The organism is Pseudomonas sp. LBUM1660, assembly GCF_059695935.1.
Genome location: NZ_CP166795.1, coordinates 5,877,449 through 5,988,972, shown reverse-complemented (window position 1 = coordinate 5,988,972; position 111,524 = coordinate 5,877,449). Strand labels below are relative to the sequence as shown.

The 111,524-nt window shown below is 60.3% G+C and carries 107 protein-coding genes, 2 pseudogenes and 1 riboswitch (2 of these 110 running past the window's edge); of the genes and pseudogenes, 51 read left to right on the top strand and 58 right to left on the bottom strand.

The genetic code is table 11. From position 1 onward, the window contains the following. From ACA068_RS27855 to ACA068_RS27830, 6 genes are all read left to right on the top strand, one after another. On the top strand, positions 1–855 hold the 3' portion of the coding sequence (locus ACA068_RS27855; RefSeq protein WP_497306187.1) for a LysR family transcriptional regulator. The gene continues 9 nt to the left of window position 1, outside the view; only the last 855 of its 864 coding nucleotides appear in the window; its start codon lies off the left edge, out of view; the stop codon is at positions 853–855. Between the two features lie 231 nt (positions 856–1,086). Continuing rightward, positions 1,087–2,163: a putative 2-aminoethylphosphonate ABC transporter ATP-binding protein gene (locus ACA068_RS27850; protein WP_010466754.1), complete on the top strand. Its 1,077-nt coding sequence runs from the start codon at positions 1,087–1,089 to the stop codon at positions 2,161–2,163. After that, positions 2,163–3,887 (top strand): putative 2-aminoethylphosphonate ABC transporter permease subunit, encoded by a 1,725-nt coding sequence (locus ACA068_RS27845; protein ID WP_497306185.1) that lies wholly within the window; start codon positions 2,163–2,165, stop codon positions 3,885–3,887. Before ACA068_RS27850 ends, ACA068_RS27845 begins: the two co-directional genes overlap by 1 nt. Positions 3,888–3,956: 69 nt before the next feature. Further along, positions 3,957–4,982 (top strand): putative 2-aminoethylphosphonate ABC transporter substrate-binding protein, encoded by a 1,026-nt coding sequence (locus ACA068_RS27840; RefSeq protein WP_497306184.1) that lies wholly within the window; start codon positions 3,957–3,959, stop codon positions 4,980–4,982. A 123-nt stretch (positions 4,983–5,105) separates the two neighbouring features. Continuing rightward, a complete protein-coding gene (locus tag ACA068_RS27835; RefSeq protein ID WP_497306183.1) occupies positions 5,106–6,239 on the top strand; it encodes a TIGR03364 family FAD-dependent oxidoreductase in 1,134 nt (377 codons plus the stop codon). Beyond that, positions 6,239–6,796 carry a phosphonate degradation HD-domain oxygenase gene (locus ACA068_RS27830; protein WP_497306181.1) on the top strand — a complete coding sequence of 186 codons (558 nt, stop codon included), beginning with the start codon at positions 6,239–6,241 and terminating at the stop codon, positions 6,794–6,796. Before ACA068_RS27835 ends, ACA068_RS27830 begins: the two co-directional genes overlap by 1 nt. Before the next feature lie 144 nt (positions 6,797–6,940). Here the strand turns inward: ACA068_RS27830 and ACA068_RS27825 are convergent, their stop codons facing one another. Then, the gene (locus tag ACA068_RS27825) at positions 6,941–8,317 is read right to left on the bottom strand and encodes a GTPase/DUF3482 domain-containing protein (protein WP_497306179.1); all 1,377 of its coding nucleotides are present in this window, start codon (positions 8,315–8,317) and stop codon (positions 6,941–6,943) included. Next, on the bottom strand, positions 8,310–9,689 hold the full coding sequence (locus tag ACA068_RS27820) for a DUF2868 domain-containing protein (protein ID WP_497306177.1): 1,380 nt from the start codon (positions 9,687–9,689) through the stop codon (positions 8,310–8,312). Before ACA068_RS27820 ends, ACA068_RS27825 begins: the two co-directional genes overlap by 8 nt. An 85-nt stretch (positions 9,690–9,774) precedes the next feature. Here ACA068_RS27820 and ACA068_RS27815 point away from each other — a divergent pair, with 85 nt between their 5' ends. After that, entirely contained in the window at positions 9,775–10,287 is a 513-nt protein-coding gene (locus tag ACA068_RS27815) for a dihydrofolate reductase (protein ID WP_497306175.1), read from the top strand. A 120-nt stretch (positions 10,288–10,407) separates the two neighbouring features. Here the strand turns inward: ACA068_RS27815 and ACA068_RS27810 are convergent, their stop codons facing one another. Beyond that, on the bottom strand, positions 10,408–11,799 hold the full coding sequence (locus ACA068_RS27810) for an L-cystine transporter (protein WP_497306173.1): 1,392 nt from the start codon (positions 11,797–11,799) through the stop codon (positions 10,408–10,410). A gap of 242 nt (positions 11,800–12,041) precedes the next feature. Here ACA068_RS27810 and ACA068_RS27805 point away from each other — a divergent pair, with 242 nt between their 5' ends. Then, the gene (locus ACA068_RS27805; protein WP_497306171.1) at positions 12,042–13,097 is read left to right on the top strand and encodes an HAD family hydrolase; all 1,056 of its coding nucleotides are present in this window, start codon (positions 12,042–12,044) and stop codon (positions 13,095–13,097) included. Between the two features lie 188 nt (positions 13,098–13,285). Here the strand turns inward: ACA068_RS27805 and ilvD are convergent, their stop codons facing one another. From ilvD to ACA068_RS27780, 5 genes are all read right to left on the bottom strand, one after another. Then, on the bottom strand, positions 13,286–15,127 hold the full coding sequence (ilvD, locus tag ACA068_RS27800) for a dihydroxy-acid dehydratase (RefSeq protein ID WP_497306169.1): 1,842 nt from the start codon (positions 15,125–15,127) through the stop codon (positions 13,286–13,288). A gap of 258 nt (positions 15,128–15,385) precedes the next feature. After that, positions 15,386–16,591: an MFS transporter gene (locus ACA068_RS27795; RefSeq protein WP_497310676.1), complete on the bottom strand. Its 1,206-nt coding sequence runs from the start codon at positions 16,589–16,591 to the stop codon at positions 15,386–15,388. Continuing rightward, positions 16,584–17,561 carry a diiron oxygenase gene (locus ACA068_RS27790; RefSeq protein WP_497306168.1) on the bottom strand — a complete coding sequence of 326 codons (978 nt, stop codon included), beginning with the start codon at positions 17,559–17,561 and terminating at the stop codon, positions 16,584–16,586. Before ACA068_RS27790 ends, ACA068_RS27795 begins: the two co-directional genes overlap by 8 nt. Beyond that, positions 17,558–18,637: a SagB family peptide dehydrogenase gene (locus tag ACA068_RS27785; protein ID WP_497306167.1), complete on the bottom strand. Its 1,080-nt coding sequence runs from the start codon at positions 18,635–18,637 to the stop codon at positions 17,558–17,560. The genes ACA068_RS27790 and ACA068_RS27785 overlap by 4 nt, the downstream gene beginning before the upstream one ends. Before the next feature lie 426 nt (positions 18,638–19,063). After that, positions 19,064–20,260: a class I SAM-dependent rRNA methyltransferase gene (locus ACA068_RS27780; protein WP_003195152.1), complete on the bottom strand. Its 1,197-nt coding sequence runs from the start codon at positions 20,258–20,260 to the stop codon at positions 19,064–19,066. 310 nt (positions 20,261–20,570) lie between these two features. On the opposite strand from ACA068_RS27780, the gene ACA068_RS27775 reads away from it, so the two are divergent. The 3 genes from ACA068_RS27775 to ACA068_RS27765 are packed head-to-tail and all read left to right on the top strand — an operon-like array spanning position 20,571 to position 22,622. Further along, on the top strand, positions 20,571–21,386 hold the full coding sequence (locus ACA068_RS27775; RefSeq protein WP_497310675.1) for an HDOD domain-containing protein: 816 nt from the start codon (positions 20,571–20,573) through the stop codon (positions 21,384–21,386). Between the two features lie 45 nt (positions 21,387–21,431). After that, positions 21,432–22,244 (top strand): bifunctional DNA-formamidopyrimidine glycosylase/DNA-(apurinic or apyrimidinic site) lyase, encoded by an 813-nt coding sequence (mutM, locus tag ACA068_RS27770; protein WP_010466788.1) that lies wholly within the window; start codon positions 21,432–21,434, stop codon positions 22,242–22,244. A gap of 54 nt (positions 22,245–22,298) precedes the next feature. After that, entirely contained in the window at positions 22,299–22,622 is a 324-nt protein-coding gene (locus tag ACA068_RS27765; protein WP_131061097.1) for a multidrug transporter, read from the top strand. A gap of 96 nt (positions 22,623–22,718) precedes the next feature. Here the strand turns inward: ACA068_RS27765 and ACA068_RS27760 are convergent, their stop codons facing one another. The 6 genes from ACA068_RS27760 to ACA068_RS27735 form a co-directional block, all read right to left on the bottom strand. After that, the gene (locus ACA068_RS27760; RefSeq protein WP_497303007.1) at positions 22,719–23,714 is read right to left on the bottom strand and encodes an IS110 family RNA-guided transposase; all 996 of its coding nucleotides are present in this window, start codon (positions 23,712–23,714) and stop codon (positions 22,719–22,721) included. A gap of 313 nt (positions 23,715–24,027) precedes the next feature. Then, complete coding sequence (locus tag ACA068_RS27755; protein WP_048722619.1) at positions 24,028–24,279, bottom strand: YfhL family 4Fe-4S dicluster ferredoxin; 252 nt, start codon at positions 24,277–24,279, stop codon at positions 24,028–24,030. Between the two features lie 102 nt (positions 24,280–24,381). Then, a complete protein-coding gene (gene coaD / locus ACA068_RS27750; protein ID WP_109635631.1) occupies positions 24,382–24,861 on the bottom strand; it encodes a pantetheine-phosphate adenylyltransferase in 480 nt (159 codons plus the stop codon). A 115-nt stretch (positions 24,862–24,976) separates the two neighbouring features. Continuing rightward, entirely contained in the window at positions 24,977–26,572 is a 1,596-nt protein-coding gene (locus ACA068_RS27745) for a GMC family oxidoreductase (RefSeq protein WP_497306164.1), read from the bottom strand. Between the two features lie 122 nt (positions 26,573–26,694). After that, a complete protein-coding gene (locus ACA068_RS27740; RefSeq protein WP_497306162.1) occupies positions 26,695–27,240 on the bottom strand; it encodes a twin-arginine translocation pathway signal protein in 546 nt (181 codons plus the stop codon). Between the two features lie 27 nt (positions 27,241–27,267). Further along, positions 27,268–28,698: a coniferyl aldehyde dehydrogenase gene (locus tag ACA068_RS27735; RefSeq protein WP_497306160.1), complete on the bottom strand. Its 1,431-nt coding sequence runs from the start codon at positions 28,696–28,698 to the stop codon at positions 27,268–27,270. 147 nt (positions 28,699–28,845) lie between these two features. On the opposite strand from ACA068_RS27735, the gene ACA068_RS27730 reads away from it, so the two are divergent. Together ACA068_RS27730 and ACA068_RS27725 are read left to right on the top strand one after the other, a co-directional pair. Beyond that, positions 28,846–29,517 carry a TetR/AcrR family transcriptional regulator gene (locus ACA068_RS27730; protein WP_010466800.1) on the top strand — a complete coding sequence of 224 codons (672 nt, stop codon included), beginning with the start codon at positions 28,846–28,848 and terminating at the stop codon, positions 29,515–29,517. Between the two features lie 33 nt (positions 29,518–29,550). Further along, positions 29,551–30,405, top strand: a complete 855-nt coding sequence (locus tag ACA068_RS27725) for a sulfurtransferase (RefSeq protein WP_497306158.1) — start codon at positions 29,551–29,553, stop codon at positions 30,403–30,405. 186 nt (positions 30,406–30,591) lie between these two features. Here ACA068_RS27725 and ACA068_RS27720 read toward each other — a convergent pair whose 3' ends face one another. The 5 genes from ACA068_RS27720 to ACA068_RS27700 are packed head-to-tail and all read right to left on the bottom strand — an operon-like array spanning position 30,592 to position 35,939. Continuing rightward, entirely contained in the window at positions 30,592–31,431 is an 840-nt protein-coding gene (locus ACA068_RS27720; RefSeq protein WP_497306156.1) for an AraC family transcriptional regulator, read from the bottom strand. 3 nt (positions 31,432–31,434) lie between these two features. Further along, on the bottom strand, positions 31,435–32,433 hold the full coding sequence (locus ACA068_RS27715) for a hydrolase (protein ID WP_497306154.1): 999 nt from the start codon (positions 32,431–32,433) through the stop codon (positions 31,435–31,437). 56 nt (positions 32,434–32,489) lie between these two features. Further along, positions 32,490–33,101 carry a 16S rRNA (guanine(966)-N(2))-methyltransferase RsmD gene (gene rsmD, locus ACA068_RS27710; protein ID WP_109635619.1) on the bottom strand — a complete coding sequence of 204 codons (612 nt, stop codon included), beginning with the start codon at positions 33,099–33,101 and terminating at the stop codon, positions 32,490–32,492. Next, positions 33,101–34,591 carry a M16 family metallopeptidase gene (locus tag ACA068_RS27705; RefSeq protein WP_497306152.1) on the bottom strand — a complete coding sequence of 497 codons (1,491 nt, stop codon included), beginning with the start codon at positions 34,589–34,591 and terminating at the stop codon, positions 33,101–33,103. Before ACA068_RS27705 ends, rsmD begins: the two co-directional genes overlap by 1 nt. Continuing rightward, positions 34,584–35,939, bottom strand: a complete 1,356-nt coding sequence (locus ACA068_RS27700; protein WP_403102288.1) for a M16 family metallopeptidase — start codon at positions 35,937–35,939, stop codon at positions 34,584–34,586. The genes ACA068_RS27705 and ACA068_RS27700 overlap by 8 nt, the downstream gene beginning before the upstream one ends. A gap of 344 nt (positions 35,940–36,283) precedes the next feature. On the opposite strand from ACA068_RS27700, the gene ftsY reads away from it, so the two are divergent. The 4 genes from ftsY to rpoH all read left to right on the top strand — a co-directional run bounded on the left by ftsY (position 36,284) and on the right by rpoH (position 40,429). Beyond that, the gene (ftsY, locus tag ACA068_RS27695; RefSeq protein WP_497306149.1) at positions 36,284–37,774 is read left to right on the top strand and encodes a signal recognition particle-docking protein FtsY; all 1,491 of its coding nucleotides are present in this window, start codon (positions 36,284–36,286) and stop codon (positions 37,772–37,774) included. Then, positions 37,771–38,442 carry a cell division ATP-binding protein FtsE gene (gene ftsE, locus ACA068_RS27690; RefSeq protein WP_123434743.1) on the top strand — a complete coding sequence of 224 codons (672 nt, stop codon included), beginning with the start codon at positions 37,771–37,773 and terminating at the stop codon, positions 38,440–38,442. The genes ftsY and ftsE overlap by 4 nt, the downstream gene beginning before the upstream one ends. Further along, positions 38,439–39,461: a permease-like cell division protein FtsX gene (gene ftsX, locus ACA068_RS27685; RefSeq protein WP_497306147.1), complete on the top strand. Its 1,023-nt coding sequence runs from the start codon at positions 38,439–38,441 to the stop codon at positions 39,459–39,461. Before ftsE ends, ftsX begins: the two co-directional genes overlap by 4 nt. A 113-nt stretch (positions 39,462–39,574) precedes the next feature. Continuing rightward, positions 39,575–40,429: an RNA polymerase sigma factor RpoH gene (gene rpoH / locus ACA068_RS27680; protein WP_007897890.1), complete on the top strand. Its 855-nt coding sequence runs from the start codon at positions 39,575–39,577 to the stop codon at positions 40,427–40,429. 67 nt (positions 40,430–40,496) lie between these two features. Here the strand turns inward: rpoH and mtgA are convergent, their stop codons facing one another. Next, entirely contained in the window at positions 40,497–41,219 is a 723-nt protein-coding gene (mtgA, locus tag ACA068_RS27675; protein WP_497306145.1) for a monofunctional biosynthetic peptidoglycan transglycosylase, read from the bottom strand. A 74-nt stretch (positions 41,220–41,293) separates the two neighbouring features. Between mtgA and ACA068_RS27670 the strand changes: the two genes are divergently transcribed. The 4 genes from ACA068_RS27670 (at position 41,294) to trmB (ending at position 43,546) form a co-directional block, all read left to right on the top strand. Beyond that, positions 41,294–41,665, top strand: coding sequence for a DUF423 domain-containing protein (locus ACA068_RS27670; protein WP_497306143.1), 372 nt, complete (start codon positions 41,294–41,296; stop codon positions 41,663–41,665). A gap of 90 nt (positions 41,666–41,755) precedes the next feature. Further along, positions 41,756–41,956, top strand: a complete 201-nt coding sequence (gene thiS, locus ACA068_RS27665; RefSeq protein ID WP_454246176.1) for a sulfur carrier protein ThiS — start codon at positions 41,756–41,758, stop codon at positions 41,954–41,956. A gap of 60 nt (positions 41,957–42,016) precedes the next feature. Further along, positions 42,017–42,811, top strand: a complete 795-nt coding sequence (locus ACA068_RS27660; RefSeq protein WP_007897902.1) for a thiazole synthase — start codon at positions 42,017–42,019, stop codon at positions 42,809–42,811. A 9-nt stretch (positions 42,812–42,820) separates the two neighbouring features. After that, the gene (gene trmB / locus ACA068_RS27655; protein ID WP_497306140.1) at positions 42,821–43,546 is read left to right on the top strand and encodes a tRNA (guanosine(46)-N7)-methyltransferase TrmB; all 726 of its coding nucleotides are present in this window, start codon (positions 42,821–42,823) and stop codon (positions 43,544–43,546) included. A 131-nt stretch (positions 43,547–43,677) separates the two neighbouring features. Here trmB and ACA068_RS27650 read toward each other — a convergent pair whose 3' ends face one another. The 11 genes from ACA068_RS27650 to ACA068_RS27600 form a co-directional block, all read right to left on the bottom strand. Beyond that, a complete protein-coding gene (locus ACA068_RS27650) occupies positions 43,678–44,226 on the bottom strand; it encodes an RNA 2'-phosphotransferase (RefSeq protein WP_497306138.1) in 549 nt (182 codons plus the stop codon). A 157-nt stretch (positions 44,227–44,383) separates the two neighbouring features. Beyond that, complete coding sequence (locus tag ACA068_RS27645) at positions 44,384–44,707, bottom strand: DUF3392 domain-containing protein (protein WP_084322429.1); 324 nt, start codon at positions 44,705–44,707, stop codon at positions 44,384–44,386. Positions 44,708–44,729: 22 nt separating this feature from the next. Then, a complete protein-coding gene (hemW, locus tag ACA068_RS27640) occupies positions 44,730–45,935 on the bottom strand; it encodes a radical SAM family heme chaperone HemW (protein ID WP_497306136.1) in 1,206 nt (401 codons plus the stop codon). Continuing rightward, entirely contained in the window at positions 45,932–46,528 is a 597-nt protein-coding gene (gene rdgB / locus ACA068_RS27635; RefSeq protein ID WP_497306134.1) for an RdgB/HAM1 family non-canonical purine NTP pyrophosphatase, read from the bottom strand. Before rdgB ends, hemW begins: the two co-directional genes overlap by 4 nt. Then, positions 46,525–46,959, bottom strand: a complete 435-nt coding sequence (locus ACA068_RS27630; protein ID WP_497306132.1) for a DUF4426 domain-containing protein — start codon at positions 46,957–46,959, stop codon at positions 46,525–46,527. The genes rdgB and ACA068_RS27630 overlap by 4 nt, the downstream gene beginning before the upstream one ends. A 26-nt stretch (positions 46,960–46,985) precedes the next feature. Beyond that, on the bottom strand, positions 46,986–47,606 hold the full coding sequence (metW, locus tag ACA068_RS27625; RefSeq protein ID WP_027926558.1) for a methionine biosynthesis protein MetW: 621 nt from the start codon (positions 47,604–47,606) through the stop codon (positions 46,986–46,988). Positions 47,607–47,613: 7 nt separating this feature from the next. Then, entirely contained in the window at positions 47,614–48,753 is a 1,140-nt protein-coding gene (metX, locus tag ACA068_RS27620) for a homoserine O-succinyltransferase MetX (protein ID WP_497306130.1), read from the bottom strand. A 182-nt stretch (positions 48,754–48,935) separates the two neighbouring features. Continuing rightward, positions 48,936–49,232 (bottom strand): DUF167 domain-containing protein, encoded by a 297-nt coding sequence (locus tag ACA068_RS27615; RefSeq protein ID WP_415758753.1) that lies wholly within the window; start codon positions 49,230–49,232, stop codon positions 48,936–48,938. Beyond that, positions 49,232–49,819, bottom strand: a complete 588-nt coding sequence (locus ACA068_RS27610; protein WP_497306128.1) for a YggT family protein — start codon at positions 49,817–49,819, stop codon at positions 49,232–49,234. The genes ACA068_RS27615 and ACA068_RS27610 overlap by 1 nt, the downstream gene beginning before the upstream one ends. Positions 49,820–49,843: 24 nt before the next feature. Further along, positions 49,844–50,662 carry a pyrroline-5-carboxylate reductase gene (proC, locus tag ACA068_RS27605; protein ID WP_497306126.1) on the bottom strand — a complete coding sequence of 273 codons (819 nt, stop codon included), beginning with the start codon at positions 50,660–50,662 and terminating at the stop codon, positions 49,844–49,846. A 34-nt stretch (positions 50,663–50,696) separates the two neighbouring features. Next, positions 50,697–51,383, bottom strand: a complete 687-nt coding sequence (locus tag ACA068_RS27600; RefSeq protein WP_497306124.1) for a YggS family pyridoxal phosphate-dependent enzyme — start codon at positions 51,381–51,383, stop codon at positions 50,697–50,699. A 56-nt stretch (positions 51,384–51,439) separates the two neighbouring features. On the opposite strand from ACA068_RS27600, the gene ACA068_RS27595 reads away from it, so the two are divergent. Next, positions 51,440–52,474 carry a type IV pilus twitching motility protein PilT gene (locus ACA068_RS27595; protein WP_461977523.1) on the top strand — a complete coding sequence of 345 codons (1,035 nt, stop codon included), beginning with the start codon at positions 51,440–51,442 and terminating at the stop codon, positions 52,472–52,474. 63 nt (positions 52,475–52,537) lie between these two features. Here ACA068_RS27595 and ACA068_RS27590 read toward each other — a convergent pair whose 3' ends face one another. Further along, positions 52,538–53,155 (bottom strand): C40 family peptidase, encoded by a 618-nt coding sequence (locus ACA068_RS27590; protein WP_077747226.1) that lies wholly within the window; start codon positions 53,153–53,155, stop codon positions 52,538–52,540. Positions 53,156–53,404: 249 nt separating this feature from the next. Here ACA068_RS27590 and ACA068_RS27585 point away from each other — a divergent pair, with 249 nt between their 5' ends. Continuing rightward, entirely contained in the window at positions 53,405–53,836 is a 432-nt protein-coding gene (locus ACA068_RS27585; protein ID WP_497306122.1) for an NINE protein, read from the top strand. A 35-nt stretch (positions 53,837–53,871) separates the two neighbouring features. Here the strand turns inward: ACA068_RS27585 and ACA068_RS27580 are convergent, their stop codons facing one another. The 8 genes from ACA068_RS27580 to gshB form a co-directional block, all read right to left on the bottom strand. Beyond that, positions 53,872–55,143 (bottom strand): dihydroorotase, encoded by a 1,272-nt coding sequence (locus ACA068_RS27580; RefSeq protein ID WP_497306120.1) that lies wholly within the window; start codon positions 55,141–55,143, stop codon positions 53,872–53,874. Beyond that, a complete protein-coding gene (locus tag ACA068_RS27575) occupies positions 55,140–56,144 on the bottom strand; it encodes an aspartate carbamoyltransferase catalytic subunit (RefSeq protein WP_007897943.1) in 1,005 nt (334 codons plus the stop codon). Before ACA068_RS27575 ends, ACA068_RS27580 begins: the two co-directional genes overlap by 4 nt. Positions 56,145–56,171: 27 nt before the next feature. Then, positions 56,172–56,675, bottom strand: a complete 504-nt coding sequence (gene pyrR / locus ACA068_RS27570; protein WP_497306118.1) for a bifunctional pyr operon transcriptional regulator/uracil phosphoribosyltransferase PyrR — start codon at positions 56,673–56,675, stop codon at positions 56,172–56,174. A gap of 80 nt (positions 56,676–56,755) precedes the next feature. Next, positions 56,756–57,193, bottom strand: a complete 438-nt coding sequence (ruvX, locus tag ACA068_RS27565; RefSeq protein WP_003195067.1) for a Holliday junction resolvase RuvX — start codon at positions 57,191–57,193, stop codon at positions 56,756–56,758. Then, complete coding sequence (locus tag ACA068_RS27560) at positions 57,193–57,765, bottom strand: YqgE/AlgH family protein (protein ID WP_077747229.1); 573 nt, start codon at positions 57,763–57,765, stop codon at positions 57,193–57,195. The genes ruvX and ACA068_RS27560 overlap by 1 nt, the downstream gene beginning before the upstream one ends. 161 nt (positions 57,766–57,926) lie before the next feature. Next, positions 57,927–58,922, bottom strand: coding sequence for an IS110 family RNA-guided transposase (locus tag ACA068_RS27555; RefSeq protein ID WP_497303007.1), 996 nt, complete (start codon positions 58,920–58,922; stop codon positions 57,927–57,929). A 319-nt stretch (positions 58,923–59,241) separates the two neighbouring features. Further along, positions 59,242–60,141, bottom strand: a complete 900-nt coding sequence (locus tag ACA068_RS27550) for an energy transducer TonB (RefSeq protein ID WP_497306115.1) — start codon at positions 60,139–60,141, stop codon at positions 59,242–59,244. 77 nt (positions 60,142–60,218) lie between these two features. Further along, positions 60,219–61,172 (bottom strand): glutathione synthase, encoded by a 954-nt coding sequence (gene gshB, locus ACA068_RS27545; protein WP_497306113.1) that lies wholly within the window; start codon positions 61,170–61,172, stop codon positions 60,219–60,221. Between the two features lie 235 nt (positions 61,173–61,407). Here gshB and pilG point away from each other — a divergent pair, with 235 nt between their 5' ends. From pilG to ACA068_RS27515, 6 genes are all read left to right on the top strand, one after another. Next, positions 61,408–61,812, top strand: coding sequence for a twitching motility response regulator PilG (gene pilG / locus ACA068_RS27540; RefSeq protein WP_497306111.1), 405 nt, complete (start codon positions 61,408–61,410; stop codon positions 61,810–61,812). Between the two features lie 57 nt (positions 61,813–61,869). Then, a complete protein-coding gene (pilH, locus tag ACA068_RS27535) occupies positions 61,870–62,235 on the top strand; it encodes a twitching motility response regulator PilH (protein ID WP_027926574.1) in 366 nt (121 codons plus the stop codon). A 10-nt stretch (positions 62,236–62,245) separates the two neighbouring features. Next, positions 62,246–62,785 (top strand): chemotaxis protein CheW, encoded by a 540-nt coding sequence (locus ACA068_RS27530; protein WP_497306109.1) that lies wholly within the window; start codon positions 62,246–62,248, stop codon positions 62,783–62,785. A 147-nt stretch (positions 62,786–62,932) separates the two neighbouring features. After that, entirely contained in the window at positions 62,933–64,990 is a 2,058-nt protein-coding gene (locus tag ACA068_RS27525; RefSeq protein WP_497306107.1) for a methyl-accepting chemotaxis protein, read from the top strand. Between the two features lie 52 nt (positions 64,991–65,042). Then, positions 65,043–70,943 (top strand): Hpt domain-containing protein, encoded by a 5,901-nt coding sequence (locus ACA068_RS27520; RefSeq protein WP_497306105.1) that lies wholly within the window; start codon positions 65,043–65,045, stop codon positions 70,941–70,943. After that, positions 70,936–71,391, top strand: coding sequence for a chemotaxis protein CheW (locus ACA068_RS27515; protein ID WP_497306103.1), 456 nt, complete (start codon positions 70,936–70,938; stop codon positions 71,389–71,391). The genes ACA068_RS27520 and ACA068_RS27515 overlap by 8 nt, the downstream gene beginning before the upstream one ends. A 132-nt stretch (positions 71,392–71,523) precedes the next feature. Here the strand turns inward: ACA068_RS27515 and ACA068_RS27510 are convergent, their stop codons facing one another. Beyond that, positions 71,524–71,907 (bottom strand): DUF6124 family protein, encoded by a 384-nt coding sequence (locus ACA068_RS27510; protein WP_497306101.1) that lies wholly within the window; start codon positions 71,905–71,907, stop codon positions 71,524–71,526. A gap of 305 nt (positions 71,908–72,212) precedes the next feature. On the opposite strand from ACA068_RS27510, the pseudogene ACA068_RS27505 reads away from it, so the two are divergent. The 3 genes and pseudogenes from ACA068_RS27505 to madM form a co-directional block, all read left to right on the top strand. After that, positions 72,213–72,842 (top strand): annotated as a pseudogene (locus tag ACA068_RS27505) (transcriptional regulator). After that, the gene (locus tag ACA068_RS27500) at positions 72,805–73,161 is read left to right on the top strand and encodes a hypothetical protein (RefSeq protein WP_497306099.1); all 357 of its coding nucleotides are present in this window, start codon (positions 72,805–72,807) and stop codon (positions 73,159–73,161) included. The pseudogene ACA068_RS27505 and the gene ACA068_RS27500 overlap by 38 nt, the downstream one beginning before the upstream one ends. Beyond that, a pseudogene (madM, locus tag ACA068_RS27495) lies at positions 73,146–73,745 on the top strand (malonate transporter subunit MadM); the annotation flags it as partial. The gene ACA068_RS27500 and the pseudogene madM, both read left to right, overlap by 16 nt. 137 nt (positions 73,746–73,882) lie before the next feature. Here the strand turns inward: madM and ACA068_RS27490 are convergent. Then, the gene (locus ACA068_RS27490) at positions 73,883–74,797 is read right to left on the bottom strand and encodes a LysR family transcriptional regulator (protein ID WP_497306097.1); all 915 of its coding nucleotides are present in this window, start codon (positions 74,795–74,797) and stop codon (positions 73,883–73,885) included. Positions 74,798–74,926: 129 nt separating this feature from the next. Between ACA068_RS27490 and trhA the strand changes: the two genes are divergently transcribed. Continuing rightward, entirely contained in the window at positions 74,927–75,544 is a 618-nt protein-coding gene (trhA, locus tag ACA068_RS27485) for a PAQR family membrane homeostasis protein TrhA (protein WP_497306095.1), read from the top strand. A 95-nt stretch (positions 75,545–75,639) separates the two neighbouring features. Here the strand turns inward: trhA and ACA068_RS27480 are convergent, their stop codons facing one another. Then, the gene (locus ACA068_RS27480) at positions 75,640–76,359 is read right to left on the bottom strand and encodes a 16S rRNA (uracil(1498)-N(3))-methyltransferase (RefSeq protein WP_497306093.1); all 720 of its coding nucleotides are present in this window, start codon (positions 76,357–76,359) and stop codon (positions 75,640–75,642) included. A 195-nt stretch (positions 76,360–76,554) separates the two neighbouring features. Beyond that, complete coding sequence (locus ACA068_RS27475) at positions 76,555–77,961, bottom strand: adenosylmethionine--8-amino-7-oxononanoate transaminase (protein WP_497306091.1); 1,407 nt, start codon at positions 77,959–77,961, stop codon at positions 76,555–76,557. Between the two features lie 222 nt (positions 77,962–78,183). On the opposite strand from ACA068_RS27475, the gene ACA068_RS27470 reads away from it, so the two are divergent. The 3 genes from ACA068_RS27470 to ACA068_RS27460 all read left to right on the top strand — a co-directional run bounded on the left by ACA068_RS27470 (position 78,184) and on the right by ACA068_RS27460 (position 81,401). Beyond that, positions 78,184–79,962, top strand: a complete 1,779-nt coding sequence (locus tag ACA068_RS27470) for a flavin monoamine oxidase family protein (RefSeq protein ID WP_497306089.1) — start codon at positions 78,184–78,186, stop codon at positions 79,960–79,962. A 261-nt stretch (positions 79,963–80,223) separates the two neighbouring features. Then, positions 80,224–80,775 (top strand): cytochrome b, encoded by a 552-nt coding sequence (locus tag ACA068_RS27465; protein WP_497306087.1) that lies wholly within the window; start codon positions 80,224–80,226, stop codon positions 80,773–80,775. A gap of 32 nt (positions 80,776–80,807) precedes the next feature. Beyond that, positions 80,808–81,401 carry a YceI family protein gene (locus ACA068_RS27460; RefSeq protein WP_497306086.1) on the top strand — a complete coding sequence of 198 codons (594 nt, stop codon included), beginning with the start codon at positions 80,808–80,810 and terminating at the stop codon, positions 81,399–81,401. A gap of 246 nt (positions 81,402–81,647) precedes the next feature. Here the strand turns inward: ACA068_RS27460 and rhlE2 are convergent, their stop codons facing one another. The 4 genes from rhlE2 to ahcY form a co-directional block, all read right to left on the bottom strand. After that, positions 81,648–83,525, bottom strand: coding sequence for an RNA helicase RhlE2 (gene rhlE2, locus ACA068_RS27455; protein WP_497306084.1), 1,878 nt, complete (start codon positions 83,523–83,525; stop codon positions 81,648–81,650). A 222-nt stretch (positions 83,526–83,747) separates the two neighbouring features. Continuing rightward, complete coding sequence (locus tag ACA068_RS27450) at positions 83,748–84,563, bottom strand: substrate-binding periplasmic protein (RefSeq protein WP_497306083.1); 816 nt, start codon at positions 84,561–84,563, stop codon at positions 83,748–83,750. Between the two features lie 124 nt (positions 84,564–84,687). Further along, positions 84,688–85,533, bottom strand: coding sequence for a methylenetetrahydrofolate reductase [NAD(P)H] (gene metF / locus ACA068_RS27445; protein ID WP_497306081.1), 846 nt, complete (start codon positions 85,531–85,533; stop codon positions 84,688–84,690). Positions 85,534–85,714: 181 nt separating this feature from the next. Next, positions 85,715–87,124 (bottom strand): adenosylhomocysteinase, encoded by a 1,410-nt coding sequence (ahcY, locus tag ACA068_RS27440; protein ID WP_219095081.1) that lies wholly within the window; start codon positions 87,122–87,124, stop codon positions 85,715–85,717. A gap of 23 nt (positions 87,125–87,147) precedes the next feature. After that, a riboswitch (S-adenosyl-L-homocysteine riboswitch) is annotated at positions 87,148–87,250 on the bottom strand. A gap of 198 nt (positions 87,251–87,448) precedes the next feature. On the opposite strand from ahcY, the gene ACA068_RS27435 reads away from it, so the two are divergent. Together ACA068_RS27435 and ACA068_RS27430 are read left to right on the top strand one after the other, a co-directional pair. Next, the gene (locus ACA068_RS27435) at positions 87,449–87,853 is read left to right on the top strand and encodes an acyl-CoA thioesterase (RefSeq protein WP_109635529.1); all 405 of its coding nucleotides are present in this window, start codon (positions 87,449–87,451) and stop codon (positions 87,851–87,853) included. Positions 87,854–88,034: 181 nt separating this feature from the next. Beyond that, on the top strand, positions 88,035–88,922 hold the full coding sequence (locus tag ACA068_RS27430; RefSeq protein ID WP_497306079.1) for a formate/nitrite transporter family protein: 888 nt from the start codon (positions 88,035–88,037) through the stop codon (positions 88,920–88,922). A 19-nt stretch (positions 88,923–88,941) separates the two neighbouring features. On the opposite strand, the gene ACA068_RS27425 is transcribed toward ACA068_RS27430, so the two are convergent. Continuing rightward, a complete protein-coding gene (locus ACA068_RS27425) occupies positions 88,942–90,111 on the bottom strand; it encodes an MFS transporter (RefSeq protein WP_497306078.1) in 1,170 nt (389 codons plus the stop codon). 219 nt (positions 90,112–90,330) lie between these two features. Here ACA068_RS27425 and ACA068_RS27420 point away from each other — a divergent pair, with 219 nt between their 5' ends. Both ACA068_RS27420 and ACA068_RS27415 read left to right on the top strand, forming a co-directional pair. Further along, positions 90,331–91,164 carry an EamA family transporter gene (locus tag ACA068_RS27420; RefSeq protein ID WP_497306076.1) on the top strand — a complete coding sequence of 278 codons (834 nt, stop codon included), beginning with the start codon at positions 90,331–90,333 and terminating at the stop codon, positions 91,162–91,164. 40 nt (positions 91,165–91,204) lie between these two features. After that, a complete protein-coding gene (locus tag ACA068_RS27415; protein ID WP_497306074.1) occupies positions 91,205–91,588 on the top strand; it encodes an MAPEG family protein in 384 nt (127 codons plus the stop codon). A 117-nt stretch (positions 91,589–91,705) separates the two neighbouring features. On the opposite strand, the gene mltA is transcribed toward ACA068_RS27415, so the two are convergent. Further along, on the bottom strand, positions 91,706–92,890 hold the full coding sequence (gene mltA / locus ACA068_RS27410; RefSeq protein ID WP_497306072.1) for a murein transglycosylase A: 1,185 nt from the start codon (positions 92,888–92,890) through the stop codon (positions 91,706–91,708). Between the two features lie 128 nt (positions 92,891–93,018). Between mltA and ACA068_RS27405 the strand changes: the two genes are divergently transcribed. Continuing rightward, positions 93,019–93,468 (top strand): c-type cytochrome, encoded by a 450-nt coding sequence (locus tag ACA068_RS27405; RefSeq protein WP_219095086.1) that lies wholly within the window; start codon positions 93,019–93,021, stop codon positions 93,466–93,468. Positions 93,469–93,653: 185 nt separating this feature from the next. Here the strand turns inward: ACA068_RS27405 and ACA068_RS27400 are convergent, their stop codons facing one another. The 4 genes from ACA068_RS27400 to ACA068_RS27385 form a co-directional block, all read right to left on the bottom strand. Further along, a complete protein-coding gene (locus tag ACA068_RS27400; protein ID WP_497306070.1) occupies positions 93,654–94,049 on the bottom strand; it encodes a DUF1090 domain-containing protein in 396 nt (131 codons plus the stop codon). Positions 94,050–94,147: 98 nt separating this feature from the next. Continuing rightward, positions 94,148–95,821: an NAD-dependent DNA ligase LigB gene (gene ligB, locus ACA068_RS27395; protein ID WP_497306068.1), complete on the bottom strand. Its 1,674-nt coding sequence runs from the start codon at positions 95,819–95,821 to the stop codon at positions 94,148–94,150. A 281-nt stretch (positions 95,822–96,102) separates the two neighbouring features. Further along, positions 96,103–97,293: a methionine adenosyltransferase gene (gene metK / locus ACA068_RS27390; RefSeq protein ID WP_010466931.1), complete on the bottom strand. Its 1,191-nt coding sequence runs from the start codon at positions 97,291–97,293 to the stop codon at positions 96,103–96,105. An 18-nt stretch (positions 97,294–97,311) separates the two neighbouring features. Beyond that, a complete protein-coding gene (locus tag ACA068_RS27385; protein WP_497306066.1) occupies positions 97,312–98,307 on the bottom strand; it encodes an ArsR/SmtB family transcription factor in 996 nt (331 codons plus the stop codon). A 273-nt stretch (positions 98,308–98,580) separates the two neighbouring features. On the opposite strand from ACA068_RS27385, the gene tkt reads away from it, so the two are divergent. From tkt to fba, 6 genes are all read left to right on the top strand, one after another. Next, a complete protein-coding gene (tkt, locus tag ACA068_RS27380; protein WP_497306064.1) occupies positions 98,581–100,578 on the top strand; it encodes a transketolase in 1,998 nt (665 codons plus the stop codon). Positions 100,579–100,738: 160 nt separating this feature from the next. Then, entirely contained in the window at positions 100,739–101,788 is a 1,050-nt protein-coding gene (gene epd, locus ACA068_RS27375) for an erythrose-4-phosphate dehydrogenase (RefSeq protein WP_497306062.1), read from the top strand. A gap of 17 nt (positions 101,789–101,805) precedes the next feature. After that, on the top strand, positions 101,806–102,969 hold the full coding sequence (locus ACA068_RS27370) for a phosphoglycerate kinase (RefSeq protein ID WP_497306060.1): 1,164 nt from the start codon (positions 101,806–101,808) through the stop codon (positions 102,967–102,969). 34 nt (positions 102,970–103,003) lie between these two features. Next, a complete protein-coding gene (locus ACA068_RS27365) occupies positions 103,004–103,225 on the top strand; it encodes a hypothetical protein (RefSeq protein WP_411960199.1) in 222 nt (73 codons plus the stop codon). A gap of 56 nt (positions 103,226–103,281) precedes the next feature. Next, a complete protein-coding gene (locus tag ACA068_RS27360) occupies positions 103,282–103,614 on the top strand; it encodes an MliC family protein (protein ID WP_077747251.1) in 333 nt (110 codons plus the stop codon). 252 nt (positions 103,615–103,866) lie between these two features. Then, positions 103,867–104,931: a class II fructose-bisphosphate aldolase gene (gene fba, locus ACA068_RS27355; protein WP_219095091.1), complete on the top strand. Its 1,065-nt coding sequence runs from the start codon at positions 103,867–103,869 to the stop codon at positions 104,929–104,931. 62 nt (positions 104,932–104,993) lie between these two features. On the opposite strand, the gene ACA068_RS27350 is transcribed toward fba, so the two are convergent. Together ACA068_RS27350 and ACA068_RS27345 are read right to left on the bottom strand one after the other, a co-directional pair. Beyond that, positions 104,994–105,287, bottom strand: a complete 294-nt coding sequence (locus ACA068_RS27350; RefSeq protein ID WP_497306058.1) for a fructose-bisphosphate aldolase — start codon at positions 105,285–105,287, stop codon at positions 104,994–104,996. A 592-nt stretch (positions 105,288–105,879) separates the two neighbouring features. Beyond that, the gene (locus ACA068_RS27345) at positions 105,880–106,548 is read right to left on the bottom strand and encodes a polysaccharide lyase family 7 protein (RefSeq protein ID WP_497306056.1); all 669 of its coding nucleotides are present in this window, start codon (positions 106,546–106,548) and stop codon (positions 105,880–105,882) included. 323 nt (positions 106,549–106,871) lie between these two features. On the opposite strand from ACA068_RS27345, the gene ACA068_RS27340 reads away from it, so the two are divergent. From ACA068_RS27340 to ACA068_RS27330, 3 genes are read left to right on the top strand one after another with little or no spacing between them, the layout of a single operon-like run. Next, positions 106,872–108,995 carry a putative bifunctional diguanylate cyclase/phosphodiesterase gene (locus tag ACA068_RS27340; RefSeq protein WP_497306055.1) on the top strand — a complete coding sequence of 708 codons (2,124 nt, stop codon included), beginning with the start codon at positions 106,872–106,874 and terminating at the stop codon, positions 108,993–108,995. A gap of 46 nt (positions 108,996–109,041) precedes the next feature. Next, positions 109,042–109,533, top strand: coding sequence for a M48 metallopeptidase family protein (locus tag ACA068_RS27335; RefSeq protein ID WP_497306053.1), 492 nt, complete (start codon positions 109,042–109,044; stop codon positions 109,531–109,533). Between the two features lie 13 nt (positions 109,534–109,546). Continuing rightward, positions 109,547–109,843, top strand: a complete 297-nt coding sequence (locus tag ACA068_RS27330) for a winged helix-turn-helix domain-containing protein (RefSeq protein ID WP_090178776.1) — start codon at positions 109,547–109,549, stop codon at positions 109,841–109,843. A gap of 96 nt (positions 109,844–109,939) precedes the next feature. Here ACA068_RS27330 and ACA068_RS27325 read toward each other — a convergent pair whose 3' ends face one another. Beyond that, positions 109,940–110,392, bottom strand: coding sequence for a GNAT family N-acetyltransferase (locus ACA068_RS27325; RefSeq protein ID WP_497306051.1), 453 nt, complete (start codon positions 110,390–110,392; stop codon positions 109,940–109,942). Positions 110,393–110,649: 257 nt separating this feature from the next. Here ACA068_RS27325 and ACA068_RS27320 point away from each other — a divergent pair, with 257 nt between their 5' ends. Next, entirely contained in the window at positions 110,650–111,387 is a 738-nt protein-coding gene (locus ACA068_RS27320) for a substrate-binding periplasmic protein (protein ID WP_497306049.1), read from the top strand. Between the two features lie 123 nt (positions 111,388–111,510). Here ACA068_RS27320 and yccS read toward each other — a convergent pair whose 3' ends face one another. Further along, positions 111,511–111,524, bottom strand: partial view of a YccS family putative transporter gene (yccS, locus tag ACA068_RS27315; protein WP_497306047.1) — the final stretch only. 2,170 nt of this gene lie beyond the right edge of the window; 14 of the gene's 2,184 nt are visible here — the last part of the coding sequence; the start codon falls outside the window, past its right edge; it ends in the stop codon at positions 111,511–111,513.

Genomic DNA, 111,524 nt, shown 5'->3' with positions numbered 1-111,524 from the left:
GCCGAGCTGAAGGCGTTTTACATGGTTGCCCGCCTGGGCAGCATTACCCTGGCGGCGAAAAAGCTCGGCCTGAGCCAACCCACCGTAACGACCCAGATTCGCAATCTGGAAAGCCAGTACTCGGTTGAACTGTTCTTTCGGGGTGGGCGCCGCCTCAGCGTCAGCGATGAAGGCGCGCGGTTGTTGCCGATGGTCAAGGCGCTATTGCAGCAGGAAGCCGAGATTGAGTTTTTCCTGCGCAACAGCGGCCAGGTCCAGGGCACGTTACGTATCGCCGCGACGGCGCCGTATTACATCCTCGACTTGGTGAAGACCTTTCGTGAGCGCTTGCCGCAAGTGGAAGTGTCGGTGGAAATTGGCAACTCCCAACAAGTGCTGGAAGCGCTGGAGGATTACCGGGTGGATGTCGCGGCGTCGTCGCAGTTGCTCGACGATGCGCGGCTGATTCGGCGGGTGCTCGGCAGCGATCCGCTGGTGTTGGCGGTGCATCGCAATCATCCGCTGGCAATTCACGACCATGTTCCTCTGAGTGCCTTGGCCGGGCATACCCTGTTGATGCGCGAGTCGGGCTCGACCACTCGGCGATTGACCGAAGAGTTGCTGGCCAGCGCGGGGGTGAGTTTCGGGCCGCTGTTGGAAATTGGCAGCCGTGAATCGATCCGTGAGGCGGTGCTGCGCAACATCGGCATCAGCATCATTGCCCGACAGGAAGTGCCGCATGACCCGCAATTGCGCGTGCTGACGATAGAGAATGCGCCGCAGATTCCCGAGTATCTGTATTGCCTCAAAGAGCGAAAAAGCGCACGGCTGCCGGCGGCGTTTCTGGGGTTGGCGCAGGAAATGGCCCCGGCCTGATTTTTGTGTTGCCTGTGCCGGCCTCTTCGCGGGCAAGCCTCGCTCCTACAGGGAAATGCGATCACCTGTAGGAGCGAGGCTTGCCCGCGAAGTCGTCAGATCAATCGCCACATCAGCTGTAACTTTGAACACAAATCCTTGAATACCACTATCAGCCGTTTTTGCCTCACTGCCACATGACGGACGCATTACAAACCTAGGATGGCTTCATCTGCTTGATGAGGACTGTCCATGAACCACTCGATCGCAACTGCCCTGACCAATCCCGGCGCCCCGATGAAGGTGCGCGGTGTGCAGAAACGCTTTGGCGCCTTCACCGCGCTGGACAATGTTTCCCTCGACGTGGCGGCCGGTGAGCTGGTGTGCCTGCTGGGCCCGTCGGGTTGTGGCAAAACCACCCTGCTGCGTTGCATCGCCGGCCTGGAGAAACAGGACAGCGGCGAGTTGTACCTCGGCGATCGCGACGTTTCCCACCTGGCACCCCAGGCCCGGGACTACGGCATCCTCTTTCAGTCCTACGCCCTGTTCCCCAATCTCACGGTCGAAGCGAACATTGCCTACGGCCTCGCCGGCAGCGGTCGCGATGAAGTGCGCAAGCGCGTGGGTCAGATGCTGGAACTGGTCGGCCTGACCGGCAGTGAGAAAAAGTACCCCGGCCAACTGTCCGGTGGTCAACAGCAACGTGTCGCGCTGGCTCGGGCCTTAGCGCCCGCGCCATCGTTGCTGTTGCTGGACGAACCCATGTCGGCCCTCGACGCCCGGGTTCGCGAGCATCTGTGCACCGAACTGCGCCAACTGCAGCGCAACCTCGGCGTCACCACCCTGATGGTCACGCACAATCAGGACGAGGCCATGCTGATGGCCGACCGCATCGCCGTGATGAACAACGGCAAGGTCGAGCAGTACGCCACGCCGCAGGACATCTACGACCGCCCGGCCACGCCGTTTGTGGCGGAGTTTGTCGGCCAGGGTAACTGGCTGCCATTCAGCCGCAGCAGCGACAGCCACGCCCAGGTCGGCGGGATGAGCATGCGCCTGGCCGATGGCAGCGCTAAAACCACGTCGGGCCGCCTGTTCTGCCGCCCGGAAGCGATCAACGTCAACCCGCCGGTGCATGAAGAAAACCTGTTCCCGGCCAAGGTCCGCGAGATCACCTTCCTCGGCAACCGCTGCCGCATGAGCTTCGAACTCGATCAACTGCCGGGTCATGCGCTGCTGGCGGAACTGGCGCCGGAAGCCATGCCGCGTCTGGGCGCGCAGCAGATCATGGTCGCCTTGCCGCCGCGCAGCCTGCAGGTGTTTGCCTGATGAGCGCGAACATCGCGCTGCCGATACCGCGCAAGCAGGTTCGGCAGACCTCCCGTGCCGAGATCGGCGACCGGGTGTTCGTGGTCGGCGGCAAAGTCCTTTTACTGGGGTTGCTCGGCCTCGCGGTGTTGATGCCATTGCTGGCGATTTTCTGGCGCGGCTTCAGTTCGGAAGCAGGGCAGGGCGGTGGATGGGTCGCCGCTCGTGAATTGGTGACCAGCGCCAATTTCCACTGGTTGCTCGGCAACAGCCTGAAAGTGTCCCTCAGCGTCGCGGCGATTGTCGTACCGCTGGCCTACCTGTTTGCCTACGCATTGCAACGCACGTTGATTCCCGGCAAAGGTATCTGGCGCGGGATTTCGCTGTTGCCGCTGATGGCACCGTCGATGCTGCCGGGGATTGCGCTGGTCTATCTGTTCGGCAATCAGGGCATGTTGCGTGGTTTGCTCTCGGACAATATCTACGGCTTCTGGGGCATTGTGCTCGGCGAGGTCATCTACACCTTCCCACACGCGTTGATGATTCTGCTGTCGGCCCTTTCCCTGGCCGATGCGCGACTGTTCGATGCCGCCTCCAGCATGGGCGCCAGTCCGGCCAAAGCCTTTCGCAGCATCACCTGGCCGGCGACCCGTCAGGCCGTGTTCGCGGCGTTCTGTCTGGTGTTCACCCTGACCATCACCGACTTCGGCGTGCCCGTGGTGGTCGGTGGCGACTATCAAGTGCTGGCGCTGGAAGCCTACAAGGCGGTGGTCGGTCAGCAACAATTCGGGCGCGGCGCGTTGATCGGCATGGTCCTGCTGCTGCCGGCGCTGTTCAGTTTCGGGGTAGATGCCTGGTTGCGTCGACGTCACGGCGACTCCATGAGCGGCCGGGCTCAGGTGTTTCAACCGGCGCCGTCGAAATGGCGGGACGGCTGCTACCTGGCCATCGTGTTGCTGATCTGCGCGGTGTTGCTGCTGGTGTTCGGCATGGCGGTGTATTCGTCGCTGGTGAAATTCTGGCCGTACAACCTGTCGCTGTCGCTCAATCATTACCAGTTCAACGATACGGCGGGCGGTGGCTGGCTGGCCTATGGCAACAGCGTGAAGATGGCCTTGTGCACGGCGTTGATTGGCAGCGTGCTGATCTTCACCGGCGCGTACCTGATGGAAAAAACCAAGGGCCAGCGTGGGCTGAACCTGACCTTGCGCATGCTCAGTTTCGTACCGATGGCGGTGCCGGGTCTGGTGCTGGGCCTGGGTTACGTTTTCTTCTTCAACCTCACCGGCAACCCGCTGCATGTGCTCTACGGGACCATGACCCTGCTGGTGGTCTGCACCATTGCTCACTATTTGACCACCGCGCAAATGACCGCGACCACGGCGCTGCGCCAACTCGACGCCGAGTTCGAAGCCGCCGCGTTGTCGCTCAAGGCGCCTCTGTATCGGCATTACCTGCGCGTCACCGTGCCGATCTGCCTGCCGGCGCTGCTGGACATCGTGCGCTACCTGTTCGTCTCGGCCATGACCACTGTCTCGGCGGCGATCTTCCTCTACAGCCCCGACACCATCCTCGCGGCGGTGGCGGTGCTGAACATGGACGACGCCGGCAACGTCGGCGGCGCGGCGGCGATGTCGACCCTGATTCTGTTCACCTCGGCGGGCGTGTCCCTGCTGCTGGCCTGGGCTTCGCGCGGTTTGCTGCGCCGTTCCCAGGCCTGGCGGCAGACCGCTCCTGGTAAATAAATCTGTCCCCATAAAAGCTCCCATAAAAGCTCTCAACCCAAAAGCCCTCAACTCAAACAGGAAAAGATCATGTTCAAGCCTATGGCCCTGGCCGCTGCTGTCCTCACCGCTTTCAGCCTGAACGCCTTTGCGGCGCAAACCGAGTTGACGGTGTACACCGCCCTCGAAGCCGAACAACTGAAGACCTACAAAGAAGCCTTCGAAAAGGCCAACCCGGACATTGAGATCAAGTGGGTGCGCGATTCCACCGGGATCATCACCGCGAAGTTGCTGGCGGAAAAAGCCCGCCCACAGGCTGATGCCGTCTGGGGCCTGGCGGCGTCGAGCCTGGCGATTCTCGATCAGCAAGGCATGCTGCAAAGCTATGCGCCGAAGGACCTGGGCAAGATCGGAGGCAACTACCGCGACGCCGCCAACCCGCCAGCGTGGGTCGGCATGGACGTCTGGGCCGCAACCATTTGCTTCAACACCGTCGAAGCCGAAAAGCAGGGTTTGACCAAGCCCGTGAGCTGGCAGGACCTGACCAAGCCTGAGTACAAAGGCAAGATCGTGATGCCCAACCCGGCCTCGTCCGGCACCGGTTTCCTCGACGTCAGCGCCTGGCTGCAAACCTTCGGCGAGAAGCAGGGCTGGCAGTACATGGACGACCTGCACCAGAACATCGGCCAGTACGTCCACTCCGGTTCCAAGCCATGCAAACTGGCGGCTGCGGGCGAATTCCCGATTGGTATTTCCTTTGAGTACCCGGCGGTTCAGTTGAAGCGTCAGGGCGCTCCGCTGGACATCATCCTGCCGAAGGAAGGCCTGGGCTGGGAGATCGAAGCGACCGCTGTCATCAAGGGCACGCCGCACGAAGAAGCCGCGAAGAAACTGGCTGACTTCTCTGCCAGCCCGGCGGCGATGGAGCTTTATAAAGAGAACTTCGCGGTGCTTGCTCAACCGGGGATTGCCAAGCCACAGACTGAATTGCCGGCGGATTATGAGCAGCGTTTGATCAAGAACGACTTCGCCTGGGCGTCGAAGAATCGCGACGAAATCCTCACCGAGTGGCGCAAGCGCTATGACGGCAAGTCCGAGAAAGTGGTTGCCAAGTAACTGACTCACACCTTGTGGCGAGGGAGCTTGCTCCCGCTGGACTGCGCAGCAGGCCCATTTTCAGGGCCGCTACGCGCCCCAGCGGGAGCAAGCTCCCTCGCCACAAAAAGCGGGATTATCTTCATGACACAACACAACGACATGCTGATCGTAGGCGCCGGCATCCTCGGCCTGTCCCACGCTTACGCCGCCGCCCGACGCGGTCAGAAAGTCACCGTTTTCGAACGCAGCGAAACGCCTTTGGGCGCCTCGGTACGCAACTTCGGTCAGGCACTGGTCACCGGCCAACCCCCGGGACAGATGCTCGAGCTGGCCAGGGCCAGCCGTGACATCTGGGGCCAATGGGCACAACTGGCCGGCCTGCAACTCAAGCGCAACGGCTCATATTTGTTCGCCCGCAACGAAGCCGAAGAACACCTGCTGGAAGCTTTCTGCACCGGCCGCGCCGTGGAACACGGTTACCGCGTCGAATTACTGCGCGGTGCTGCATTGCGCGATCTGTACGGCGGTCAGTTCAGCCATCACCTTGCCGCGTTGCACGGCATGGACGATCAGCAACTGTATTCCCGTGAAGCGATTCCAGCGCTGATCGACTATCTGCGCCGCGAACTCGGCGTCACGTTTCACTTCTCCACACTGGTGCGCGACATCGAGCCCGGCCGCTTGCACAGCACCGCTGGATCCTTCAGCGCCGAGCAGATCATCGTCTGTTCCGGCCACGATTATCAGACGCTGCTGGCCGAGCCGATCGCCGAACTCAACCCGCAAATCTGCCGCCTGCAAATGCTCCGCACCCGACCGCAGATCAACCTCAATCTGCAACACGCATTGCTCACCGGTTTGAGTTGCGTGCATTACGGCGCCTTCGCCGATCTGCCGGAAGCGGCGGCGGTGCAGGCGCAAATTCTGCGCGAGGCACCGCACTTGCACGAAAACGGCATCCACCTGCTGATCAGCCCGACGCCTTACGGTGAGTTGATCATCGGCGACTCGCACCATTACGGCCGCGATCCATCGCCTTTCAATGCCGAGCAGGTCGATGACTGGATGATCGAACTCGCTGAACAAACGCTGGGTTGCAGGGTGCAGGTGGTCGAACGCTGGCAGGGTGTCTATGGTTCGCGGGGGCCGGGGCCGTTCTCGTTCTTGCGGCCGATGCCGGGTGTGAGCGTGGCCCTGATGCACACCGGTGTCGGCATGAGCGTCGGGCCGGCGATGGCCGAACGCAACGTTGCGCAGTTGTTGGGGGAAAGTTGATGGAACGTCATGAACAAGTGATCGCCGAAGTGTTCGGTTTGTACGAGCGTTTTGGTGACGCCGACTACATCGGCGAACCGGTGTCACAGATCGAACACATGTCCCAGGCCGCAGAGTTGGCCATGGCAGAAGGCTTTGATGATGAAGTGGTGCTGGCCGCGTTCTTCCATGACATCGGCCATATCTGTGGCGAGAGCGCGCAGAACATGGGCGGCTTCGGTGTGGTCAGCCACGAACGGTTGGGTGCGGATTATTTGCGTCTGGCCGGTTTCAGCGAGCGCCTGGCGCGGCTGGTGGAATACCACGTCCAGGCCAAGCGTTATCTGACGCTTGAAGAGCCCGGGTATTACGAGCGATTGAGCGAAGCCAGCCGCCGGACCCTGGAATATCAGGGCGGGGTGATGACCGCGGAAGAGGCTGAAGCCTTCGAGAAGGATCCGTTATGCAAGGTCAGTTTGCGGATGCGCCAGTGGGATGAGTTGGCCAAGGAGATGTGGGTGCCGGTGATTGATCTGGGTGTCTTGAAGGACAAGGCGTTGCGGCTGTTGGCTGCGTAACGGCTCGAAACCGAGGCGCCGCCTTCGCGAGCAAGCCCGCTCCCACAGGTTCCGTAGTGACTACAGAACTTGTGTCCACCACAAATCCTGTGGGAGCGAGCCTGCTCGCGAAGGGGCCAGCCCGGACACCACAATTGCCAAGGTTTACAACTGCTGCGCCAACACCTCAACCTGCTCCTGCCTTTCTGCCTGACTCAACTTGGGATGAGGATTGAGCGACGACCACTGCGGATGTGCCCGGGCCTTGTTCAGGGCTTCGGGCAGTTTGCCTTCGCGCCAGGTCTTGTCCTGTGGCGTGGCCACCTGGATGCTGTCCAGCGCCGCATGCCCACGGGCATTCAGCGCTTGCAGCAATTGCCGCTGACGCAACGCCAACAGCCGCAGCACGCTGTCGTCGACCGTCAATTCTCGCTGACCTCTGATCTTGCCCATCAACCGGCTGCCATAACTGCGGGCGGTTTGCAGGGCGCCGCCGGCAATTGCGCCGGCCAGTGCCGCCGCGCCGAGGGTCAGGCCGCCCACCAGCAAATCCACCCCGGCACCGGCCGCCGCGCCGGCCGCGATGCCGCCACCGACCCGAACGCCGAGTTGCTTGAGGGTTTCCGGGTTGAACAAATCGTCGCCCCAACGGCCATCGAGCAGCGGCAGGTCACTGGCCGCCGCGTCCTGTGGGCGGAAGGCGTAGAGCTTGAGCAAGCCTTCAACGCAGCGCTGTTCCCGTTGGCGAACGGCTTTGCGCAGTTCGCTGATGGCCTGCTGTTCTTGCTCGGCTTCGCTGACCACGCTGCGCCGGCACGCGGCGCAATCGATCAGCAACTCGGCAATCAATCGCGCCGCACTGTGTTGGCGGGCCAAGCGTTGGGCCTGTTGATCGGCGATCAGGCGCTCCAATTGTTCGCGTGAGTTTTCCAGCAGCAAGGCGAGGCTTTCATAGAGTCGACGTTCGCCATCTTCGGGCGGTGCAACGCTGTCGAAACGCACCAGGGCATGCAGGCCCAAGCGTGCCAGGGCTTCACGCCAATCCGGTTCCCGATGGCTGGCGCTGCTGACGAAATTCAGCACCGGCAGCAGCGGTTTGCCGCAACTGGCCAGCACTTCCAGTTCGTCGCGGTACTTGGCCAGGACCGGCTCCCGAGCGTCGATCACATAGAGACCGGCGTCCGAGGCGAGCAATTGGCGCAGCACTTTGGCTTCCTGTTCAAAACGCTGCCGGGCTTCGCTGCCCTCGAGGAATCGGGCCAGCCGGGCCGGGCCGTCGAGGCGTTCGCCGGGGCGTTCCAGGCGTTCGAGATAGTCGAGCAGGGCAATGGCATCTTCAAGGCCAGGCGTGTCGTAGAGATCGAGCAACGGCTCGCCGTCCACCGACAACCGCGCGCCTTCGACATGGCGGGTGGTGCTCGGGCGATGGGACACTTCACCGAAACCGACATCCCGGGTGAGCGTGCGCAGCAACGAGGTTTTGCCGACGTTGGTGTGGCCGACCACGGCCAGCTTCAAGGGTGCTTTCCAAGTGTTAGTCATGGCCGGTCTCCAGCCAGTTCACGGGCACACAATCGGCGAACGGCAGGTCCAGCTGTTGCAGCGCCACGTGCCAGTCGCCGAGGCGTTCGGCATCCAGTGCTTCGCCGGGCGGCGCTTGCAGCAGCCAGACACGGGTGGCGGCGGCATTGCGCGCCAGTTCGGCGATCAGCGCCAGGCTGCCACGGTCCGGTGAGCGACGCGGATCGCAGGCAATCGCCAAGCGTGCCGGGGGAAAACGACTCAGCTGTTCGAGCAGTTTGTTGCGCGATTCGCGGCTGTCGAGGATGCCGGCGTTGTTCACGGTTTTCGGCAGCTGCGGCGGCCATGGACGTTGATCGTCCAGCTCGATGGCCACCAGCAGCGCGCCGTCGCTTTGCTGTTCACTGACACCGCTTTCGACACGATGCAGTTGCGCAGGCGCGGCATCGCTGATGCCGAGGCGTTCGCTGGTGGGCATCAGGCGTTCGCGCAACTGGGCATAACCGGGCAGGTTCAAATCCAGGTGCAAAGCGGCTTGGCCGGATGTCCAGCGCCACCGACAGAACAGCACCAGCAACAGACGCGGCAACACGCCGTAGACCAGCAACACGCCCACCAGCCACGCCGCCCATGCTTGGCGGGCGCTTTCGATGTTCAGCGCAGCATCGCCACTGGCGCGGATCATCTCCACGCTGGGCACGCTGAAACCGAGCAAGGCCGGCAGGGCGCCGAGGGTTTGGGTCATGGCGACGAAGGTGTCGCCGCTAAGAAGGGTGGTTTCCCAGACAAAGCCGTAGCGCCGGGTCGCCATCAGCATCAGCAAGATCGCCAGGGCGCTGAGCATCGCCAGCAACCACAACCCGTTTACCAGCACGCCGATCGCCCAGCGATTGAGTTTGCGTCGCTGCAATAACAGCAGCAGGGCCGGCGCCAGTTGCGCAGCTTTGGCATCGCGAGCGAGTTTTTCGCTGAGCCACAGCCACAAGCGTCCAAGGCTGGCGCCGTGTTCACCGGCAAACACCAGGCCCAACGCCCAGCTCAACAGCAGAATCAGATTGAGCCCAAGCAGACTGCCCAGGGCCCAGAACACATTCACCGGGGTCTGACCGTCACCCAGTGCGGCAAACGCCAGGCCGGCGCCACTGACGACGGCCAGCAGCGCCATGACGATCAGTGCCAGTCGCGCGCCTTGCAGCCAATGCGTTAGCGCGTCGGCCAAGCCGTCACGCTCGGCCAGCCACACCGCCCGGCGCTGAATCCGCGTCGGCAAGTCGCCGCCGGCACCGCGGGCCAGTCGGTTGGCTTCCAGATCATCCAGGGGGCCGGCGTGTTCTTCACGCAGGCGCACCGTCTCGGTCAGCCAGAGGTTTTGCAGTGGAGTCAGTTCAGTCACGCGCCTTCCCGTCGCTCAAATGAGCTGTGAGCATAACCGCTGTGGCGCTTATCGGGGTACGGGAGGCTCTGGTATCCTCGCCGTCATGACTAAATCACTCCCCCTCAGCCTGATCGCAGCCCTCGGTGAAAACCGTGTGATCGGCGTCGACAACAGCATGCCCTGGCACTTGCCGGGGGACTTCAAATACTTCAAGGCCACCACCCTCGGCAAGCCGATCATCATGGGTCGCAAGACCTGGGATTCCCTCGGTCGTCCGCTGCCGGGCCGATTGAACATCGTGGTCAGCCGTCAGGCGGACCTGGTGCTGGAAGGCGCGGAAGTTTATCCGTCGCTGGAGGCGGCCGTGGTTCGTGCGCAGGAATGGGCGAACGAGCAGGGCGTCGATGAGGTGATGCTGATTGGCGGCGCACAGTTGTATGCGCAGGGGTTGGCTCAGGCGGATCGGTTGTATTTGACGCGCGTGGCGTTGAGCCCGGACGGGGATGCATGGTTTCCGGAGTTTGATTTGACGCAGTGGACATTGGTGTCCAACACCCCGAATCCGGCCGTCGATGACAAGCCGGCGTACAGCTTTGAGGTGTGGGAGAAAGTCTAAAAGCTTCGCGGGCAAGCCTCGCTCCTACAGGATTTGTGTTGATCGCGAAAATTGCGTACGACACAAATCCTGTAGGAGCGAGGCTTGCCCGCGAAGAGGCCCGCTCAGTCGCTGAACGGGTTAAGCGTGAGCCAACTCCGAATGCTCATCCGCTTCCAATAGCTCTTTATCCGTCTGCTGCATGATCTGGCTGGTAATCGCCCCGGCTGTGATCGAACCACTGACGTTCAACGCTGTGCGGCCCATATCGATCAGCGGCTCAACGGAAATCAGCAACGCCACCAATGACACTGGCAAACCCATCGCCGGCAGCACGATCAGCGCGGCAAACGTCGCACCACCACCCACGCCCGCCACACCGGCCGAACTCAAGGTCACAATCGCCACCAGCGTGGCGATCCACAACGGGTCCAGCGGGTTGATGCCGACCGTGGGCGCCACCATCACCGCCAACATCGCCGGGTACAGACCGGCACAGCCATTCTGGCCAATGGTCGCGCCGAACGAAGCGGCGAAACTGGCAATGGATTGCGGGATGCCCAAGCGGCTGGTCTGCGCTTCGATGCTCAGTGGAATCGTCGCAGCGCTGGAGCGGCTGGTGAAGGCAAACGTCAGCACCGGCCAGATCTTGCGGAAGAACCGCAGCGGGTTGATCCCGGCCGCCGACACCAGCAGGCCATGGACCACAAACATCAGGCCCAGGCCGATGTAGGAAACCACCACAAAACTGCCGAGCTTGATGATGTCTTGCAAGTTGGAACCGGCGACAACTTTGGTCATCAGCGCCAAGACGCCGTAGGGGGTCAGCTTCATCACCAGACGCACCAGACGCATCACCCAGGCTTGCAGGGTGTCGATGGCGTTGATCACTTTCTGACCTTTCTCGACATCATCCTTGAGCAATTGCAGGGCAGCGACACCGAGGAACGCTGCGAAGATCACCACGCTGATGATCGACGTCGGTTTGGCGCGGGCGAGGTCGGCGAACGGGTTTTGCGGAATGAACGACAGCAGCAGCTGCGGCACATTCAGGTCAGCGACCTTGCCTGCATAGTCGGTCTGGATGGTTTGCAGGCGCGCCATTTCCTGGGTGCCGGCCACCAGGCCTTCAGCGGTCAGGCCAAACAGGTTGGTCAGGCCGATACCGATCAGCGCTGCGATGGCGGTGGTGAACAGCAGCGTGCCGATGGTCAGGAAGCTGATCTTGCCCAGCGACGACGCATTGTGCAGACGGGCCACGGCGCTGAGGATCGAGGCGAACACCAGCGGGATGACGATCATTTGCAGCAACTGCACGTAACCGTTGCCTACCAGATCGAACCAGCCGATCGAGGCTTTCAGTACCGGGTTGCCGGCACCGTAAATCGTGTGCAAAGCGACACCGAACACCACGCCCAACACCAAGGCGAGCAAGACTTTTTTCGCCAGGCTCCAGGTGGTGTGACGGGTTTGCGCGAGGCCCAACAGTAACGCGAGAAACACCAGCAGATTGAGGATCAGCGGCAGATTCATGAGAACTCCGAAAGTGACTTGTGCCAGCCACCTTCCGGGGCAGCTGCGAACCGGCAAGCCTAACAGCTTGATTTCCAATGATTTAATATCAAAAAAGTCTGATAACTGTCGTTTTTGGAATAAGCCGGTGTCGCTGTCGGGGATGCATTTGGCGCGAAAGGGACGTGAGCGGTCGCTGGCAGGCGAGAGCTGTCACACTTATTTGTTAGCGTCGACATCTTTGGATCAGGGAGAACCCGCCGATGAAACTCGCACCGAAACTTCTCGCAGCAGCACTCTGTCTTGGCCTCGCCGGCCAGGTGTTCGCCACGGATTTGAAACACTGGCCAGCCGATCAGGCCAAGGCGCTGGACGCGATGATCGCGGCCAACGCTAACAAAGGTAACTACGCGGTGTTCGACATGGACAACACCAGTTACCGCTACGACCTTGAAGAGTCGTTGCTGCCCTACATGGAAAACAAGGGCCTGATCACTCGCGAGAAACTCGACCCCTCCCTGAAACTGATTCCGTTCAAAGACACCGCCGACCATAAGGAAAGCCTGTTCAGCTACTACTATCGCCTCTGCGAACTCGACGACATGGTGTGCTATCCATGGGTCGCGCAAGTGTTCTCCGGTTTCACCCTCCAGGAACTCAAAGGCTACGTCGATGAGCTGATGGCCTCAGGCAAACCAGTGCCGGCCACCTATTACGAAGGCGATGTGGTGAAGAACCTCGACGTCAATCCGCCGAAAATCTTCACCGGTCAGAAAGAGCTCTACAACAAGCTGATGGAGAACGGCATCGAGGTCTACGTGATGACCGCCGCCTCCGAAGAGCTGGTGCGCATGGTCGCTTCCGATCCAAAGTATGGCTACAACGTCAAACCGCAAAACGTGATTGGTGTGAGCCTGCTGCTCAAGGACCCGAAGTCCGGCGAACTGACCACGGCGCGCAAGCAAATCACCGCGGGCAAGTATGACGAGAAGGCCAACCTCGGTCTCGAACTGACCCCGTACCTGTGGACCCCGGCGACCTGGATGGCGGGCAAGCAAGCGGCGATCCTGACCTACATCGATGAGTGGAAAAAACCGGTGCTCGTTGGCGGCGACACCCCGACCAGCGACGGTTTCATGCTCTTCCACAGCGTCGACGTGGCCAAGGGCGGCATCCACTTGTGGGTCAACCGCAAAGACAAATACATGACCCAGATTAACGGCATGATGGCCAAGCACGCGGCGGCACAGGCCAAGGAAGGGTTGCCGGTGACGGCGGACAAGAACTGGGTGATCGTCAAGCCCGAAGAGATTCAGTAAGCATCGAAGATCCAATGTAGGAGCGAGCCTGCTCGCGTGAAGACGGTGGGTCATTCAGCATTGATGTTGACTGACCCGGCGCTTTCGCGAGCAGGCTCGCTCCCACAGTTGATCTCCATTGGCTGAGGAATTTTGCTCAAAAAAATGCCCCGCACTTGGCGGGGCATTCTTATTTCTACGACTGACGTTTACAGACCGTCGAGCATCGCCTTGTTACGCACGGCGCCCTTGTCGGCGCTGGTCGCCAGCAGGGCGTAGGCCTTCAGTGCAGTGGTCACCTTGCGTGGACGTTTTTCCACCGGTTTCCAGCCTTTCTGATCCTGCTCGGCACGGCGGCCGGCCATTTCTTCGTCGCTGATCAACAGGTTGATCGAGCGGTTCGGAATGTCGATCAGCACCTTGTCGCCGTCCTGTACCAGACCAATCGCGCCACCTGCTGCGGCTTCCGGCGATGCGTGGCCGATGGACAGGCCCGAGGTGCCGCCGGAGAAACGGCCGTCGGTGAGCAGAGCGCAGGCTTTGCCCAGGCCCTTGGATTTCAGGTACGACGTCGGGTACAGCATTTCCTGCATGCCCGGGCCGCCTTTCGGGCCTTCGTAACGAATGATCACGATGTCGCCGGCCTTCACTTCGTCGGCGAGGATGCCGCGAACGGCGCTGTCCTGGCTTTCGAAGATCTTCGCGTTGCCTTCGAAGACGTGGATCGATTCGTCGACGCCGGCGGTTTTCACCACGCAGCCATCCAGCGCGATGTTGCCGTAGAGAACGGCCAGGCCGCCTTCTTTCGAGTAAGCGTGCTCGACACTGCGGATGCAGCCGTTTTCACGGTCATCGTCCAGGGTTTCCCAACGGGTCGACTGGCTGAACGCGGTTTGCGTCGGGATGCCCGCAGGACCTGCCTTGAAGAAGTGATGCACGGCTTCGTCGTCGGTCTGGGTGATGTCCCACTTGGCGATGCCTTCAGCCAGGGTTTTGCTGTGCACGGTCGGCAGATCGGTGTGCAGCAGACCGCCACGGGACAGCGAGCCGAGGATGCTGAAGATCCCGCCGGCACGGTGTACGTCTTCCATGTGGTACTTCTGGATGTTCGGCGCGACTTTGCACAGTTGCGGCACGTGACGGGAGAGACGGTCGATGTCGCGCAGGTCGAAATCGATCTCGGCTTCCTGGGCGGCGGCCAGCAAGTGCAGGATGGTGTTGGTGGAGCCGCCCATGGCGATGTCCAGCGTCATGGCATTTTCGAACGCCTTGAAGTTGGCGATGTTGCGCGGCAATACCGACTCGTCGTTCTCGCCGTAGTAACGTTTGCACAGCTCGACGATGGTGCGGCCGGCCTGCAGGAACAGCTGTTCGCGGTCGCTGTGGGTGGCCAGGGTCGAACCGTTGCCCGGCAATGCCAGGCCCAGGGCTTCCATCAGGCAGTTCATCGAGTTGGCGGTGAACATTCCGGAGCATGAGCCGCAGGTCGGGCAGGCGCTGCGCTCGTACTCAGCGACTTTCTCGTCAGAAGCGCTGGAGTCGGCGGCGATGACCATGGCGTCGACGAGGTCGAGACCGTGGCTGGCCAGTTTGGTCTTGCCGGCTTCCATCGGGCCGCCGGAAACGAAGATCACCGGGATGTTCAGGCGCAGGGCGGCCATCAGCATGCCAGGGGTGATCTTGTCGCAGTTGGAGATGCAGACGATGGCGTCGGCGCAGTGGGCGTTGACCATGTATTCGACGGAGTCGGCGATGATCTCGCGGCTCGGTAGCGAATAGAGCATGCCGTCGTGGCCCATAGCGATGCCGTCATCCACGGCGATGGTGTTGAATTCTTTTGCCACACCGCCAGCGCGTTCGATTTCGCGGGCGACCAGCTGGCCGAGGTCCTTGAGGTGGACGTGGCCCGGTACGAATTGGGTGAACGAGTTGGCAATGGCGATGATCGGCTTTTTGAAGTCGTCATCTTTCATCCCCGTGGCGCGCCACAATGCGCGGGCGCCGGCCATGTTGCGGCCATGGGTGGACGTTTTCGAGCGGTAATCAGGCATGAAGCACTCCGGGCGGCTAATCAGGTATCAAAAGGGAAGTGAGCTTCTATTGACGTCTGGAACACCCAGAAATGGCCGTGTGTCCGGAAGTTGCCGATAACTTTGCGGGATCGCCGCGCGCTTCAGCTTGAGCTCATAAACCCGCCGGGGGATGACTGGCGATGAATGTCGCGATTCTACACGGCTGGCGTCAGGAGGGAATGCCGGGAAGCGTTGATCCGGCGCTGGCGCAACGTGAGGGATGACGACTGGCAGGTTTCAGCCCGCCTTCAGCGCAAGATGCCGTCGTGTAATCAAGACATTCAGGCCAAGACCCGTGGCACTCAAGCTCAGGAAGCACACGGCGAGTGCCGTGGTCAGGTCTTCGGAAGCGAGATTGATCACCACACTGATCACGCCGCCGCACATGAAAATCAGCACGCCGCCGACCGAGGTAGAGGTCCCGGCATTCTGTGGGTAGAGACTCATGGCTTTGGAGTTGGCGATGGGCCTGGCAATGGTGGTGCCTGCCGTACAAATCAGCATGGGTATCAGCACCGCTGCCGCAGAGAGCCCGAACTGATCCGCCAACCACAACATGACCAGCCCTGACAAAGCGATCAGGCCCAGACCAATGACTATTTGCGTGTTGGCCTGCAGATGCCGATGCAGAGCGCTGGCGACAATTCCGCCAAACACATAGGCCACGCCATACAGCAACAACGCCCAGGCAAATGCGTAAGGCGACAACGCCAGCCGCTCCATGAAAATGATCGGTGAAATGACGATGAACGAGAAATGGCAGGCAAAAGCCAAGGCTGAAATCAACCAATACCCCATGAAACGTATATCTGAACACAGCCGCCAATAGGCGCTGAAAAAACGTTCATGTGCCGTGGTATGAAGGTGAGGGTTTTCCCTGAGCAGAAAAAGGGCTTTAAACCAGACAATGACGGCCAGGCTGATAAACACAAAAAAGCTGCCCTGCCAGCCTAGCTGCAATTGCAACCACGTCCCCAGCAGCGGCGAAATCGAAATGAACACCCCGCCGCCGGTCACCATCCAGATTCTGATTCGCTCCTGTTCCTTGCCGACGAACAGATCCTGAACCAGTGCCTGTGACAGGACGAAGGATCCGCAACCAACGGCCTGGATCACCCGGAAGAACAAAAACCAGCTGTATTCGCTGGACACCAAACATCCCGTGGCTCCAACCACCGCAATCGCGATACCGGCCAGCAGTAGTTTCTTGCGCCCCCACAAATCTGACAAAGGGCCGACCAGCACCACGGACAACGCCAGACCAATGGCGAAAACGCTGACGGACAGGGCGATGTCGGACGGTGAGGTCCGAAAGTAGTCAGAAAGATCGGGAAAGGAGGGGAGCACCACATCCAGGGGAAAGACGCCGAGCAGCGTCATGGTCATCAACAGAATGACCATGTCACGTTGTTCGCCCCGGGCTACCTGTTTTCCGTCATTCATCAAGTAGCCCTGCCTTGGAGAAGAGTTGCCGATTGGCAGGCAGATCGAAGAACCCCGCTTTTTTCATTGCGTTGAGCGTGGCACCAGCACCCGACTGTGCGCGCAGGCGCTGTGCTTGCGGGCCGGTCAAATCACCAAGGATCTGCGCGACTGACGTTTCACTCAGGCTGGCGCTGCGCAGGCTTTCCCCGAGCCAGCGTTCATCGACTTCAAAGAAAATCAGCAGGATTTCCAGGAGCGACCTGGCGGTGAACGTGCGTTGGCCGCAACTCAATTGCAGCCACAGATAATGGAACACTTCGCAAAAGTAGCGACTGTGCCTTGCCTCATCGGCAAGGTGGTCCCTGAGCATTTCCTGAACGCTGCTCACCAGCGTGTCACGGCAAACGTCGAGTAGTTCCTTGGCGATGATCGTCTCCGAAACGAAGCCGACGAGAAACCACGCCAGTGCTTTGTGCTTGTCCGGCGTGCGGTCGAGCAGGGCCTTCAGCCGGGCGATCCGTTGGGGCAGGACCGGGCGTTCAGTCATGCCGTAAATATCGGCAATCTGCTCGGCGAGGCTGTTGGAGAACAGCGCGTGGTAAGCCTCATCGGTGTAGAGCTGCAGCGCGGCCGTTTTCATCCGTGGGGGGATGGAAACCCCCAGTTCGTTGTGGATGATGGTTTCCACGGATCGGTTGACGATGCGGTGTTCGAGCAGTGTGGTGTAGTCGAGGAAATACACCAAATGATTGGCGGACAGGCGATGAGCGATCGCTCTGCCGGCTGCTTCGACCGCCGGGTGCTTCAGGTAAGGCAGAAAAGCCGGGGGGAACCAGTGGCGGGTTTCCAGTTGCCGTTCCAGGTCCGAGGGCAATTGGTAGGTGTGTTCGCAGATGCGCACCGACGCTCGGGTATTCCAGTCTCCAAGGGTGAAACGATGGGCCCATGAGGCGGGGGCGGATGCGATGTCGACGAGGGGCTCGGTCATTGTTCCGGTCCCCGATTGCTCAGCAGCGCTTTCAACTCCTTGCACATCACTTGCCCGTCGCTCTGGCCGCAGCCGACAAAGAACAGCGGTTGCTCTGCGCTGTTCTCAAGTCCCAGCAGCGCTTCGACCTGGTCATCTGTCAATGCGCCGGTCAGCCAGGTGTTCAATCCCAGCGAGGTGGCCGCCAGTTGAAAGGTCTGGGAAATATGACCGGCCTCGACGTACGCCATTCGGTACGCCCGCGAGTGTTCATATTTCCACCACAGCTTGTCGAATCGACTGGTGATGAACAGGCCTGCGGGCAGGTTATTGATGAAGTGTTGCCCACACATCAGTTGCCCCAAAGGCTGGGGAGGCAGCGGATTAACGAAACTCAGCGCGTGCCCGGTGGGGTGATAGGCGTAGACGCCGGGTTGCAAGCCGCTGACGTTTTGCACCAGCAAAAAGCCTTCGCAGGCATTAAGTCCGCCACCGGACGGGCTGCTGCGCCGGGCGCCGAGACTTTCGGCGATGCTTTCGTCAACGTCGTTTTCGCGCTCATGCAGATAACCGAGGGACAGGTACAGCAATGTACTCACCGCTTCGAGGGAAACCGCTTCCCCCGTGAAGGTGCGGCAGGTTTTGCGATTGACCAGGGCGTTTGCCAGGGAGCCTTCCGGCAGGCAGGAAGGTTTTGGCAGGGTAATCAGCTCGCATGCCAGGCGTTCCGAGCGCCTGGCTTTCGGCGAGGGCGTGCTCAGTACGTCGGTGCAATGATCAAGGTATTGCTTTGACCATTCATTAATATTTTGCGGAATGTGTTCGCAAGGAATGTTCTTGGTGCCGATATGGAATATCTTCGACAGTTCGTCCCAGCCCCACTCAGTAATATCTGCTGTTGCCGTTGTCAGTATTCCAGCGCCAAGTAGCTGGGTGTCAATTGTATTGCGTTCATTGAACTTCTCGGGATTGTCGATAAGTTCCGCCAGTCGAGTGGAGTACTTGAGGTTCAGTTCAAACTGTTTGTGATTCTTGTAATCCCAGACTATTTGACCGGGCGTGCGAGGAAGTATGAATAAATGAGGGCTGATCTGCATGATGGGCGGTTCGCTCTGGGTAATGCCATAGAAAACGCTGGGTAGCTGGCACTCCCCAGCGCCTCATTCACTTAGCGGGCTTTAGGGGCAACCAGAAAAGCCAGGTTGGCGATGCTGTTAGCTTCCAGAGTAATTGCTTTCATTTGGAACTCCTTGTAATTGAAAGTAAGTGTCACTTCGTGGTGACACGCTCAATCATAGAGTGTAATGAGCGCTTATCAAGGCGATATTGGGTAGGAATCTTCCAGCAATTTTGTCAGATCGATCTTGGGTATGAACAAGTTTTGTCAGTCGAATGCTTAATAGTGAAAGGCGCAGGGAAACGTCCTGCTAGTTTGTAGGATTGTAAGTGTAGGAAGTTAGAGCGAAATTCAATATCGGATAATAAAACGGGGAGCCGTCTGGCTCCCCGTCGAACCGGCGTTATCAGCTGTTTGGCAGCAACCGGCAGGTGATGCTCTTGATGTAGCGGGTTTCGGCGATGGCCGGGTGCACCGGGTGATCCGGGCCCTGACCGCCACGCTCGAGCATCTGGATATTGCGGTCCAGGTGGCGGGCGCTGGTCAGCAGGATGTTCTGCAGGTCGTCTTCCGGCAGGTGCATCGAGCACGACGCGCTGACCAGGATGCCGTCCTTGCTGAGCAGGCGCATGGCTTGCTCGTTCAGGCGACGGTAGGCGCCTTCACCGTTCTTCATGTCTTTCTTGCGTTTAATGAAGGCGGGTGGGTCGGCAACGATCACGTCGAAGCGTTCTTCGCTGGCTTTCAGCTCTTTCAGGGCTTCAAACACGTCGCCTTCGATGCAGGTCATTTTTTCGGCGAAACCGTTCAACGCGGCGTTGCGCTCGACGCCGTCGAGGGCGAATGCCGACGCGTCGACGCAGAACACTTCACTGGCACCGAACGCGGCTGCTTGCACACCCCAGCCGCCGATGTAGCTGTACAGGTCCAGTACGCGTTTGCCTTTGGCATAAGGAGCCAGGCGCGCGCGGTTCATGCGGTGGTCGTAGAACCAGCCGGTTTTCTGACCCTGGATGACCGGGGCTTCGAATTTCACGCCGTTCTCTTCCAGCGCGACCCATTCCGGCACCAGGCCGAACACGGTTTCGACATAACGGTTGAGGCCTTCGGCGTCACGGGCAGCGGAGTCATTCTTGAACAGAATGCCGCTTGGCTTGAGCACTTGGGTCAACGCGGCGATCACGTCTTCTTTATGGGCTTCCATAGTTGCCGACGCGATCTGCACCACGAGGATGTCGCCGAAGCGGTCGACCACCAGACCTGGCAGCAGGTCGGAGTCGCCGTAGACCAGGCGATAGAATGGCTTGTCGAACAGGCGATCGCGCAGGGACAGCGCAACGTTCAGGCGATGGACCAGCAGCGACTTGTCCAGCGGCAACTTGATGTCGCGCGACAGCAGACGGGCGCAGATCAGGTTGTTCGGGCTCATGGCCACGATGCCCAGCGTCTTGCCGCCGGCGGCTTCGAGGATCGCCTGGTCGCCAGCTTGAAAACCGTGCAAAGGGGTCGCCGCTACATCGATTTCGTTGCTATAGACCCACAAGTGGCCGTTTCGCAGGCGACGGTCGGCGTTGGCTTTGAGGCGCAGGCTAGGCAGGGACATGACGTCGCTCCGGAAAAAAGAGCGGGAGTATAGCGTGTTGCGGCTTGCGGCGGGCCGGGCGGGCGATGAAACGCTGATGGCCCCTTCGCGGGCAAGCCTCGCTCCTACTGGATCGTGTAAACCTGTGGAGCGAGGCTTCCCCGCGAAAGCGATTTCGATTGCTATGCAGAAATGAAACTTTCGCCAATGTGTCGGCCGGTGTGTCGGATCCAACTTTTAGAAGCTAGAATCTGCGCCTGGCCCAGAGTGTGTACTTATGTCCCAAGAGCTGACTTCCGAACAGATTCAACAGTCCCTGCAAGGCATCAGCGTGCCTGCCCAGCCGCAAATCATGGTGGATTTGCAGATGGAGCAGTACATGCCCGACCCGGATCTGGAAGTGATCGCAAAGCTGATCTCCCAGGATCCCGGACTCTCTGGCGCCTTGCTGAAGATCGTCAACTCGCCGTATTACGGCTTGAGCAACAAGATCGCCTCGATCCAGCGTGCGGTGAACCTGCTGGGCAGCCGCTCGATCATCAACCTGATCAACGCGCAGTCGATCAAGGGCGAGATGAACGACGACACCATCGTCACCCTGAACCGGTTCTGGGATACGGCTCAGGACGTGGCGATGACCTGCCTGACGCTGGCCAAGCGCATCGGCGCCCAGGCCGGCGACGAAGCGTATGCTCTGGGGCTGTTCCACGACTGCGGCGTGCCGCTGATGCTGCAGCGTTTCCCCAACTACATGACCGTTCTGGAAGAGGCCTACGCCAACGCCGGTGCCGAATGCCGGGTGGTCGACACCGAGAACCGGGTGTTCAACACCAACCACGCGGTGGTCGGTTACTACACGGCCAAGTCCTGGCGGCTGCCGGAGCATGTGACCGCCGCGATCGCCAATCACCACAACGCCCTGGCGATCTTCAGCGATGAATCTTCGCGCAACGCTCAGCTCAAGAACCTGCTGGCGATCCTGAAAATGGCCGAGCACATTTGTGCGTCTTACCGGGTGTTGGGTAATCAGGCCGAAGACCATGAGTGGAACAGCATCGGGCATCTGGTGCTCGATTATGTCGGCCTCTCGGACTACGACTTCGAGACCCTCAAGCAAACGATTCGTGACCTCAGGACTCACCACTGAGCATCAGCGGCTTCATTTATTCGAGAACCCTGATTCGAGAACTCCATGCCTGAACTGCCGGAAGTCGAAACCACTCGCCGCGGGATTGCGCCGCACCTGGAAGGCCAGCGCGTCAGCCGAGTGATCGTGCGTGACCGTCGCTTGCGCTGGCCAATTCCTGAAGACCTCGATGTGCGCCTGTCCGGCCAGCGCATCGTGCTGGTGGAACGCCGCGCCAAGTACCTGCTGATCAATGCCGAAGTGGGCACGCTGATCAGTCATTTGGGCATGTCGGGCAATCTGCGGCTGGTGGAAGTCGGTATGCCGGCGGCCAAGCACGAGCATGTGGACATCGAACTCGAATCCGGCCTGGCCCTGCGCTATACCGACCCGCGCCGTTTTGGCGCGATGCTCTGGAGCCTCGACCCGCTCAACCACGAACTGCTGATCCGTCTGGGGCCGGAGCCGTTGACCGACCTGTTTGATGGCGATCGCTTGTTCCAGCAGTCTCGGGGGAGATCCATGGCGGTCAAGCCGTTCATCATGGATAACGCGGTGGTGGTAGGCGTCGGCAATATCTACGCGACCGAAGCGCTGTTCGCCGCCGGCATCGACCCGCGTCGCGAGGCCAAGAGCATTTCCCGGGCGCGCTATTTGAAGCTGGCGATCGAGATCAAACGCATTCTGGCTGCCGCTATCGAGCGTGGCGGTACGACGTTGCGGGACTTTATCGGCGGCGACGGTCAGCCGGGGTATTTCCAGCAGGAATTGTTCGTCTACGGCCGGGGCAGTGAGCCCTGCAAAGTCTGTGGCACTGAACTGCGCGAAGTGAAACTGGGGCAGCGCGCCAGCGTCTTTTGCCCACGCTGCCAGAGCTGATACGTCCGACGGTCTATAGTCAGTGTTCTCACTGCCTAGCCGAAGGACCGTGCCATGAATTCGTTTCGAACCCTTGTCGTTGCGCTGCTGCTGAGCGTCGGTGCACCCGCGCTGGCGGCCAACAGCGGCAGCGGTGATCCGCGTTACACCATCCAGAATCCCCCGGCCTACGCCATGCTCGGCGACTTGCTGATCGCCCGACCCTTGCTGGTCGTGGCGACGGTGATCGGTGCCGGGGCGTTTGTGGTGTCGTTGCCGTTCACTGCCTTGGGCGGCGGCATTGGCGATGCAGGACAGGCGCTGGTGGTTGATCCGGCGAAAGCGGCGTTTGTGCGGTGCCTGGGGTGTATCGGGGAGGGGTTTGAGCAGCGGGAGTGACGCTGAAAAGCTTCGCGGGCAAGTCGGATCGCTCGCTCCTACAGGATTTGCGAAAAATTCGAGACTACGCCCTACCTGTAGATACTCTGTTCACGGTCAAGCTTTCGCGAGATGTTTTTCGCTAAAAAGCTTGGCCGTATTAAATTCTTCTCCGGAACGCATGCATGCCCATAACCCGGTTAGGTATTTGCGCATGACCGCACCGATGGCCTGCATTTTCTTCTTGCCGCGCGCTACCAGAGCCTCGTAGAAGGCCTTCACATTCTCATCACAACGGATTGCCGTCATCGCCGGCATGAACATCGCTGCGCGCAAGTAAGCATTACCGCATTTGGACATTCGCCCTGGCCGGTTCACGCTGGTGCCTGACTGGGTCAACCTGACATCCAGGCCTGCATAGCGGCTTACCTGCGCCGATTTAAGCGTTACCGGAAGGGTCGTCAGCTCAGCCAGTGCGGCGATGGCTGAGGCCTCTCCAACGCCGGGGGCCGCCAGCATGCAGCGAAACTGCAAACTCAGATCCGGGCATTTGGCGATGGCATCACGTGCGGCTTTCTTCAAGCGATCAATCCGTGTGTCCAGCCCTGCAATCGCCTCTTTCTCATCCTCGATCAGCAGCTCCACACTCGTTTCTGTCGCTTGTAGCGCGTGTAATTCGTTTTTGGCTCGTGTTCGATGACCAATCAGCCGATTGATATGGCGGCCAATCGCACGCAACGTCATTTGATCGGTAGTAGGCGGAACCCAAAGCCTGGGAGTCATGCGCTCGCCATATTCAGCCAGCAATTGAGCGTCTATCTGGTCAGTTTTGCTGTTTTGCAGCATCACTTTTGCAAAATTGTGGAAGCTTTTGGGGTTGATCACCGAGACCGGCAGGCCGGCAGCGTGCAACTCCAATGCAAGATCCAGGTAGTAAATGCCAGTGGCCTCCATGACCACGCTCAGCGGTTTGAGACCTAACATCTTTGTCACGGCAGCCTTACGTCCTTTGGGCGTGTGCTGAATGTCCCACTGGCCTGATGTTTTACCGCTCTGCCGCCATCCCATGACAGACGTGCGCGCACCAATGTCTATGCCGATATGAATATTCATGCTTTTCACTTCCCTGACTTTCGGTAAGATTGCCCCTGGTTCCCCCGACCTCGAACTTCATGCCACTGCAACCTTGTAATGCGAAGTCCGACTTGTCGGCTTCTCGATACTCTTCGTGGTGGGCAATGAGGCGGGGGGGCCTCTCTACAGACAAGGTCAGGAGCAAATCCTGCCTTCAGGAGCGATCGGCCTCCCCCAGAAACGCACTTGCTTTTGTATGAATCCTTGAGCGTAACCTCTTTCGTTGGAATCAAGGTCAACATACAAGGAGCGAGGCTTGCCCGCGAAGGCGTCCTCACAGACGCCCAATGACTCAAGCCTTGCCGGTAATAACCCGATACTTCGCCATCAACTGCTCTTCAGTCTCCGGATGCGCTTCATCCAGCGGAATGCAATCCACCGGGCACACTTGCTGGCACTGAGGTTCGTCGTAGTGGCCGACACACTGTGTGCACAGGTTAGGGTCGATCACGTAGATCTCTTCGCCTTGGGAAATAGCGGCGTTCGGGCACTCGGGTTCGCAGACGTCGCAGTTGATGCAATCGTCGGTGATGATCAGGGACATGCTAACTCCAGCCAGGGCGGACGGCCCGGGCGCAATAAACCAATGCGCGCAATTGTGCCGCATTGGCGCCCGCAGTGCACGCGGGCGCCGCTTGAGCGGTCGTTACTTCTTGAAGCGTTCGGTGAGGGCATCCGCCACCGCAGGGTGGACGAACTTGGTGATATCGCCGCCCAACGCTGCGATTTCACGGACCAAAGTCGAGGAAATGAACGAATAACGCTCGGACGGTGTAAGAAACAGACTTTCCACATCCGGCGCCAGTTGGCGGTTCATGTTGGCCAGCTGGAATTCGTATTCGAAGTCCGACACCGCGCGCAAACCACGCAGGAACACGTTGGCGTTCTTCTCTTTGGCGAAGTGCGCCAGCAGCGTCGAGAAGCCGACGACTTCAACGTTCGGCAGATGTTTAGTAACCTCGCGGGCCAGCGCCACACGTTGTTCCAGGGGAAACAACGGGTTTTTCTTCGGGCTGGCAGCGACGGCGATGATCACATGATCGAACAGGCGCGCGGCGCGTTCGACCAAGTCGCCATGGCCCTTGGTAATAGGGTCGAAGGTACCTGGGTACAACACTCGGTTCATCGCGTCGTCCTGGCGGGAGTCCGTTGGGGAGTCGGATGGTATCGCAGCCTTCCCGGTCGGCCAAGTCGCCTGTTGGGTAAGAAAGCACTATAGACGATACGAATATTCTCCGTTTTCATGGGTTTTTCAAACGTTCGGCCAGCGAAGTCGCCAGTTGCGCGGTCAACCCGTAGACCGACAATTGTGGGTTTGCGCCAATGCTGGTGGGGAACAGCGAGCCATCGTGGATGGAGAGATTGCTGATCTGGTGATGCCGGCCAAGGCTGTCGGTCACGGCGTTTTTCGGGTCTTCACCCATGGCACAACCGCCCATCACATGAGCACTGCCCAGGCGGGTGCGATACAACTCAAGGCTCAAACCGTCGATCAACGTGCGCGCTTCGGCCAGGTTTTTCACGTAGCGCGCGTCGGCGTGCATCGGCATGACCGCATTGGCGCCGCCGGCGAACTGGATCTCGGCCATGCTGTGAAAGGCCCGGCGCAAGCCATCCCAGGCATAGGGTGAAACCTGATAGTCGAGCACCGGCGTGTTGTCACCGCGCAATTCGACACTGCCGCCGGGGCTGTCCGGGTGGAAACCGTCGCGCAACAACGCCAGCATCGCGTGGGTGTGGGGCAGATTTTCCATGTGCCCGGCGTTTTCCTTGCCAAAACCACCGAGCAGGGTGGAAGCCAGCGCCGGGTGCAGTGGCGGCACCTCCAGTTTGTAGGACATCTTGCCGGTGGTGCCGTCCTGCCATTGGAAATGGTCGGAATAGATCGACTGCGGTGCACCGTAGAACGGGTTGATCACCTCGTCGAACAGCCCGGCGGACATGTTTACCAGGTGCAGGAACGTGCGTTTGCCCAGCCGCTGGTGTGGATCGGGTGCCTCGGAGCGCAGGAGCAGCGCCGGGCTGTTGATCCCGCCGCCGGCCAGCACGTAATGCCGCGCCTTGACTGTGATCGTGCGTCCGGTGGGCGCAACGCAACGGTCGTCCATCGCCACACATTGCAGGCCCGTGACTTTGCCGTCCTTGATCGAGAGCTTTTCGGCGCGGGCCAGATACAGCAGCTCGCCACCTTTTTCCAGGGTCGCGGGAATGGTCGTGACCATCATCGATTGCTTGGCGTTGGTCGGGCAGCCCATGCCGCAATAGCCAAGGTTCCAGCAGCCGCGCACGTTGCGCGGGATGACGTGCCAGGAGTATCCGAGTTTTTCGCAGCCTTTACGGATCACATCGTTGTTGGCGTTGGGGGGCACCATCCAGGGCGCAACGCCCAGGCGCTGTTCCATTTTCTCGAACCACGGCGCCATCTCGGCCGGGCTGTGGCCTTTGACGTTGTGTTCCCTGGCCCAGTGCTCAAGCGTCGGGTCGGGGGTGCGAAAGCTCGACGTCCAGTTGATCAGCGTGGTGCCGCCCACCGCGCGGCCCTGGAGGATGGTGATCGCGCCGTCCTTGCTCATGCGGCCGATGCCTTCCTGATAGAGGCTGGTGTAAGCCTGGTCTTCGAGCATCTTGAAGTCGCTGCTGGTCTTGAGCGGACCTTCTTCGATCAGCAGCACCTTGTAGCCGGCGGCGCTGAGGATTTCTGCGGTGGTCCCACCGCCCGCGCCGCTGCCGATGATCGCTACGTCCGCGTCCAGGGTCAGGTCCTGGGTCAGTTGCGAGCCGTTGTAGGTTTTCCAGCCACGGGCCATGCCTTCGCGGAACGGGTCGGGTACGGGCATCTTCGGGTTCTCTAGTTGTTATGTTTTTGGATGCAGTGGTGTTCATGAGGATGCCTTCGCGGGCAAGCCTCGCTCCTACGGGTGTAGGAGCGAGGCTTGCCCGCGAAGGGGTCGACTCGGTCTCAAACCGTAGGCGGCCCGGGATACCCGCAATGCACCCACGATTCCGCGCGGCTGTACCAAGCCATCATCACCAGTTGCAGCAACGAGCTGTGCCCCATGCGCAACAGGCTCAAAGAGCTGTTTTCCCAACGATCGAGAAAGTGCCGGATCTCATCGGAGCTGGCGTTTTCCCAGCTGCCCCAGATCCCGGTCAGCGGCCCGCGGGTCACCGCCATCCCCAGCACGTCGAACAATTGCTGAGTAAGCTTGAGCATTTCCGGGGACAGGTGATTCAGGTCGTTATCCAGGGTTTTCAGGGTGCCCTCGACGGCCGTCGGCATCTTCTCGACGGCCACGGCGCCCTCGAGCATCACCGGGACCAATGCCCGCAGAAACAGCAGATCGCCGCTGCGCAGGATCGCGAAACCACTGGCCGGGATGCTCGATGAGCAGCCGCTAAGGCTCGCGCCCAATCCGGCCGTGGCCAGAAACGCACTCGCGCCGAGGCTGAATTTAAGCAGGCTGCGCCGTGACAGCGCGGGTGTATCAGACAGGCATGGGCTCATTATTGTTATTACCCGACGGTGTGATCGTTAGCGGATAAACAGCTTCTGGATCAGTTTCTGAATGGATTTTCCGTACGGCGGGTAAATCAGTTTCGCCGCGTTGAAACGTTGCTTGATCAGCACCCCTTTGGCCTTGCTGAAGGTCAGGAAGCCTTCGTGGCCGTGGTAATGGCCCATGCCCGAGGCACCGATGCCACCGAACGGCATATCGTCCTGGGCAACGTGTAGCAGCGTGTCGTTGAGGCACACGCCACCGGAGTGGGTTTCGTGGAGTACACGATTTTGTTCGTGCTTGTCGTAGCCGAAGTAATACAGCGCCAGCGGACGAGGTCGTTGATTGATGTAGGCAAACGCCTGATCGAGATCCTTGTACGGAACGATCGGCAGCAGCGGACCAAAGATTTCGTCCTGCATCACGGTCATGTCGTCGCTGACGTTGAGCAGCAGGCTATGACTCATACGCCGGCCCTGGCCCTGATCGAACAACGGAATCAGCAGCGCGCCCTTGCTGGTGGCGTCGCTGATGTAGTCGTTGAGCCGTGCCAGTTGTCGGTCATTGATGATCGCGGTGTAGTCCGGGTTGTCGGCCAGTGTCGGATAAAATCCGCGAACCGCCTGGCGATAGGCTTCGACGAAAGCACCGACGCGATCTTCCGGCACCAGCACGTAGTCCGGAGCCACGCAGGTTTGCCCGGCATTGAGCGTCTTGCCGAACGCGATGCGCTCTGCGGCGTCCTTGAGCGGCACGTCGAGGGACACGATGGCCGGGGACTTGCCACCCAGCTCAAGGGTCACCGGCGTCAGGTTCTCGGCTGCCGCGCGCATCACGTGCTTGCCGATGCTGGTGGCGCCGGTGAACAACAGGTGATCGAAGCGCAGTCTGGAGAACGCGACACCGATATCGGCTTCGCCCAGCACCACGCAGACGAGGTCTTGCGGGAAGATCCGGCCCAGCAACTCCTTGAGCAGCAAACCGGTGGCAGGGGTCGACTCACTGAGTTTGAGCATCACCCGATTGCCCGCCGACAACGCACCCACCAGCGGCCCGATGGCCAGATACAGCGGGTAGTTCCACGGCACGATCACGCCGACCAAGCCCAGCGGTTGGTAAACCACTTTCGCCGAAGCCGGCTGAAACGCGATACCGACCTTGCGCCGCGAGGCTTTCATCCAGCCTTTGAGGTGCTGACTGGCGTAATGAATACCGTGCAGGCTGGGCATCAGTTCTGCGAGCAGGGTTTCATCGGCGCTGCGGTGGCTGAAATCCTGGCTGATCGCATCGATCAAGGCCTGGCGCTCATTGCTCAGCAGATCGCGCAGGGCTTTGAGCCATTGCTGACGCTGGGCAGCCGGTGGCATCGGGTTGGCTGCATAGGCCGCACGCTGCGCTTCGAACAGGGCCTGGAGTTCGTCCAGAGGCTGTTGCAGGTTCTGCAGATAAGCGATGTCGGCGGTCATGATCGGCTCCGGTTTTTGTTGTAATGAGGCACCTTTTAGAGTCTATGCTCTAGAAAGTCAAATGACATCCTGGCGCAGCATTGTTTTATCCGCTCGCCGATAGGTCGTAAGATGCCCGTCAACGCACTCTGAATTAAAGCTCAAGCCATGGCCCCTCGGATCAAAACCAGCGAGCGCATCGTGCAGAACAGCCTGGAGCTGTTTAATCAACAGGGCGAGCGCAGCATCAGCACCAACCACATTGCTGCCCACATGGAGATTTCTCCGGGCAACCTGTACTACCACTTCCCCAACAAGCAGGCGATCATCGCCGTGCTGTTCAGTGAGTACGAAAGCCTCGTGGATAGCTTCCTGCGCCCGCCTCAGGGCCGAGCGTCCACGGTGGAAGACAAGCGCTTCTACCTTCAGGAACTGCTGGCGGCGATGTGGCGCTACCGCTTTTTACATCGTGATCTTGAGCATTTGCTCGACAGCGATCCCGAACTGGCCGCCCGTTATCGGCGTTTCTCCCAGCGCTGCCTGATCCATGGCACCCACATCTACGCCGCCTTCGTCGATGCCGGCATCTTGAAAATGGACAAGGTCCAGATCGAATCCCTGACGCTCAATGCCTGGATTATCCTGACGTCCTGGGTGCGTTTCCTGTGCACCACGCGGGAAAATTCCAATCACCTGAGTGAGCAAGCCATCAAGCGTGGGGTGTATCAGGTGCTGGTGCTTGAGGCCGGTTTCGTCACGGAACAGTCTCGCGACGCGGTCAACGCGCTGTACGAAGAGTTTTACGTGCCACTGGCCCAGGCGCTGGAAGAAGTGCAGTAGGATTCAAGACCGACTTAATCACAGGAGCCCGTTATGCCCATTGCGCAACTGATCAGCCCGCAAGCGTTGGACCTGAAAAAGGAGCAGCCCGGGCTGGTGATTCTGGATTGTCGTTTTGCCCTCGAAGACCCGGACTACGGCCAGCGCAGCTATGCCGAAGGGCATATCGCCGGGTCGAGCTTTGCCGATCTTGAGCGTGATTTGAGCGGGACAGTGGTCAAGGGCGTGACCGGGCGCCATCCGCTGCCTGAACCTGAAGACTTGATCGAGCGCCTCCAAGCCTGGGGCATCAATGCCGACAGCGAAGTGGTTTTGTACGACGACGGCCCCGGTGCCTACGCGGCGCGGGCCTGGTGGTTGCTGGCCTGGCTGGGCAAGCGTGACGGCGTGTTTATTCTGGATGGCGGGCTCAAGGCCTGGCATGCGGCCGGGTTGCCGCTGAGTCTGGATGCGTGCGACATCGAGCGTGGCACCTTCAGCGGGACGCCGGACGACGCGCTGATCTTGAGCGCCGAACAGCTCCAGCAGCGTCTCGGCCAACCCGCGCTGACCTTGCTCGATGCCCGCGCCTTGCCGCGTTTCAAGGGCGAAGTCGAGCCGATCGACCCGATTGCCGGGCACATCCCCGGTGCGCAATGTGCGGCGTTCACCGAGAACCTGGGCAGTGACGGGCGTTTTCTGCCGGAGGATCAGCTCAAACAGCGCTTTGCTGCGAAGCTCGGTGATCGTTCGCCGAGAGATCTGGTGGCGTATTGCGGTTCTGGTGTGACGGCCTGTCACAACTTGTTCGCGCTGTGCCTGGCGGGTTATCCATTGGGCTCGTTGTACGCCGGGTCGTGGAGCGAGTGGATCAACGATCCTGCGCACGGCATCGCAACTGGCGAATAAACGCTGTCCCCTGTAGGAGCGAGCTGTGGCGAGGGGATTTATCCCCGTTGGGTCGCAAAGCGGCCCCGAATCGAAAACTGCGATGCATCAGATACACCGCAAACAATGGTTTACGGCTGCTTCGCAGCCGAACGGGGATAAATCTCCTCGCCACAGTCCGCTCCTACATGTGGATCTGTGTCGAGCTCAACATCCGGGTAATTGCCGGGCACTTCGATACGCCCCCGGCCCAACCCCGTAAACCTGCTTGAACTGCCGACTCAGATGACTCTGGTCGGCAAACCCCAATTGCATCGCGACTTCCAGCGGCAAACAACCGTTCTGTAGCAGCACCCTTGCCTGCGCGATGCGTTGCTGCATCAGCCAGGTATGCGGCGGCATTCCCGTGGCGCGACGAAATACCCGGGCGAAGTGGAATGGGGAAAGATTGACCGCTGCCGCCAGTTCTTCCAGCGAGGGCGCCGCCGCCAGTTGTGCTTGTAGCAAGTCCTTGGCCAGCGTCACCGCCCGGTGCTCCTTGCCGGGTTTGCCGGCGATCGGCACGGCGGCGTGACGTTGCAGCAGCAACAGCATCATCTCGCGCCAGACGGTTTGCTGTTGCAGCGCCGTGGACGGACTTTCCAACAAACGATGGAGTTGGCAGAAACCCTTCACCAGATCAGGGTCGCGATACAGCGTCGCGCCAAACCCCGGCAAGTGGGTGGTCGGCAACTCCAGCTCGTTCAGCAGCGAGAGAATCTGCCCGCTGTCCGGATAAAACGCCCGGTACAACCAGCCATCCTCCGTGCCTTTATGGCCGGTGTGCAGTTCATAAGGGTTGATCAACACCAGCGTGCCGCTGCCGGCCAGGTGTTCGGCGCCGCGATAGCGATAGCGCTGGGCGCCGGCCATGATCATGCCGATCACATAACCGTCATGCACGTGGGGCGCGAAGCGATGTTCGATGTAGCGCGCGGACAATAATTCGACGCCGGCCAACGGCGCCGTTTGCCAGAAGCGGATCGACTCGCCCTGATCGGCGGCCATGGCTTAGCCGCGACCCACGGCGCTCAGCCACTGAGGAATGCGCCGCTCCAGGTAATAACCCGGCTGGCGGAACGAACCATCGACGAAACCGACATGCCCGCCCTTGGCTTGCAACTCGAACTGGGTGGAGGCGGACAATTCCGATGCGTGCGGCAGGCTATGCGGGAACACGAAGGGATCATCGGCCGCCTGGATGATCAGGGTCGGCGTGCGAATCTCTCCAAGAAAATACCGGCTCGAAGCGCGGCGATAATAATCCTCGGCATCGACGAAACCATTGAGCGGCGCCGTGACCCGGCCATCGAAATCCCAGAAGGTGCGCATGTTCTCCAGCGAGCCCAGCGCCGCCAACGCCGCCAGTCCATCTTCGCGCCCGTCATGCTGGAACTGGCGCTGTTTGTTCTTGATGTAAGCCACCATCTCGCGCATGAAATGCGCCTGATAGACCTTCGAGAAACCCTGGCCGATGCGATCGGCGCAATGATCGAGGCGAAACGGCACCGACACCGCGACTGCGCCTGACACGCCACTGTCACTGCCAGTCTCGCCCAAATGCTTGAGCAAGACATTGCCGCCCAGGGAATAGCCGACCGCATACAGCGGTGCGAGAGGGCGCTTGGCCCGCAGGTGCTTGATGGCTTCGGCCACGTCTTCACTGGCACCGGAATGGTAGCTGCGCGCCAACAGATTCGGCTCGCCCGAACAGCCACGCCAGTTCAACGCGACGCTGGCCCAACCCTGGGCAGCGAGCGCCTTCTGCACCCCTGCCACGTAGGGCGAATTCGAAGAGCCGGTCAGCCCGTGCAGCACCAGCACCAGCGGCGCATCGGCGGTGTGCGGGCCGTGCCAGTCCATATCGAGAAAGTCGCCATCCTCAAGCCACAAGCGTTCGCGCTCGCGTTCGATGTGCGTGGTTTTGCGCCAAAGCGGTCCCCACAAGGTTTGCAGGTGCGGGTTGCCGAGGCCGAAGGCGGGGGTGAAGCGTTCTGACAGAAAGGACACGATTGCTCTCGATGCAGCGGTGCGCAGCCGGTGCGCACCTTTTTCAGGCCGGTCGGTTAACCGGCGATCTCTGCCATACGTTGCCACAACGCGTAATACACCCGCCCGGATTTCTGCTCCCGGTGCAGGCGCCAGTTGCCTGGCAAGCCGAGGCTCGACGGCGCGTTTTCGCTTTCAGTGTAGATCCAGGCTTCATTGGCCAGCCACTGACGCTCTTCAAGCAGCGTGCAGACGGTCGGTAACAGGTCCTGGTTGAACGGCGGGTCGAGGAACACCAGGTCGTAGGCGGTCGCGGTCTGGGTTTCCAGGTAGCGCAAGGCATCGGCGGTCTGGATCTGGCCGGTGGTGCAGCGCAACGTGCCCAGATGCTCCTTGATGCTGGCAACCGCGATGTTGCTGGCGTCCAGCGCCTGCCCCATCGCCGCGCCACGGGACAAGGCCTCGAGGAACAACGCGCCGCTGCCGGCGAACGGATCAAACACTTTGGCCCCGGCAACGTAAGGCGCGAGCCAGTTGAACAGGGTTTCACGCACCCGGTCCGGGGTCGGGCGCAGGCCCGGGGCGTCGGGGAAGCTCAACTTCCGGCTGCCCCATTCGCCGCCGATGATGCGCAATTGGTTCACGCCGTTGTGTACGTTGTGAACGGGTTTCTTAGGACGAGTGGCCATCAATGCTCCGGAACCCCGAGCGGCTGCTCGGCAGGTTTATCAGTTGGGGCCGGTAACGGCTTTTGCGGCACGGTCGGGCCAGCGCTGACGATGACCATTTTGTCCGTGCTCAAGTGTTTGTTCAGTGCGGCTTTGACCTGTTCGACGGTCAGGCTCTGCGACTCACGCATGAAGTCGTTCAGATAACTCAGCGGCAAGTTGTAGAAACCCATCGCGCCGAGCTGGCCGACGATATCGGCGTTGCTGGCCGTGGACAGCGGGAAGCTGCCAGCCAGTTCGCGCTTGGCGTCGTCGAGTTCTTTCTGGGTCGGGCCGGTTTTAAGGTAGTCGGCGAGCACGTCCTGCACCAGTTTCAGCGTGCCTTCACTCATCTCGGCGCGGGTTTGCAGGTTGATCATGAACGGGCCGCGTGCCTGCATCGGGGTGAAACCCGAATAGACGCCGTAGGCCAGGCCACGCTTCTCGCGTACTTCGCTCATCAAACGGGTGCCGAAACCACCGCCGCCGAGGATCTGGTTGCCCAGGGACAGCGCTGCGTAGTCCGGATCGTCACGGTCGATGCCCAGTTGCGCGAGCATCAGGTTGGTCTGCTTGGACGGGAACTCGATGTGACCGATGCTGGCTTTTGGCTCTTCAGGTTGCGGGATTTTCGCCAGGGCCGGGCCTTTCGGTAGCGCGCTGGAGACCTGCGCGGCAATCGCCTCGGCTTCGGCGCGGGACAAATCACCTACCAGCGCAATCACCACGTTGCCTGCCGCGTAGGCTTTCTCGTGGAACGCCTTGAGTTGCGCCACGGTAATCGCCGGGACGGTTTTCGCCGTGCCGTCGCTGGAGTGCGCGTAGGGGTGATCGCCGTACAAGCGGTTCATCAGTTCGAGGCTCGCCAGTTTGCCCGGGTTCTGTTTCTGGTATTCGAAACCGGCAAGCATCTGGTTCTTGATGCGCGCAAAGGAGTCGGCCGGGAAGGTCGGTTTGCCGACGACATCAGAGAACAGCTTCAGCGCAGGCTCGCGCTTGTCTGCGGCGCTGAGGCTGCGCAAGGAAGCCAGCGCCATGTCTTTGAACGCGCCGTTGCCAAAGTCTGCGCCCAGGCCTTCGAAACCCTGAGCGATGGCGCCGACATCTTTACCGGCCACACCTTCGTTGAGCATCGCGTTGGTCAGCAGTGCGAGGCCGGGCGCGTTGCCGTCCTGGCTGCTGCCGGCGGCGAAAATCAGGCGCAGGTCGAACATCGGCAGCTCGCGGGCTTCAACGAACATCACCTTGGCGCCTTCGGCGGTGTTCCAGGTCTGTACGTCGAGCGAACGGTGGCTCGGCGCCTTGCCGTCGAGTTCACTCAGCGATTGCAGCTTCTGGCTGGACTTGGCCTTGTCGAGGGCTTCGCTGGCCGTGGAGTCTTCGCTTTTCGACAAATAGAACGCAGCAGAGCCGATCAGGGCGACAGCGATCAGGCCGATCAGGGCCAGACGGGATTTTTTACGCTCACTCATGAGTCGTCTCCAGTGGCAGTACATGGGCGACGCTGAGACGTTCGCGGGTGAAATACAGCTTGGCGGCTTTCTGGATGTCTTCCGGTGTCACGCTTTCGAGGTCGGCGAGTTCGGTGTCCATGAGTTTCCAGGACAGGCCGACGGTTTCCAGTTGGCCGATGGAGGTGGCCTGGCTGGTAATCGAATCACGCTCGTAGACCAGACCGGCGATGACCTGCGCGCGGACGCGTTCCAGTTCTTCGGCGGACGGCGCGGTAGTTTTCAGCTGTTCGAGCAGCTTCCACAGGCCAGCTTCAGTCTGGGCCATGGTTTTCTTTTTCTGGATGTTCGGCGTGGCCGACAAGGTGAACAGACTGTCGCCGCGAGTGTAAGCGTCGTAACTCGACGAACCACCGGACACCAGCTCTTCGCCGCGTTCCAGTTGCGTCGGGATGCGTCCGCTGTAGCCGCCGTCGAGCAGGGCGGAGATCAGGCGCAAGGCATTCACCGAGCGCTTGTCTTCGGCGGTGGCGATGCTCGGCACGTTGAAGCCCAGCATCAGGCTCGGCAATTGGGTTTGCACGTGCAGAGTGATCTGGCGTTCGCCAGGCTCGGCCAGTTCGAGCGGGATTTTCGCCGGCGGCACATCGCGTTTGGCGATTGGGCCGAAATACCGCTGGGCCAGGGTTTTGACCTCGTCCGGGGTCACGTCGCCGACCACCACCAGTGTGGCGTTGTTCGGCACGTACCAGGATTGGTACCAGTGGCGCAGCTCTTCGACTTTCATGCGGTCCAGGTCAGCCATCCAGCCGATGGTCGGCGTGTGGTAACCGCTGGCCGGGTAAGCCATGGCCTTGAAGCGTTCGTAGGCCTTGGACATCGGCTTGTCGTCGGTGCGCAGACGACGTTCTTCTTTAATGACTTCGATCTCGCGGGCGAACTCGTCGGCCGGCAGGCGCAGGCTGGCCATGCGGTCGGCTTCCAGCTCGAAGGCCACGCCCAGACGGTCACGGGCCAGCACCTGGTAATAAGCGGTGAAGTCATCGCTGGTGAACGCGTTCTCTTCGGCGCCGAGGTCGCGCAGGATCAGCGACGCTTCGCCGGGGCCGACTTTTTCGCTGCCCTTGAACATCATGTGTTCCAGGGCATGGGACAAACCGGTCTGGCCCGGCGTCTCGTAACTCGAGCCGACCTTGTACCAGACTTGGGAAACCACCACTGGCGCACGATGGTCTTCGCGCACAACGACCTTCAGGCCGTTATCCAGAGTGAATTCGTGGGTGGGTTGTGGATCGGCAGCCAGGGCCGAGAGGGGCAGACAAACTGTGCTGAGCAGCAGGCCTGCAGCGCGGCGGGCTAAAGCATTCATTCGTTTTTAAACCTGTTGAGCTGCCCGCTTGGTCTTAGCGTCGGCGGGCGAGAGGGTGCTAGGATACTGGTCCGTTTTACTGGCGGCCACGCCTATCAGGCCTTTGATCGGCCGGAAGGTTGCATGGGTTACCTGCGGAAGCTTTGAGTTTGTCAGCTAAACTCTGCGTTTTCGCCGACGATGCCGTTCCAGTCCTTCGTATTAGTCAACCTTTGAGGTGCTGTTTGCACCTCGACAAAATGTTGCGCGTGAACAAGCTGGGTCAATCGCAGTCTGTTCTGCATCGAATATTTATTTGCCGGGGCGCCCTTTGGCGCGTCGCTACCGTGAGATAGCCGTCCTCCATGTTTGGTTCCAACGACGACAAGAAGACCCCAGCTGCGGCTGGCGAGAAGAAAAGCCTGTTCGGATGGCTGCGCAAAAAGCCGCAGGAACCCGTCGTCGAACAGCCACAGCCACTTGCTGAGCCAACACCCGCGCCGGTAATAGAAGAAGAGCCGACGCCGGTTGTTCTGCCGATTTCCGAGCCGGTGCTGCAACCGATGGCTGAGGCTGAACCTGAAGTCATTGCCGAGCAGCCGCTGGCACCCGCTTTAGAGCCGTGGCTGACGTTGCCGGTGGCGGAAGAACCGGTGGCCTTGGTTGAAGACGAGTTGGCGCCGCACGTAGCGCCACCTATTCCTGCGCCCACTGCCTTTGCTCCCGAGCCTGTTCAAGTGCCGGTGGTTGAGCCCGTTGTCACGCCTGTGGTGGTCGCCGAGCCTGAGCCTGTGATTCCTGCGTTCGTCGCTCAACCTGCTCCTGTGGTTCAAGCCCCTGCACCCGTTGCTGCTGCTCCGGCAGTCGCCACGCCCGCAGTTCCCGCCGAAGTCCCGACCGAGCCGCCGCGCACCGAAGAATCCAAAGCCGGTTTCTTCGCCCGCCTCAAGCAAGGCCTGTCCAAGACCAGCGCCAGCATCGGCGAAGGCATGGCCAGCCTGTTCCTGGGCAAGAAAATCATCGATGACGAGTTGCTCGAAGACATCGAAACCCGTCTGCTGACCGCTGACGTTGGCGTCGAGGCGACCTCGGTGATCATCCAGCGCCTGACCCAAAAGGTCGCGCGCAAAGAGCTGGCCGATGCCGACGCGCTGTACAAATCCCTGCAGGCTGAACTCGCCGCGATGCTCAAGCCTGTCGAGCAGCCGCTGAAAATCACCTCGCAGAACAAGCCTTTCGTGATTTTGGTGGTCGGCGTCAACGGCGCTGGCAAAACCACCACCATCGGCAAATTGGCGAAGAAGCTGCAACTCGAGGGCAAGAAAGTCATGCTCGCGGCCGGTGATACCTTCCGCGCCGCCGCCGTCGAGCAATTGCAAGTCTGGGGCGAGCGCAACAAGATCCCGGTCATCGCCCAGCACACCGGCGCCGACTCGGCTTCGGTTATCTTCGATGCAGTGCAAGCCGCCAAGGCTCGTGGCATTGACGTGCTGATCGCCGACACCGCCGGTCGTCTGCACACCAAAGACAACTTGATGGAAGAGCTGAAGAAGGTTCGCCGGGTCATCAGCAAACTCGACGCCGACGCGCCGCACGAAGTGCTCTTGGTGCTCGACGCCGGTACTGGCCAGAACGCCATCAGTCAGGCCAAGCAATTCAACCAGACCGTCGAACTGACCGGCCTGGCGCTGACCAAGCTCGACGGCACCGCCAAGGGCGGGGTGATTTTCGCTCTGGCCAAGCAGTTTGGTTTGCCTATTCGCTACATCGGCGTCGGTGAAGGCATCGATGACTTGCGTACTTTTGAAGCAGAACCCTTTGTCCAGGCACTGTTTGCCGAGCGGGAGCGTTCATGATTCGTTTCGAACAGGTCGGTAAACGCTACCCGAACGGTCACGTCGGCTTGCATGAGCTGAGCTTTCGAGTCCGTCGGGGCGAATTCTTGTTTGTCACCGGCCATTCCGGTGCCGGTAAAAGCACCTTGTTGCGGCTGCTGCTGGCGATGGAACGTCCGACCACCGGCAAACTGTTGCTGGCCGGCCAGGACCTCGCCACCATCAGCAACGCGCAGATTCCTTACCTGCGCCGGCAGATCGGCGTGGTGTTCCAGAATCACCAGTTGCTGTTCGATCGCACGGTGTTCAACAACGTCGCTCTGCCGTTACAGATTCTTGGGCTGTCCAAGGCCGAGATCGTCAAGCGCGTGGATTCGGCACTTGAGCGCGTGGCGCTGTCGGATAAAACCGATCTGTATCCCGGCGACCTGTCCACCGGCCAGCAACAGCGCGTCGGCATCGCTCGCGCCATCGTCCATCGCCCGGCCTTGCTGCTGGCGGACGAACCGACCGGTAACCTCGACCCGCGTCTGGCGGCAGAGATCATGGGTGTGTTCGAAGACATCAACCGCCTGGGCACCAGCGTGCTGATCGCCAGTCACGACCTGGCGCTGATTGCCCGTATGCGTCATCGCATGTTGACCCTGCAACGCGGCCGATTGATTGGCGACGGGGAGGCAGCGGAATGAGTGCGACACGTAGCCCCAAGGTTTCCGAGCGCGTGGCGCCGAAAGCTGCCGATCCGCAACCGCAGAAGAAAAAGCGCGACGATGACGACGGCCCGGACTTCGCCACGCTGTTTCGTGCCTGGATCGAAAGCCATCGGGCCAGTTTGCTGGACAGCCTGCGTCGATTGGGCAAGCACCCGATCGGCAGCTTTTTCACCTGCATGGTGATGGCAGTTGCCCTGAGTTTGCCGATGGGCCTGTCACTTTTGCTAAGTAACGTCGAACGTCTGGGCGGTTCCTGGCAGCGTGCGGCGCAGATTTCCCTGTACCTGCAACTCGAGGCCAGCCCTGCTGAAGGCGAGTCGCTGCGCGAGCAGATCAAAGGCATGCCCGGCGTTGCGGAGGCGGAATATGTCGGTCGTGATCAGGCGCTGGAAGAGTTCCAGCAACAGTCCGGTCTGGGCGAAGCGCTCAAGGAATTGCCGGAAAACCCGCTGCCTGGCGTGGTGCTGGTGACCCCGAACGAGGTCGACAAGCCCGCCCTTGAAGCATTACGACAAAAACTTTCCGAGCTGCCGAAGGTACAACAGGCACAACTTGATCTAGTCTGGGTCGAGCGTCTGGCAGCGATCCTCAAGCTGGGTGACCGTTTTGTCTTCGGTCTGACCGTGCTTTTGGTTTCTGCATTACTTTTGGTGATAGGCAATACCATTCGTCTTCATATTGAAAACCGCCGCACAGAGATAGAAGTGATTAAACTCGTCGGCGGCACGGACAGCTATGTGCGCCGGCCCTTTCTGTATATGGGCGCGTTGTATGGCTTCGGTGCGGGGATTCTTTCCTGGGGTGTATTGGCGTTCGGCCTTAACTGGTTGAACGACGCGGTGGTGGGGCTGGCCGGTTTGTACGGCAGTGATTTCGCGCTGGCCGGAGTGCCAGTTGCCGACGGCCTGTCTCTCTTGCTTGGCGCGGTGCTGTTGGGGTATATCGGTGCATGGATTGCAGTCGCACGCCACCTGAGGGAGCTTGCGCCTAAGTAGTATCATTTTGCTCGTATTGACCTTTCAGCGTTTATGGGAACTTGTCTTTTGGTTTTCGGTCAATTTTCGCAGTGCTGAACTGCACGAGTTATGTAAGTCGGAGGTTTTTTCGTATGACCAATTCTTTGCAACCTGCATATGCTCTGGTCCCGGGTGCGAACCTGGAGGCCTATGTGCACACCGTGAACAGCATTCCATTGCTGACGCCGGAGCAGGAGCGTGAACTGGCCGAGAGTCTCTATTATGAGCAGGATTTGGGGGCGGCTCGGCAGATGGTGCTCGCCCACCTGCGTTTTGTTGTACATATCGCCCGTAGCTATTCCGGCTACGGCCTGGCTCAGGCTGACCTGATCCAGGAAGGCAACGTCGGCCTGATGAAGGCGGTGAAGCGCTTCAACCCGGAAATGGGTGTGCGTCTGGTTTCGTTCGCGGTGCACTGGATCAAGGCGGAAATTCACGAGTTCATACTGCGCAACTGGCGCATTGTGAAAGTCGCGACCACCAAGGCCCAGCGCAAGCTGTTCTTCAACCTGCGCAGCCAGAAGAAACGTCTGGCGTGGCTGAACAACGAGGAAGTCCACCGTGTGGCGGAAAGCCTCGGCGTAGAGCCGCGGGAAGTGCGTGAGATGGAAAGTCGCCTGACCGGCCATGACATGGCCTTCGACCCGGCCGCGGAAGCGGACGACGACAGTGCATTCCAATCGCCGGCCAACTACCTGGAAGACCACCGGTACGACCCGGCCCGTCAGCTGGAAGATGCCGACTGGAGCGACAATTCGAACCACAACCTGCACGAAGCGCTTGAAGTGCTGGACGACCGCAGCCGTGACATCCTCTACCAGCGCTGGCTGGCGGAAGAAAAAGCTACGCTGCATGACCTGGCGCAGAAGTACAACGTCTCGGCCGAGCGTATTCGTCAGCTCGAGAAGAGCGCGATGAATAAGCTCAAGTTGTCGATTGCCGCATAACCTGCGCGCAGGCATAAAAAAACGCCCCGATCATTGATCGGGGCGTTTTTGTTTATGCATCAAAAAATCACTGAGCCCAAGGTGCGCGGCGTGAATCATTGATGCCTACCAGATAGCTATCGCCACCGAGCTGACTCATCTGCCGTCGAATCCATCCCGCTCGCCGTGCGACGTAGTTAGTTGGATGACTCGCACTCCACACCCGCGGGTTAGGCAGTACCGCCGCCAGCAAACTCGACTGCTGTCGAGAAAGCGATTTGGCACCAACACCAAAGTGATGCCGGGCCGCCGCTTCCGCGCCAAACACCCCGTCATCCCACTCGACGCTGTTCAGGTACACCTCAAGAATCCGCTGCTTGGGCCACAACACCTCGATCAACCCGGTGAACCAGGCCTCCAGTCCTTTACGCAGCCAACTGCGGCCGGACCACAAAAACAGATTCTTCGAGACTTGCTGGCTCAGGGTGCTGGCGCCGCGAATCGAACCGCCAAGCTCGTTATGGGCCAGGGCTTTCTGGATCGCCCCAAAGTCAAAACCCCAATGCTCCGGGAATTTCTGATCCTCACCCGCAATGACCGCGACTTTCAGATCGTCAGAGATTTCATCCCAAGGCTTCCAGGTGCGTTGCAGGTCGATGGGCTCGCCGTCGAACCAGGATTCGACCTTGCGCTCGACCATCAGCGCCGTTCCCGGTGGCGGTACCACGCGAAAAATCAACACCAGCAATACGCTGCCGCCCGCGAACCAGAGCAGGGCCTTTGTGAATCGTCGCAAAAATAAACGCAGCATAGAGATGGCTTGGCCGAACCCGTTGAGCGGGCCATTATACAGACCCTGTTGATCGAGTCTGACTGGAGTTCTTCATGCTGCGTGGCTTTCTGATGCTTGCCGCTTTCTTCGGCTTCACCGGTGTTGCTCTTGGCGCGTTCGCCGCCCACGGCCTGAAAAACCGTCTGACCCCCGAGTACCTGGCGATTTTCCATACCGGCGTCACCTACCAATTGGTGCACACCCTGGCGCTGCTGGGCGTGGCGCTGCTGGCCACGCAGATTCCGGGACGCTTGATCACTTGGGCAGGCGCCTCGTTTGCCATTGGCATCCTGCTGTTTTCCGGCAGTCTGTACCTGCTGACCCTGACCGGCGTCAGCAAGCTGGGGATCATCACACCCTTCGGCGGCCTGGCATTCCTGGTCGGCTGGTTCTGCGTGGGGCTTGCCGCCTGGCGGTTGAGCTGACCGGGCGGTCCATTTCATGACGAATGGCTTGGGTCGCCAAGACTGATCGGGCTAGAATGCCAGCCCCTAAAAATGATGGCGGCATTCGGTATGCGCATTCAGTTGAACGGCGAATCCCTTGAACTGCCCGACGGTGAAACCGTTGCGGCCCTGCTGACCCGTCTGGAACTGACCGGACGCCGGGTGGCGGTCGAACTCAATCTGGATATCGTCCCGCGCAGCCAGCATGCAGAAACCACGCTGAACGACGGCGATTCCATCGAAGTGGTCCACGCCATCGGCGGCGGCTAGCCGCCCGGCCCGCAAGGGCACAGAATTCTGCAAGAACCTCACCCCTACAGAGGATTTCCCATGAGCATCGTTCGTAGCGACAAGCCCTTCGTCCTGGCCGGTCGTACTTACCAGTCGCGTTTGCTGGTAGGCACCGGCAAGTACCGCGACATGGAAGAAACCCGCCTGGCCATCGAAGCCTCGGGTGCCGAGATCGTCACCTTCGCCGTGCGCCGTACCAACCTCGGCCAGAACCCGGGCGAACCGAACCTGCTCGAAGTCCTGTCGCCGGATCGCTACACCTTCCTGCCGAACACCGCCGGTTGCTTCGACGCGACCGAGGCTGTGCGCACCTGTCGCCTGGCCCGTGAGCTGCTCGGCGGCCACAACCTGGTGAAGCTGGAAGTGCTGGCGGACCAGAAAACCCTGTTCCCCAACGTGATCGAAACCCTCAAGGCCGCCGAAGTGCTGGTCAAGGAAGGTTTCGACGTGATGGTCTACACCAGTGATGACCCGATCATCGCCCGTCAACTGGCGGAAATCGGTTGCATCGCGGTCATGCCGCTGGCCGGCCTGATCGGCACGGGCCTGGGGATCTGCAACCCTTACAACCTGCAGATCATCCTCGAAGAAGCCAAGATCCCGGTGCTGGTGGATGCCGGTGTCGGTACCGCCTCCGATGCCACCATCGCCATGGAACTGGGTTGCGAAGCGGTGCTGATGAACTCGGCCATCGCCCATGCCCAGCAGCCGATCATGATGGCAGAAGCCATGAAACACGCCATCGTTGCGGGCCGCCTGGCCTACCTCGCCGGCCGCATGCCGAAAAAACTCTATGCCAGCGCCTCCTCGCCGCTGGATGGTCTGATCAAGTAAGAGCCATTGATGACTGAATCAAACGAAACGCCTATCCAGCCGGAAGAAGGCGACGAGCGCCAACACCGCCGCATCAAGAGTTTCGTGATGCGCGCCGGACGCATGACCGAAGGCCAGCAAAAAGGCCTGGAGCAGGGCACGCCGTTGTTCGTGTTGCCTCTGGCCGACGCGCCGGTGGACTTCGACCAGGTGTTCGGTCGCTCGGCGCCGCGCTCGCTGGAGATCGGTTTTGGCATGGGCCATTCGCTGCTGGAAATGGCCGCGGCCTCGCCAGAGCAGGATTTCATCGGTGTGGAAGTTCACCGTCCGGGTGTCGGCGCGCTACTCAACGGCGTGCTGACTCAGGGCCTGACCAACCTGCGGGTCTACGATTGCGACGCGATCGAAGTGCTCAACCGTTGCGTGGCCGATAACAGCCTCGATCGCCTGATGCTGTTTTTCCCGGACCCGTGGCACAAGAGCCGTCACCACAAACGCCGTATCGTTCAGGCCTCGTTCGCTGAGCTGGTGCGCAGCAAGTTGAAGGTCGGCGGCATTCTGCACATGGCCACCGACTGGGAACCCTACGCCGAGTACATGCTGGAAGTGATGAACGTCGCACCGGGTTATCGCAACCTGGCCGAAGACGGCAAATGCGTCCCGCGCCCAACCGAACGCCCGATCACCAAGTTCGAACGCCGCGGCGAACGTCTTGGGCATGGCGTGTGGGACCTGAAGTTCGAAAAACAGTCCTGAGCCGTAATGCAATAAAAACTGTGGGAGCGAGCCTGCTCGCGATAGCGGTCTGACAGTCAACGAAGATGTTGAATGTTAAGCCCTCATCGCGAGCAGGCTCGCTCCCACATTTGTTTTGTGTCGTTTTTTGCTTACAGAGGCGTGATGAATTTCACTGGCACTTGCTCAGTTAGCCAAACGCCATTCTCGGCCTGATAGAACTTGAAACCGTGCTCCAGCATCTGCAAGGCAGCGACCTGCAGAATGACCACTGTCCCATAGCGCTGGCCCACGGCACTGGCGGTTTCGACCTCTTGGGACAGGTGCACGTGATGCCGTGAACCCGCGATCAACCCTTGCTCGTTGATCGACGCCATGAACCGGGACGCGGTGCCGTGGTACAGCGTCGCGGGAGGGCGTTTTTCTTCGAATTGCAGGTCGACGGTTTTCGTTGAGTGGCCCTGGACGGCGCGGATGCGTTGGCCGTCTTCGGAGATCGAAAAGCGTTTCTTGTCACTGCTGTCGACGACCTGTTGGATCAATGGTCGATCCAGGGTTCTACCGTCGAGCGCCGCGCCGCTGATCAGCGCGTCGATAGCCGCCCAGCCGTCGGAGTCCAGTTTCAAGCCGATGGCCTGTGGCTCGTGGCGCAGCACATAGCTGAGAAATTTGCTTGTTTCATCCAGCAGCTTTTTACTCAAGATCTTCCCTGACGGTCAGCAATCAACGCGCTGATCTCAAAACCTGTAGGAGCTGAGCTTGCTCGCGAACGCGGTTTGACAGTCAGCATAAATGTTGAATGTCAGGGCCTCTTCGCGGGCAAGCCTCGCTCCTACAGGTTTTGTGTTGGGTTCGGGTTCAGCGGCGGTCTGCGACGACGCCGATCAGCACCAGCACCACCAACAACACTGGCGCCAGGCTGTAGTTGTTGAACTGGCTCAGGCCTTTGATGATCCACGGGGTGGCATAGATCAACGCGACGCCGCTGCCGACCATGCACAGCAGGGCCATTAGCGGGACGCGCAAGGCGCCGGCGATGCTGCCCAGACGTTGGTCGACCCAGCCTTTGATATCGGCGCCAAACAACACCAGCAGGCAGCCCACCAGCGCCAGAGAGATTTCCGACAGGTTGCTGCGGCTCCAGCGGGAGACGGTGGCGAGCAGGTCGAGTATCAAATCCATTCGTTTTCCCCTAAGGCTGAAATCAGCTCAGAAATATTTGCAGCAAGTCATTGAGAAACAGCTGTCCGCGATCGGTCGCCGCCAGACGTGACGGTTCGACCAGCAACAAGCCGCTTTGTTCGGCTTCCCGGCGGCCTTCTGCGAGGCTTTCCAGGCTCAGTCCGGTGCGTTGCGGATACAGCCGCGATTCGACGCCCTCGGTCAGGCGCAAGGCATTCATCAGGAACTCGAACGGCAGTTCATCGTTGGTCAGCGCTTTCTCGCCAGCCTTGAAGCTTTTCGCAGGGTTCAGGTAATCCTTCGGCAGGCGAGTCTTCCAGGTGCGCACGATGCGCCCGTCGGGATGGCTGAGTTTGCCGTGGGCGCCGGCACCGATGCCGATGAAGTCGCCGAAGCTCCAGTAATTTAGGTTATGACGTGCCGGACGACCGGGCTGGGCATACGCTGAGACTTCGTATTGCGCGTAACCGTGTTCGGCGAGCAGCGCCTGGCCGGCTTCCTGAATGTCCCACAGCGTGTCGTCTTCCGGCAGCGTCGGCCGCTGGTTCCAGAACACCGTGTTCGGCTCCAGCGTCAGTTGATACCAGGACAGATGCGTCGGCTTCAGGGCGATTGCCTGGCGCAGGTCGCTCAACGCGTCGTCCAGCGACTGATCGGGCAAGCCGTGCATCAAGTCTAGGTTGAAGTTATCGAACCCGGCCTGACGCGCCATGCCGGCAGCACGCACCGCTTCGTCGCCGTTGTGAATTCGCCCTAGGGCCTTGAGTTTTTCTTCCTGAAAGCTCTGGATGCCGATCGACAGGCGATTGATGCCCAGGGCGCGGTAGGCGACGAATTTCTCTTGCTCGAACGTGCCGGGATTGGCTTCCAGGGTGATTTCAATGTCGCTGGCGAACGGAATCCGCTGCTCGACGCCTTTGAGCAAACGGCCCAAGGCTTCGGCGCTGAACAGGCTCGGCGTGCCGCCACCGAAGAAAATCGAGCTCAGCTCACGACCGTAAACCGCGTGCAGGTCCTGATCGAGGTCCGCCAGCAACGCGTCGACGTATTCCTGCTCCGGCAGCACGGGGCTGGCGGTGTGGGAATTGAAATCGCAATAAGGGCATTTGCGCACACACCACGGGATGTGGATGTACAGCGCCAGGGGCGGCAGCACGGTGAGCGCGGCCCGAGGCGATTGGGCGGCGCCGCCGAAAATCAGCGGTGACGCGGATGAGTCGTGGGTCATATCAGGCCTAGACGCTGGCGCAGCAGATCCATTGCACGGGCGCGGTGGCTGATGAGGTTCTTTTCGCTGGGGCTCAGCTCGGCGCTGGAGCAATCACGCTCTGGCACCCAGAACAGTGGATCGTAGCCAAAACCATGTTCGCCGCTGGCCGCCGGCAAGATGCGCCCGTGCCACAGACCTTCGCAGAGGATCGGCAGCGGGTCGTCGGCATGTCGCACCAGCGCCAGAACGCAGACGAACTGTGCGCCGCGTTCGGCTTCTGGCACATCCTTCAACGCGTCGAGCAGTTTGGCGTTGTTCGCCGCATCGCCCTGGCCATCCGCGTAACGAGCCGAATAGATACCCGGCGCACCGCCAAGGAAATCCACCGCCAGCCCGGAATCGTCGGCCAGCGCCGGCAGACCGGAGATGCGCGCGGCATTGCGGGCCTTGAGGATGGCGTTCTCGACGAACGACAAGCCGGTTTCTTCAGGCTCGACGCTGCTGAACTCGCCGATCGAGCGCAGTTGCACCGACTCGCCGAGCATGGCCTGGAGTTCCTTGAGTTTGCCGGCGTTGTGGCTGGCCAGTACGAGTTGCGTGAAGTTGATCATTCGCCGGGGAAAAGCTCTTGGTTGAAATTGATGGTGTTGATTTTGTCGCCGTTCTGCACCTTGATCTCGAAGGTGCGGACTTCCTGCTGATCGACCGGGAACTGGGCGATGTAGTAGATCGCGCCTTGTTCGGTGATCTGTTTGAATTTCAGCGGCACGCTTTGGCTGGTCAGGTCTTTGACCGTACCGCTGACCTGAGCCATCAGCGGTTTGCCTTCCTTGATCACCGATACGTTGATCACGCCTTGGTTCTTGCTGCGGGTGAGTTCCGCGGCTTTAGCGATATCAGGGGTCAGGAAGGTCGAGTTGAAGGTGTTGTAATGCACCGTCACATCACCAAATTTTTCCTGACGATCACCTTTGATGACGTCGGCGGCCATGGCCGTGACGCTCAGGCAGGCAGTAAGTACAAACAGCGCTAGACGACCCATGTTCGTTCTCCTCGAAGTGTCGTGACTCAGACCGCGACCTTGTGGTCTTGCAGCCCGGGGCTGCTGACGCGGTAAATACCGATTTCACCTAACAGATTAGGCCATAGCTTACTGGCCCACCCGTGGCGGTGCTGTTGATCCACGGCCAGCCGATCAATGACCTTGGCTTCACGTTCGCGACAAAGTGCTTCAAAGTCTTCGAAGGTGCAGAAGTGGATGTTCGGCGTGTTGTACCAGGTGTACGGCAGAAACTCGGACACCGGCATCCGGCCCTTGCTCGCCAGGTACCAGCGGCAGCGCCAGTGACCGAAGTTGGGGAAGGTGATGATGCACTGGCGGCCGACCCGCAGCATTTCGTCGAGGATCTTGTCCGGGTAATGCACCGCTTGCAGCGCCTGGGTCATGACCACGATGTCGAAGCTGTTGCTGGCGAAGTTGCCCAGACCCTTGTCCAGGTCCTGCTCGATCACGTTGATGCCCTTGGCCACGCATTCGGCGATGTTGTCCGGGTCGTTTTCCAGGCCATAGCCGGTCACTTGTTTGTTATCGCGCAGCCAGGTCAGCAGTTCGCCGTCGCCGCAACCGAGGTCGAGCACGCGGCTGCCGGCGGGGATCCATTCCTGGATGATTTCCAGATCAGCTCTCATGGCTTTCTCACAACGTAATGCGGTTCATGTAATTGCTGAAGGCCTGCAAGTAACGCGGGATCGGAATCAGGAAGGCGTCGTGGCCTTGCGGAGCGTCGATCTCGAGGTAGCAGACGTCTTTCTTGGCCGCCATCAGCGCGTCCACCAGTTCCCGCGAGCGGGCAGGGGAGAAGCGCCAGTCGGTGGTGAAAGACATCACGCAGAACTTGGCCTGTGCATGGGCGAAGGTTTTCGCCAGGTCATCGTCGAAGTTCGCCGCCGGATCGAAGTAGTCCAGCGCCTTGGTCATCAGCAGGTAGGTGTTGGCGTCGAAACGCCCGGAGAACTCTTCGCCTTGATAACGCAGGTAGCTTTCGACCTGGAACTCGACGCTGTGGAAGTCGTAGTTGAGCTTTTCGCTCTTCAGGCCACGGCCGAATTTCTCACCCATCGAGTCATCGGACAGGTAGGTGATGTGCCCGACCATCCGCGCCAGCATCAAGCCGCGCTTGGGGATCACGCCCGCCTCCTGGAACGAGCCGCCGTGGAATTCGGGGTCGGTGAGGATCGCCTGGCGCGCCACTTCGTTGAAGGCGATGTTCTGCGCCGACAACTTGGGGGCCGAGGCGATGGCCAGGCAATGGCGAATGCGTTCGGGGTAGGTGATGCTCCACTGCATCGCCTGCATGCCGCCGAGGCTGCCGCCAATCACGGCGGCCCATTGGCTGATGCCGATCCGGTCCGCCAGGCGCGCCTGACTGTGCACCCAGTCTTCCACGGTCAGCACCGGGAAGTCGGCGCCGAACGGCTTGCCGGTCTCCGGGTTGGTGCTGCTGGGGCCGGTGGAGCCGTTGCAGCCGCCGAGGTTGTTCAGGCTGACCACGAAGAATTTGTTGGTGTCGATCGGCTTGCCAGGGCCGATGCAGCTGTCCCACCAGCCGGGTTTGCGGTCGTCGGGGCTGTGGAAGCCGGCAGCGTGATGATGACCGGACAAGGCGTGGCAGATCAGCACGGCGTTGCTCGCCGTGGTGTTCAGCGTGCCGTAGGTTTCGTAAATGAGGTCATAAGCTGGGAGCGAACGGCCGCAGGCCAGGGCCAGGGGTTCACTGAAGTGCGCCACTTGCGGCGTCACCAGACCAACAGAATCGGCGGGAAAGGCAGTTGGCATCGACCCTGCTCTCGTTGAAATGAGGCGTAAGTCTAAAGACCGCTGCCCCTAGCAGCAAGCAAAGGGCGGGCCTGATTTCATTCAGCGGGACCGAGGTGCGGCATTCGCGGGCAAGCCTCGCTCCTACAGGGATTGCGTAATCTTGTAGGCGCGAGGCTGGCCCGCGAAGAACGATGACACGGTCAGCCTGCCGGACGCAGCAGATCCGGTAAATCCGGCAGCTTCTTCGGCGAACAGATCCGCACCCGCTTCTGCCGGTTCAACTCTCCGCTGATCAGACTGACCTGACTCTTGGACACCCCAAACGCCTTGGCCAAAAACGCGATCAGATACGCATTGGCCTTGCCTTCGACCGGTGGTGCGGTCAGGCGAATCTTCAGCCGATCACCGTGCAGCCCGCAGAAATCATCGCTGCGGGCCGCTGGTTGCAGGTGACATTCCAGAATCAGGTCGTCACCGTCCCAGCGAAAGTAGCTCATCAGATCAGGCCGAGCAGCCCCAGCGGCATGAGGGCGAAGTTCGCAAGGCGCGGGATCAGCCAGCTTTGCAGCAACTGGATCACGATAAACGCGAAGATCGGCGAGATGTCGAGGCCACCCAGGTTCGGAATGATCCGACGGAACGGGGCGAGTACCGGTTCAGTGATCTGCGCGACCAGCTCTGCACCCGGATTGTGGCTCCCCGGGGCGACCCAGGACAGAATCACGCTGATGATCATCGCCCAGAAAATAATATTCAAAAACAGCGAGAAGAGGGCGATCAGGGCCCACGGCACCAGGAACAGCCAGTCGACCATGAAGCCTTTGAGCAGCAGGATCACCGCAATCAGCAGTATCTGAATGATCAGCGCCAATACCAGGGACGACATGTCCAGCCCGAACATGCTCGGGATGACCCGGCGCAGCGGCTTGAGCAGAGGTTGAGTGGCTTTCACGATGAACTGGCAGAGCGGGTTGTAAAAATTCGCCCGAACCAGTTGCAGGATGAAGCGCATCAGTACGATCAGCAGGTACAGGCTGCCCAGGGTTTTGATTATGAAAATGGCAGCGTCATTGAGTCCAAGCATCATTGATTCCTTTGTAAGAGCTGATTAGCGGCCAAGTTGCTCAGCCATCTCGGCCGAGCGGTGCGCAGCGGCACCGAGTGCTTTTTCCACCAGCGCTTCGAAGCCGCCGGCCTGGAACGATTTGATTGCCGCTTCCGTGGTGCCCGCAGGCGAGGTCACGCGACGACGCAGTTCTGCAGCGTCGACATCGCTGGCAACCGCCATGTGCGCAGCGCCCAGCGCGGTTTGCAGCGTCAGTTGGGCGGCGATGTCCGCTGGCAGGCCGAGCTTCACGCCGGCAGCGGTCATGGCTTCGATCAGCAGGAAGAAGTACGCCGGGCCCGAGCCGGAGACGGCGGTGACCGCGTCCAGTTGCTGCTCTTCGCTCAGCCACAGCGCAATGCCGACCGCCGACAACAGCTCTTCGGCCTGCTGACGTTGCTCAGCGTTGACTTCGGCCGTGGCAAACAAACCACTTACGCCCTGACGTAGCAGCGCCGGGGTGTTGGGCATGCAGCGCACGATCGGCTGGGCGCCGAGCCAGTTGTTCATGCTGGCGCAGGTGATGCCGGCCGCAATCGAAACCACCAGTTGATTCGGCTTCAGGCTCGGGCGAATCGCTTCGCACACGGCTTTCATCGCCTGGGGTTTGACCGCCAGCACGACCACGTCAGCGCCTTGAATGGCATCGGCGTTTTCAGCGAAAACTTCAACGCCGTGTTCGGCCTGCACCTTGGCACGGGTTTCGGCGCCCGGATCGCTGGCGCGGATCTGTGCGGCGTCCAGGCCTTTGGCGCGCAGGCCGCCGATCAGGCTGGCGGCCATGTTTCCGGCACCGATAAAGGCAATACGAGTCTTGCTCATGTCAGGTCCTTATAAAGAGAGGCGTCAGCCATTGTCATGGTTGACCGTAGTCGCGGGCGCCAAACAGGGCCGTACCGATGCGGACCCAAGTGGCGCCCTGGGCGATGGCCGACTCGAGGTCGTGGCTCATGCCCATGGAAAGTGTGTCGAGCGGCAGGTTCAGGCTGGCTTGCAGGCTTTGTACGGCAGCAAAAGCGGCGTCCTGGACGGCGCGATCGTCAGTCGGCTCAGGGATCGCCATCAACCCGCGCAACTGGATGCGCGGCAATTCGCTGATGGCCTTGGCCAGGGCCGGCAGGTCGGCCGGGGTGCAGCCGGATTTGCTGGTTTCACCGCTGACGTTGACCTGGATGCAGATGTTCAAGGGCGGCAGGTCGGCAGGGCGTTGTTCGGACAGGCGTTGTGCGATTTTCAAGCGATCCACGGAATGCACCCAGGCGAAGTGCTCGGCGATAGCGCGAGTCTTGTTCGATTGAATGGGGCCGATGAAGTGCCAGATCAAGGGCAGGTCGGCCAATTCGAGCTGTTTGCCCAGGGCTTCCTGCAGATAGTTTTCGCCAAAGTCACGAATCCCGGCGGCATGGGCTTCACGCAGGGCTGCGGCGGGCTTGGTCTTGCTCACGGCCAGCAGCTGGACGCTGTGTTCGTCGCGGTGGGCGGCGAGGGCGGCGGCGTGGATGCGCGAACTAACCTGAATAATGTTGTCTGCTATCGTGGACATCAAGAGGCGCCGGCGGTTTGAAGGTTGGCGGCATTCTACTGGAATTGAGGAGCGCTATGGATATCACTGAGCTGCTGGCCTTCAGCGCTAAACAGGGCGCGTCCGACCTGCACCTGTCTGCCGGCCTGCCACCAATGATTCGTGTTGACGGCGATGTGAGGCGCATCAACCTGCCGGCCCTGGACCACAAACAGGTGCATGAACTGATCTACGACATCATGAACGACACCCAGCGGGTGGACTTCGAGAAACACCTGGAAACTGATTTTTCCTTCGAAGTGCCCGGTGTGGCGCGTTTCCGGGTCAACGCCTTCAACCAGAACCGGGGGGCGGGTGCGGTGTTCCGGACCATCCCGTCGAAAGTCCTGAGCATGGACGACCTCGGCATGGGCGAGGTGTTTCGCAAGATTACCGAGGCGCCGCGCGGGCTGGTGCTGGTGACGGGCCCCACCGGGTCCGGCAAGTCCACCACCCTGGCGGCGATGATCGATTACCTGAACAACCATCGCCATCACCACATCCTCACCATCGAAGACCCGATCGAGTTCGTCCACGAATCGCGCAAATGCCTGATCAATCAGCGCGAAGTCCATCGCGATACCCGCAGCTTCGCCACGGCCCTGCGTTCGGCCCTGCGGGAAGATCCGGACGTGATTTTGGTCGGGGAGATGCGCGATCTGGAAACCATCCGCCTGGCACTGACGGCCGCCGAGACCGGTCACCTGGTGTTCGGCACGCTGCACACCACGTCAGCGGCGAAGACCATCGACCGGGTGGTGGACGTGTTTCCGGGGGACGAGAAGTCGATGGTGCGTTCGATGCTGTCCGAGTCGTTACTGGCGGTGGTGTCGCAGACCCTGATCAAGAAGATCGGCGGTGGGCGCATTGCGGCACACGAAATCATGCTTGGCACGTCGGCGATCCGTAACCTGATCCGCGAAGACAAGGTGGCGCAGATGTACTCGTCGATTCAGACCGGGGGCAACCTGGGGATGCAGACGCTGGATATGTGCTTGAAGGAACTGGTGACCAAGGGCTTGATCAGTCGGGAGCATGCGCGGGAGAAGGCGCGGTCGCCGGATAATTTCTGAGGGTGGAATGCGGACCTGTGGCGAGGGGACAAGTCCCCTCGCCACAAGGAAGGCGTCAGCAGATCAGCGCTGAACCACCTGAAGGGTGTTCTTCTCTTTCGGTAGAACCCGCTTGGCAACCACGTAGTGGCTTTCCCAGTACGGTTTCTTCAGAGTGTCGATGGTCACCGACTTGCCACGGCGCGGTGCGTGGATAAAGCGGTCGTTGCCCAGGTAGATGGCAACGTGATTGACCCGACGGCTCTTGATGTTGAAGAAAATCAGGTCGCCCGGCTTCAGATCCTTGCGATCGACTTTCTCGCCATGACCGCTGGCCATGGCATTGGACGTGCGTGGCAGGTCAAACGTGGCATCGTTGAACGCGTATTTCACCAGGCCGCTGCAATCGAACCCTTTACTTGGGCTGCTGCCGCCCCAACGGTAAGGTGTACCGAGGACGTTGACGGCGCGACTCAACACGTTGCTGCTTTCCTTGGTCGCCATCGGCGGAACAAGGCTGCTTTTGCTAGCCAGCTGTGGAGCACGTTTTTCGGTTTTCTTGTTTTTGCTCGAAGGAGCAGAAACATGAGATTTTTGGGTGTAACCATTAACGTTTGGAAGACGTTGCTCACGATTGGTGGCGTGGGCGGCCAGTGGCATCAAAAGGCAAATGGTTAGCCATGTCTTGAAAAATGGACGCATTAGGCAAGGCTCATATGGGTTAGCGCGCAACTTTATAACAGCTTTTTTTGTCCTTCCGAGGCCGTTGGTCGATTCAACTTGTGGTCAACGGAACCAAATAAGCGGCAAATGGACGCAATTGTCGGACAGGAGTCAGGTGGTATAAGGCTTTGACGGAACCCACGTTAACATTTGCCATACGTCGGCAACCTGTAAAAAAGTCACAAAGAATTCAAGAATATTTATCTATCGTGTGAATCGAGGTCCTTCATGAACACCTATCAACAGGCTGGCCAGCAGCAAGATACGCACAGCAAAATGATCGGCTACCTGCTGTGGATTTTTGGTTTTACCGGGGCGCACCGCTTCTATTACGGCAAGCCGGTGACCGGGACGATCTGGTTTTTCACCTTTGGATTGCTGGGGATTGGCTGGCTGATCGACGTGTTCCTGATCCCGGCCATGGACCGTGAAGCGGACCTGCGTTTTACCGCCGGGCCTATCGAGTACAACGTGGCGTGGATTCTGCTGACGTTTCTCGGGATATTCGGCGTACACCGGATGTATCAGGGGAAGTGGATCAGCGGATTGCTTTACCTGGTGACGGGCGGGTTGTTCTTTCTGGGGGTTTTGTATGACTTCTGGACGCTGAATGACCAGGTTTCCGTGCGCAACGCGCAGAATCGCGGCACTTTCCAGTAACTTGTGGCGAGGGAGCAAGCTCCCTCGCCACAGTGTTACGCCTGGTGGCTAATCCGCCCATCCACCAGGGTGTAGCGCACGACGCTTGGCAGGCTGTGGCCAATGAACGGGCAGTTTTCGCCTTTGGACAGCCAGGTTTCGCCTGCCACGGTCGAAGCCGCCGGATCAAACAGCACGATGTCCGCTGGTCCACCCACGGCCAACTTACCGGCCGGCAGGCGCAACGCCTCGGCAGGCCCGGCGCTGAGGCGCGCCAACAATGTCGGCAGATCCAGCAACCCATCCTCCACCAGCGTCATCGCCAGCGGCAGTAGCAGTTCAACACTGCTGATGCCCGGTTCGGTCGCGCCAAACGGCGCCAGTTTGGCGTCCCGTTCGTGGGGCTGGTGATGGCTGGAGATGGCCGAAACCACGCCCGACTTGACCGCTGCGCGCAAGCCATCGCGGTCGGCGCGGGTGCGCAGCGGTGGCTGGACGTGATAGAGGCTGCTGAAGTCGATCAGCGCTTCGTCGGTCAGGATCAGTTGATACAACGCCACATCGGCGGTCACCGGCAGGCCGCGAGCCTGGGCTTGAGCAATCAGGGCCACGCCGCGGGCGCTGGTGAGCTGGCTGAAGTGCGCACGCACGCCGCTTTGCTCGACCAGCAGCAGGTCTCGGGCCAGGGCCACTGTTTCAGCGGTTTCCGGAATGCCCGGCAAGCCGAGGAAACTGGCGGTCGGGCCTTCATGGGCCAAACCACCTTCAGCCAGGTCGTGGTCCTGCGAGTTGAAAATCACCGTCAGGTCGAAGGTCGCCGCATATTCCAGCGCCCGGCACAACGTGCGGGTGTTGCGGAAGCTCTCCAGGCCGTTGCCGAAGGCCACACAGCCGGCATCGCGCAAGGCGACCAGCTCGGCCAGTTGCTCGCCGTCCAGGCCTTTGCTCAGGGCGCCGATGGGGAATACTTTGGTGTTGCCGGCCTCGCGGGCGCGGTCAAGGATCAGTTCGGCCACGGCCGAAGTATCGAGCACCGGTTTGGTTTTCGGCGGGCAGCACAGGCTGGTCACGCCACCGGCCGCGGCCGCGCGGGTTTCGCTGACGATCGAGCCTTTGCGGCTATAACCCGGCTCACGCAGGGCGACGTTCAGGTCAACCAGGCCGGGGGCAGCCACCAGGCCTTTGGCGTCAATGGTGTCGACGGGCACAAAACCGGCGGGCGCGGCGCCAAGTGCGACGACCTTGCAGGCTTCAATATGGATATCGGTAACTTGATCCAGGCCGCTGGCCGGGTCGATGACACGTGCGCCGAGAATGCTGAGCTTCACTGGGCGTTCTCCTGCTCGAATTGGCGCTGGGCAGTCTGCCCGCTCATGGCCATGGACAACACGGCCATACGAATCGCAATACCGTAGGTGACCTGGTTGAGGATCACCGAGTGCGGGCCGTCGGCTACCGCCGACTCAATCTCCACCCCGCGGTTTATCGGTCCTGGGTGCATGACGATGCAATCCGGTTTGGCTCCGGCCAGGCGCGCGGTGGTCAGGCCGAACAGGCGGTAGAACTCGCCCTCGCTTGGCAGCAGGCCGCCGGTCATGCGCTCACGTTGCAGGCGCAGCATGATCACAACGTCGACGTCTTTCAGGCCTTCGGTCATGTCGGTGTAGACCTTCACGCCGTATTGCTCGATGCCGATCGGCAGCAGGGTTTTCGGCGCGATCACGCGGATGTCCGGGCAACCGAGGGTTTTCAGCGCCAGCATGTTCGAGCGCGCCACCCGCGAGTGCAGGATGTCGCCGACGATGGCTACGGAAAGGTTTTCAAAGCCGCCCTTGTGCCGACGAATCGTCAGCATGTCGAGCATGCCCTGGGTCGGGTGGGCGTGACGGCCGTCGCCGCCGTTGATGATCGCCACTTGCGGGCAGACATGTTCGGCGATGAAGTGCGCCGCACCGGAATCACCGTGGCGCACGACGAACATGTCGGCCGCCATGGCTTCCAGGTTGCGCAGGGTGTCGAGCAGGGTTTCGCCCTTGCTCGCCGACGACGTTGACACGTTCAGGGTGATGACGTCGGCCGACAGGCGCTGGGCCGCCAGCTCGAAGGTGGTGCGGGTGCGGGTGGAGTTCTCGAAGAACACGTTGCACACGGTCTTGCCGCGCAGCAACGGGACTTTTTTCACCGCCCGGGCGCCGACTTCGAGGAACGAGTCGGCGGTGTCGAGGATTTCCGTCAGCAACTCGCGGCGCAAACCGTCGAGCGAGAGGAAGTGGCGCAGCTGGCCCTGATCATTGAGCTGCAGCGGGCGCTTGGTTTCTAGAGGCGTCATCGCGAGGGGGACTCTCAATAGGGCGAATTAAAGGGCGAGGTCTTGCAGTTCGAGCTTGAGCTCCGGGCCGGACAGCTTCACCCGCTCGTGGGCCGCAAGCGCCAGCGTCGCGCCGACCACGTTCGGGCGGATCGGCAGCTCGCCGGCGTCCAGGTCCAGCAGGCACACCAACGTCACGCTGGCCGGGCGGCCGTAGTCGAACAGTTCATTCATGGCGGCGCGGATGGTCCGGCCGCTCATCAGCACGTCGTCGATCAGCACCAGGTGCTGGCCTTCGATTTCGAACGGCAGGGCGGAGGGGCGCACTTGCGGGTGCAGGCCGTTCTGGCTGAAGTCGTCGCGGTAGAAGGACACGTCCAGGGTGCCGAGGGGCGAGTCGCTGCCCAGTTCATCGAGCAACGCCTGGGCGACCCAGACGCCGCCAGTACGAATGCCGATGTAACGCGGTTCGCTGATGCCACGGTGTTCCAGGTGTGCCTTGAGACGGATCGCCATCTGGCTGATCAGTTCGGCGGGATTGGGCAGGCTCATGGTTGCTCCTTCTTGGGCCCGAGCCGGTGCGTGCGGGGTTTGGCTCGGGTTGTCGCTAAGAGAGACGCTGTGACGGCGCTTCAGGATTCGAACAGTGCGGTGTTTTCGTCGAGCCAGCCTTGCAACAGCAGGGCGGCGGCGATGGCGTCGACCGGGTTGTCGCGGTAGCTGCCCTTTTGTCCGCCCCGATCACGCCGCTCGCCCTTGGCTTCAAAGGTGGTCAGGCGCTCATCGTGGGTATAGAAGGGCAGGTTGTAGCGGCCATTGAGGCGGCGGGCGAATTTCTCCGCGCGCAGGCACATGTCGCTCGGCGTGCCATCCATGTTCAGCGGCAGGCCGACGACGACAGCGTCGGGCTTCCACTCTTTAATGAGGGCTTCGACCTGATTCCAGTCGGGAACACCGTTTTGTGCCTTCAAGGTGCACAGCTCGCGGGCCTGGCCGGTAATCACCTGGCCGACCGCAACGCCGATCTGTTTGGTGCCGTAGTCAAAACCCAGAATCAGTCGCAGGGCCATCAGGCGTGCCCCGCCTGGCTGGTGAGCAGGCTGAGATTGACTCCGAGGTGCTTTGCCGCTGCATCCAGGCGCAGTTCGCTGCTGGTGTTGAACAGGATGTCGGCGTCGAACGGGCAGGTCAGCCAGGCGTTCTGCGCCAGCTCGGCTTCAAGTTGCCCGGCTTCCCAACCGGCGTAACCGAGGGCAATGACGCTTTTGGCCGGGCCGACGCCGTCAGCGATGGCGAACAACACGTCCTGGGAGGTAGACAAGGAAAGGTCGCCTTCCAGATCAACGGTCGCCTGAAAGGTCTTGCCGGAAGGGTGCAGGACAAAACCGCGATCGGTCTGCACCGGGCCGCCGATAAAGATCGGCACATGCTGGCAGAGCACGGGCGGTTCGATGTCGGGGCGCAATTGCTCGAGGATATCGGCCAGATTCAGGTCTTGCGGGCGGTTGACCACCAGCCCCATGGCACCATTGGCCGTGTGCTCGACGATGTAGGTCAAGGTGTGCGCAAAGTTCGGGTCGGCCATGTGAGGCATGGCGATCAGGAAGTGATGCTTGAGGTAGCTGGGGCTGACGTTCTTCATGAGCGCTAGTGTGGCGTTGGAGGGGCGAACTGACAAGCTGGGGATGCACAGCAAATGCCTGCGCAGGTGTCTTTTTGATTTGGGTTTGCTTGAGGGCCTCTTCGCGGGCAAGCCTCGCTCCTACAAAGTAAACACCGTACCTGTAGATACTCTGTTCACGGTCAAGCTTTCGCGAGATGTTTTTCGCTAAAAAGCTTGGCCGTATTAAATTCTTCTCCGGAACGCATGCATGCCCATAACCCGGTTAGGTATTTGCGCATGACCGCACCGATGGCCTGCATTTTCTTCTTGCCGCGCGCTACCAGAGCCTCGTAGAAGGCCTTCACATTCTCATCACAACGGATTGCCGTCATCGCCGGCATGAACATCGCTGCGCGCAAGTAAGCATTACCGCATTTGGACATTCGCCCTGGCCGGTTCACGCTGGTGCCTGACTGGGTCAACCTGACATCCAGGCCTGCATAGCGGCTTACCTGCGCCGATTTAAGCGTTACCGGAAGGGTCGTCAGCTCAGCCAGTGCGGCGATGGCTGAGGCCTCTCCAACGCCGGGGGCCGCCAGCATGCAGCGAAACTGCAAACTCAGATCCGGGCATTTGGCGATGGCATCACGTGCGGCTTTCTTCAAGCGATCAATCCGTGTGTCCAGCCCTGCAATCGCCTCTTTCTCATCCTCGATCAGCAGCTCCACACTCGTTTCTGTCGCTTGTAGCGCGTGTAATTCGTTTTTGGCTCGTGTTCGATGACCAATCAGCCGATTGATATGGCGGCCAATCGCACGCAACGTCATTTGATCGGTAGTAGGCGGAACCCAAAGCCTGGGAGTCATGCGCTCGCCATATTCAGCCAGCAATTGAGCGTCTATCTGGTCAGTTTTGCTGTTTTGCAGCATCACTTTTGCAAAATTGTGGAAGCTTTTGGGGTTGATCACCGAGACCGGCAGGCCGGCAGCGTGCAACTCCAATGCAAGATCCAGGTAGTAAATGCCAGTGGCCTCCATGACCACGCTCAGCGGTTTGAGACCTAACATCTTTGTCACGGCAGCCTTACGTCCTTTGGGCGTGTGCTGAATGTCCCACTGGCCTGATGTTTTACCGCTCTGCCGCCATCCCATGACAGACGTGCGCGCACCAATGTCTATGCCGATATGAATATTCATGCTTTTCACTTCCCTGACTTTCGGTAAGATTGCCCCTGGTTCCCCCGACCTCGAACTTCATGCCACTGCAACCTTGTAATGCGAAGTCCGACTTGTCGGCTTCTCGATACTCTTCGTGGTGGGCAATGAGGCGGGGGGGCCTCTCTACAGACAAGGTCAGGAGCAAATCCTGCCTTCAGGAGCGATCGGCCTCCCCCAGAAACGCACTTGCTTTTGTATGAATCCTTGAGCGTAACCTCTTTCGTTGGAATCAAGGTCAACATACAAGGAGCGAGGCTTGCCCGCGAAGGCGTCGGCCCAACCACCACAAATCAATCGATCAGTTACTCGAGAGCTTGTCCCCGCGCGCAAACTTCCAGGTCCGGATGATCTCCAGCCGGTCGATGTCCGACAAATCCCCGGTAAACGGTGAAAACGGTGCCGCCAGCCGCACAATCCGCTGCGCCGCCTGATCCAGCAACGGTTGCCCGGAGGATTCCAGCACCAGCACCTCATAAAGCGAGCCATCGCGGTTGATCGAGACCATCAGTCGCAAATTGCCGTAGATCTGCTTGCGCCGTGCCTCGTCGGGGTAATTCAGGTTGCCGATGCGCTCGACCTTCTTGCGCCATTCGTCCTTATACCAGGCGCCCTTGTCTTTCATGGTCGAAGCAGCGCTCAGGCGGTGGATACGCGGGCGCTTGGCGTACAGCTGCTGTTCGTTGGCCAGCTCCGCTTCCAGGCTGGCGATGTCGCTGGACAGCTGTTCACTGTCGAACGTCGGCGCGGCCACCGCGGGTTTGGTTAGGGGCTTGACCTCTTCGTTCTTCGCCGGGGCTTTTTTGGGCTTCGGCGCGACCGTGGTCACGGCAGCCTTGGGCGCTGCTTCCGGCACTGGCGGCTTGGCGGCCGGCGGTGGCGTGACTTTCTGCACCTTGTTGTCCTGGAACGGCGCGACCTCGGTGGTCTTGGGAATCGCCTTTTTATCCAGGGTGCCGCTGCCTTCCTGATTTTCCTGGGCGAGGAAATCAGCTTTCGCAGGCTTCTTTTCGCTTTTGAAGGTGGCGAGGGTGATTTCCAGGGTTTTGCTGATTTGCTTGGGTTCGACCATCGTAAAGCCGACACCCAACAGCAAGGCCAGGTGAATCAGCGCCGCGAGAAACAGGGTAAATCCGAGGCGATCGGCCGGGCGCACGCCACGATGGGCGAGTTCAGCGGGCAGATCGGACGGAAGTGTCATAACAAGGGAACCAACATCGCTTTTTTCACAGGCCGCGCATGATAACGCAATGTTGGTTTCATCTTGGCTGTTCTATATCAACGAGCCTTGAGCTTCTGATCGATGGCATCCATCAGCATCCCGCCAATGTCGGTGCCGAAGGCATTATCAATCTCGCGAATGCAGGTCGGGCTGGTGACGTTGATTTCGGTCAGGTGTTCGCCGATCACGTCGAGGCCCACGAACAACAGGCCTTTCTCACGCAGAGTCGGGCCGACTTGTGCGGCAATCCAGCGATCCTTGTCGGTCAGCGGGCGGGCTTCACCACGCCCGCCGGCCGCCAGGTTGCCACGGGTTTCGCCAGCGGCGGGGATCCGCGCCAGGCAGTAATCCACTGGCTCGCCGTCGATCATCAGGATGCGTTTGTCGCCGTCCTTGATCGCCGGCAGGTACGCCTGGCCCATGATCTGCTGGGTGCCCAGCGCGGTCAGGGTTTCCAGAATCACCGACAGGTTCGGATCGCCCGCGCGATGACGGAAGATCGAGGTGCCGCCCATGCCGTCCAGCGGCTTGAGGATCACGTCGCCGTGTTTGGCGGCGAATTCACGCAGTACGTCGGCGCGGCGGCTGACCACGGTCGGCGGCGTGCACTGCGGGAACAGCGTGGCGAACAGCTTTTCATTGCAGTCGCGCAGGCTCTGCGGCTTGTTGACCACTAGCACGCCCGCGCGCTCGGCTTGTTCCAGCAGGTACGTGGCGTAGACGAACTCCATGTCGAACGGCGGATCCTTGCGCATCAGGATCACGTCCAGATCGCTCAGCAGTGCGTCGGTCTCGGCTTCCAGTTCAAACCATTTTTCCGGGTTGGCGAAGACTTTCAGGGGACGCATCCGCGCACGTGCCTCGCCTTCGCCCTGATACAAATCGCGCTGTTCCATATAGAACAGCTCCCAGCCGCGCTTCTGTGCGGCCAGCAGCATGGCCAGCGAGCTATCCTTTTTATAGGAGATGCTGGCAATAGGATCCATGACAATCCCGACGCGAACGCTCATGGGTTTTTCCTCGAATTTGGGTGGTCCGAACGGACACGAAAAAGTGGCGTCAGAGTGGCGCTGAGTGTGTTCCCGGTCAAGGAAAAACCACTGTGCCAGTCGGCCGATAGATTGGTGTTGGAGACTGTGCTAAAAAGGCTGCCACGTGGTGCTGGCCCTTGAACATCAAGGGTTTCGAGCCACCGGTAACCGAAAAACGGACAATTTGATTCGCAAAGGCGACGGCAGAGCATTTATGGACCAGCATCCCAGCGCCTTGAAGGTCATGGTGATCGACGATTCGAAGACGATTCGCCGCACCGCCGAAACGCTGTTGAAGAACGTGGGTTGTGAAGTCATCACGGCCATCGATGGTTTCGATGCCCTGGCCAAGATTGCCGACAACCACCCCGGCATCATCTTTGTCGACATCATGATGCCGCGCCTGGATGGCTATCAGACGTGCGCGTTGATCAAGAACAACAGTGCGTTCAAGTCCACGCCAGTGATTATGCTGTCGTCCAAGGACGGGCTGTTCGACAAGGCCAAGGGGCGCATCGTCGGCTCCGATCAGTTTTTGACCAAGCCTTTCAGCAAGGAAGAACTGCTGAACGCGATCCAGGCCCATGTACCGGGCTTCGCCGCCGTTTTGCCGCAGTAGGATACTCACAGTGACGCTTGGCCAGCGGGCCTGGCGTTGACAAGAATGGGGAAGACCATGGCACGTATTCTGATCGTCGATGATTCGCCGACCGAAATGTACAAACTGACCGGCATGCTGGAAAAGCACGGTCATGAAGTGTTGAAAGCCGAAAACGGCGCTGACGGCGTGGCCCTGGCCCGCCAGGAAAAACCGGACGCGGTGCTGATGGACATCGTCATGCCCGGCCTCAACGGTTTCCAGGCGACCCGCCAGTTGACCAAAGACCCGGACACCGGGCACATCCCGGTGATCATCATCACCACCAAGGATCAGGAAACCGACAAAGTCTGGGGCACGCGCCAGGGCGCCAAGGATTACCTGACCAAGCCGGTCGACGAAGAGACCCTGATCAAAACCCTGAACAACGTGCTGGCCGGTTGATCGTCCGGCCATGACCGAGTCGCTGACGGCTTTCGAACTGCTGCTGCAGATCGACCAGCGCTGTCGTCTGCTGGCGGCGGATCTGCCATCCCAGCCGACCCGACAGGACCGCTGGAGCGGCATCGGCTTTCGCTTGGGCGAAAACTGGTACGTCGCGCCCATGGGCGAAGTCAGCGAGGTCCTGCACGAACCGCGTTTCACCCAATTGCCGGGCGTCAAACCCTGGGTCAAGGGTGTGGCCAACCTGCGCGGGCGATTGCTGCCGATCATGGATTTGTGCAGCTTCTTCGGTCATGAACAGTCGACCCTACGCAAACAGCGAAGGGTGTTGGTGGTGGAACACGGCGAAGTGTTTGCCGGGTTGATGGTCGACGAAGTCTTCGGCTTGCAGCACTTTGCCCAGGACAGTCTGGAACCGGTGTCGATGGCCGATCTGCACGGGCCGATTGCCGCGTTCGTCCGGGGCCGGTTTCAGCGTGAGCAGAGCTGGCAAATATTCAGCCCGTTTACGCTGGCGCAGTCACAAAGCTTCATGCATGTAGCGTTGTAATCCAGGCGACGCCGCAATCCTGTAGGAGCGAGGCTTGCCCGCGAAGAACGATAACGCAGTGTTCCTGTAAGACCGTAGCGCCTGCTTCGCGGGCAAGCCTCGCTCCTACAAGGGCGTCGTTGAATTGGGTAGTACAGGCGAGGACCGATGATAAAAACAAAAACAGGCAAGCCAGAAGGATCGCGCAGCCGCTCGCAGATCATCGTGCTGTTCATCGCGCTGATCATCTTTATCATGCTGCTGTTCGCCAACTTCGCTTACCTCAACACGCAAGCCACGTATGACAAACAGTACATCGGCCACGCCGGCGAGCTGCGCGTGCTGTCCCAACGCATCGCCAAAAACGCCACCGAGGCCGCTGCCGGCAAAGCGGCGGCGTTCAAGCTGCTGAGCGATGCGCGCAACGACTTTGCCCAACGCTGGGGTTACCTGAAAAAGGGCGACCCGGCCACCGGCCTGCCGCCGGCGCCGTCCACCGTGCGCCCGGAAATGCGCGCTGTGCAGCTCGACTGGGAACGCCTGCTGAAAAACACCGACGCCATCCTCTCCAGCGAGCAGACCGTACTGTCGCTGCATCAGGTCGCCGCAACGCTGGCCGAAACCGTGCCGCAGTTGCAGGTCGAGTACGAAAAAGTCGTCGAAATCCTCTTGCAGCGCGGCGCGCCGGCCGCTCAGGTGGCCATGGCCCAGCGCCAATCGCTGCTGGCCGAGCGCATTCTGGGCGCGGTGAACACCGTGCTTTCGGGTGATGAAAACTCGCAACAGGCCGCCGACGCGTTCGGTCGTGACGCCGCGCGATTCGGTCAGGTGCTCAACGGCATGCTCCAGGGCAATGCCTCGCTGCGGGTCAGCCAGGTCGAAGACCGCGATGCTCGTGCCAGGTTGACCGAGATTTCCGAGCTGTTCGAATTCGTTTCCGGCTCTGTGGATGAAATCCTCGAAACCTCGCCGGAGCTGTTAAAGGTTCGCGAATCGGCGACCAACATTTTCACCTTGTCGCAAACCCTGCTCGACGAAGCCTCGCTCCTGGCTACCGGGTTCGAAAACCTCGCTGGCGGGCGTGACACCGACACCATCGGCGGCTACGTGCTGGGCCTGCTGGCGCTGATGTCGATCATCCTCATCGGCCTGGTGATGGTTCGCGAAACCAATCGCCAGCTGCGCGAAACCGCCGAGAAGAACGAGCGCAACCAGACCGCGATCATGCGCCTGCTCGACGAGATCGAAGACCTGGCCGACGGCGACCTCACCGTGACGGCCTCGGTCACCGAAGACTTCACCGGGACCATCGCCGACTCGATCAACTATTCCGTCGATCAACTGCGCGATCTGGTGGCGACCATCAACCTCACCGCCGGCCAGGTCGCCGCTGCCGTGCAGGAAACCCAGGCCACCGCCATGCACCTGGCGCAGGCCTCGGAGCATCAGGCGCAACAGATCAGCGAAGCGTCCACCGCGATCAACGACATGGCGCAGTCCATCGACCAGGTTTCGGCCAACGCCGCCGAGTCCTCGGCGGTGGCCGAACGTTCGGTGGAAATCGCCAACAAGGGCAACGAGGTGGTGCACAACACCATCCACGGCATGGACAACATTCGCGAGCAGATTCAGGACACGGCCAAGCGCATCAAACGTTTGGGCGAGTCTTCTCAGGAAATCGGGGACATTGTCAGCCTGATCGATGACATTGCCGATCAGACCAACATCCTCGCGCTCAACGCGGCGATCCAGGCTTCGATGGCCGGTGATGCCGGGCGCGGTTTTGCGGTGGTGGCCGACGAAGTGCAGCGGCTGGCCGAGCGCTCATCCGCCGCCACGCGGCAGATCGAAACCCTGGTGCGGGCGATCCAGACCGACACCAACGAAGCGGTGATTTCCATGGAGCAGACCACCACCGAAGTGGTGCGCGGCGCGCGTCTGGCGCAGGATGCCGGAGTGGCCCTGGAAGAAATCGAGGGTGTGTCGAAGACCCTGGCGGCGCTGATCCAGAGTATTTCCAACGCCGCGCAGCAGCAGACGTCTTCGGCCGGTCAGATTTCCCTGACCATGAACGTGATCCAGCAGATCACCACGCAGACTTCATCGGGCTCCACCGCCACCGCCGAGAGCATCGGCAACCTGGCAAAAATGGCCAGCCAACTGCGGCGCTCGGTGTCCGGTTTCACCTTGCCGGCCGCCAAGGCGCAAGCGGCGGACACAGTGTGAATCGCCTGCGGGCGTATGCTTTTTTTGGGTAGAGCAGTGATTTGGAGTGGTTATGGGTGATCGGCACGACTATGTGGCCCTCGAGTGGGTCAAAGGCGAGATTGCCGAAACGCTGAAAGTGGCTCATCAGGCCATCGAAACCGTGCTTGATGACCCGCAGGCGACGCACGCCCTCAGTGAGTGCCTGGCGTGCATCCATCAGGTTCACGGCAGTTTGCAGATGGTCGAATTCTACGGCGCGGCCCTGTTTGCCGAAGAAATGGAACACCTGGCCACCGCCTTGCAACAGAACCGCGTCAGCCATCGCGACGAGGCGCTTCATTTGCTGTTGCAAGCCCTCGGGCAACTGCCGATCTACCTCGATCGGGTGCAAGGCGCGCGCCGTGACCTACCCTTGGTCGTGCTGCCGTTGATCAACGACTTGCGCAGCGCCCGGGGCGAAAGCCTTTTGTCGGAGACCAGCCTGTTCAGCCCGCAATTGACCGACCTGCCAGCGCTGGACGAAGCGTCGCTGGCCCTGCTGGAACCGGCGGATTTTCCCAATGTGCTGCGCAAGTTGCGGCAGATGCTGCAGATGGCCCTGGTCGGGCTGCTGCGTGAGCAGGATGACGAAACCCACCTCGGTTATCTGACCAAGGTTTTTTCACGCCTGGAAGGGTTGTGCGGCAACGCACCTTTGAGCCCGTTGTGGCAAGTGGCCTCGGCGCTGGTCGAAGGCATGCGTGCGGGTTCGATTGCCAACAGTCCGGCGCTGCGCAGCCTGTTCAAGGACGCCGACAAAGAACTCAAGCGCCTGCTCGAACAGGGCCTGCGCGGCATCAATCAGCCGGCACCGCCGGAGTTGCTCAAGAGTTTGCTGTTTTACATTGCCAAGGCCGAACATCCCACCGGGCAGATGCTGACCATGAAAGATCGCTACGGACTGGACGACGCGCTGCCTGACAGCGCAATGGTCGACGAAGAACGCGCCCGCCTGGCCGGACCGGACCGTGACGCCATGCGTTCGGTGCTGGCCGCGCTGTGCGAGGAGCTGGTGCGGGTCAAGGAACGCCTGGACCTGTTTGTGCGCAGCGACCGCCAGCACACCTCCGACCTCGAAACCCTGTTGGCACCGTTGCGGCAAATCGCCGACACCCTGGCGGTGTTGGGTTTCGGCCAACCGCGCAAAGTCATCATCGATCAACTGGCGGTGGTGCTGAGTCTCGCCCAAGGCCAGCGCGAACCCAACGATGCCATTCTCATGGACGTCGCCGGGGCCTTGCTCTACGTCGAAGCGACGCTGGCCGGCATGGTCGGCACCGTTGAGCCGGAGAGCCAGGAAGAAAGCCACCTGCCGACCACCGACCTGACGCAGATCCATCAGATCGTGATCAAGGAAGCGCGCATCTGCCTGCAACAGGCTAAGGACATGATCGTCGACTACATCGACGCCGACTGGGATCGGCAGCACTTGCAGGCCTTGCCGGCGTTGCTGACCCAGGTGCGCGGCGCGCTGTCGATGATTCCGTTGGGCCGCGCGGCGAGCCTGATCGAAACCTGCAACCACTTCATTCGCGAGCATCTGCTGCTGGACCCGGACCAGCCCGACTGGCAGGAACTGGACAGCCTGGCCGACGTCATCACCAGCATCGAGTATTACCTGGAGCGTCTCAGCGACGACCCCGAGGCTCCCGGCGAACAGCTGCTCGACGTGGCGGAAAAGAGCCTGGCGTCACTCGGCTTTTTCCCCAGCGAACAGCATGTGCCGATGCTCGAGGATGTGCTGAGCCCGAGTGAAGCTCAGGTGATGCAGGACCTGCAGGAACTCGATGACCCCGATACCGTGCAGTCGCTGGCCGATGTCTTGGCCAGCCCGGTGTATTCGGTCAATCCGCCGGCCCTGACCACCCCGGGCAGCCTGCTGCCACCGCCCGCCGGCGAAGAGCCGGTGGACGATGAGCTGCGGGAAGTCTTCCTCGAAGAAACCGATGAAGTCCTGGAAATCCTCCGGGAGTACTTGCCGCGCTGGACGGCCAACCCGGACGATAAACCCGCCTTGAGTGAATTGCGCCGGGCGTTCCATACCTTGAAAGGCAGTGGCCGGATGGTCCGTGCGCTGGTGCTGGGTGAGTTGGCGTGGGCAGTGGAAAACCTGCTCAACCGCGTGCTGGAGCACAGCGTTGCGCCTGGGGCGGCGGTGCAACAATTGCTCCACGATGCACTGGAGCTGCTGCCGGCGTTGGTGGCTGAATTTGCCGCCAATGCCCAGCGCCAATGCAATCAGGTCGACCAACTGGCCGCTAGCGCCCATGCCCTCGCCAAGGGCGAAGCACCTGCCAGCGATGAAGACACCCAGGATGTCGCGGCCCTCGATCCGCTGTTGCTGGAGATCTTCCGCAAGGAAGCCGAGACCCATCTCGCCAGCCTCAACCGTTTCCTCGATCAAGCCGCCGAGCACGTGCCGCTGCAAGCCAGCGACGAGTTGCAGCGGGCGTTGCACACCTTGAAGGGCAGCGCGTCGATGGCCGGCGTATTGCCGATCGCCGAGCTGGCGACGCCACTGGATCAACTGGCCCGTGAATACAAGGCGCACTTGATCGCCCTCGACCTCGACGAAGTCGAACTGCTGCTGGAAGCTGAAGGTCTGTTCCGTCTCGGGTTGCGGCAACTCAAGGCTGATCCGCTGGCCGAGATCCCGGGGGCGCAGTCGTTGATCGAACGCACCAAGACGCTGCTCGCCGAACGTCTGGATGCGCTGTTGAAAGCGCCGAACACCGTGCTGCGGATCAAGCGTGATCCGCAACTGATCAACAACTTCCTGGCCCAGGGCATGGACATCCTGCTGGACGCCGAAAGCCTGTTGCAGCGCTGGCAGCAGCACCCCGGCGAGCGTCAGGAACTCAGCGCGTTGCTGGACGAATTGACCACGTTGGGCGAAGGCGCGCACCTCGCTGATCTGCACCCGGTCGATGAACTCTGCGAAGCATTACTCGACCTGTACGGTGCGGTGGAAGAGAGCAGCCTGGCGGTCAGCGACCGGTTTTTCCACGAGGCGCAAAGTGCTCACGAAGCGTTGATCAACATGCTCGACGAACTGGCCGCCGGCCAGGAAGTCAGCCCGCAACCGGAACGCATCCGGGCCTTGCGCGGCTTGCTCGATGAGAGCCTTGATCCCTCGTCCATGGGCCTGATCCGCAGCGACGGCAGCCGCACCCTGAGCATCCGGGAATTGGGTAGCGCCACCGCCGAACTGGAAAAGACCGCGACCCAGGTCGAACTCGACGATGAGATCGTTTCGATCTTCCTCGAAGAAGCGGTGGATATCCTCGAGAGCGCTGGCCAGGCCTTGCAGCGCTGGCTCAGCGACCCGGACAACGCCGCGCCGCTGTCGTCCTTGCAGCGGGATTTGCATACCCTCAAGGGCGGCGCGCGGATGGCCCAGGTCGAGCCGGTCGGCGACCTGGCCCATGAACTGGAAAGCCTTTACGAAGGTCTGGTGGACCGCCGTTACAGCCACAGTGAAACCCTGGCGCAGCTGCTGCAACAGAGCCATGACCGGCTCGCGGTGCTGCTCGAGCAGTTGCAGAACCAGCACACCCTGGGTGCTCCGAACGAACTGATCGAAGCGATTCGCGAGTTCCGTCAGGGCAATGCCAACACCACCGAAGTGGCGGAACCCGCGCCAGCCAATGACTCGCCAGGCCACGACCCCGAGCTGCTGGAGATCTTTCTCGAGGAAGGTTTCGACATCATCGAAAACTCCGGCGCGGCGCTGGTGCGCTGGCAAGCCGAACCGTCGAACCGTCAGGAAGTGGAAACCCTGCTACGCGATCTGCACACGCTCAAGGGCGGAGCGCGGATGGTGGAAATTGCCCCCATCGGCGACCTCGCCCATGAGCTGGAATTTCTCTACGAAGGCCTGTCCGCTGGCTTGCTGCAACCGACCCCGGCGCTGTTCGCGCTGCTGCAAAGCAGTCACGACCGACTGGCGCAAATGCTCGATGCCACCCGCGCAGGCCAGCCCTTGCCGCCGGCCGATCGGTTGATCGACGCAATCAAGAACTTCAGCCATCCCGCTGTTCTCGATACACCGGTGATCGTGCCCGCCACGCCGAAACCCGACGCCCCGGCACCGCAAGCCGAAGCGGGCGCCGACATGGTCAAGGTCTCGGCAGAACTGCTCGACGATCTGGTTAACCTGGCCGGCGAAACGTCGATCTTCCGTGGCCGTATCGAACAACAGGTCAACGATGCACGCGTGGCCCTGAGCGAGATGGAAACCACCATCGAGCGCATGCGCGATCAGTTGCGCCGGCTCGACACGGAAACCCAGGGACGGATTCTCAGCCGCCAGCAGGTCGACGCCGAACGCCAGGGCTACGAAGAATTCGATCCGCTGGAAATGGACCGCCACTCGCAGTTGCAGCAGTTGTCGCGGGCGCTGTTCGAATCGGCCTCCGATCTGCTCGACCTTAAGGAGACCCTCGACCAACGAAATCAGGACGCGGAAAACCTGCTGCAACAGCAGGGACGCATCAACACTGAATTGCAAGAAGGCCTGATGCGTACGCGCATGGTGCCGTTCGAGCGCATGTTGCCGCGGTTGAAACGCATCGTCCGTCAGGTCTCTAGTGAACTGGGCAAAGACGTCGAGTTTGTGGTCGGCAACGCCGAAGGCGAGATGGATCGCAACGTGCTTGAGCGCATGGCGGCTCCACTGGAACACATGCTGCGCAACGCCGTGGACCACGGCCTGGAATCGGCCGAAGTGCGTATCGCCGCCGGCAAACCGGCCCAAGGCCGGATCACCCTCGACCTGTCCCGCGAGGGCGGCGATATCATTTTCGACATTCGCGACGACGGTGCGGGCGTGCCGCTGGACGCGGTGCGGCGCAAGGCAATCAAACGCGGCTTGCTGGCCGCGGACGCCGATATCAGCGACCGCGACGTGCTGCAATTCATCCTGCAACCGGGGTTCTCCACCGCCGAGAAAATCACTCAGATCTCCGGGCGTGGCGTGGGCATGGACGTGGTTCACGAAGAAGTCCGGCAGCTCGGTGGCACCATGATCATCGACTCGACACCGGGGCAGGGCGTGCATTTCCGGATTCGCCTGCCATTCACCGTGTCGGTCAACCGCGCGCTGATGGTGCAGTGTCTGGAGGATCAATACGCGATCCCGCTGAACACCATCGACGGCATCGTTCGCGTGCTGCCCAACGAACTCGAAGGGCATTACCGGCTCGATCCACCGACCTATGAATACGCCGGGCAGACGTATGAGCTGTGCTACCTCGGCGAACTGCTGAAAACCAGCACCCGCCCGAAACTGTTGGGCCAGAGCCTGCCGCTGCCGGTCTTGCTGGTGCAGTGCAACGAGCGGCACGTCGCCGTGCAGGTGGACTCGATGGCCGGCACTCGCGAGATTGTGGTCAAAAGCCTCGGCCCGCAGTTTGCGTCGGTGCAAGGGTTGTCCGGGGCGACGATTCTGGGCGATGGCCGGGTGGTGCTGATTCTCGATTTGCTGGCGCCAATCCGCGCCATGCAAGCGCACGTGCCGCAGAGGACCCAGACCCAGGACCCGGAAGTCGAGCCGCATAAGCCGCTGCTGGTGTTGGTGGTCGACGATTCTGTCACTGTGCGCAAGGTCACCAGCCGCCTGCTCGAACGCCACGGCATGAACGTGTTGACCGCCAAGGACGGGGTCGATGCCATGCTGCTGCTCGAAGACCACCTGCCCGACGTCATGCTGCTCGACATCGAAATGCCGCGCATGGACGGTTTTGAAGTCGCGACCCAGGTACGCGCCGACGAACGTCTGCAGCACTTGCCAATCATCATGATCACCTCGCGCACCGGCCAGAAACACCGCGACCGCGCCATGGCCATCGGCGTCAACGACTACCTCGGCAAGCCGTACCAGGAATCGGTGCTGCTCGACAGCATTGCCCTGTGGAGCAAAACCCATGCTTGAACACCGCACCAGCAATCTCACCGGCCTGCTGTTGCCCCTGGCCGACCGCAACCTGATTCTGCCCAACGTGGCGGTGGCGGAGTTGATTGACTACCAACCGGGGGCGTTCGATCTGGATACGCCGCCGTGGTACCTGGGGTTGGTGACGTGGCGGGACCGGCAGATTCCGTTGCTGAGTTTCGAGTCGGCGTGTGGCAATAAAACCGTCATCGGCGAGCGGGCGCGGATCGTCATTCTCAATGCCCTGGGCGGGCGGCCGGAGTTGAAGTTCATTGCCCTACTGGTGCAGGGGATTCCGCGCTCGTACAAGCTCGACAGTCAGTTGAGCTATGTCGATGTGCCATTGTGTCCGCTGGAGCAGGCGGCGGTGCAGGTGGGGGAGCAAGTGGCGAAGGTGCCGGATTTGCTGGCGCTGGAGGAGCTGCTGGTGAATGCCGGGTTGATCTGACCCGTATCCTGTGGCGAGGGAGCTTGCTCCCGCTGGGTTGCGAAGCAGCCCCAAAATCTCCAGCGAACCGATTATTTAGCGACTGCTGCGCAGCCGAACGGGAGCAAGCTCCCTCGCCACAGGGATTGTGCGCTAGACCTTGCCGCGCATCTGCATCTGCAACGCCTCGTTATGATCCAGCGCCCGCTCCACCAACAACTGCACGCCATCGGCCATTCGACTGAGCGCCAAAGCTACCGAACGGCGCGAACCTTCCACATCGTCTGCCAGATCGGCCGCAATGGCGCTGATGGACAGCAAGTCTTCGGAGGCGTTGGCCAGCAGGGCTTCGGCGTCAATGTCGGGGCATACGGTGAAGAGCTGGGACTTGTTACGGCGCCTCGACGGTTTTTCGTGAGCAGGGGGGAAGTAATGAGCGAAGGCGCGGTCGGCGGCTTCCTTGAGTTTTTCGGCTTCGAGAGATGCTTGGGGATCGGTGCCAGTGTTTTCTGCTGGGTTGGTCGTTACCTTGGACATTATGAGTTTCCGATTACAGATTGGCGTTGGTCCATTCGAAATGAATGGCGCTTTTTCTCCGTCTTTTCGGGGGTTCCAGACCCGGTCGCTGATTTGGCAGCGACCCGTAAACGATAACGATCAGCGCAAAACCCCACCAGTCAGCGGCTTCCGGCATTGCTGTAGGCCACGACGCCAGACTGCGTAGCCTCTCACCGTTCCTGCGGACAAATGTTTAAACACAAATCCCCATTCGGCTCTCGACAGGTTAAAGATTCCCAAAAAGGGACCTATCGTTCCCTTTTTGGGACTTATCGGTTGCCACTGTGAAAAACCTTTCCCTCAGCGAAGCCTTGTTCACCACCACTCAGCAAAAAGTGCTGGGCTTGTTGTTCGGCAAACCCGACCGCAGTTTTTACGCCAACGAGATCGCCCGCTGGGCTCAAGTGGGTAAAGGCAGCCTCATGCGCGAGCTGGATCGATTACAGCAGGCAGGCGTGTTGACCCTGACCCGTCAGGGCAACCAGACCCACTATCAGGCCAATCCGCAATGCCCGATTTATGCTGAGCTGTTGGGCATCGCCCGCAAAACGTTTGGCATCGCCGAACCTCTGCGCCAGGCGCTGCAACCCTTTGCCGAACAGATCACTTGGGCATTTGTGTAAGGCTCTATCGCCAAGGATCAGGCGAACGCATCCAGTGACATTGATCTCATGCTGATCGGCGAAGGCCTGCACTACGGTGAAGTGATGGAGCGGCTCATGCCTCTGGAGGAACAACTGGGCCGCGCCCTCAACCCGACGCTCTACACCCCTGACGACTGGGCCGCAAAACTGACGGCTGAAAACAGTTTCGTCGTGCGGGTCGCGCAGCAAGACAAGATCAACCTGATGGGGGAAAACCCTTTGGAGTCCAAGGATGGGCAGCAACGAGAATCTGGAGAACCTGTTACGTAGCGGTGGACTGAAAGCGGAGCCACTGGATCGCAAGGAATGTGAAGGGTTGATGCGGTCGGCTGTGGATCGATTGAAAGATGCGCAAACGTCTTCACTGTCCTTCGCGAGTCGTTTCGACTTGGCTTACAACGCTGCCCACGCCCTTGCACTGACAGCTCTTCGCTTGTGTGGCTACCGTTCAGACAAGCGATATCTGGTGTTCCAGTGCCTGGTTCATACCGCCGATATTGGCAAAGTACCGGTTCGGTTGTTCGCCCTGTGTCATGAGCGACGAAACCTGGCGGAATACGAAGGCTACATGGAGTCGGCGGCACCATGACTGGAGGGCAAAAAGGCTTGGCGGACCTGTCGTTGTTCTCCGGCATCGGCTTGATGGGCGGCGCCATGTTGCGTGACTTCGCCATCGTCGCCACGGCGTTCGAAGTGCAGGCCACCGAAGCGAAGAAGGCCGGGTTGATTGGTGTGATTGCGCTGCTGCTGGGCACGATCCTGCCGTTCATTGTCGGGGCGAGCATGGCCTGGGCGTTCGGGTATCGCGATGCGATCAGCATGACCACCATCGGCGCGGGTGCGGTGACGTACATCGTCGGGCCGGTGACCGGCGCGGCGATTGGCGCGAGTTCGGACGTGGTGGCGTTGTCGATTGCCACCGGGTTGATCAAGGCGATTCTGGTGATGGTCGGCACGCCGATGGCCGCGCGCTGGATGGGGCTGGATAACCCGCGCTCGGCGATGGTGTTTGGCGGGTTGGCGGGCACGGTGAGTGGTGTGACCGCCGGGCTGGCGGCGACGGATCGGCGGTTGGTGCCTTATGGGGCGTTGACGGCGACGTTCCATACCGGGCTTGGGTGCTTGCTGGGGCCTTCGTTGTTGTACTTCATTGTTCGCGGGATTGTGGGTTGAGCCGCGGGATCTTCGCTGGCTGTTCTGGCGCTTTCGCGGGCAAGCCTCGCTCCTACAGGTTTTGTGTCGTGGCCTAATCCATGGCACATGCACATCCTGTAGGAGCGAGGCTTGCCCGCGAAGGGCGCGACACGGTCTCAAGCCTGGCGATTGGCATACATCCGACACTCCGCCAACAACGCCAGCAAATTCGGATCGCGCTCCTTGGCCTTCAGGAACACCACGCCGATGTGCTGCTGCAACCGATACCGTTCCTGCAACGGAATCAACTTCACCCGGTTCTCATACACCGCCGCAATCCTCCCCGGCAGCAGCGCGTAACCCACTCCCGAACTGACCATGCTCAGCAGGGTGAAGATGTCGTTGACCTGCATCGCCACCTTCGGCTCGAACCCCGCCTGCTTGAACACCCGATTGCCGTCCTGGTGCGTGGCAAAGCCCTGGGTCAGGGTGATGAAGGTTTCGTCGCGCACTTCGGCCAGGTCGACTTCCGCCCGTTGGGCAAACTTCGAATCCGCCGGCGTGGCCAGGAAGATGTCATCGGAAAACAGCGGAATCTGCTCGCAGTCCGGGTCGTTGACGCTGTCGTCCAGGGACACCAGGATCGCGTCGACTTCCATGTTCTTGAGCTTGTACAGCAAGTCGAAATTCGAGCCGAGGATCAGGTCGATGTTGAGCTCGCTGCGACGGATCTTCAGGCCCATGATCAGCTGCGGCACCGTCTTCACTGTCAGCGAATACAACGAGCCGAGCTTGAAGCGTTCAGCCGAGAACCCGGCGGCTTCGCGGGTCAGGCGCACGGTTTCGACCACGTCCTGAATCAGCTTCTGCGCGCGTTCTTCCAGCACATAGGCGCTTTCCAGCGGCGTGAGGTTGCGGCCTTCGTGTTTGAACAGCGGGCAGCGCAAGGCGCTTTCCAGGGAATGGATCGCCCGGTGCACGCTGACGTTGCTGGTCTGCAACTCGGCAGCCGCCCGAGCCAGGTTGCCGGTGCGCATGAAGGCGAGGAACACCTCGAGTTTTTTCAGGGTCAACTCTTCGTCGATCAGCATGGCGTGGACTCTTATTCGAATGGCTCGATTGTGCACGCATGAGGGCATTTGTGATCTGAAACATTGCGCTTTTAAGCTCAAGGCCTGAGCCTTGCGCGATGTTGTATTGGATTTCGAGGTGAGCAACACATGTATCACGGGGAACGATTGAACGCCTGGACGCATTTGGTCGGGGCGGTGGCGGCGACGGTTGGGGTGGTGTGGATGCTGGTGATTGCCAGCTTGGACGGTAGCCCGTGGAAGATCGTCAGCGTGGCGATTTACGGTTTTACCTTGATGGTGCTTTACAGCGCCTCGACCGTTTACCACAGCGTGCGCGGGCGCAAGAAAGCGATCATGCAAAAGGTCGATCACTTTTCGATCTACTTGCTGATTGCCGGCAGCTACACACCGTTTTGCCTGGTGACCTTGCGCGGGCCGTGGGGCTGGACGTTATTCGGGATTGTCTGGGGGTTGGCGCTGATCGGCATCCTGCAAGAGATCAAGCCGCGTTCGGAAGCGCGGGTTCTGTCGATCGTGATTTATGCGGTGATGGGCTGGATCGTGCTGGTGGCGGTCAAGCCGTTGCTGGCGGCGTTGGGCAGCACGGGTTTTGCCTGGCTGGCGTCGGGCGGGGTGTTGTACACCGTGGGGATTGTCTTTTTTGCACTCGATCATCGGTTGCGGCATGCGCACGGGATCTGGCATTTGTTCGTGATCGCGGGGAGTTTGCTGCACTTCGTGGCGATTATGTTTTATGTCCTGTAGGAGCGAGGCTTGCCCGCGAAGGCCTCACCGCGGTCACCCTAAAGCACCGCGGTGAGGCCTTCGCGGGCAAGCCTCGCTCCTACAGTTAGTGGTGTCTAGAAATCCCCCCAAAGTTGCTGGGCAACCGCCAGTGCAACCACTGGCGCAGTCTCGGTGCGCAACACCCGCGGGCCGAGGCGGGCGGCATGGAAGCCGCCAGCCTTGGCCTGCTCGACTTCAGCGTCCGACAACCCACCCTCAGGCCCAATCAGAAACGCCAACGTCCCAGGCTTGGCATGACTCACCAACGGCTCAGCCACCGGATGCAGCACCAGTTTCAATTCAGCCTCGGTCTGCTTCAACCAGTCCGCCAGCAACAGCGGCGGATGAATCACCGGCACCCGTGAACGCCCGCATTGCTCGCACGCGCTGATTGCCACCTGGCGCCAATGCATCAAGCGTTTGTCGGCGCGTTCGTCCTTCAGGCGGACTTCACAGCGATCGCTGAAAATCGGGGTGATTTCGGTGACGCCCAGTTCGGTGGCTTTCTGGATCGCCCAGTCCATGCGCTCACCTCGGGACAGGCCCTGGCCGAGGTGGATCTGCAAGGGCGACTCGATTTGCCCGGCGAAGCTTTCATCGATCTGCACGACGACGCGCTTCTTGCCGACCTCCACCAGTTTGGCGCGAAACTCATGGCCCGAGCCGTCGAACAGTTGCAGCGCATCACCCTCGGCCATGCGCAGCACGCGGCTGATGTAATGGGCCTGGGCCTCGGGCAACTCGTGTTCGCCAGTGCTCAAGGGGGCGTCGATAAAGAAGCGGGACAGTCTCATCTTGGATCTCTGTAAAAGTCGAATATAGCAGCGTGCTCAATCAGCTTTTGTGGCGAGGGAGCTTGCTCCCGCTGGGTTGCGAAGCAGCCCCAAACCCGGCGACCGCGATTTGTCAGTTAAAACGCGCAAGCAGGAGTACGACTGCTTCGCAGCCGAGCGGGAGCAAGCTCCCTCGCCACAGGGTTTCTCGGTGACTCAGCCCGGATCGCGGAAGCCGGGATGGAAGTCTTTCGGCACCGACACGCTGATGCCGTCACGGGTCGCAATGTCGATGCCTTCACTGGCCACTTCTGCCAGAAAATCGATCTGCTCCGGTGTAATCACATAAGGCGGCAGGAAATACACCACGCTGCCCAACGGTCGAAGTAAAGCACCGCGTTCCAGTGCGTGCTGGAACACCTTCAAACCGCGACGTTCCTGCCACGGATAAGCTTCCTTGGTGGCCTTGTCCTTGACCATCTCGATGGCCAGCACCATGCCGGTCTGGCGCACTTCCGAAACGTTCGGGTGATCGGCCAGGTGCGCGGTGGCGGAGGCCATGCGCTGCGCCAATGCCTTGTTGTTCTCGATGACGTTGTCTTCTTCGAAGATATCCAGCGTCGCCAAGGCCGCCGCGCACGCCAGCGGATTGCCGGTGTAGCTGTGCGAATGCAGGAAGGCGCGCAGGGTCGGGTAGTCATCGTAGAACGCGCTGTAGACGTCCTCGGTCGTCACGCACGCCGCCAACGGCAGATAACCGCCGGTCAGGGCCTTGGACAGGCAGAGGAAGTCCGGGCGGATGCCGGCCTGTTCACAGGCGAACATCGTCCCGGTGCGGCCGAAACCGACGGCGATTTCGTCGTGGATCAGGTGCACGCCATAGCGGTCGCAGGCTTCGCGCAGCAGTTTCAGATAAACCGGGTGGTACATGCGCATGCCGCCAGCGCCCTGGATCAGCGGCTCGACAATCACTGCCGCGACGGTGTCGTGATTCTCGGCCAGGGTCTGTTCCATGGCGGCGAACATGTTGCGCGAGTGTTCTTCCCAGCTCATGCCTTCGGGGCGCAGGTAGCAATCGGGACTCGGCACCTTGATGGTGTCCAGCAGCAGCGCCTTGTAGGTCTCGGTGAACAGCGGCACGTCGCCTACCGACATCGCCGCCATGGTTTCGCCGTGGTAGCTGTTGGTCAGGGTGACGAAGCGCTTCTTGTTCGGCTGGCCGCGGTTGAGCCAGTAGTGAAAGCTCATTTTCAGCGCGACTTCGATGCAGGACGAGCCGTTATCGGCATAGAAGCACCGGGTCAGGCCTTCCGGCGTCATCTTCACCAGGCGCTCCGACAGCTCGATCACCGGCTGATGGCTGAAACCGGCAAGGATCACGTGCTCCAGCTGATCGACCTGGTCCTTGATGCGCTGGTTGATGCGCGGGTTGGCGTGGCCGAACACGTTGACCCACCAGGAGCTGACGGCGTCGAGGTAGCGTTTGCCTTCGAAGTCCTCCAGCCACACGCCTTCACCGCGCTTGATCGGGATCAGCGGCAGCTGTTCGTGGTCTTTCATCTGGGTGCAGGGATGCCACAGCACCGCGAGATCGCGTTGCATCCACTGGTTATTCAGGCCCATGTTCAGTCTCCTCGAGGCGGCTCGCTGGTTTCGCGGGCAAACAATCGCGCAAGCCTATGCAATGCATCGCACGGGGACAACCCATTGTGTCGATTGAGCTACTTTGTATAGGTCGATAGACGTCGCTGGCGGCCTTTTGATGGCTAACGTATTCTTCGCGGTTCTTTGAGTCGCCTGACTCGTAAAACCGCTATTTTCTCGTGTATTTCCGGAGTTCGCTGAATGTCTGCTGGTTGGCTGCGCGCCTGTGCGCTGGTGATGTTGGGGCTGTTCAGCGTGTCTGCGCTGGCCAAGGATAAAACGGCGATCGTGATCGGCGGCGGGCTCTCGGGCCTTACCGCCGCTTATGAACTGCAGAACAAAGGCTGGCAGGTGACCCTGCTGGAAGCCAAGCCGAGCCTGGGCGGTCGCTCCGGCATGGCCACCAGCGAGTGGATCGGCAACGACAAGACCCAGCCGGTCCTGAACAAATACGTATCGACCTTCAAGCTGAGCACCACGCCAGCCCCTGAGTTCGTGCGGACCCCGAGCTACCTGATCGATGGCGTGTATTACACCGCCGCCGATCTGGCCACCAAGGAACCGGCCACCAGCGAGGCGCTCAAGCGCTACGAAAAGACCGTGGATGATCTGGCGCGTTCGATCGAAGATCCTCAGAACCCGGCGGCCAACAGTACGCTGCACGCTCTGGATCAGATCAACGTCTCCAACTGGCTCGACCGTCTGAGCTTGCCAGCCACGGCACGTCAGTTGGTGAACCAGCAGATTCGTACCCGTTATGACGAACCTTCGCGCCTGTCGCTGCTGTATTTCGCACAGCAGAGCCGTGTTTACCGCGGCGTCTCCGACCGTGACCTGCGTGCCTCGCGCCTGCTCGGCGGCAGCCCGGTACTGGCCCAGGCCTTTGTCAAGCAGCTGAAAACCATCAAGACCAGCTCTCCAGTGTCGTCCATCACCCAGGACAAGGACGGCGTGACCGTCAAAGTCGGCAGCGTCGGCTATCAGGCTGACTACGTGGTGGTGGCCGTGCCGTTGCGCGCCCTGAACAAGATTCAAATGACCCCGGCGCTGGATGCCCAGCACCTGGGCGCCATCAAGGGCACCAACTACGGCTGGCGTGACCAGATCATGCTGAAGTTCAAGACGCCAGTGTGGGAAAGCAAGGCGCGCATGTCCGGCGAGATCTACAGCAACACCGGCCTGGGCATGTTGTGGGTCGAGCCGGCGCTGAAGGGTGGCGCCAACGTGGTGATCAACCTGTCCGGCGATAACGCACGGGTGATGCAGGCGTTCGGCGACAAACAGATGGTCGACCAGGTGCTGATTCGTCTGCACGCGTTTTATCCACAGGCGCGCGGTTCGTTCACCGGTTATGAAATCCGCCGCTACAGCACCGACCCGTCGATGGGCGGCGCTTACCTGGCCTTCGGCCCGGGCCAGATCAGCAAATACTGGCGCCTGTGGGAACGTCCGCTGCAGCGCGTAGCGTTCGCTGGCGAGCACACCGACACCTTGTACCCGGGCACGCTGGAAGGTGCGCTGCGCACCGGTCAGCGCGCGGCCAGTCAGGTTGAAGACCTGGCAGCGGGCAAGTCGTTTGAGCCTGCGAAGGTTGTGCCGGCAGCGACCGCTGTAGCGGCGGGTGCGGTGGCGGCGAAGAAAGGCAACTTCTTCACCAACCTGTTCGGTGGTTCGTCCGATGACGACAAGAAGCCGGAACCCGTCAAGGCACCAGAGCCAGTGGCTCCGGTAGCACCGGCTCCTGCTCCAGTGCCAACTCCAGCCCCTGCGCCAGTGGAAGCACCGAAGCCTGCTGTTCCTGTCAAAGCCGAGCCAGCCAAAAAAGCCGCGGCCAAGCCTGCGGCGAAGAAGCCTGCGGCTAAAACCGAGGCCAAAAAGGCTCCGGCAAAACCTGCGGCGAAGAAAGCTGAACCTGCGAAGAAGCCGGCGGCCAAGCCTGCTGCGCCAACTCCGGCAGCGACAGAGACCAAGGCGCAGTAAGGCTTTGGCGTGAAAGGAAGCGCGGCTTGAGAGCCGCGCTTTTTTTTGCCTGGCAGATAGCATTCGCGAGCAGGCCTCCCATTCACCTGGCATTTCTGCGCGTGCAGCTAACATCCCGCCACACTTTCGCCTTTAATCTTTCCTTAACGCCTTTCTTTCAGACTCTTGATCGTATTTCTCGATATTTCAAAGCGAAATTTTCCGCTTTAATTCGATAGATAACTCGATAGTCTTGGTCGCAGTTCTCACAGGATTTGGGCAATGCAGCTACGTAATTCTTCTTCGCGCTACGGTTGGGTCAGCATCTTCATGCACTGGGGCGTGGCGCTGGCGGTCTTCGGCTTGTTCGCGCTGGGCTTGTGGATGGTCGGTCTCGACTACTACAGCACCTGGCGTAAAGACGCGCCGGAATTGCACAAGAGCATTGGCCTGGTGTTGTTGGCTGTCATGGTCTTGCGGGTGTTGTGGCGCTTTATCAGCCCGCCACCGCCGACACTGGAAACGTATAGCCGCATGACGCGTCTCGGCGCCAAGTTCGGTCATTCGTTCCTGTACCTCAGTCTGTTTGCGGTGATGATTGCCGGATACCTGATTTCCACCGCAGACGGTGTCGGGATTTCGGTGTTTGGCCTGTTTGAAATTCCTGCGCTGGTTTCCGGGCTACCGGACCAGGCAGACACCGCCGGTGTGATCCATCTGTATCTGGCGTGGGCACTGGTAATTTTTTCCGGTCTCCATGCGTTGGCAGCATTGAAACACCACTTTATCGACCGTGATGCGACCCTCACTCGAATGCTGGGCCGCAAAGCCTGAAGTTCAACCTCGACTCCAAAGGAATAGAAAGCATGTTGAAAAAAACACTCGCTGCTCTGGCAATCGGTTCGGCTCTGCTGTCCGCTAACGTAATGGCGGCCGACTATGTCGTCGACAAAGAAGGCCAGCACGCCTTCGTTGACTTCAAGATCAGCCACTTGGGCTATAGCTTCATCACCGGTACCTTCAAAGATATCGATGGCAAGTTCAGCTTCGATGCGGCCAAGCCGGAAGACAGCAAGATCGAGTTCAATGTCAAAACCGCCAGCGTATTCACCAACCACGCTGAACGTGACAAGCACATCGCCAGCGGTGACTTCCTGAACGTGGGCAAGTTTGGCGATGCCAAGTTCGTCTCCACCAGCGTCAAATCCACCGGCAAAAACGCCGCTGGCAAAGACACTGCCGACGTGACCGGCGACCTGACCATTCTTGGTGTGACCAAACCAGTCGTGGTCAAGGCCACTTTCCTGGGCGAAGGCAAGGATCCGTGGGGCGGCTACCGTGCCGGCTTCGAAGGCACTACCAGCATCAAACGTTCCGATTTCGGCAAACAGAAAGACCTGGGCCCATCGTCCGATGCGGTCGATCTGTACGTGACGTTTGAAGGTGTGAAAGCGAAGTAATTTTCGCCGCCTGAACAAAAACGCCCCCGATCTCGCGATCGGGGGCGTTTTTTATGGCGAACATAATCTGCGTCGCACCACAAATCCTGTAGAAGCGAGGCTTGCCCGCGAAAGCGCCAGCGGCCTCACCACGGAAATCCGGTTGACCCCTTCGCGGGCAAGCCTCGCTCCTACAGGGATTTTGGTGAAGCAAAAAAAAATGCCCCGGATCGTGAGACCCGGGGCATTTTTCATTGCAGCGATAAATCAGCGATTGCGGGTCAGCAACGCTGGCTTCTCACCGCGCGGACGGCCTGGCAGTTGATCAAGTTGCTCTGGAGTCGGGAAACGATCGGTTTTCGACTCCTTGTGAATGATCTTCGGTGCCGGTCCGCGCGGGTTTTGCACGGCCGGTTCCGAACGCGGCTGGTCGTCGGTGCGAGCCGGACGACGGTTGCGGGACTCTTCGCGGCGGGCCTGGCCGTCACGTGGAGCGCCGTTGCGAGGGCCGCTGCGCTTGGCCGGCGGGGTGCCGGTGGTGGCGCCGTCGCTGCTGCGCGGACCGCTTTGGCGACCCTGAGGCTTGCCGCCGGTGCGTGGAGCACCTGCGCCGGCTGCCGCGCCTGGTGCCGGAGCACCCGGACGGCGGCCACGGCCCTGAGCCGGTTTGGCTTGAGGCACGTAGTCAACGCGGTTACCGAAGTTATCCACATCGTCGTCCAGGAACTCATCCGGAGCACGATCAGCGGCAGCACGAGGGGCCGGACGCTGTTGCTCGCGAGCCGGGGTGCCTTCGCGTGGTTTGTGTTCACGGGCCGGGCGATCACCACGGCCAGTGGCTGCAGGTTTTTCCTTGCCGCCCTTGTCCTTGCCCTTGTCTTTACGACCGCCGCCACCGCCGGTGCCGTTCGGGCCGTCGCCGCGTGGGCCACGTGGGTTGCGTGGGTTACGCACATCCGGACGCTCGCGCACTTCCGGTTTTTCGGCTTCTACAGCGCTGGAGTCGAAGCCCATCAGGTTGCCGTCGGCAATCTTCTGCTTGGTCATGCGCTCGATGCTTTTCAGCAGCTTTTCTTCGTCCGGGGCAACCAGCGAGATCGCCTCACCCGAACGACCGGCACGGCCGGTACGGCCGATACGGTGAACGTAATCTTCGTCGACGTTCGGCAGTTCGAAGTTGACCACGTGTGGCAGTTGGTCGATGTCGAGGCCGCGCGCGGCGATGTCGGTAGCGACCAGGATGCGCACTTCACCGGCCTTGAAGTCGGCCAGGGCTTTGGTGCGGGCGTTCTGGCTCTTGTTGCCGTGGATCGCGACGGCGCTGAGGCCGTGTTTGTCCAGGTACTCGGCCAGACGGTTGGCGCCGTGCTTGGTGCGGGTGAACACCAGGACCTGTTCCCAGGCGCCAGCGGTGATCAAGTGCGCCAGCAGCGAACGCTTGTGGTTGGCTGGCAGGCGGAAGACGCGTTGCTCGATGCGCTCGACCGTGGTGTTCGGTGGCGTGACTTCGATGCGTTCCGGGTTGTGCAGCAGCTTGCCGGCGAGGTCGGTGATGTCTTTGGAGAACGTCGCCGAGAACAGCAGGTTCTGACGTTTGCTCGGCAGACGAGCCAAGACCTTCTTCACGTCATGGACAAAGCCCATGTCGAGCATGCGGTCGGCTTCGTCCAGCACGAGGATTTCCACGTGGGACAAATCGACGCTGCCTTGGCCAGCGAGGTCGAGCAGACGGCCCGGGCAGGCCACCAGCACGTCAACACCGCGGGACATGGCCTGAACCTGCGGGTTCATGCCGACGCCGCCGAAGATGCAGGCGCTGACGAACTTCAGGTCACGGGCATAGACCTTGAAGCTCTCGTGTACTTGAGCCGCGAGTTCGCGGGTAGGGGTCAGGACCAGTACGCGCGGTTGGCGCGGGCCGTGACGCTGGGATTTGTCCGGGTGACCGTTAGGGAACAACCGCTCCAGAATCGGAAGGGCGAAGCCGCCGGTTTTACCAGTACCTGTCTGAGCCGCGACCATAAGGTCGCGACCTTGCAACACGGCGGGGATAGCCCGCTGTTGCACCGGAGTAGGCTCGGTATAGCCCGCTGCCTCGATGGCGCGGACTAAAGCCTCGGAGAGACCGAGGGAAGCAAAGGACATGAGTAATCCTGTTTTAGTTAGGGCTTGGCCCAATGGGAGTCTTGCCTGGCGCGAATGGCGTTTAAGAGGAACGCAATCCCGTCCGGTCCTGCTGGGCCTCGAAGGCTCGTCTGGAGCGCTCGCGCGGGCTGAAAAGCTGCGCTGTAGCGGATCGAGATGCCTTGAACAAGTCCGAGCGTCCGGGCGTGAGCCTGGCGGGAAGGCCGGAGTATAACAGAGCAATCACTGCGCGCCGCTTTCCTGCTGCTCAACGGTTTTTACGGTGGCCGTGGTGGCGGTAGTAGCTTGCCCTCCGGTGCCGGGACCCGCGCCATAACGGGCGCTGAGCTCCGCGTAGGCGGGCTCGCGCTTGAAGCGCTTGAGCTCGGCACCGAAACGCTGCACCAGCAAATCCATGCCGGCGTTGCGCCGTACCGCCAAAAACTGGCTCTGGTGGCTGATGACGGTGGGGTTTTCGGTGATCTTGTCGCGGATGCCCAATTCGTCGAGCAAATGCTGGCCGACCCGGCGATCGGTGATCAACAGGTCGATGCGCCCGCGCACCAGTTTTCCGAAGTTGGCTTCGTGGGTGGGCGCCGGCTCCCGAGTAAACAGTGTCGAGCCGCTGAAGTCCTCGCTGTACAGATAACCCGGCGAGGTGCCGATAGTCAGGCCTTTCAGATCGTCCAGGGTGCGAAACGGATGGGGCCGCTCATTGGCGTAGAACATCACGAATTCGACTTCCGACAGCGGTTCGCCGGGATACAGGAGTGTCGCATCGCGTTCATCGCTATGAAAGATGTCCAGCGCGCCATCGGCCTGGCCCGATTCAAGCATCGACAGACAGCGTTTCCATGGCAGGAACTGCCAATCCACTTCGATTCCCAGGCGATTGAAGACGATGGCCGTGGTTTCGTAATCCAGGCCCAGGGATTTGCCGTTTTCCTCATACACATAAGGCGCCCACGGCTCGGTGACAATGCGCAGCTTCTCGCCCCGGGCGGCAAAGCTCAGGCAAGTGAAAAGAAACACGGTCAGTAACTGTGCGATCAGAGGCATGGCTTGAGATTACGACGAGAAATCATAAAGAGCCAGAAGGTCGATTCAGAAGCTCTGGCCCAATGCGCAGTCCATAAAAAAGGCCCTGGGTTTCGCCAGAGCCTTTTTGCAGTACTGCACTGTATCAGCGCGGCAGCTTCAGGTTATTCCACACTGCCAGACTCGCTTCAGCCTGGTTCAGTGTGTAGAAGTGCAGCCCCGGTGCGCCACCTTGCAGCAGGCGTTCGCACATTTCTGTGATGACTTGCTCACCAAAGCCTTGGATGCTCTGAGTGTCGTCGCCGTAGGCTTCCAGCTGCTTGCGGATCCAGCGCGGAATTTCCGCACCGCAAGCGTCGGAGAAACGCGCGAGTTTGCTGTAGTTGGTGATCGGCATGATCCCCGGCACGATCGGGATGTGCACGCCCATCGCCCGTACACGCTCGACGAAGTAGAAGTAGCTGTCGGCGTTGAAGAAGTACTGGGTGATCGCACTGTTGGCGCCAGCGTTGGCCTTGCGAACGAAGTTGTTCAGATCGTCTTCGAAATTGCGCGCTTGCGGATGCATTTCCGGGTAGGCAGCGACTTCGATGTGGAAATGATCGCCGGTTTCTTCACGAATGAATTGAACCAGGTCATTGGCGTGGCGCAATTCGCCGCTGGCCATGCCCATACCCGAAGGCAGGTCACCGCGCAGGGCAACGATGCGCTTGATGCCGGCTGCCTTGTATTGAGTCAACAGGCCGCGCAGGTCGTCCTTGCTGTCGCCAACGCAAGACAGATGCGGTGCGGCAGGGACTTTGACTTCGCTTTCGAGCTGCAACACGGTGTTGAGGGTGCGATCACGGGTCGAACCGCCAGCGCCATAGGTGCAGGAGAAGAAATCGGGGTTGTACGTGGCCAGCTGACGAGCAGTGGCGAGCAGTTTTTCATGCCCAGCGTCGGTCTTCGTAGGGAAGAACTCGAAGCTGTAGCGACGGTCTTGGGACATGGTCATATCCTTGGAAACGCGTAAGCCTTGCAGGCGCCGTGCTCTCTGTAGGAGCGAAGCTTGCTCGCGAATATTGGCGCCGCGGTGTTTCAGTAACACCGCGGTGAAGCGTTCGCGAGCAAGCTTCGCTCCTACAGAGCGATGAGTCCGCCCCACAGAGTAGGGCGGACAGCAGGACCGATCAGTAGCGGTAAGCGTGCGGCTTGAACGGACCTTCGACGGTCACGCCGATGTAGTCGGCCTGGGTCTTGGTCAGTTGAGTCACCACGCCGCCGAAACCGCGGACCATTTCCAGGGCCACTTCTTCGTCGAGTTTCTTCGGCAGTACTTCAACGGTCAGGCGCTCGGCTTTCTGGGCTGGCGACAGGTCGGCGTACTTCTGGCCGAACAGGAAGATCTGCGCCAGAACCTGGTTGGCGAACGAACCGTCCATGATGCGGCTTGGGTGGCCGGTGGCGTTACCCAAGTTAACCAGACGGCCTTCAGCCAACAGGATCAGGTAGTCGTCGTTCTGGGCATCGAATGCGCCAGGACCGGTACGGTGGATCTTGTGAACCTGTGGCTTCACTTCTTCCCATGCCCAGTTCTTGCGCATGAAAGCGGTGTCGATTTCGTTGTCGAAGTGGCCGATGTTGCAGACAACAGCGCGCTTCTTCAGGGCTTTGAGCATGTTTGCATCGCAAACATTGACGTTGCCGGTGGTGGTCACGATCAGGTCGATCTTGCCCAGCAGGGCTTTGTCGATGCTGGCTTCGGTGCCGTTGTTGATACCGTCGATGAACGGCGAAACCAGCTCGTAACCGTCCATGCAGGCTTGCATGGCGCAGATTGGGTCGACTTCGGAAACCTTGACGATCATGCCTTCCTGACGCAGGGACTGAGCGGAGCCCTTGCCCACGTCACCGTAACCGATGACCAGCGCTTGCTTGCCGGACAGCAGGTGGTCGGTACCGCGCTTGATCGCATCGTTCAGGCTGTGACGGCAGCCGTACTTGTTGTCGTTCTTGCTCTTGGTTACCGAGTCGTTGACGTTGATGGCCGGGATTTTCAGCTCGCCCTTGGCCAGCATGTCCAGCAGACGGTGAACGCCAGTGGTGGTTTCTTCGGTGACGCCGTGGACGCGGTCCAGGATCGCCGGGTATTTCTTGTGCAGCAGCTCGGTCAAGTCGCCGCCGTCGTCGAGGATCATGTTGGCATCCCAAGGCGCGCCATCTTTCAGGATGGTTTGCTCCAGGCACCACTCGTACTCTTCTTCGGTTTCGCCTTTCCAGGCATAAACCGCGATGCCGGCAGCAGCGATAGCGGCAGCGGCCTGGTCTTGAGTCGAGAAAATGTTGCAGGACGACCAACGCACTTCGGCACCCAGGGCAACCAGGGTTTCGATCAGCACGGCGGTCTGAATGGTCATGTGGATGCAGCCGAGGATCTTGGCGCCTTTCAGCGGCTGCTCACCGGCGTATTTGCGGCGCAGACCCATCAGGGCTGGCATTTCGGATTCGGCGATGATGGTTTCGCGACGGCCCCAGGCAGCCAGGGACATGTCGGCCACTTTGTAATCGGTAAAATCTGCAGGCGTGATAACAGCGCTCATGATGAGCCTCCATTCGTAATGTATGCGAATGGGCGCCGTTGTGCGTTTAGTGTCCGGCCGATCATGGCCAGTCAACGCCCCATCCGAGCCTGACAGGTCGAACCTGCTGCAGCGCCCCTCGGACAGGTGGCGGGAAAACGGTATCAATGGAACGTTACCGTTTTGAAACGGTGGCGATTATAGCGGGCTATTCTTATCTTCCAAAGCGTTTCTATCAGTCAATGTCCGAACGGTAATCGAGACCATAGTCGATGCTCAATAGAGCTCTAGGTCGGGCTCTGCCATGATGCCGCCCAACATTCGGCAAGACGCTCAGGAGTGAATATGAATTTCCACACCCGCAAATGGGTAAAACCCGAAGACCTCAACCCCAACGGCACGCTGTTCGGCGGCAGCCTGTTGCGCTGGCTCGACGAAGAAGCGGCGATCTACGCCATCGTCCAGTTGGGCAATCAGCGTGTGGTGACCAAGTACATTTCCGAGATCAACTTCGTCAGCGCTTCGCGCCAGGGCGACATCATCGAACTGGGCATCACCGCCACCGAGTTCGGTCGTACCTCAATCACCCTGAAGTGCGAAGTCCGCAACAAGATCACCCGCAAAAGCATCCTGACGGTGGATAAGATTGTCTTCGTCAATCTGGGTGAAGACGGCTTGCCCGCTCCGCACGGCCAGACCGAGATCAAATACGTCAAAGACCAGTTCAAGGACGATATCGCCAGCGAGTAATGCGAGCCCCGTAGGAGCGAAGCTTGCTCGCGAAGGCGTCATTTGTGTCACCACCAATACCGAGGTGAACCCTTCGCGGGCAAGCCTCGCTCCTAAAGAGCCGGTTTCGTTGGACGGTCAGTGAACAGCTCCGAACCTCGCGTGTCGTACCTACATGACACACCACCGGTTCCGGAGCTTTATGGACGCCAAGAAAGAAGGCAAGACCCCAAACCTGTCGCCGGAAGAACGGCACGAGGTCGACAAGAACCAGCCACCGCGCGCCGCGGTGCTGCACGAGATCATCCGCACCCAGGGTGATCAGGAACTCGAGCGCAGTGTCGCCGCCTTGTGGTGGTCGGCACTGGCCGCCGGCCTGACCATGGGGTTGTCGCTGATGGCCATGGGATTGCTCAACTCCCGACTGCCGGACGGTGAAGGCTTCAAGGTGATCGCCAGTTTCGGCTACTGCGCCGGCTTTCTCGCGGTAATCCTCGCCCGTCAGCAGTTGTTCACCGAGAACACCCTGACGGCCGTGCTGCCGATCATGACCAAACCCACACTGAACAATTTCGGGCGATTGCTACGCCTCTGGTCGGTGGTGCTGGTCGGCAACCTCTGCGGCACGCTGCTCGTGGCCTACGTGATGCTCAATCTGCCGATTTTCGACAGCAAGACCGACCTGGCTTTCCTCGATATCGGGCGCAAGATCATGGAAAACGACGCCAGCCAGATGTTCGCCAAAGGCATCGTCTCGGGCTGGATGATTGCCACCATGGTCTGGATGATCCCATCCATGGAGAGCGCCAAGATGTGGATCATCATCCTCATCACTTACCTGATGGCGCTGGGGGATTTCACCCACATCGTGGTCGGTTCGGCGGAGGTCTCGTACCTGGTGTTTGCCGGCGAGTTGCCGTGGAAGGATTTCTGGCTGGTGTTCGCCGGGCCGACGCTGGCGGGGAACATCATCGGCGGCAGCTTCATCTTCGCGCTGATCAGCCACGCGCAGATCCGCAGCGAGAGCGGCCCGCCGAAGAAGACGGCGGATCAGAATTCGGAGCCTGATCCGCAGAAGAGCAAAAAGTAATCAGTGATGCCCGGCCTGTTCAGCCGGACACATTGACCGCGGCCGCCCCGCGACGTTGCAGGTAGATATAGAACAGCGCCGTCAGCACCGTCAGGCCACTGACCAGCGCTCCGGTCCACGGCAGATCCGCCAGGTCCGCACCGCTGGCAACCACCAGGCCGCCGATCCAAGCGCCCGCCGCGTTGCCGAGATTGAAAGCGCTCTGGTTCAGCGTCGAGCCGAGGTTCGGGGCATCATGCGCCTGATCGATGATCAGCAGTTGCAGAATCGGGCACAGGGCAAAGGCAAAAATCCCCCATAGCACCAGCGTGATCGCCGCCGGAATAACCGAGTGACTGGTCTGGCTAAAGGCAGCCAATACCACCGCGACGGCCAGCGCCATGCCCACTAATGAAGGCAGTAATCGGCTGTCCGCCAGACGACCGCCCAGCATGCTGCCCGCCGTCAGGCCGACGCCAAACAACAGCAGCATGATCGTCACGACATGCGGGCTGACACCGGTGATGTCCTGCAGAATCGGCGCGATGTAGGTGAACACGCTGAACAAGCTGGTCGACGCCAGCACGCTCATGCCCAAGGCCAGCAACACATTGACCTTGCCCAGCACTTTGAACTCGCTGGCGAGGTTGGCCTTGTCCATCGCGATGTCCTTCGGCAGCCAAAGCCACTGCGCGAGGGCTGCAATCACGCCGATTACCGAGACCGCCCAGAACGTCGAACGCCAACCGGCGTATTGCCCGAGCGCGGTGCCCAATGGCACGCCGAGCACGTTGGCCAGCGTCAGGCCGGTGAACATCATGGCAATGGCCTGCGCTCTTTTGTTCGGCGCAACCAGCCCCGCCGCGACCACTGAGCCGATGCCAAAAAACGCACCGTGGCACAGCGCGGTGACCACTCGTGCGGCCATCAATGTGGCGTAGTTCGGCGCCAATGCGCACAACACGTTGCCGAGGATGAACATCAGCGTCATGCCCAACAGCGTGGCTTTGCGCGGCATGTTGGCGGTGCCGATAGCGAGGATCGGCGCACCGAACACCACGCCCAGGGCGTAGCCGGTGATCAGCAGGCCGGCGTGGGGAATGCTCACGGCGAGGTCGCGGGCGACGTCGGGCAGCAGGCCCATGATGACGAATTCAGTGGTGCCGATGCCGAACGCGGCAACAGCAAGGGCGAGCAAGGCGAGTGGCATGCGCAAGGTCTCTGTCGGTATTCTTGACGCTCTGATCAGGCATACGCATGCCGATGACCGTTCTCGATGAGCGCGGGCAGTGGCAGAAATTATTGGAATTAGTCTGTGCGCAACTGAGTGCGGCGTGGTCGCGTGCAGTATAAACAGCTGCTGACCTATGGCGAATCAATTATCCATGCGCTTCCCGTAGGAGCCAGCGGTCAATAAAAGGAGTGTGCCGTGCTTGCGACGGCTTTGGTGTTGGTGGCGGCGCTGTTGCACGCGGCGTGGAATACCCTGATCAAATTCAGCGCCGAACGTCTGCTGGTGGTGGCCTGCATGGACAGCGTCGCGATGCTGTTTGTCGCTCTGATGCTGCCGTTCGTGGCGCTGCCACCGAGTGAAATCTGGCCGTGGATTCTGGCGTCGGCGGCGTTCGAATTGCTCTATCGCTATCTGTTGATCCAGGCGTATCGAGTCGGCGACCTCGGGTTGGTCTATCCGTTGATGCGTGGGCTGTCGCCGCTGGTGGTGCTGGCACTGACGCTGATCTTCGCTGGCGAAGTGCTGACGAATCAGCAGATCTTCGGAATCCTGTTGATCCCGTTTGGCATGCTGTGCCTGCTCTGGCAGGGTGGCGGGGGCGCGCGTCTACCGTGGTCGATGTTGCCGGTGGTGGCGCTGATCGGCCTGTGCATCGGCTGCTACACCTTCATCGATGGCCAGGCGTTACGGCGCTGGTCGCACCCTCTGGACTATCTGGTCTGGGTCACGTTGCTCAGCGCCTGGCCTTTCCCATTGCTGGCGTTAGTGCGCAAGCGCCCGGCGTTCATGCTGTTCTGGCGTGAACAGTGGCGACTGGGGCTGGCGGTCGGGTTCTGCGTGTTGTTCAGCTACGCTTTGGTGCTGTGGGCAATGCAGCTGGGGTCGATTGCCGAAGCGGCGGCGTTGCGCGAGATCAGCGTGATCCTGGTGGTGCTGTTCGGCATGCGTTACCTGAAAGAACCTTTCGGCAGGCCAAGGCTCTTAGCCTGTGGGCTCGTGCTGATCGGTATTTTGGTGATGAAGTTCTGACGGGTACTCAACATTCTAAAACTGAAGAAAGGACTGCTTTATGACGGTTGCTCTGTGGTGCATTTTGATCGCGATTTTCCTGCCCTATCTCTGCACGGGCATTGCCAAGGTCAGCGGCAGGTTCGGGCTGCAAGACAACCATGACCCCCGGGACTTTCTTGATTCGCTGAATGGTTTGGGTCGACGCGCGTATGCGGCGCAACTGAACAGTTTTGAAGTGACCCCGGCGTTCGCGACGGCGGTGATTGTTGCGCACCTGGTGGGCACGGCGCAGCTGGTGACGGTCAACGTGCTGGCGGTGCTGTTTATCACCAGTCGGCTGCTGTACATCATTTGCTATCTGGCGGACTGGGCGATTTTGCGGTCGCTGGTGTGGTTTGTGGGGATGGGGTTGATTGCCAGTTTCTTTGTAGTATCGGTCTGAAAGAACGTCGGTGATTGTGCTGGCCTCATCGCGAGCAGGCTCGCTCCCACATTGGAATGCGCTCCCTCTGTGGGAGCGAGCCTGCTCGCGATAGCTATCTGACTGCCAGTGCAGATTTCAGGGCTTATCTTTTACTGCATCGGCAACTTGTGGCACTTGCGGCAACGCCGCGCCTTTAGGCCAGAGCATCCAGATCTGCCCTTGCTGCTTCATATCCCCAGCCAGTTGCCCGGCCGCCTCGCCAGTGCCCCAGAACAGATCCGCACGCACTTCGCCAGCAATCGCGCCGCCCGTGTCTTGCGCCGCCACGGGCCGTACCAGTGCTGTGCCGTCCGGTTTGGTGGTGGATAACCACAACAGGCTGCCCAGCGGAATCACTTTGCGATCCACCGCCGCACTGTAACCGGCCGTCAGCGGAACGTTCAGCGAGCCGCGTGGCCCTTCGTTGCTGTCCGGGTTGCGGGTGAAAAACACATAACTCGGGTTGCTGCCCAGCAGTTCCGGAATACGCGATGGATTGGCCTTGGCCCACGTGCTGATGGCACCCATGGTCACGTCTTCTTTCTTCAGCTCGCCTTGCTCCACCAGCCAGCGCCCGATGGGGCGGTATGGATGGCCGTTCTGGTCAGCGTAAGCGATGCGCAACTGACGACCGTCGTCGAGCTGAATGCGCCCCGAACCCTGGATTTGCAGAAATTGCAGGTTCATCGGGTCGGTCAGCCACGCAACCACTGGCGCCTTGACCCCGTTGGTCTCGATCGTTGCCGCATCGTCGTAAGGTTTGAGTACGCGTCCTTCGAGACGTCCGCGCAGGCGTTTGCCCTTGAGTTCGGGGTAGATGCTGTCCAGCGAGACAATGATCATGTCCTCGGGCACGCCGTACACCGGAATGTTCGCCACTTCGGTCTGGGTCAGGCTGCCCGGGTAGACCGGCTCGTAATAGCCGGTGATCAAACCGTTGGGATTGTCATTGGCGGCGCGCAGGCCGTAGACATCGAGGTTCTGCTTGAGGAAGCCGCGAATGTCGCTGGCGGTCTGCGGCACATTGGCCGAAGCCGCGCAGGTCGAGCCCCAGACCGGGTCGGCCTTGAGCCGGGTGCAGGCGCTGCGCCACGAGCCGAAGCCGGCGACCAGATCGGTGTCGGACACCGCCGGCAGTGCTTCCCAGCTGGCACTGGAGTAAGTCGCCAGCGCGTGGGTCTTAGGGGTGTTTTTATCGCCGCCGGTGCAGCCGGCGAGCACGGCCACCATTGGAAGAGTCCACACGAGGTGGTGACGCCATGTCTTGAAACGGCTGTTCATGGAGTAATTCCTTTGCCGGTTGCCTGAGTGCTCCATGCGCTCAAACAACCCGTATTGATAATAGGGCTATTGGTCTTTGCCGATGACGCGAGGATACTGGCCGCCGTTTCCCGTGACCTGAAGCCACCATGACTCTTAAAAGACTTTCTGTTGTATTGCTGGCCTGCCTGACCTTGTCTGCCTGCGGTGGGGTTGATCCGAATTCGCCGCTGGGACAACGCAAGGCGATCTTCAAACAGATGCTCAAGACCGGCGAAGACCTGGGTGGCATGTTGCGTGGTCGTATCCCGTTCGACGGTCCGAAATTTGCGGAAGGCGCCGTGAAGCTCGACACCTTGTCCCGTGAGCCGTGGAAACATTTCCCGCAGGTGCGCGAAGAAGATCACACCAGCGCCAAGGACAATGTGTGGCAGCAGCAGGCGCGTTTCCAGGACATGGTTCGCACCCTTGAAGCCGCCACCGGTGAGTTGGTGATTGCCAGCAAGGTTCAGCCTTACAAGGCCAGTAATCTGGGCCCGGCGGTGCAGAAAGTCGAAGATGCCTGCAGTGCCTGCCATAAAGAGTTTCGGGATCATTGATTCTCGGGTGTGATCTGGGTAGACCTGCTGCGCAACTGTGGCGAGGGAGCTTGCTCCCGCTCGGAGGCGAAGCCGTCGTAAACCCGGAAAATGCGGTCTGCCTGAATAACCGCGTTTAGGGCCGCTTCGCAGCCCGGCGGGAGCAAGCTCCCTCGCCACAGGTAAGCCCCCGATTCAGTGATGGCTTACTTATCCAGCTCGTCGAGCGCGTCCTGCAATTCCTTGCGGGACTCGGCGAGTTTATCTTTGCGCTTGTTGATCTTGTCCGGATCGCCTTTCTTCATGGCTTTGTCCAGGTCGGACTGACGCTTGCTGACTTCATGCTTGGCGTCGAGCACCTTGTTTTCCCGTTCCTTCTTCAGCGAGGCGTCGGTGCAATGGGCGGTGACTTCGCTCAGGGCCGTTTCGAGGCCGGCCTGCTGTTCGGCGTTGCCGTGGGATTTGGCCAGTTCGATCTGATTGATGATGCCCTGTTTCTTGGCGGCGCAGCCGGTGAGCCCTGGGGCTTCTTCGGCGGCCATCAGGGGAGCGGCCATCACGCTGCAAAGGGTCAGCAAGGCGAGCGGTGAAAGAAATTTCATAAAAGCTCCATGTGCAAAGACAATCGGGTCGATGTGGCGATGGGCGTTTGAGCCCGTTGGCACCTTTGGGTTCCCGGGCTGCCAGGTGTCGCCGACGTTTAAAAGCCGTCAATCCCGGCTATGCGTAATGTTTGACTCAGTGCCAGGACGTGCGGGTCGCGGAAAAACGCGCTCAATTGCGCCGCGCGTCCCGGGCCGATTCCTGCTTCTGCCTGCCATTGTTTGGTGTTTCTATTCGCCAGTTCCTGCCATGAATCGGCAAGCCGTGCCTGGCCGGTCGGCGGCAACCCCAAGGCTTTGAGCCAGCGAGCAAACGGACGTTGCCGGGCGCTGTGAAAACTGTCTGAAAGACGAGCCGCGCTGCGCTCGCCGAAGCCGGCAATGTTAGCAAGCTCTTGAGCATCGAGGGTCAACCAATCCAGCAGGCCGTTTAGGCGGCCTGTTTCGAAAAGTTTCTCCCAAGTGCCAGGGCCGACATGGGGCAAAGCCAGTCCCTGTTTGCCGCTGAGCCAGGTCAGGCGCGCGAGGAATTGGCTCTCGCATCCTGATGTCGGTTGCCAGCAACTCAAATGATGAAAGTCTGCTGCCGACGGCACGTTCAATTCCGTGCGTTCGGTACTGCGCAGCACGACACCGTCGAGCCTTGGAATGGTCAACCCCGCCAAGCTGACGGACACCTGATCGCCGGGGCGGATATCCAGTTCCTCCCAACGCCGCAGGGAGCTGACGCTGACGCGCTTGATCTGTCGGTCATCGAGCTTCACGGGTGCAAGATCGAGCACCGGTGTAATCCGCCCAGTCCGTCCGATCTTGAAGTGGACCTTGCGAACTTCGGCCAGTGCCTGGGCGAACGGATACTTCCAGGCAACGCTCCAGAAGGAGGGTCGCGCTTGCCAGCGATCGGCCGGTGGCCGCTGGCTCTGACGCAAAACGACACCGTCACTGGCGAAGGGCAGGGGCGTGCGATACCAGTGATCGCGCCATCGTTCCGCGTCGGCAAACACCTTGATCGGCTGGCTGTAAGGCGCAGTGCCCGGAAAACCCATTTCATCGAGAGTCGCCACGCGAGCGGGCAGGCTTGCCGGACCTTGCGGCCAATCCCAGACAAACAATCCGATACCACCTGCCTGTTCGGCGTTCAGCTCCTTGCGTGCCATCAACCCGGCCACCGTGGAGCGGGCGTTGAGGCTGCCTGCCTTGGCTTGCACATGGCCGGTCAGGCGCCAATAGAGTTCGCCTTGCACCAGCAAATCCAAGGGTTGCGGCAGTTGCCGGGGGATGGCGGGAATCAGTCGCGCCGAAGTGGTCCAGTCTTGGCCGTTGACTCCGTCACCGCGACTGATCGCCTGGCGCAGCAAACCGTTGCGATAGATCAGCGTCACCGCCACCCCATCGACCTTGGGTTGTATCCAGATGTCGCTTCGATCACGCATCCAGTCTTCTACGGCACTTCCATCACGGAGTTTGTCCAGGCCGGTATGGGCGATGGGATGGGTAATCTTGCCGCCCGCCGTGCGCAAGGGGTCGGGCGCCAGACTCAAATCAAAACACTCACGCCATTCGCTCAATCGCGCGTGGGACTGATCATAGATTTCATCGGCGACCCGTGAGCGTCCGTGGCGGTGATAATTGTCGTCCCAGAAATCGATCTGTTTTTGCAGGGCGGTGATTTCGTCCAGGGCGCGGGCGGGTGGCCAGTCGGGGCAGTCGGCAGCGTTTGAGCTCAGGCAAAACAGGGTCAGGAACAAAGCGGAAAACAGGCGCAGAAGCATCGTGAGCGTCCTTGCTCAGGGGGGATGCATGAAGGTTAGTCAGTATTTTCTTGGGGGAAGAGTGGGTGTTTTGCCTGGTGTTTCCGGAGGTGACCAGGCTGGCCCCATCGCGAGCAGGCTCACTCCCACAAGAGCCTCTGCCGTACACAAAATCTGTGCTCACTAAAGATCCAATGTAGGAGCGAGCCTGCTCGCGATGGGGGCAGCCTGGTATAAAGCAGACCCAATAAAAAACCCCGCACGGCGAACCGTGCGGGGTTTTTGGTGCCGCCAGGAAAGTCTTACAGGCCGGCTGCAGTACGCAGGTCGTCGGCGCGATCGGTCTTTTCCCAGGTGAACGTGGTGAAGGTGTCTTCGCCCACAGTCTTGGTCGCCGGGGTACGGCCGAAGTGGCCGTACGCAGCGGTTTCCTGGTACATCGGGTGCAGCAGGTCGAGCATGGTGGTGATCGCGTATGGGCGCAGGTCAAAAATTTCGCGAACCAGTTTGACGATCTTGTCGTCGCTGATCTTGCCGGTACCGAAGGTGTTCAACGAGATCGACGTAGGCTGGGCAACACCGATCGCGTAGGAAACCTGAATCTCGCAACGCTCGGCCAGGCCAGCAGCAACGATGTTCTTGGCGACATAACGACCAGCGTAGGCAGCCGAACGGTCAACCTTCGATGGATCTTTACCGGAGAACGCGCCGCCGCCGTGACGGGCCATGCCGCCGTAGCTATCGACGATGATCTTGCGACCGGTCAGGCCGCAGTCGCCCACCGGGCCACCGATGATGAACTGGCCAGTCGGGTTGATGTGGAACTGGGTGTCTTTGGTCAGCAGTTCGGCAGGCAGTACGTGCTTGACGATCAGCTCCATCACGCCTTCGCGCAGGTCTTTGTACGACACTTCAGGGTTGTGCTGGGTCGACAGAACAACGGCGTCGATACCGACAACCTTGCCGCCTTCGTAACGGCAAGTCACTTGCGACTTGGCGTCCGGGCGCAACCAAGGCAGCAGGCCGGATTTACGGGCTTCGGCCTGGCGCTGCACCAGTTGGTGCGAGAAGGTGATCGGTGCTGGCATCAGCACATCGGTTTCGTTGCTGGCGTAGCCGAACATCAGGCCCTGGTCGCCGGCGCCCTGATCTTCAGGCTTGGCACGGTCGACACCCTGGTTGATGTCAGGGGACTGCTTGCCGATGATGTTCATCACGCCGCAAGTGGCACCGTCGAAGCCAACATCAGAGCTGTTGTAGCCGATGTCCAGAATGACGTTACGCACGATTTCTTCCAGGTCGACCCAGGCCGACGTGGTGACTTCACCTGCGATAATTGCCACGCCGGTTTTAACCAGCGTCTCGCACGCCACGCGGGCGAACTTGTCTTCAGCAATGATGGCGTCCAGCACCGCATCGGAAATCTGGTCGGCGATTTTGTCCGGATGCCCTTCGGACACGGACTCGGAGGTGAAGAGGGAGTATTCGCTCATCTCGATTTTTTCCTGAATTTACCGATGGTGAGTGTCGCCAGCCGGTCGCTGAAAATGGCGGACCTGGATCTGGAAACCATTACGTAAGCCTACATAGAGGCTTTCCCCGGGAACGAGTCCCGCAGCGGTGGCCCAACGGGCCAAATCGTCCTGTTCAAACCCCAACCAGAGATCACCGCAGGCCTCCCTGGCCCAACTCTGGTTGTGGCTACATAACTCTGTCACGAGCAGGCTACCGCCCGGTTGCAGCAAGTCGGCCATGTGCTTGAGCGCTTCGGACGGCGCGGCGAAATGGTGCAGCACCATGTTCAGTACAACGCAATCGGCCTGAAGGCTGACGCCATTCAATGCATCGGCCAGTTGCAGGCTGACGTTAGCCAGCGTTTCACGTTCGCAGACCTGACGCGCCAGTTCGAGCATCGCCGGGCTGTTGTCCAGCGCCGTGACCTCGGTGAAGCGGCGTGCCAGTTCCGGCAAAAATTCACCGTCGCCGGGGCCGACTTCAATGGCCGTCGCGCCGTCTCTGAAACTCAGCTTGTCGAGCAGCGCCACCACACTATCGCGGTACTGCGGCAGACCGGCGATCAAGTCTTGCTGGGCGCGAAATTTCTCCGCCACCCGTGAGAAGAAGTCCTGGCTGGCCGCCGCGCGTTGCCCATGGACCTGAGCGATCCGCGACTGCACATCGGCCGGCAACGTCAGGTTGTCCACTTCTTCCAGCAGGGCGGCGTGCAGCTTGCCGCCCAGCAGGTCGGTGTGGGGCAGGGCGCGACGGTAGAAAATCGCGTTGCCTTCGCGGCGGGTCGCCACCAGGTCGGCCTGGGCCAGGACCTTGAGGTGGTGACTCATGCCGGACTGACCAATCCCGAAGATCTGCGCCAGTTCCAGTACGCCAAACGAATCGTTGGCCAGCGCGCGCAATACATTCAGTCGCAGAGGATCGCCGCCGGCCTTGCACAGGGCCGCCAGCTCATCGCAATCGTCATGTCGAATGGAAGGCACGCGTAAATTCATAAGGCCAGCAGTCTAGTGACGCTCAGAAATCACCGCAAGGGCAATATCAAAAAGTTTTGATATTGGTCGATAGATGGCACTTCCAGACGTTAGGTTCAGTCAACAAACGAACTGCAGAAAGGTTTCATCAGTCGAAACCGCTGTTAACAATTGGAAAAACGCCTCCAGATGACTATCTGTCATTGCCCCGAGGCGGGTGGGTGAGGGAAAATGCTCGCCTTTTTTCCGTTTCGTTTTATTCACTCTCGATACAGAACCCGCAGGAGAACAGCGATGCCCAGCCGTCGTGAGCGTGCCAACGCCATTCGTGCCCTCAGCATGGATGCCGTGCAAAAAGCCAACAGCGGCCATCCCGGTGCCCCGATGGGTATGGCGGATATCGCCGAAGTACTTTGGCGTGACTACCTGAAGCACAACCCGAGCAATCCATCGTTCGCCGACCGTGACCGCTTCGTGCTGTCCAACGGTCACGGTTCGATGTTGATCTACTCGCTGCTGCACCTGACCGGCTACGACCTGTCGATCGATGACCTGAAAAATTTCCGCCAACTGCACAGCCGCACTCCGGGCCACCCGGAATTCGGCTACACCCCGGGCGTTGAAACCACCACTGGTCCACTGGGCCAAGGCCTGGCCAACGCCGTCGGTTTCGCCCTGGCTGAAAAAGTCCTGGCAGCGCAGTTCAACCGTCCTGGCCACAACGTTGTCGACCACCACACCTACGTGTTCCTGGGTGATGGCTGCATGATGGAAGGCATTTCCCACGAAGTCGGCTCCCTGGCCGGTACGTTGGGCCTGGGCAAGCTGATCGCCTTCTACGACGACAACGGCATCTCCATCGACGGCGAAGTCGAAGGCTGGTTCACCGATGACACCCCGAAGCGTTTCGAAGCCTACAACTGGCAGGTGATCCGCAACGTCGACGGTCACGACCCGGAAGAGATCAAGACCGCGATCGAAACCGCGCGCAAAAGCGATCAGCCAACCCTGATCTGCTGCAAGACCACCATCGGTTTCGGTTCGCCGAACAAGCAAGGCAAAGAAGACTGCCACGGCGCCCCATTGGGTGACGCGGAAATCGCCTTGACCCGTGCTGCTCTGAAATGGAACCACGGTCCGTTCGAAATCCCGGCTGACATCTATGCCGAGTGGGACGCCAAGGAAGCCGGCCGCGCGGCCGAAGCCGAGTGGGATCAGCGTTTCGCTGCCTACTCCGCAGCTTTCCCTGAGCTGGCCAACGAACTGGTCCGTCGCCTGGGCGGCGATCTGCCGGAAGACTTCGCGGAAAAAGCCTCGGCTTACATCGCTGAAGTCGCGGCCAAGGGCGAAACCATCGCCAGCCGTAAAGCCAGCCAGAACGCACTGAATGCCTACGGCCCGCTGTTGCCTGAATTGCTGGGCGGCTCCGCTGACCTCGCGGGTTCCAACCTGACCCTGTGGAAAGGTTGCAAAGGTGTTTCGGCTGAAGACGCCAGCGGCAACTACATGTACTACGGCGTTCGCGAATTCGGCATGAGCGCGATCATGAACGGCGTGGCCTTGCACGGCGGTCTGGTGCCTTACGGCGCCACCTTCCTGATGTTCATGGAATACGCTCGCAACGCCGTGCGCATGGCTTCGCTGATGAAGAAACGCGTGGTGTTCGTCTACACCCACGACTCCATCGGTCTGGGCGAAGACGGCCCGACTCACCAGCCGATCGAGCAACTGACCAGCCTGCGCAGCACGCCGAACCTCGACACCTGGCGTCCAGCTGATGCCGTTGAATCGGCCGTTTGCTGGAAAGCAGCCATCGAGCGCAAGGACGGCCCTTCGGCGCTGATCTTCTCGCGTCAGAACCTGCAGCATCAGGAACGCAGCGCGCTGCAGATCGCCGACATCGCCCGTGGCGGTTACGTGCTGAAGGACTGTGCAGGCGAGCCTGAGCTGATCCTGATCTCTACCGGTTCGGAAGTCGGTCTGGCGGTTCAGGCTTACGACAAGCTGACCGAGCAAGGTCGCAAGGTGCGTGTTGTTTCGATGCCGTGCACCAGCGTGTTCGATGCTCAGGACGCCGGTTACAAGCAAGCGGTTCTGCCGTTGCAGGTCAGTGCCCGTATCGCCATCGAAGCCGCGCACGCGGACTACTGGTACAAGTACGTGGGCTTGGAAGGCCGCGTGATCGGCATGACCACCTTCGGCGAGTCGGCGCCTGCGCCGGCCTTGTTCGAAGAGTTCGGCTTTACCCTGGAAAACATCCTGGGTCAGGCTGAAGAGCTGCTGGAAGACTGATCCAGAAGTTGCGTTATCGGGGCTGACGTCTTCGCGGGCAAGCCTCGCTCCTACAAGGGATCGCGTTGTTTTCAAGACAACCGAAGACCTGTAGGAGCGAGGCTTGCCCGCGAAAGCGGCAGTCCTGGCAACCTCATTCCCAAGCTTCATCGAGAACCCCATGCCTCAACCGCGTCCTTACAAAGTTGCACTCAACGGCTACGGCCGGATTGGTCGTTGCGTCTTGCGTGCGTTGTTTGAGCGAGGCTCGACGGCTGGGTTTGAAATTGTCGCGATCAACGATCTGGCTGACATGGCCAGCATCGAATACCTGACACGCTTCGACTCCACTCACGGGCGCTTTCCCGGCGAAGTGCGAGTAGAAGGCGATTGCCTGCATATTAAGGGCGACTGCGTGAAGGTCCTGCGCAGTGCCACCCCCGAAGGCATCGATTGGGCGTCCCTGGGCGTCGATCTGGTGCTGGAGTGCTCCGGTGCTTACAACACGCGTGCCGATGGCCAGCGCTTCCTTGATGCCGGCGCACCCCGCGTGCTGTTTTCCCAGCCGATGGCCAGCGAGGCGGATGTCGACGCCACCATCGTCTACGGCGTGAACCAGGATTGCCTGACCGGCGACGAGCTGCTGGTGTCGAACGCGTCCTGCACCACCAACTGCGGCGTGCCGCTGTTGCGCCTGCTGGATCAAGCCATTGGTCTGGAATACGTGTCGATCACCACCATTCACTCGGCGATGAACGATCAGCCGGTCATCGACGCCTATCATCACGAAGACCTGCGCCGCACGCGTTCGGCGTTCCAGTCGGTGATTCCGGTGTCCACTGGTCTGGCGCGTGGCATCGAGCGCCTGCTGCCGGAACTTGCCGGGCGAATTCAGGCCAAAGCCGTGCGGGTGCCGACGGTTAACGTGTCTTGCCTCGACATTACGATGCAGACCGTCAGCGACACCGACGCCACCGAGGTCAACCGGATTCTGCGCGAGGCCGCCACCAGCGGCCCGCTCAAAGGCCTTCTGGCCTACACCGAGTTGCCTCACGCCAGTTGTGATTTCAACCATGACCCACATTCGGCCATCGTCGATGCCAGTCAGACCCGAGTTTCCGGCCCAAGGCTGGTGAACATCCTGGCCTGGTTCGACAACGAATGGGGTTTTGCCAACCGAATGCTGGACGTTGCAGAACACTATCTGCAAACAGCGACTCAAAAACCGTAAACCAGGAATTGCGACCCATGACCGTGTTGAAGATGACCGACCTCGATCTGCAAGGTAAGCGCGTACTGATCCGCGAAGACCTCAACGTCCCAGTCAAGGACGGTGTAGTCACCAGCGATGCGCGAATCCTGGCTTCGCTGCCGACCATCAAGCTGGCCCTGGAAAAAGGCGCGGCCGTGATGGTCTGCTCGCACCTTGGCCGTCCGACCGAAGGCGAGTTCTCGGCCGAGAACAGCCTCAAGCCCGTCGCCGACTATCTGAGCAAGGCCCTGGGCCGTGAAGTGCCGCTGGTCGCCGATTACCTGGGCGGTGTCGACGTCAAGGCCGGCGACATCGTGCTGTTCGAAAACGTGCGCTTCAACAAGGGCGAGAAAAAGAACGCTGACGAACTGGCCCAGCAATACGCCGCCCTGTGCGACGTCTTCGTGATGGACGCCTTCGGCACCGCTCACCGCGCCGAGGGTTCGACCCATGGCGTGGCCAAGTTCGCCAAAGTCGCCGCCGCTGGCCCGCTGCTGGCTGCTGAGCTGGACGCACTGGGCAAAGCCCTTGGCGCCCCGGCCCAGCCGATGGCTGCCATCGTTGCCGGTTCCAAGGTCTCGACCAAACTCGACGTGCTGAACAGCCTGAGCCAGATCTGCAACCAGCTGATCGTCGGCGGTGGCATTGCCAATACCTTCCTGGCCGCTGCCGGTCACCCGGTCGGCAAGTCGCTGTACGAGCCGGACCTGCTCGACACCGCTCGCGCCATCGCCGCCAAGGTCAGCGTGCCTTTGCCAGTGGACGTGGTGGTTGCCAAGGAATTCGCTGAAAGCGCGACCGCTACCGTCAAGCTGATTGCTGACGTGGCCGCCGACGACATGATCCTGGACATCGGCCCGCAGACCGCGGCGAATTTCGCCGAGCTGCTGAAGTCGTCCAAGACCATCCTGTGGAACGGTCCGGTCGGTGTATTCGAATTCGATCAATTCGGTAACGGCACCAAAGTGCTGGCCCAGGCCATCGCGCAAAGCTCGGCGTTCTCGATTGCTGGCGGCGGCGACACCCTGGCGGCCATCGACAAATATGGCGTTGCCGATCAGATCTCCTACATTTCCACCGGTGGCGGCGCGTTCCTCGAGTTCGTGGAAGGCAAGGTTTTGCCTGCCGTTGAAGTCCTGGAAAGTCGGGCCAAGGGCTGAGGTCATTCATTTGACCAAGCAAAGGAGTGTTCTCATGGTCAAGCCATTAGCGCTGCTGATCGCTGCGGGTATGCTGGTGGCTTGCGGGAGTAACCCGAAAGCCAAGCCGGATCCTGCGCCGCAGTCGGTGGAAAAAGGCTGCTACCAGGCCGACTGGCAAGCGGAAACCAACCCGGTGATCAACAAGCGATCCGGGCCTGATGGCCTGGAGAAATACGAGACGCAGACCCCGGCCAAGGAACATGGTTGCCCTTGACGGGTCAGACACTTTACTCAGGGCTGGCGGCGTGCGCCGTCAGTCGAGGAACATGGATGAAAGGTTTTATCGCCGTTACGGCGTTGGCATTGCTGGCCGGTTGCTCGAATTTCAACCTGTTCAAGCCTGCCGAATCGACGGACAACTGGACCACCTGGACCTGCGACAGCCAGGCCAAAGTGCTCTGGCGCTACACCGACGACAGCCGCAAGGAAGTCGACGTGCGCCTCGGCGGGGCCGATCAGGTCTACCGCTTGAAGCTTGAACCGGGCGCCGAAGGTTCGCTGTACAGCAACGACATGTTGGCGTTTCACGTAAAAGGTGAGGAAGGCCTGGTTTACTGGGTCGCCACCAATGATTTGATCGGCCGCGGTTGTAAAGCGCAGTAATTGAGGCTTGTGCGAAACCTGTAGGAGCGAAGCTTGCTCGCGAAGACGTCATCACATTCAACACATGTGGTGCCAGTTAAACCGCTTTCGCGAGCAAGCTTCGCTCCTACGGGAATTCGATGGCTTGTAGAGATTTTGGCATCACCGAATTCGCAGCCCGGGCCAACCCCCGATCTGCAATAACTTGAATAGCCGCCGCCGCTACGGCAGGCTGGCACGATTAACGACCCTCAACCGGGAGAGACACACACAATGGCACTTATCAGCATGCGCCAGATGCTGGACCACGCAGCCGAGTTCGGCTACGGCGTTCCAGCCTTCAACGTCAACAACCTTGAGCAGATGCGCGCCATCATGGAAGCCGCTGACAAGACTGACTCCCCGGTGATCGTCCAGGCCTCGGCCGGTGCTCGCAAATACGCCGGCGCCCCATTCCTGCGTCACCTGATCCTGGCCGCCATCGAAGAATTCCCGCACATCCCGGTGTGCATGCACCAGGACCACGGCACCAGCCCTGACGTCTGCCAGCGCTCCATTCAACTGGGCTTCAGCTCGGTGATGATGGACGGTTCCCTGGGCGAAGACGGCAAGACCCCGACCGACTACGACTACAACGTGCGCGTTACCCAACAAACCGTGGCCCTGGCTCACGCCTGCGGCGTATCGGTAGAAGGCGAGCTGGGTTGCCTGGGTTCGCTGGAAACCGGCATGGCCGGTGAAGAAGACGGCATCGGCGCCGAAGGCGTTCTGGATCACAGCCAAATGCTGACCGACCCGGAAGAAGCCGCTGACTTCGTCAAACGCACCCAGGTCGATGCCCTGGCCATCGCCATCGGCACCAGCCACGGCGCGTACAAGTTCACCAAGCCGCCTACCGGCGACGTGCTGGCCATCGACCGCATCAAAGAGATCCACAAACGCATCCCGAACACCCACTTGGTGATGCACGGTTCGTCTTCGGTTCCACAAGACTGGCTGGCGATCATCAACCAGTACGGCGGCGACATCAAAGAAACCTACGGCGTGCCGGTTGAAGAGATCGTTGAAGGCATCAAGCACGGCGTGCGTAAGGTCAACATTGATACTGACTTGCGGTTGGCTTCGACCGGTGCGATGCGTCGGTTGATGGCTACCAACCCGAGCGAGTTTGACCCGCGCAAGTTCTTTGGCGCGACTGTTACTGCCATGCGTGATGTGTGTATCGCACGTTATGAAGCGTTTGGTACTGCCGGTAATGCTTCGAAGATCAAGCCGATCTCGTTGGAAGCGATGTATCAGCGGTATTTGAAGGGTGAGTTGAACGCTAAGGTTAACTAAGACTTTATTGTTTAGCAGTACTAAAAAACCCGCAGAGATGCGGGTTTTTTATTGTCTGATTTTTACTGCTGCTTAGGCGTATCAAATCCGCGCTGTTCGATGACCCCAAAAACGTCGGCAATGTCCTGAACCATAATTCGGGCAATGTTAGTGACGGTGTTGATGTCGTGTTCTGCATAGTCCGGCAGGCTGGTGCAGGCCATGAGGTTCAGATATTTGAGGACGGCGTTGAGGCGTTCGCTGACGCAGTTGTGGAGTTCGCGTAGAGGGGCGTCGTTGTCGATGAGCAGGACGGGGTAGTCTGTTGCGAGTTGGGACATTGGGGTGAAGCGGCGGGGCGGTTTGTTCATGGTCATAAGTAAATCTTCCTCGTATCTGAAAGAAGAGCTACTACCGTTCGCTGCGAAACGATTGGGGTGGTAGCTATGTGCGGGTTCGCAGACCAGGGATACGAGGAACCCGGCAGACCCGAAGGTCTCCCACACACAGCCACCATAAAAAGGAGGGCGAGCGTTTAAGCGCCCCTTTTTTCGAGGCGCTAGGTTACTACACGTATCGTCAGGGCTGCGAAACCCTATCGCCAACAATGTCAGCGACAGGCCAACTTTAGACAGCGATTCGGGTAGCCGCAATCGGGCTGTAGGACGTGAATGCGGTCATTGTGGCAAGGGCACTCGTTCCCGTTCGGCGACGCAGGCGCCGTAAATCGGGGGGTGTGGTGTGTCTGGGGGAATCAGGTGGCAGGATTTGGGGCTACTTCGTAGCCCCGCGGGAGCAAGCTCCCTCGCCACAGTCGGAGGCGTCCTACACTTTTTTCGGACGCTGTAGCAGCTGTCGAGCCTGCGAGGCTGCGTCCGGCTGCGCAGCAGTCGTCAAGAGATTGCGAGGACTTCGTCCTCGGACGCAGCCTCGCGCAGCTCGACAGCTGCTACAGGGGCAGAGGTGTTTTTACTTGTCGTGATCAATATCCAGCTTGCTGAACGTCACTTTCCCGCCTTCGCTGGTGTACCCGGTGTGGTCTTGCACATAGACCCCGGCCTTGAAATACAGTGGCTTGTCACGCCACGTCGCGCTGATGTCGGTGTCCCACTGATAACCCGCCGCACTAATGCCCAGCGCGCCGCCTGGGCTCAGGTGGATGAGGTAGGAAAACTCCCGGTCAAGTTTCACCCCGGTGGCGATGGTGATGATCCGGCCTTCGCCGTCATCCGGGCGCATGCGTACCTTGGCGACGATGTTGCCCGACTGTGTGCTGGTCTTGTACTGATACTCGAGCTTCACCATGGGTTTCTGGCTTTCATAGGCGTGGATCTGGCCGATGACGATTTTGCCTGAGCTCGGTACCTGGTTGACCGCGAGGGTGGCACGCAGTGAGTTGTCGGCGTCCGGGTAGAGCCAGTTGCGCAGGGTGCCGTTACTGTAGGTTTCGCGCAGTTCGGTGCGAGGGTACTTTGCGTTTTCAGTTTTAGACCCGGTGACCGGGGCCCAGAAAAACAAGGTGCCGGTGTCGGAGTGGAAGTATTGATCCTTGAAGCCATCCACCAGTTTTGACGTGTCAACGGTGTACGGCGGATTGCCGACGGGAACACTGAGGTTCCAGGTTGCGAGATCGATCATAGACAAAAGCTTCCACGGATTTTTTACTGCACGCACGTGCCAGAAGCTCTGGCACGCGCCTTGGGGGCAATCCTTATAAGCGCAGAAGTTCAATTTGTTAATGCGTAAATGACAAACGGATGGCGTCAAAATCCTGTTAAAAGGCCATCTTTCCCGGTTTCAGGGGGCTGTAGAAGCGACCGTTAGTCGGCAAATGTACTCGATGGTTAAATGATGGCGCACTGATAGCTTCTGCTTTAGCGGATCCCGGTCTAGAGTGAAGGCTCAGTATTTGTCCGGTTTTCACGAGAAACCGGCCTGACGCCCCGAATAAGAGAAGCAGCATGGAATGCGCGCACCCCACGCCAGCTGAAGGCAGCTCGATCCTTTTAATCGTTGATGATTACCCCGAAAACCTGATCAGCATGCGTGCGTTGCTCCAGCGCCAGGATTGGCAGGTCATTACCGCAGCTTCCGGTTTTGAAGCCCTCAGTCTTTTGCTCGAACACGATGTCGACCTGGTGCTGCTGGATGTGCAGATGCCTGGCATGGACGGTTATGAAGTGGCGCGTCTGATGCGCGGCAGTCAGCGAACCCGTCTCACACCGATTATTTTCCTGACCGCCAACGAACAGTCCCAGGACGCCGTGATCAAGGGCTATGCCAGTGGTGCGGTGGATTACCTGTTCAAGCCGTTCGACCCGCAAATTCTCAAGCCCAAAGTACAGGCGTTGCTCGAGCATCAGCGCAATCGCCGTGCGTTGCAGCGCCTGAGCCACGATCTGGAGGTCGCTCGCGCGTTTAATGCCTCGGTGCTAGACAATGTCGCCGAAGGCATCCTGGTGGTGGGTGAGGACGGTCTGATCCGCTTTGCCAACCCGGCGATGTCGCGGTTGCTCAATGCCACGGTGCAAGACCTGCAAGGCAGAGAGTTTCTGGATTTCCTGCAGAAGCCGCACATCCCGGTCTGGGCGGACTCAGACTTTTACACCGGCTACAAACGCGGCGAAACCCTGCGCCTGCACGACGCGTTGCTGCGAACGGCGCCCGGCCAGCAAGTGCCGGTGGCGCTGTCTTGCGCGCCATTGCCCAGCGAACAACATGCGATGGTGGTGACGGTGCTGGACATGTCGGTGGTGCGCCATCTGCATCAGCAACTGGAGTTCCAGGCGGTGACGGACCCGCTGACCGGGCTGCTCAATCGTCGCGGCTTTTACCAGACGGTGGAGAATCTGCTGCTGCGCGGTGAACGGTCTGACAGCGCTTGGGTGCTGCTGTACCTGGACCTCGATGGATTCAAGCGCGTCAACGATTCCCTCGGTCACGATGCCGGCGACCGGGTGCTGCGCTGGGTGTCCGAGCAATTGAAAGCCTGCCTTCGGCCCTTCGACATTCTGGCGCGTATGGGTGGCGATGAGTTCACGGCGTTGCTGGATCTGGAGTTCCCGGAGCAAGCAGCGAAGATTGCCGAGAAGCTCATTGAACGGGTGTCGATCTGTCAGCAGATTGATGGTCTGGATATCGCCTTGGGCGCCAGCATCGGCATCGCCACTTTCCCGGATTGCGGTTCCAATCTCGACGGTTTGCTACGTGCGTCGGACATCGCCATGTACGAGGCCAAACGCGCCGGCCGTCAGCAGTACCGTTTCTATGATCACGAAATGAACGGCCGGGCCCGCTCGCGGCTGATGCTCGAAGAGAGCGTGCGCACGGCCATCGAGAACCGTGATTTTAATCTGGTGTACCAGCCGCAGGTCGCCATCGACAGCGGGCAGATTCGGGGGTTCGAGGCTCTGCTGCGCTGGCAACACCCAAGTGTCGGCGATGTACCGCCGGGGCTGTTTTTGCCGTTGCTGGAAGAAGCGCGGCTGATCAGTCGTCTGGGCAGCTGGATTTACCATCGCGGGGCCGGCCAGCGCAAAGCCTGGGAAACCTTGTTTGCCGAAGACCTGGTTCTGGGGGTGAGTTTGAGCAGCACCCAGTTCGGCATGCCCAACCTGGTCACTGAATTGCGCCAGGTATTGGAACGTCACGGCTTGCAACCGCGTTATCTGGAAGTCGAAGTGACGGAAGAAGCGTTGATGCAAAACCCCGAAGAAACCCGCAAGACGCTGCGCTTGCTGCGCAATCTCGGGGTGCGGGTGGCGCTGGATGACTTCGGCACCGGACCTTGCTCGCTGGCGCATCTGCGCGACCTTGAGCTGGACACGCTTAAGCTTGACCGACATTTGATCGCCCGATTGCCGGCGTCCGAACGGGATGCGGCACTGGTGCGCAATGTGATCGACCTGTGCAAGCAATACGGGATGCTGGTGATTGCCGAAGGGGTGGAAACCATTGCGCAATATGAATGGCTGCAAGCCAACGGCTGCCAGTACGTGCAAGGTTTTCTGGTGGGGCGGCCGATGATGGCCGAGGACGCTAGCGACTTTGTGGCGCCGTTTGACTGGAGCGCGCTGACCCGCTGAATTCGCTACACTGGCGACCTTTTCGTGATTCGTGTTGCCGACCCTGATGACCGCGTTGAAATACCTCCAGGCCTATCCCGCTGCGTTGCAGGACCAGGTGCGCCAGCTGATCGCCGAAGGTCGGCTGGGCGACTACCTGAGCCAGCGCTACCCGGAAAAACACGCGGTGCAGAGTGACAAGGCGCTGTACACCTTTGCGTTGGACCTCAAGCAGGAATACCTGCGCAATGCGCCGTCCATCGACAAGGTGCTGTTCGACAACCGCCTCGACCTGACCCATCGCGCCCTTGGCCTGCACACGACGATCTCGCGGGTGCAGGGCGGCAAGCTCAAGGCCAAGAAGGAAATCCGCGTGGCCTCGTTGTTCAAGGAAGCGCCCTCCGAGTTTCTGAAAATGATCGTGGTGCATGAGCTGGCGCACTTTAAAGAGTCGGATCACAACAAGGCGTTCTACAAGCTCTGCGAACACATGTTGCCGGGGTATCACCAGGTGGAATTTGATCTGCGGGTGTACCTGACGTGGCGGGATATGCAGTAAAGGGAGTGTCTGGATGGATGTAAGCAAGACCAAGAGCAGCTTCTATCGCCGGTTGTACGTGGCGTACCTGATCGACAGTGGCCTGGCCAGCAGCGTCCCGGCGCTGACCGAAGTGACCGGCATGCCCCGGCGCACGGCGCAGGACACGATTGCGGCGTTGGCGGATCTGGACATCATTTGCGAGTTCGAGCAGGAAGAGGGCGCGCGCAATCATGCGGGGCGCTATCGGATCCGCGAGTGGGGGGCGATTGATCGGGGGTGGATCGAGCGTAATTTACGGCAGATTAAAGCGGTGCTCGAGTATCCCTGAGTTCTTCGATGATACAGCTGGCGCCATCGCGAGCTGGCTCGCTCCCACATTTGACCGCGGTCCCCTGTGGGAGCGAGCCAGCTCGCGATGAGGCCCTCAAGGACGACGCATCCCGATATGCGGAATGTCATCCTCCAGAAACTCCTCACCCGACACCACAAACCCGTACCGCCCGTAATACCCCTGCAAATGCGCCTGGGCCGAGAGATAGATCGGCACCTCAGGCCAGCGTTTCCCGGCCTGCTTCAACCCCTGGGCCATCAAATCATGTCCCAGTCCGGCGCCACGGGCGCCAGGCGCTATAATCACCCGCCCGATCACCACGTCTCCGCCCTGCGTTTCCGGATCGAGCAAGCGCAGGTAGGCCACCAGCCGATCCCCGTCCCACGCCATCAAATGGCAGGTGTCACCTTCCAGATCCTGGCCATCGACATCCTGGTAGGCGCATTTCTGTTCGACGACGAACACTTGCGCACGTAACTGGAGAATGGCGTACAGCTGCTCTTTCCCCAGATCGCTGTGGTGTTTGCAGACCCAATCGATTGTCATCTTCACTTTCCTTGAGCAACGTCCTTCGGATACTAAGCGTCCTGGCGATAGATGTCTTTATGGTGGAGAAATCTGTGACAAAGGCCAAAATGCCATCATTCATCTCGCGCGGCGCTGTCTTCTTTGTGTAATCTGCAATGAAGCGCTGTGCAGTCGCTCCCATGAGCTAATGTTGAGTACCTGAGTGTCGGTACATGAGTCTTGGAGTTTTGGCAGAAAAACACACCGGGCAGCCCGCCCGCTAAGGATTTTCTAGCATGCCGCGATTGCATCGAGCGTTTGCTTTGATTGGATTGCTGTTGCTGACACAAAGCGCGGCAGCGGAAAGGCTGCGTCTGGTCGCCGACGCCTGGCCGCCGTTTACCGACGCCACGCTGGTCAACGGTGGCTTGGCCACCGACATCGTCAGCACTGCGCTGGCCCGGGCGGGCTACGCCAGTGATTTTGAACAGGTGCCTTGGGCGCGAGCGTTGCTCGGCGTCGGCGAGGGCCGTTACGACGTGCTGGTCAATGCCTGGTACACCGACGAGCGCACCAAGCTGGGCCAGTTCTCCGGCGAATATCTGCTCAACCGCGTGCGCTTTCTCAAGCGCAAAGACGCGCCCATCGAATACAACAACTTGCAGCAATTGCACACTTACCCGATTGCGGTGGTGCGCGGTTATGCCTATTCATCGGAATTCGACGACGATGTGTCGCTGCAGAAAGTCCCTGTGCATAACTTCGCCATGGCCGTGCGCATGGTCGCGGCCGACCGGGTCAAGTTGACGCTGGAAGACGAATACGTGGCCCGTTATTACCTGGCTCGGGAATCATCCAAGGTGCGCAATGCCGTGGAGTTCTTGCCCAAGGCGTTGAGCGAGAACAGCTTGCACATATTGGTCAGCCTGAAAAATCCGCAGCATGAACAGATCGTCGCCGGTTTCGATCGCGAGATTGCCGAGATGAAGGCTGATGGCAGTTATGAGCGGTTGATGAAGCAGCATGGGATGTAAGCTTCGGTGAGGCTGATGGCCCCTTCGCGAGCAAGCCCGCTCCCACAGGGCCTTTGTGTCACACAATAGATCAATGTGGGAGCGGGCTTGCTCGCGAAGGGGCCCGCCCAGTCACCGGAGATCTCAGGCTTCACTGG

Excerpts from the sequence above, each read along its gene's own strand:
- metF (WP_497306081.1), bottom strand. The coding sequence starts at position 85,533 with ATGTCCCAAGACCGTCGCTACAGCTTCGAGTTCTTCCCTACGAAGACC.
- ACA068_RS27460 (WP_497306086.1), top strand. The coding sequence starts at position 80,808 with ATGTTGAAAAAAACACTCGCTGCTCTGGCAATCGGTTCGGCTCTGCTG.
- ACA068_RS27320 (WP_497306049.1), top strand. The coding sequence starts at position 110,650 with ATGCCGCGATTGCATCGAGCGTTTGCTTTGATTGGATTGCTGTTGCTG.
- ACA068_RS27745 (WP_497306164.1), bottom strand. The coding sequence starts at position 26,572 with ATGCCCGTACCCGACCCGTTCCGCGAAGGCATGGCCCGTGGCTGGAAA.
- ACA068_RS27370 (WP_497306060.1), top strand. The coding sequence starts at position 101,806 with ATGACCGTGTTGAAGATGACCGACCTCGATCTGCAAGGTAAGCGCGTA.
- ACA068_RS27345 (WP_497306056.1), bottom strand. The coding sequence starts at position 106,548 with ATGATCGATCTCGCAACCTGGAACCTCAGTGTTCCCGTCGGCAATCCG.
- ACA068_RS27805 (WP_497306171.1), top strand. The coding sequence starts at position 12,042 with ATGAAACTCGCACCGAAACTTCTCGCAGCAGCACTCTGTCTTGGCCTC.
- ACA068_RS27425 (WP_497306078.1), bottom strand. The coding sequence starts at position 90,111 with ATGCCACTCGCCTTGCTCGCCCTTGCTGTTGCCGCGTTCGGCATCGGC.
- ACA068_RS27840 (WP_497306184.1), top strand. The coding sequence starts at position 3,957 with ATGTTCAAGCCTATGGCCCTGGCCGCTGCTGTCCTCACCGCTTTCAGC.
- ACA068_RS27330 (WP_090178776.1), top strand. The coding sequence starts at position 109,547 with ATGGATGTAAGCAAGACCAAGAGCAGCTTCTATCGCCGGTTGTACGTG.
- ACA068_RS27470 (WP_497306089.1), top strand. The coding sequence starts at position 78,184 with ATGTCTGCTGGTTGGCTGCGCGCCTGTGCGCTGGTGATGTTGGGGCTG.
- ACA068_RS27560 (WP_077747229.1), bottom strand. The coding sequence starts at position 57,765 with ATGAAGAACGTCAGCCCCAGCTACCTCAAGCATCACTTCCTGATCGCC.
- ACA068_RS27660 (WP_007897902.1), top strand. The coding sequence starts at position 42,017 with ATGAGCATCGTTCGTAGCGACAAGCCCTTCGTCCTGGCCGGTCGTACT.
- gshB (WP_497306113.1), bottom strand. The coding sequence starts at position 61,172 with ATGAGCGTTCGCGTCGGGATTGTCATGGATCCTATTGCCAGCATCTCC.
- ACA068_RS27765 (WP_131061097.1), top strand. The coding sequence starts at position 22,299 with ATGAATTCGTTTCGAACCCTTGTCGTTGCGCTGCTGCTGAGCGTCGGT.
- ftsE (WP_123434743.1), top strand. The coding sequence starts at position 37,771 with ATGATTCGTTTCGAACAGGTCGGTAAACGCTACCCGAACGGTCACGTC.
- ACA068_RS27810 (WP_497306173.1), bottom strand. The coding sequence starts at position 11,799 with ATGAATCTGCCGCTGATCCTCAATCTGCTGGTGTTTCTCGCGTTACTG.
- ACA068_RS27610 (WP_497306128.1), bottom strand. The coding sequence starts at position 49,819 with ATGCTTGGACTCAATGACGCTGCCATTTTCATAATCAAAACCCTGGGC.
- ACA068_RS27735 (WP_497306160.1), bottom strand. The coding sequence starts at position 28,698 with ATGACCGCCGACATCGCTTATCTGCAGAACCTGCAACAGCCTCTGGAC.
- pyrR (WP_497306118.1), bottom strand. The coding sequence starts at position 56,675 with ATGAGCCTGCCCAATCCCGCCGAACTGATCAGCCAGATGGCGATCCGT.
- ACA068_RS27520 (WP_497306105.1), top strand. The coding sequence starts at position 65,043 with ATGGGTGATCGGCACGACTATGTGGCCCTCGAGTGGGTCAAAGGCGAG.
- ACA068_RS27760 (WP_497303007.1), bottom strand. The coding sequence starts at position 23,714 with ATGAATATTCATATCGGCATAGACATTGGTGCGCGCACGTCTGTCATG.
- fba (WP_219095091.1), top strand. The coding sequence starts at position 103,867 with ATGGCACTTATCAGCATGCGCCAGATGCTGGACCACGCAGCCGAGTTC.
- ACA068_RS27850 (WP_010466754.1), top strand. The coding sequence starts at position 1,087 with ATGAACCACTCGATCGCAACTGCCCTGACCAATCCCGGCGCCCCGATG.
- ACA068_RS27550 (WP_497306115.1), bottom strand. The coding sequence starts at position 60,141 with ATGACACTTCCGTCCGATCTGCCCGCTGAACTCGCCCATCGTGGCGTG.
- ACA068_RS27400 (WP_497306070.1), bottom strand. The coding sequence starts at position 94,049 with ATGAAATTTCTTTCACCGCTCGCCTTGCTGACCCTTTGCAGCGTGATG.
- ACA068_RS27515 (WP_497306103.1), top strand. The coding sequence starts at position 70,936 with ATGCTTGAACACCGCACCAGCAATCTCACCGGCCTGCTGTTGCCCCTG.
- hemW (WP_497306136.1), bottom strand. The coding sequence starts at position 45,935 with ATGACCCACGACTCATCCGCGTCACCGCTGATTTTCGGCGGCGCCGCC.
- ACA068_RS27365 (WP_411960199.1), top strand. The coding sequence starts at position 103,004 with ATGGTCAAGCCATTAGCGCTGCTGATCGCTGCGGGTATGCTGGTGGCT.
- ACA068_RS27340 (WP_497306055.1), top strand. The coding sequence starts at position 106,872 with ATGGAATGCGCGCACCCCACGCCAGCTGAAGGCAGCTCGATCCTTTTA.
- metW (WP_027926558.1), bottom strand. The coding sequence starts at position 47,606 with ATGAGAGCTGATCTGGAAATCATCCAGGAATGGATCCCCGCCGGCAGC.
- ligB (WP_497306068.1), bottom strand. The coding sequence starts at position 95,821 with ATGCTTCTGCGCCTGTTTTCCGCTTTGTTCCTGACCCTGTTTTGCCTG.
- ftsX (WP_497306147.1), top strand. The coding sequence starts at position 38,439 with ATGAGTGCGACACGTAGCCCCAAGGTTTCCGAGCGCGTGGCGCCGAAA.
- ACA068_RS27325 (WP_497306051.1), bottom strand. The coding sequence starts at position 110,392 with ATGACAATCGATTGGGTCTGCAAACACCACAGCGATCTGGGGAAAGAG.
- metK (WP_010466931.1), bottom strand. The coding sequence starts at position 97,293 with ATGAGCGAATACTCCCTCTTCACCTCCGAGTCCGTGTCCGAAGGGCAT.
- ACA068_RS27590 (WP_077747226.1), bottom strand. The coding sequence starts at position 53,155 with ATGCGTCCATTTTTCAAGACATGGCTAACCATTTGCCTTTTGATGCCA.
- ACA068_RS27450 (WP_497306083.1), bottom strand. The coding sequence starts at position 84,563 with ATGCCTCTGATCGCACAGTTACTGACCGTGTTTCTTTTCACTTGCCTG.
- ACA068_RS27350 (WP_497306058.1), bottom strand. The coding sequence starts at position 105,287 with ATGACCATGAACAAACCGCCCCGCCGCTTCACCCCAATGTCCCAACTC.
- mutM (WP_010466788.1), top strand. The coding sequence starts at position 21,432 with ATGCCTGAACTGCCGGAAGTCGAAACCACTCGCCGCGGGATTGCGCCG.
- pilH (WP_027926574.1), top strand. The coding sequence starts at position 61,870 with ATGGCACGTATTCTGATCGTCGATGATTCGCCGACCGAAATGTACAAA.
- ahcY (WP_219095081.1), bottom strand. The coding sequence starts at position 87,124 with ATGAGCGCTGTTATCACGCCTGCAGATTTTACCGATTACAAAGTGGCC.
- ACA068_RS27830 (WP_497306181.1), top strand. The coding sequence starts at position 6,239 with ATGGAACGTCATGAACAAGTGATCGCCGAAGTGTTCGGTTTGTACGAG.
- mltA (WP_497306072.1), bottom strand. The coding sequence starts at position 92,890 with ATGAACAGCCGTTTCAAGACATGGCGTCACCACCTCGTGTGGACTCTT.
- metX (WP_497306130.1), bottom strand. The coding sequence starts at position 48,753 with ATGCCAACTGCCTTTCCCGCCGATTCTGTTGGTCTGGTGACGCCGCAA.
- rhlE2 (WP_497306084.1), bottom strand. The coding sequence starts at position 83,525 with ATGTCCTTTGCTTCCCTCGGTCTCTCCGAGGCTTTAGTCCGCGCCATC.
- ACA068_RS27405 (WP_219095086.1), top strand. The coding sequence starts at position 93,019 with ATGACTCTTAAAAGACTTTCTGTTGTATTGCTGGCCTGCCTGACCTTG.
- ACA068_RS27510 (WP_497306101.1), bottom strand. The coding sequence starts at position 71,907 with ATGTCCAAGGTAACGACCAACCCAGCAGAAAACACTGGCACCGATCCC.
- ACA068_RS27780 (WP_003195152.1), bottom strand. The coding sequence starts at position 20,260 with ATGTCCCTGCCTAGCCTGCGCCTCAAAGCCAACGCCGACCGTCGCCTG.
- ACA068_RS27795 (WP_497310676.1), bottom strand. The coding sequence starts at position 16,591 with ATGAATGACGGAAAACAGGTAGCCCGGGGCGAACAACGTGACATGGTC.
- ACA068_RS27555 (WP_497303007.1), bottom strand. The coding sequence starts at position 58,922 with ATGAATATTCATATCGGCATAGACATTGGTGCGCGCACGTCTGTCATG.
- ACA068_RS27815 (WP_497306175.1), top strand. The coding sequence starts at position 9,775 with ATGACTAAATCACTCCCCCTCAGCCTGATCGCAGCCCTCGGTGAAAAC.
- ACA068_RS27360 (WP_077747251.1), top strand. The coding sequence starts at position 103,282 with ATGAAAGGTTTTATCGCCGTTACGGCGTTGGCATTGCTGGCCGGTTGC.
- trmB (WP_497306140.1), top strand. The coding sequence starts at position 42,821 with ATGACTGAATCAAACGAAACGCCTATCCAGCCGGAAGAAGGCGACGAG.
- ACA068_RS27615 (WP_415758753.1), bottom strand. The coding sequence starts at position 49,232 with ATGAGCTACTTTCGCTGGGACGGTGACGACCTGATTCTGGAATGTCAC.
- ACA068_RS27530 (WP_497306109.1), top strand. The coding sequence starts at position 62,246 with ATGACCGAGTCGCTGACGGCTTTCGAACTGCTGCTGCAGATCGACCAG.
- ACA068_RS27415 (WP_497306074.1), top strand. The coding sequence starts at position 91,205 with ATGACGGTTGCTCTGTGGTGCATTTTGATCGCGATTTTCCTGCCCTAT.
- epd (WP_497306062.1), top strand. The coding sequence starts at position 100,739 with ATGCCTCAACCGCGTCCTTACAAAGTTGCACTCAACGGCTACGGCCGG.
- thiS (WP_454246176.1), top strand. The coding sequence starts at position 41,756 with ATGCGCATTCAGTTGAACGGCGAATCCCTTGAACTGCCCGACGGTGAA.
- ACA068_RS27790 (WP_497306168.1), bottom strand. The coding sequence starts at position 17,561 with ATGACCGAGCCCCTCGTCGACATCGCATCCGCCCCCGCCTCATGGGCC.
- ACA068_RS27480 (WP_497306093.1), bottom strand. The coding sequence starts at position 76,359 with ATGAGACTGTCCCGCTTCTTTATCGACGCCCCCTTGAGCACTGGCGAA.
- ACA068_RS27645 (WP_084322429.1), bottom strand. The coding sequence starts at position 44,707 with ATGGATTTGATACTCGACCTGCTCGCCACCGTCTCCCGCTGGAGCCGC.
- ACA068_RS27825 (WP_497306179.1), bottom strand. The coding sequence starts at position 8,317 with ATGACTAACACTTGGAAAGCACCCTTGAAGCTGGCCGTGGTCGGCCAC.
- ACA068_RS27595 (WP_461977523.1), top strand. The coding sequence starts at position 51,440 with ATGGATATCACTGAGCTGCTGGCCTTCAGCGCTAAACAGGGCGCGTCC.
- ACA068_RS27430 (WP_497306079.1), top strand. The coding sequence starts at position 88,035 with ATGGACGCCAAGAAAGAAGGCAAGACCCCAAACCTGTCGCCGGAAGAA.
- pilG (WP_497306111.1), top strand. The coding sequence starts at position 61,408 with ATGGACCAGCATCCCAGCGCCTTGAAGGTCATGGTGATCGACGATTCG.
- ACA068_RS27730 (WP_010466800.1), top strand. The coding sequence starts at position 28,846 with ATGGCCCCTCGGATCAAAACCAGCGAGCGCATCGTGCAGAACAGCCTG.
- ACA068_RS27700 (WP_403102288.1), bottom strand. The coding sequence starts at position 35,939 with ATGAATGCTTTAGCCCGCCGCGCTGCAGGCCTGCTGCTCAGCACAGTT.
- ACA068_RS27575 (WP_007897943.1), bottom strand. The coding sequence starts at position 56,144 with ATGACGCCTCTAGAAACCAAGCGCCCGCTGCAGCTCAATGATCAGGGC.
- ACA068_RS27725 (WP_497306158.1), top strand. The coding sequence starts at position 29,551 with ATGCCCATTGCGCAACTGATCAGCCCGCAAGCGTTGGACCTGAAAAAG.
- ACA068_RS27585 (WP_497306122.1), top strand. The coding sequence starts at position 53,405 with ATGAACACCTATCAACAGGCTGGCCAGCAGCAAGATACGCACAGCAAA.
- ACA068_RS27670 (WP_497306143.1), top strand. The coding sequence starts at position 41,294 with ATGCTGCGTGGCTTTCTGATGCTTGCCGCTTTCTTCGGCTTCACCGGT.
- ACA068_RS27755 (WP_048722619.1), bottom strand. The coding sequence starts at position 24,279 with ATGTCCCTGATCATCACCGACGATTGCATCAACTGCGACGTCTGCGAA.
- mtgA (WP_497306145.1), bottom strand. The coding sequence starts at position 41,219 with ATGCTGCGTTTATTTTTGCGACGATTCACAAAGGCCCTGCTCTGGTTC.
- coaD (WP_109635631.1), bottom strand. The coding sequence starts at position 24,861 with ATGAACCGAGTGTTGTACCCAGGTACCTTCGACCCTATTACCAAGGGC.
- tkt (WP_497306064.1), top strand. The coding sequence starts at position 98,581 with ATGCCCAGCCGTCGTGAGCGTGCCAACGCCATTCGTGCCCTCAGCATG.
- ACA068_RS27475 (WP_497306091.1), bottom strand. The coding sequence starts at position 77,961 with ATGGGCCTGAATAACCAGTGGATGCAACGCGATCTCGCGGTGCTGTGG.
- ACA068_RS27600 (WP_497306124.1), bottom strand. The coding sequence starts at position 51,383 with ATGTCCACGATAGCAGACAACATTATTCAGGTTAGTTCGCGCATCCAC.
- ACA068_RS27720 (WP_497306156.1), bottom strand. The coding sequence starts at position 31,431 with ATGGCCGCCGATCAGGGCGAGTCGATCCGCTTCTGGCAAACGGCGCCG.
- ACA068_RS27335 (WP_497306053.1), top strand. The coding sequence starts at position 109,042 with ATGACCGCGTTGAAATACCTCCAGGCCTATCCCGCTGCGTTGCAGGAC.
- rpoH (WP_007897890.1), top strand. The coding sequence starts at position 39,575 with ATGACCAATTCTTTGCAACCTGCATATGCTCTGGTCCCGGGTGCGAAC.
- ACA068_RS27845 (WP_497306185.1), top strand. The coding sequence starts at position 2,163 with ATGAGCGCGAACATCGCGCTGCCGATACCGCGCAAGCAGGTTCGGCAG.
- rdgB (WP_497306134.1), bottom strand. The coding sequence starts at position 46,528 with ATGATCAACTTCACGCAACTCGTACTGGCCAGCCACAACGCCGGCAAA.
- ACA068_RS27630 (WP_497306132.1), bottom strand. The coding sequence starts at position 46,959 with ATGGGTCGTCTAGCGCTGTTTGTACTTACTGCCTGCCTGAGCGTCACG.
- ACA068_RS27740 (WP_497306162.1), bottom strand. The coding sequence starts at position 27,240 with ATGAGCCCATGCCTGTCTGATACACCCGCGCTGTCACGGCGCAGCCTG.
- ACA068_RS27500 (WP_497306099.1), top strand. The coding sequence starts at position 72,805 with ATGGGCAGCAACGAGAATCTGGAGAACCTGTTACGTAGCGGTGGACTG.
- proC (WP_497306126.1), bottom strand. The coding sequence starts at position 50,662 with ATGAGCAAGACTCGTATTGCCTTTATCGGTGCCGGAAACATGGCCGCC.
- ACA068_RS27835 (WP_497306183.1), top strand. The coding sequence starts at position 5,106 with ATGACACAACACAACGACATGCTGATCGTAGGCGCCGGCATCCTCGGC.
- ACA068_RS27385 (WP_497306066.1), bottom strand. The coding sequence starts at position 98,307 with ATGAATTTACGCGTGCCTTCCATTCGACATGACGATTGCGATGAGCTG.
- ACA068_RS27490 (WP_497306097.1), bottom strand. The coding sequence starts at position 74,797 with ATGCTGATCGACGAAGAGTTGACCCTGAAAAAACTCGAGGTGTTCCTC.
- ACA068_RS27435 (WP_109635529.1), top strand. The coding sequence starts at position 87,449 with ATGAATTTCCACACCCGCAAATGGGTAAAACCCGAAGACCTCAACCCC.
- ACA068_RS27785 (WP_497306167.1), bottom strand. The coding sequence starts at position 18,637 with ATGCAGATCAGCCCTCATTTATTCATACTTCCTCGCACGCCCGGTCAA.
- ruvX (WP_003195067.1), bottom strand. The coding sequence starts at position 57,193 with ATGGCCCTGCGACTGATTCTGGGTTTTGACTACGGCACCAAACAGATC.
- ACA068_RS27465 (WP_497306087.1), top strand. The coding sequence starts at position 80,224 with ATGCAGCTACGTAATTCTTCTTCGCGCTACGGTTGGGTCAGCATCTTC.
- trhA (WP_497306095.1), top strand. The coding sequence starts at position 74,927 with ATGTATCACGGGGAACGATTGAACGCCTGGACGCATTTGGTCGGGGCG.
- rsmD (WP_109635619.1), bottom strand. The coding sequence starts at position 33,101 with ATGGCCACTCGTCCTAAGAAACCCGTTCACAACGTACACAACGGCGTG.
- ilvD (WP_497306169.1), bottom strand. The coding sequence starts at position 15,127 with ATGCCTGATTACCGCTCGAAAACGTCCACCCATGGCCGCAACATGGCC.
- ACA068_RS27525 (WP_497306107.1), top strand. The coding sequence starts at position 62,933 with ATGATAAAAACAAAAACAGGCAAGCCAGAAGGATCGCGCAGCCGCTCG.
- ACA068_RS27705 (WP_497306152.1), bottom strand. The coding sequence starts at position 34,591 with ATGAGTGAGCGTAAAAAATCCCGTCTGGCCCTGATCGGCCTGATCGCT.
- ftsY (WP_497306149.1), top strand. The coding sequence starts at position 36,284 with ATGTTTGGTTCCAACGACGACAAGAAGACCCCAGCTGCGGCTGGCGAG.